The 115343-nt window shown below is 61.6% G+C and carries 98 protein-coding genes, 2 pseudogenes and 1 riboswitch (1 of these 101 running past the window's edge); of the genes and pseudogenes, 60 read left to right on the forward strand and 40 right to left on the reverse strand.

Annotation, left to right across the window (positions count from 1 at the left end):
- Positions 1–78: 78 nt before the first annotated feature.
- Complete coding sequence (locus BC363_RS34250; protein ID WP_139110075.1) at positions 79–297, reverse strand: hypothetical protein; 219 nt, start codon at positions 295–297, stop codon at positions 79–81.
- A 111-nt stretch (positions 298–408) separates the two neighbouring features.
- On the opposite strand from BC363_RS34250, the gene BC363_RS08910 reads away from it, so the two are divergent.
- The 5 genes from BC363_RS08910 (at position 409) to BC363_RS08930 (ending at position 5724) form a co-directional block, all read left to right on the forward strand.
- On the forward strand, positions 409–1752 hold the full coding sequence (locus tag BC363_RS08910; RefSeq protein WP_065782149.1) for an extracellular solute-binding protein: 1344 nt from the start codon (positions 409–411) through the stop codon (positions 1750–1752).
- Positions 1753–1828: 76 nt separating this feature from the next.
- Complete coding sequence (locus BC363_RS08915) at positions 1829–2719, forward strand: sugar ABC transporter permease (protein WP_065782126.1); 891 nt, start codon at positions 1829–1831, stop codon at positions 2717–2719.
- A 7-nt stretch (positions 2720–2726) separates the two neighbouring features.
- Complete coding sequence (locus tag BC363_RS08920; protein WP_065782124.1) at positions 2727–3614, forward strand: ABC transporter permease subunit; 888 nt, start codon at positions 2727–2729, stop codon at positions 3612–3614.
- A gap of 42 nt (positions 3615–3656) precedes the next feature.
- Complete coding sequence (locus BC363_RS08925; RefSeq protein ID WP_065782122.1) at positions 3657–4784, forward strand: sn-glycerol-3-phosphate import ATP-binding protein UgpC; 1128 nt, start codon at positions 3657–3659, stop codon at positions 4782–4784.
- A gap of 25 nt (positions 4785–4809) precedes the next feature.
- A complete protein-coding gene (locus tag BC363_RS08930; RefSeq protein WP_065782120.1) occupies positions 4810–5724 on the forward strand; it encodes a sugar phosphate isomerase/epimerase in 915 nt (304 codons plus the stop codon).
- A gap of 100 nt (positions 5725–5824) precedes the next feature.
- On the opposite strand, the gene BC363_RS08935 is transcribed toward BC363_RS08930, so the two are convergent.
- Together BC363_RS08935 and BC363_RS08940 are read right to left on the reverse strand one after the other, a co-directional pair.
- Positions 5825–6193 carry a hypothetical protein gene (locus BC363_RS08935; protein ID WP_065782118.1) on the reverse strand — a complete coding sequence of 123 codons (369 nt, stop codon included), beginning with the start codon at positions 6191–6193 and terminating at the stop codon, positions 5825–5827.
- Between the two features lie 274 nt (positions 6194–6467).
- The gene (locus BC363_RS08940) at positions 6468–6818 is read right to left on the reverse strand and encodes a hypothetical protein (RefSeq protein ID WP_065782117.1); all 351 of its coding nucleotides are present in this window, start codon (positions 6816–6818) and stop codon (positions 6468–6470) included.
- Between the two features lie 410 nt (positions 6819–7228).
- Here BC363_RS08940 and BC363_RS08945 point away from each other — a divergent pair, with 410 nt between their 5' ends.
- The gene (locus BC363_RS08945) at positions 7229–9415 is read left to right on the forward strand and encodes a PBP1A family penicillin-binding protein (protein WP_244519829.1); all 2187 of its coding nucleotides are present in this window, start codon (positions 7229–7231) and stop codon (positions 9413–9415) included.
- 460 nt (positions 9416–9875) lie between these two features.
- On the opposite strand, the gene BC363_RS08950 is transcribed toward BC363_RS08945, so the two are convergent.
- Positions 9876–10148, reverse strand: a complete 273-nt coding sequence (locus BC363_RS08950) for a DUF2188 domain-containing protein (protein WP_065782115.1) — start codon at positions 10146–10148, stop codon at positions 9876–9878.
- A 166-nt stretch (positions 10149–10314) separates the two neighbouring features.
- Here BC363_RS08950 and BC363_RS36210 point away from each other — a divergent pair, with 166 nt between their 5' ends.
- From BC363_RS36210 to ugpC (BC363_RS08985), 8 genes are all read left to right on the forward strand, one after another.
- A complete protein-coding gene (locus BC363_RS36210; protein WP_280137928.1) occupies positions 10315–10620 on the forward strand; it encodes a L,D-transpeptidase family protein in 306 nt (101 codons plus the stop codon).
- Between the two features lie 215 nt (positions 10621–10835).
- Complete coding sequence (locus BC363_RS08955; protein ID WP_065782113.1) at positions 10836–11621, forward strand: DUF899 domain-containing protein; 786 nt, start codon at positions 10836–10838, stop codon at positions 11619–11621.
- A 775-nt stretch (positions 11622–12396) separates the two neighbouring features.
- On the forward strand, positions 12397–13452 hold the full coding sequence (locus BC363_RS08960; protein WP_065782111.1) for a LacI family DNA-binding transcriptional regulator: 1056 nt from the start codon (positions 12397–12399) through the stop codon (positions 13450–13452).
- Between the two features lie 125 nt (positions 13453–13577).
- Positions 13578–14846, forward strand: coding sequence for a sugar ABC transporter substrate-binding protein (locus BC363_RS08965; protein WP_065782109.1), 1269 nt, complete (start codon positions 13578–13580; stop codon positions 14844–14846).
- A 105-nt stretch (positions 14847–14951) separates the two neighbouring features.
- On the forward strand, positions 14952–15848 hold the full coding sequence (locus BC363_RS08970) for a sugar ABC transporter permease (protein ID WP_065782108.1): 897 nt from the start codon (positions 14952–14954) through the stop codon (positions 15846–15848).
- Positions 15845–16660 (forward strand): carbohydrate ABC transporter permease, encoded by an 816-nt coding sequence (locus tag BC363_RS08975; protein WP_065782106.1) that lies wholly within the window; start codon positions 15845–15847, stop codon positions 16658–16660. The genes BC363_RS08970 and BC363_RS08975 overlap by 4 nt, the downstream gene beginning before the upstream one ends.
- 11 nt (positions 16661–16671) lie before the next feature.
- A complete protein-coding gene (locus BC363_RS08980; RefSeq protein ID WP_065782104.1) occupies positions 16672–18918 on the forward strand; it encodes a glycoside hydrolase family 2 TIM barrel-domain containing protein in 2247 nt (748 codons plus the stop codon).
- A 9-nt stretch (positions 18919–18927) separates the two neighbouring features.
- On the forward strand, positions 18928–20016 hold the full coding sequence (gene ugpC / locus BC363_RS08985; protein ID WP_065782103.1) for a sn-glycerol-3-phosphate ABC transporter ATP-binding protein UgpC: 1089 nt from the start codon (positions 18928–18930) through the stop codon (positions 20014–20016).
- A 128-nt stretch (positions 20017–20144) separates the two neighbouring features.
- Here ugpC (BC363_RS08985) and ugpC (BC363_RS08990) read toward each other — a convergent pair whose 3' ends face one another.
- The 12 genes from ugpC (BC363_RS08990) to BC363_RS09045 form a co-directional block, all read right to left on the reverse strand.
- Entirely contained in the window at positions 20145–21191 is a 1047-nt protein-coding gene (gene ugpC / locus BC363_RS08990) for a sn-glycerol-3-phosphate ABC transporter ATP-binding protein UgpC (protein WP_065782102.1), read from the reverse strand.
- Between the two features lie 22 nt (positions 21192–21213).
- Entirely contained in the window at positions 21214–22935 is a 1722-nt protein-coding gene (locus BC363_RS08995) for a beta-fructofuranosidase (protein ID WP_065782101.1), read from the reverse strand.
- 3 nt (positions 22936–22938) lie between these two features.
- Positions 22939–23832 (reverse strand): carbohydrate ABC transporter permease, encoded by an 894-nt coding sequence (locus BC363_RS09000; protein ID WP_065782099.1) that lies wholly within the window; start codon positions 23830–23832, stop codon positions 22939–22941.
- Positions 23825–24760: a sugar ABC transporter permease gene (locus BC363_RS09005; RefSeq protein ID WP_065782096.1), complete on the reverse strand. Its 936-nt coding sequence runs from the start codon at positions 24758–24760 to the stop codon at positions 23825–23827. The genes BC363_RS09000 and BC363_RS09005 overlap by 8 nt, the downstream gene beginning before the upstream one ends.
- Positions 24761–24856: 96 nt before the next feature.
- Positions 24857–26149, reverse strand: coding sequence for a sugar ABC transporter substrate-binding protein (locus BC363_RS09010; RefSeq protein WP_065782146.1), 1293 nt, complete (start codon positions 26147–26149; stop codon positions 24857–24859).
- Between the two features lie 42 nt (positions 26150–26191).
- On the reverse strand, positions 26192–27196 hold the full coding sequence (locus BC363_RS09015) for a LacI family DNA-binding transcriptional regulator (RefSeq protein ID WP_065782095.1): 1005 nt from the start codon (positions 27194–27196) through the stop codon (positions 26192–26194).
- A 228-nt stretch (positions 27197–27424) separates the two neighbouring features.
- Positions 27425–28795: an alpha-glucosidase/alpha-galactosidase gene (locus tag BC363_RS09020; protein ID WP_065782093.1), complete on the reverse strand. Its 1371-nt coding sequence runs from the start codon at positions 28793–28795 to the stop codon at positions 27425–27427.
- A gap of 17 nt (positions 28796–28812) precedes the next feature.
- Entirely contained in the window at positions 28813–30483 is a 1671-nt protein-coding gene (locus BC363_RS09025; RefSeq protein ID WP_065782091.1) for an ABC transporter ATP-binding protein, read from the reverse strand.
- Positions 30484–30493: 10 nt separating this feature from the next.
- Positions 30494–31615 carry an ABC transporter permease gene (locus BC363_RS09030; protein ID WP_065782089.1) on the reverse strand — a complete coding sequence of 374 codons (1122 nt, stop codon included), beginning with the start codon at positions 31613–31615 and terminating at the stop codon, positions 30494–30496.
- On the reverse strand, positions 31612–32625 hold the full coding sequence (locus BC363_RS09035) for an ABC transporter permease (RefSeq protein WP_065782087.1): 1014 nt from the start codon (positions 32623–32625) through the stop codon (positions 31612–31614). The genes BC363_RS09030 and BC363_RS09035 overlap by 4 nt, the downstream gene beginning before the upstream one ends.
- 77 nt (positions 32626–32702) lie before the next feature.
- Positions 32703–34790 (reverse strand): ABC transporter substrate-binding protein, encoded by a 2088-nt coding sequence (locus BC363_RS09040; RefSeq protein ID WP_065782085.1) that lies wholly within the window; start codon positions 34788–34790, stop codon positions 32703–32705.
- Between the two features lie 143 nt (positions 34791–34933).
- Positions 34934–36406: an alpha-glucosidase/alpha-galactosidase gene (locus tag BC363_RS09045; protein ID WP_065782083.1), complete on the reverse strand. Its 1473-nt coding sequence runs from the start codon at positions 36404–36406 to the stop codon at positions 34934–34936.
- A 191-nt stretch (positions 36407–36597) separates the two neighbouring features.
- On the opposite strand from BC363_RS09045, the gene BC363_RS09050 reads away from it, so the two are divergent.
- The 4 genes from BC363_RS09050 (at position 36598) to repC (ending at position 42614) form a co-directional block, all read left to right on the forward strand.
- Positions 36598–37527 carry an AraC family transcriptional regulator gene (locus BC363_RS09050; protein ID WP_065782081.1) on the forward strand — a complete coding sequence of 310 codons (930 nt, stop codon included), beginning with the start codon at positions 36598–36600 and terminating at the stop codon, positions 37525–37527.
- Positions 37528–38871: 1344 nt separating this feature from the next.
- Positions 38872–40080, forward strand: a complete 1209-nt coding sequence (gene repA, locus BC363_RS09055) for a plasmid partitioning protein RepA (protein WP_065782079.1) — start codon at positions 38872–38874, stop codon at positions 40078–40080.
- 94 nt (positions 40081–40174) lie between these two features.
- On the forward strand, positions 40175–41191 hold the full coding sequence (gene repB, locus BC363_RS09060; protein ID WP_065782077.1) for a plasmid partitioning protein RepB: 1017 nt from the start codon (positions 40175–40177) through the stop codon (positions 41189–41191).
- 205 nt (positions 41192–41396) lie between these two features.
- Positions 41397–42614 (forward strand): plasmid replication protein RepC, encoded by a 1218-nt coding sequence (repC, locus tag BC363_RS09065; protein ID WP_065793293.1) that lies wholly within the window; start codon positions 41397–41399, stop codon positions 42612–42614.
- Positions 42615–42911: 297 nt separating this feature from the next.
- On the opposite strand, the gene BC363_RS09070 is transcribed toward repC, so the two are convergent.
- On the reverse strand, positions 42912–43094 hold the full coding sequence (locus BC363_RS09070; protein WP_065782072.1) for a hypothetical protein: 183 nt from the start codon (positions 43092–43094) through the stop codon (positions 42912–42914).
- A gap of 2548 nt (positions 43095–45642) precedes the next feature.
- On the opposite strand from BC363_RS09070, the gene BC363_RS09075 reads away from it, so the two are divergent.
- Positions 45643–46080, forward strand: a complete 438-nt coding sequence (locus BC363_RS09075; protein WP_065782070.1) for a hypothetical protein — start codon at positions 45643–45645, stop codon at positions 46078–46080.
- A gap of 227 nt (positions 46081–46307) precedes the next feature.
- Here the strand turns inward: BC363_RS09075 and BC363_RS09080 are convergent, their stop codons facing one another.
- On the reverse strand, positions 46308–46514 hold the full coding sequence (locus BC363_RS09080; RefSeq protein ID WP_065782068.1) for a cold-shock protein: 207 nt from the start codon (positions 46512–46514) through the stop codon (positions 46308–46310).
- A gap of 2206 nt (positions 46515–48720) precedes the next feature.
- Between BC363_RS09080 and BC363_RS09095 the strand changes: the two genes are divergently transcribed.
- A complete protein-coding gene (locus tag BC363_RS09095) occupies positions 48721–49251 on the forward strand; it encodes a dihydrofolate reductase family protein (protein WP_065782062.1) in 531 nt (176 codons plus the stop codon).
- Positions 49252–49523: 272 nt separating this feature from the next.
- Here the strand turns inward: BC363_RS09095 and BC363_RS09100 are convergent, their stop codons facing one another.
- On the reverse strand, positions 49524–50198 hold the full coding sequence (locus BC363_RS09100; protein WP_065782060.1) for an acyl-homoserine-lactone synthase: 675 nt from the start codon (positions 50196–50198) through the stop codon (positions 49524–49526).
- Between the two features lie 340 nt (positions 50199–50538).
- Between BC363_RS09100 and repA (BC363_RS09105) the strand changes: the two genes are divergently transcribed.
- On the forward strand, positions 50539–51762 hold the full coding sequence (repA, locus tag BC363_RS09105; RefSeq protein ID WP_065782058.1) for a plasmid partitioning protein RepA: 1224 nt from the start codon (positions 50539–50541) through the stop codon (positions 51760–51762).
- 56 nt (positions 51763–51818) lie between these two features.
- Complete coding sequence (repB, locus tag BC363_RS09110; protein ID WP_065782056.1) at positions 51819–52799, forward strand: plasmid partitioning protein RepB; 981 nt, start codon at positions 51819–51821, stop codon at positions 52797–52799.
- A gap of 291 nt (positions 52800–53090) precedes the next feature.
- Here the strand turns inward: repB (BC363_RS09110) and BC363_RS09115 are convergent, their stop codons facing one another.
- On the reverse strand, positions 53091–54026 hold the full coding sequence (locus tag BC363_RS09115; RefSeq protein ID WP_065782052.1) for a LysR family transcriptional regulator: 936 nt from the start codon (positions 54024–54026) through the stop codon (positions 53091–53093).
- Positions 54027–54117: 91 nt separating this feature from the next.
- Here BC363_RS09115 and speB point away from each other — a divergent pair, with 91 nt between their 5' ends.
- The 5 genes from speB (at position 54118) to betA (ending at position 60154) form a co-directional block, all read left to right on the forward strand.
- Positions 54118–55095 carry an agmatinase gene (gene speB, locus BC363_RS09120; RefSeq protein ID WP_065782050.1) on the forward strand — a complete coding sequence of 326 codons (978 nt, stop codon included), beginning with the start codon at positions 54118–54120 and terminating at the stop codon, positions 55093–55095.
- Positions 55096–55184: 89 nt separating this feature from the next.
- Complete coding sequence (locus BC363_RS09125) at positions 55185–56693, forward strand: aldehyde dehydrogenase family protein (protein WP_065782048.1); 1509 nt, start codon at positions 55185–55187, stop codon at positions 56691–56693.
- 121 nt (positions 56694–56814) lie between these two features.
- A complete protein-coding gene (locus BC363_RS35380) occupies positions 56815–56985 on the forward strand; it encodes a hypothetical protein (RefSeq protein ID WP_141690260.1) in 171 nt (56 codons plus the stop codon).
- 1 nt (position 56986) lies between these two features.
- Positions 56987–58450 (forward strand): cytosine permease, encoded by a 1464-nt coding sequence (locus tag BC363_RS09130; RefSeq protein WP_083223440.1) that lies wholly within the window; start codon positions 56987–56989, stop codon positions 58448–58450.
- Between the two features lie 18 nt (positions 58451–58468).
- Entirely contained in the window at positions 58469–60154 is a 1686-nt protein-coding gene (gene betA, locus BC363_RS09135; protein ID WP_065782046.1) for a choline dehydrogenase, read from the forward strand.
- A 159-nt stretch (positions 60155–60313) separates the two neighbouring features.
- Here betA and BC363_RS09140 read toward each other — a convergent pair whose 3' ends face one another.
- Entirely contained in the window at positions 60314–61783 is a 1470-nt protein-coding gene (locus tag BC363_RS09140; protein ID WP_065782044.1) for a PLP-dependent aminotransferase family protein, read from the reverse strand.
- A 223-nt stretch (positions 61784–62006) separates the two neighbouring features.
- Between BC363_RS09140 and BC363_RS09145 the strand changes: the two genes are divergently transcribed.
- The 8 genes from BC363_RS09145 (at position 62007) to BC363_RS09180 (ending at position 70111) form a co-directional block, all read left to right on the forward strand.
- Positions 62007–63125, forward strand: a complete 1119-nt coding sequence (locus BC363_RS09145) for an ABC transporter substrate-binding protein (protein WP_065782042.1) — start codon at positions 62007–62009, stop codon at positions 63123–63125.
- A gap of 69 nt (positions 63126–63194) precedes the next feature.
- Positions 63195–64079, forward strand: a complete 885-nt coding sequence (locus BC363_RS09150; RefSeq protein WP_065782035.1) for an ABC transporter permease subunit — start codon at positions 63195–63197, stop codon at positions 64077–64079.
- Positions 64076–64864: an ABC transporter permease gene (locus BC363_RS09155; RefSeq protein ID WP_065782033.1), complete on the forward strand. Its 789-nt coding sequence runs from the start codon at positions 64076–64078 to the stop codon at positions 64862–64864. The genes BC363_RS09150 and BC363_RS09155 overlap by 4 nt, the downstream gene beginning before the upstream one ends.
- A gap of 2 nt (positions 64865–64866) precedes the next feature.
- Positions 64867–65925 carry an ABC transporter ATP-binding protein gene (locus tag BC363_RS09160; protein ID WP_065782032.1) on the forward strand — a complete coding sequence of 353 codons (1059 nt, stop codon included), beginning with the start codon at positions 64867–64869 and terminating at the stop codon, positions 65923–65925.
- Positions 65926–65980: 55 nt separating this feature from the next.
- Complete coding sequence (locus BC363_RS09165) at positions 65981–67003, forward strand: TIM barrel protein (protein ID WP_083223439.1); 1023 nt, start codon at positions 65981–65983, stop codon at positions 67001–67003.
- Entirely contained in the window at positions 67000–67788 is a 789-nt protein-coding gene (locus tag BC363_RS09170; protein ID WP_065782030.1) for an inositol monophosphatase family protein, read from the forward strand. The genes BC363_RS09165 and BC363_RS09170 overlap by 4 nt, the downstream gene beginning before the upstream one ends.
- Before the next feature lie 186 nt (positions 67789–67974).
- Positions 67975–68898 (forward strand): Atu1372/SO_1960 family protein, encoded by a 924-nt coding sequence (locus BC363_RS33360; protein WP_244519830.1) that lies wholly within the window; start codon positions 67975–67977, stop codon positions 68896–68898.
- Between the two features lie 4 nt (positions 68899–68902).
- Entirely contained in the window at positions 68903–70111 is a 1209-nt protein-coding gene (locus BC363_RS09180; RefSeq protein WP_065782029.1) for an FAD-dependent oxidoreductase, read from the forward strand.
- A gap of 499 nt (positions 70112–70610) precedes the next feature.
- Here BC363_RS09180 and BC363_RS09190 read toward each other — a convergent pair whose 3' ends face one another.
- Positions 70611–70868 (reverse strand): hypothetical protein, encoded by a 258-nt coding sequence (locus BC363_RS09190; protein WP_065782027.1) that lies wholly within the window; start codon positions 70866–70868, stop codon positions 70611–70613.
- 403 nt (positions 70869–71271) lie between these two features.
- On the opposite strand from BC363_RS09190, the gene BC363_RS35870 reads away from it, so the two are divergent.
- The 7 genes and pseudogenes from BC363_RS35870 to BC363_RS36315 all read left to right on the forward strand — a co-directional run bounded on the left by BC363_RS35870 (position 71272) and on the right by BC363_RS36315 (position 76530).
- Positions 71272–71565 (forward strand): DUF1515 family protein, encoded by a 294-nt coding sequence (locus BC363_RS35870; protein ID WP_280137927.1) that lies wholly within the window; start codon positions 71272–71274, stop codon positions 71563–71565.
- 453 nt (positions 71566–72018) lie between these two features.
- Positions 72019–72105: pseudogene (locus BC363_RS33370) on the forward strand (transposase); the annotation flags it as partial.
- A 303-nt stretch (positions 72106–72408) separates the two neighbouring features.
- Positions 72409–73551 carry a TRAP transporter substrate-binding protein gene (locus BC363_RS09200; RefSeq protein WP_065782025.1) on the forward strand — a complete coding sequence of 381 codons (1143 nt, stop codon included), beginning with the start codon at positions 72409–72411 and terminating at the stop codon, positions 73549–73551.
- 58 nt (positions 73552–73609) lie between these two features.
- Complete coding sequence (locus BC363_RS09205; RefSeq protein ID WP_065782023.1) at positions 73610–74278, forward strand: TRAP transporter small permease subunit; 669 nt, start codon at positions 73610–73612, stop codon at positions 74276–74278.
- Positions 74275–76017, forward strand: coding sequence for a TRAP transporter large permease subunit (locus BC363_RS09210; RefSeq protein ID WP_065782021.1), 1743 nt, complete (start codon positions 74275–74277; stop codon positions 76015–76017). The genes BC363_RS09205 and BC363_RS09210 overlap by 4 nt, the downstream gene beginning before the upstream one ends.
- A gap of 1 nt (position 76018) precedes the next feature.
- Positions 76019–76330 (forward strand): annotated as a pseudogene (locus BC363_RS33375) (DDE-type integrase/transposase/recombinase); the annotation flags it as partial.
- The gene (locus BC363_RS36315) at positions 76216–76530 is read left to right on the forward strand and encodes a HupE/UreJ family protein (RefSeq protein ID WP_141690263.1); all 315 of its coding nucleotides are present in this window, start codon (positions 76216–76218) and stop codon (positions 76528–76530) included. The pseudogene BC363_RS33375 and the gene BC363_RS36315, both read left to right, overlap by 115 nt.
- On the opposite strand, the gene BC363_RS09220 is transcribed toward BC363_RS36315, so the two are convergent.
- From BC363_RS09220 to thiO, 5 genes are all read right to left on the reverse strand, one after another.
- On the reverse strand, positions 76527–76901 hold the full coding sequence (locus BC363_RS09220) for a VOC family protein (protein ID WP_065782017.1): 375 nt from the start codon (positions 76899–76901) through the stop codon (positions 76527–76529). The two genes, BC363_RS36315 and BC363_RS09220, sit on opposite strands and share 4 nt — an antisense overlap.
- Positions 76902–77432: 531 nt before the next feature.
- On the reverse strand, positions 77433–78098 hold the full coding sequence (locus BC363_RS09225) for a thiamine phosphate synthase (RefSeq protein ID WP_065782014.1): 666 nt from the start codon (positions 78096–78098) through the stop codon (positions 77433–77435).
- On the reverse strand, positions 78095–78868 hold the full coding sequence (locus BC363_RS09230; protein WP_065782012.1) for a thiazole synthase: 774 nt from the start codon (positions 78866–78868) through the stop codon (positions 78095–78097). The genes BC363_RS09225 and BC363_RS09230 overlap by 4 nt, the downstream gene beginning before the upstream one ends.
- Positions 78869–78870: 2 nt before the next feature.
- Positions 78871–79068, reverse strand: coding sequence for a sulfur carrier protein ThiS (thiS, locus tag BC363_RS09235; protein ID WP_053248454.1), 198 nt, complete (start codon positions 79066–79068; stop codon positions 78871–78873).
- Entirely contained in the window at positions 79058–80053 is a 996-nt protein-coding gene (gene thiO / locus BC363_RS09240) for a glycine oxidase ThiO (RefSeq protein WP_065782140.1), read from the reverse strand. Before thiO ends, thiS begins: the two co-directional genes overlap by 11 nt.
- A 225-nt stretch (positions 80054–80278) precedes the next feature.
- Positions 80279–80410: riboswitch (TPP riboswitch) on the reverse strand.
- 48 nt (positions 80411–80458) lie between these two features.
- On the opposite strand from thiO, the gene BC363_RS35075 reads away from it, so the two are divergent.
- The 7 genes from BC363_RS35075 (at position 80459) to BC363_RS09275 (ending at position 86786) form a co-directional block, all read left to right on the forward strand.
- A complete protein-coding gene (locus BC363_RS35075) occupies positions 80459–80890 on the forward strand; it encodes a hypothetical protein (RefSeq protein WP_161952446.1) in 432 nt (143 codons plus the stop codon).
- Positions 80874–81542, forward strand: coding sequence for a GntR family transcriptional regulator (locus tag BC363_RS09250; protein ID WP_065782008.1), 669 nt, complete (start codon positions 80874–80876; stop codon positions 81540–81542). The genes BC363_RS35075 and BC363_RS09250 overlap by 17 nt, the downstream gene beginning before the upstream one ends.
- Before the next feature lie 211 nt (positions 81543–81753).
- Positions 81754–82758, forward strand: a complete 1005-nt coding sequence (gene bioB / locus BC363_RS09255) for a biotin synthase BioB (RefSeq protein WP_065782007.1) — start codon at positions 81754–81756, stop codon at positions 82756–82758.
- Positions 82755–83900, forward strand: coding sequence for an 8-amino-7-oxononanoate synthase (locus BC363_RS09260; protein WP_065782006.1), 1146 nt, complete (start codon positions 82755–82757; stop codon positions 83898–83900). The genes bioB and BC363_RS09260 overlap by 4 nt, the downstream gene beginning before the upstream one ends.
- Positions 83897–84535, forward strand: a complete 639-nt coding sequence (bioD, locus tag BC363_RS09265) for a dethiobiotin synthase (RefSeq protein ID WP_065782005.1) — start codon at positions 83897–83899, stop codon at positions 84533–84535. The genes BC363_RS09260 and bioD overlap by 4 nt, the downstream gene beginning before the upstream one ends.
- Positions 84532–85800 carry an adenosylmethionine--8-amino-7-oxononanoate transaminase gene (locus BC363_RS09270; RefSeq protein ID WP_065782004.1) on the forward strand — a complete coding sequence of 423 codons (1269 nt, stop codon included), beginning with the start codon at positions 84532–84534 and terminating at the stop codon, positions 85798–85800. The genes bioD and BC363_RS09270 overlap by 4 nt, the downstream gene beginning before the upstream one ends.
- Positions 85797–86786: a beta-ketoacyl-ACP synthase III gene (locus BC363_RS09275; RefSeq protein ID WP_065782003.1), complete on the forward strand. Its 990-nt coding sequence runs from the start codon at positions 85797–85799 to the stop codon at positions 86784–86786. The genes BC363_RS09270 and BC363_RS09275 overlap by 4 nt, the downstream gene beginning before the upstream one ends.
- Before the next feature lie 299 nt (positions 86787–87085).
- Here the strand turns inward: BC363_RS09275 and BC363_RS09280 are convergent, their stop codons facing one another.
- From BC363_RS09280 to BC363_RS09295, 4 genes are all read right to left on the reverse strand, one after another.
- On the reverse strand, positions 87086–88804 hold the full coding sequence (locus BC363_RS09280; protein WP_065782002.1) for an ABC transporter ATP-binding protein: 1719 nt from the start codon (positions 88802–88804) through the stop codon (positions 87086–87088).
- 1 nt (position 88805) lies between these two features.
- A complete protein-coding gene (locus BC363_RS09285) occupies positions 88806–89702 on the reverse strand; it encodes an ABC transporter permease (RefSeq protein WP_065782001.1) in 897 nt (298 codons plus the stop codon).
- Positions 89702–90667, reverse strand: a complete 966-nt coding sequence (locus tag BC363_RS09290) for an ABC transporter permease (RefSeq protein WP_065781999.1) — start codon at positions 90665–90667, stop codon at positions 89702–89704. The genes BC363_RS09285 and BC363_RS09290 overlap by 1 nt, the downstream gene beginning before the upstream one ends.
- Before the next feature lie 166 nt (positions 90668–90833).
- On the reverse strand, positions 90834–92408 hold the full coding sequence (locus tag BC363_RS09295; protein ID WP_065781997.1) for an ABC transporter substrate-binding protein: 1575 nt from the start codon (positions 92406–92408) through the stop codon (positions 90834–90836).
- A 164-nt stretch (positions 92409–92572) separates the two neighbouring features.
- Here BC363_RS09295 and BC363_RS09300 point away from each other — a divergent pair, with 164 nt between their 5' ends.
- The 4 genes from BC363_RS09300 to BC363_RS09315 all read left to right on the forward strand — a co-directional run bounded on the left by BC363_RS09300 (position 92573) and on the right by BC363_RS09315 (position 97488).
- Entirely contained in the window at positions 92573–93940 is a 1368-nt protein-coding gene (locus BC363_RS09300; protein ID WP_065781995.1) for an amidohydrolase family protein, read from the forward strand.
- 40 nt (positions 93941–93980) lie between these two features.
- On the forward strand, positions 93981–95174 hold the full coding sequence (locus tag BC363_RS09305; RefSeq protein ID WP_065781993.1) for an amidohydrolase: 1194 nt from the start codon (positions 93981–93983) through the stop codon (positions 95172–95174).
- A complete protein-coding gene (locus BC363_RS09310) occupies positions 95164–96636 on the forward strand; it encodes an amidohydrolase family protein (protein WP_065781991.1) in 1473 nt (490 codons plus the stop codon). Before BC363_RS09305 ends, BC363_RS09310 begins: the two co-directional genes overlap by 11 nt.
- Positions 96637–96777: 141 nt before the next feature.
- Entirely contained in the window at positions 96778–97488 is a 711-nt protein-coding gene (locus tag BC363_RS09315) for a GntR family transcriptional regulator (RefSeq protein ID WP_065781989.1), read from the forward strand.
- Between the two features lie 116 nt (positions 97489–97604).
- Here the strand turns inward: BC363_RS09315 and BC363_RS09320 are convergent, their stop codons facing one another.
- The 3 genes from BC363_RS09320 to BC363_RS09330 are packed head-to-tail and all read right to left on the reverse strand — an operon-like array spanning position 97605 to position 100983.
- The gene (locus tag BC363_RS09320; RefSeq protein WP_065781987.1) at positions 97605–98453 is read right to left on the reverse strand and encodes a transporter substrate-binding domain-containing protein; all 849 of its coding nucleotides are present in this window, start codon (positions 98451–98453) and stop codon (positions 97605–97607) included.
- Positions 98454–98496: 43 nt separating this feature from the next.
- A complete protein-coding gene (locus tag BC363_RS09325; RefSeq protein WP_065781985.1) occupies positions 98497–99696 on the reverse strand; it encodes an amidohydrolase family protein in 1200 nt (399 codons plus the stop codon).
- Positions 99697–99723: 27 nt separating this feature from the next.
- Complete coding sequence (locus BC363_RS09330; protein ID WP_065782138.1) at positions 99724–100983, reverse strand: FAD-dependent oxidoreductase; 1260 nt, start codon at positions 100981–100983, stop codon at positions 99724–99726.
- 181 nt (positions 100984–101164) lie between these two features.
- Here BC363_RS09330 and BC363_RS09335 point away from each other — a divergent pair, with 181 nt between their 5' ends.
- Entirely contained in the window at positions 101165–102049 is an 885-nt protein-coding gene (locus BC363_RS09335) for a MurR/RpiR family transcriptional regulator (protein ID WP_065781983.1), read from the forward strand.
- 25 nt (positions 102050–102074) lie between these two features.
- On the opposite strand, the gene BC363_RS09340 is transcribed toward BC363_RS09335, so the two are convergent.
- The 5 genes from BC363_RS09340 to BC363_RS09360 all read right to left on the reverse strand — a co-directional run bounded on the left by BC363_RS09340 (position 102075) and on the right by BC363_RS09360 (position 107251).
- Positions 102075–102854 (reverse strand): ATP-binding cassette domain-containing protein, encoded by a 780-nt coding sequence (locus BC363_RS09340; RefSeq protein WP_065781980.1) that lies wholly within the window; start codon positions 102852–102854, stop codon positions 102075–102077.
- The gene (locus tag BC363_RS09345) at positions 102847–103572 is read right to left on the reverse strand and encodes an ABC transporter permease (protein ID WP_065781978.1); all 726 of its coding nucleotides are present in this window, start codon (positions 103570–103572) and stop codon (positions 102847–102849) included. Before BC363_RS09345 ends, BC363_RS09340 begins: the two co-directional genes overlap by 8 nt.
- Positions 103572–104291 carry an ABC transporter permease subunit gene (locus BC363_RS09350; RefSeq protein WP_065781973.1) on the reverse strand — a complete coding sequence of 240 codons (720 nt, stop codon included), beginning with the start codon at positions 104289–104291 and terminating at the stop codon, positions 103572–103574. Before BC363_RS09350 ends, BC363_RS09345 begins: the two co-directional genes overlap by 1 nt.
- 841 nt (positions 104292–105132) lie before the next feature.
- Positions 105133–106491 (reverse strand): cyanate transporter, encoded by a 1359-nt coding sequence (locus BC363_RS09355; protein WP_244519824.1) that lies wholly within the window; start codon positions 106489–106491, stop codon positions 105133–105135.
- Between the two features lie 55 nt (positions 106492–106546).
- Entirely contained in the window at positions 106547–107251 is a 705-nt protein-coding gene (locus tag BC363_RS09360; RefSeq protein ID WP_065781968.1) for a GntR family transcriptional regulator, read from the reverse strand.
- A gap of 239 nt (positions 107252–107490) precedes the next feature.
- Here BC363_RS09360 and BC363_RS09365 point away from each other — a divergent pair, with 239 nt between their 5' ends.
- From BC363_RS09365 to BC363_RS09390, 6 genes are all read left to right on the forward strand, one after another.
- On the forward strand, positions 107491–107727 hold the full coding sequence (locus tag BC363_RS09365) for a hypothetical protein (protein WP_065781966.1): 237 nt from the start codon (positions 107491–107493) through the stop codon (positions 107725–107727).
- Between the two features lie 23 nt (positions 107728–107750).
- A complete protein-coding gene (locus BC363_RS09370) occupies positions 107751–108383 on the forward strand; it encodes a flavin reductase family protein (protein ID WP_065781964.1) in 633 nt (210 codons plus the stop codon).
- Positions 108384–108499: 116 nt separating this feature from the next.
- On the forward strand, positions 108500–109894 hold the full coding sequence (locus BC363_RS09375) for an amidohydrolase family protein (RefSeq protein WP_065781962.1): 1395 nt from the start codon (positions 108500–108502) through the stop codon (positions 109892–109894).
- Between the two features lie 464 nt (positions 109895–110358).
- The gene (locus BC363_RS09380) at positions 110359–111444 is read left to right on the forward strand and encodes a substrate-binding domain-containing protein (RefSeq protein ID WP_065781960.1); all 1086 of its coding nucleotides are present in this window, start codon (positions 110359–110361) and stop codon (positions 111442–111444) included.
- A gap of 85 nt (positions 111445–111529) precedes the next feature.
- A complete protein-coding gene (locus BC363_RS09385) occupies positions 111530–113788 on the forward strand; it encodes a sugar ABC transporter permease (RefSeq protein ID WP_065781958.1) in 2259 nt (752 codons plus the stop codon).
- Positions 113778–114557, forward strand: a complete 780-nt coding sequence (locus tag BC363_RS09390; RefSeq protein ID WP_065781956.1) for an ATP-binding cassette domain-containing protein — start codon at positions 113778–113780, stop codon at positions 114555–114557. The genes BC363_RS09385 and BC363_RS09390 overlap by 11 nt, the downstream gene beginning before the upstream one ends.
- 249 nt (positions 114558–114806) lie before the next feature.
- On the opposite strand, the gene BC363_RS09395 is transcribed toward BC363_RS09390, so the two are convergent.
- Positions 114807–115343 carry the 3' portion of a protein-L-isoaspartate(D-aspartate) O-methyltransferase gene (locus BC363_RS09395; RefSeq protein WP_065781954.1) on the reverse strand. The gene runs 135 nt beyond the window's last position, so 537 of the gene's 672 nt are visible here — the last part of the coding sequence; its start codon lies off the right edge, out of view; it ends in the stop codon at positions 114807–114809.

Consider the following 115343-nt stretch of genomic DNA (forward strand, 5'->3'; position numbering starts at 1 on the left):
CCTCCCTTGCAACCCGGACCAGCCGGGCGGATCGGGGGCTGACCGTCAGCGCCAGCAGAGGTGTCGAGTGTCGCATTTCTAACTGGCTGGCGGCGCCGCATCTCTAATCAGCTGTGACAGCATGTCCCAGGGGGCGGATTCCATTTTCAAATGCAACAGAGACAAATTGGCCCAGGTTTCAGGAGGATGGATGTGGCCCGCTCTTTTGTGCAGCTGAGTATGGATGAACGCCGCGTCATTGGGCGGATGCATGAGAAGAAGATCAGCCAGGCGGAGATCGCGCGGATCAAGTTTCATCGTTTCATCATGGAGATTGGCACGGATTGTCACAGTCGGATGCTAGCAGAGGCCCGGCTTCATTCGTGTCACCGATTGGTTGGCCCATCCTATCTGCAAGGAGCATTGGCAATGAGAATCTCCGTTACTCAGTCCTTTATCGCAGGCCTTCTGGCGGCCACCACGCTCGGTGCCTCGCCGGCTGCGGCCGAAAAGACGAAATTCGAATTCTGGTACGGCCTTTCTGGCGATCTTGGAGAACGGGTCCAGGATGCCTGCAAGAAATTCAACGACAGCCAGGCCGAGTTCGAAATCGTCTGCACCTCCCAAAATGGCTACGACACGACCCTGCAAAACACGATTGCCGCCTACCGTGCCAAGAAACAGCCGGCGATCACGCAGATCTATGATGCCGGCACTCTGGACATGATGCTGTCCGGCGCATTCGTGCCCGCCAAGACGCTGATGGCCGACAATGGCTACACGATCGACTGGAACAACTATTTCGGCGGCATCGCCAACTACTATGCAACCGCCGGCGGCGAATTGAACTCCTTCCCCTTCAATTCCTCGACCGCAATGTTTTATTACAATGCCGACGCCTTCCAGAAGGCTGGCGTGGACTTCAAACCGGATACCTGGGAACAGGTCGACGAAGCGGCCCGCAAGCTGAAGGCTGCCGGGTTCGAGTGCCCGCTCGCCTTCAACTTCGATACCTGGGCGCTCATGGAGCAGTTCTCGGCCATCCACAACCAGCCGATCGCCACCAAGGCGAATGGTTATGAGGGGCTGGATGCCGAACTCGTCGTCAACAAGACCAAGTTCGTCGATCACGTGAAGTTCTTCAAGAAAATGGCCGATGAAAAGCTCTTCGTCGTCAAGACCAAGCAGCTCGGCATGGATATCGTACCTGCCTTCACATCCCAGACCTGCCAGATGATACAGACCTCGATCGCCGACCATGGCACCATCGGCAAGTCTCTTCCCGAGGGTGTGAAGTGGGATGTTGCCATGCTGCCCGTATGGAAGGGCACGGAGCGTCAGAATTCGCTGGTCGGTGGCGCCTCCCTTTGGGTGCTGGCTGGCCGTCCGGAAGCGGAGTACAAGGGTGCAGCCGCGTTCCTCAACTACATCGCGACACCGGAAATGGCCGAATGGTGGTCGACGGTAACGGGCTACATTCCGGTGACAAAAACCGGTTTCGACGCCATGAAGTCCAACGGGTTCTACGACAAGGCGCCCTATAAGGGGCGTGAGTTCGCCATTCAGAGCCTTTCCTTCACCCCAACGTCGGAAAACACCCGCGGCATTCGCCTGGGCGGGTTCACGCAGATCCGCAAGGAATTCGCGACGGCCCTCGAGGCAATCTTCATGCAGAACGCGGACGTACAGGTTGAACTCGACAAGACGGTCGAGCGCGGCAACGCCGTTCTGCGTCGCTTCGAGAAGACCTACGCCGGACAGACGCTGAACTAAAACCCGATCCGTCCGGAGCCTGCCGCAGTAGTGGCGGGCTCCCATTTTCTGTTCTTACGCATCGGAATTTGTACACATGGACAAGCGTGCGGCCTTTCGGAGCTGGTGGTTGCCCAGCCTATTCGCCCTGCCGCAGATCATCCTGATCCTGCTCTTTTTCTATTGGCCGGCAGTCGCCGTGCTGCGGTGGGCATTCACGCTCGAGCCGCCCTTCGGGGGAGCCGCGGAATTCGTCGGCCTTGCCAACTTCCAGGAAGTGTTTGCCGACCCGCTCTACTGGAATTCCGTGGGAGTGAGCCTGGCATTTGCCCTGTGCGGAACCCTTGCCACCATTTTCATCGGCCTTGTCCTTGCTCTTGCGGTCGACCGGCAGCTACCGGGTTCCGCGCCATTCCGGTTCCTCTATATCCTGCCTTACGCGATTGCCGGGCCCGCCGCTGGCATGGCCTTTCGTTTCATCCTGTCGCCCGAGCGCGGGTTGATGGCATCGGTCAACGCCGCTTTTCCGGACTTCTGGAACCCGGCCAAGTACGGCAGTCACGCCCTTATCCTTGTGATTGTCGTCTTCGCGTGGAAATGGGCGGGGTACACCTTCATCTTCCTTCTCGCGGGCCTGCAATCTGTTCCGCGATCGCTCATCGAGGCGGCCGCGATGGACGGCTGCGGCCCGATACGCCGCGCGGTCGACATCCAGATACCGATGCTGGCGCCAACACTCTTCTTCCTGCTTGTGATCATGATGACGGAAGGTTTCGTTGGCGCGGACACTTATGGCATCGTCGCACGCGCGACCGATGGCGGCCCGAACCACGGCACGGATGTGATGGTCTACCGCATCGTCGAGGAGGCGTTCCGCGGATTGAATTACTCCGGCGCGTCGGCCCAGAGCCTCGTGCTCATCGGCCTCATCATGATCTTCACGTTCATCCAGTTCCGCTTCATCGAGCGCCAGGTCCATTACAAGTGAGGCTTACATGATTCAGCGGACTCCTTTCGCAAACGCCCTCACCTATGGCGTGATGGTCTTCGGCTTCCTCCTGCTCATAGGTCCCTTCGCAGTCATCGTGTCGGGTGCCAGCCAGACATTTCAGCAGGTCAACGCCATACCCTTCAGCTTCCTGCCCCAGGACCGCCTGCTTGAAAACATGAGCGCCGCCTGGACGCGGGCGAGCCTCGGTACGGCGATGCTGAACAGCTTCGTCATGGCCAGTCTGGTGACCGTCGGCAAAGTCGCGCTGTCAGCGCTGACGGCCTTTGCCATCGTATTCTTCCGAACTCCGCTCAAGGGCTTCTTTTTCTGGATGGTGTTCATCACCCTGATGTTGCCGCTCGAGGTGCGTGTCGTGCCCACCTACGCGGTTGCCGCCGATCTCTTCCAGCCTGTTCGGCTCCTCATCTCCGCCGTGACCGGCTTCGAGGTTTCCGTCGACTGGAACCTTCTCAACTCCTACGCCGGCCTCACGCTGCCGCTGATCGCCACGGCGACCGGAACGTTCCTCTATCGCCAATTCTACCTGACCCTGCCCGATGAACTGGCGGAAGCGGCGCGGATGGACGGATCAGGCCCGATCCGCTTTTTCATCGATATGCTCTTGCCGCTCTCACGCACCAACATGCTGGCGCTGACCACGATCATGTTCGTCTACGGCTGGAACCAGTATCTCTGGCCTCTCCTGATGGTGACGGACCCTCAATACAAGACCACGATGATGTCGCTGGTCGCACTTCTGCCGTCCGACAACGGCACTCCGGACTGGAACGTGACGCTTGCCGGTTCCCTGATCATCATGCTGCCGCCATTGATCGTCGTTGCCGTCCTGCAGCGGTGGTTCGTTCGCGGCCTCGTGGCTACGGAAAAATGAACCCGCTTCCCCAAATCAGCATAAACAAAAAGGTCCACGCTCATGGCTGACATCGCAATTCGCGCCGTGCGTAAATCCTATGGCAAGACCCCCACCTTGCATGGCATCGACCTTGCTTTTGCGTCGGGAGAGTTCGTCGTGATCCTCGGTCCGTCCGGCTGCGGAAAATCCACGCTCTTGAGGATGATCGCGGGGCTGGAGGAAATCACCGCGGGTGAGATCGCCATCAACGGCCGGGTCGTGAACAGGCTCGAGCCGCGCGAGCGCGGTTGCGCCATGGTGTTCCAGAATTACGCGCTCTATCCGCACATGACTGTCGCGGGCAACATCGGATATGCCCTGAAGGTGGCTGGTGTGCCAAAGGCAGAGCGCCTCCGCCGGATCGAGGAGACAGCCAAGATCGTCGGGCTCGCGGACTATCTCGATCGCAAGCCCGCGGCCCTCTCCGGTGGCCAGCGGCAAAGGGTCGCCATGGCGCGCGCGATCATCCGCGAACCGAACGTATTCCTTTTCGACGAACCGCTGTCGAACCTGGATGCCAAGCTGCGCGTCACCATGCGCGCCGAGATCCGCAAGCTCCATCAGCGCCTGTCGGCGACGTCCGTTTTTGTCACCCACGATCAGGTGGAAGCGATGACGCTGGCCGACAAGCTGGTCGTCATGAACAAGGGCGTCGTCGAACAGGTGGGCCAGCCGCTCGACATCTACCATCGTCCGGCAAGCATCTTCGTCGCCTCCTTCATCGGTTCACCGGCGATGAACCTGTTTGACGCTCACATCAGTGTTAACGACGGTTGCCTGGCGTTCGGCGGTACGAAGATGCCGATCGAAAAGGCTCTTGCCGCGCGTCTCGGTGAAAGACACGTGACCGTGGGCATTCGTCCGGAACAGTGTGTCGTTGCGTCTGAAGCAAGAGGCATCGCGATGAAGGTGGACTTCGTCGAGGAGCTCGGATCTGGCCGTGTCATCCATTCGGAATTGGGTGGCCAGCCGTTTGCAGCCTGTATCGATGAAGAAACGCACGTAAGGCCCGGCGATCGGATCGCGTTGGAACTGCCACTGGCGCACTTGCATGTCTTCGACCGGGAGACCGGTCGACGTATCGAGCTTGAATTCGAGCCACGCAGTGGCCGCGGTGCGACCAAGCGGCAGATGCTCGAAGCAGTCTGATCACAACATCGAAGGAAAGATGGCAATGAACGAAATCATATCCGCCGTGGGCTTTTGCAATCGGACCGGCAAGGGAGACCTGTCGAGCCTTGACGTTTCCTTGCGTGAAATCGCCGATACGGGCGCCGATGCCTGCGAGATCGGGATCTATGGCGAGGAAATCATAAGCGGAGGTCGGCTTATCGAGGACCGGCTGCAGCGCGTCGCCGACATAACCCGGCACTACCCGTTCAAGAAGCTCTCCCTGCACGGCCAGATCGTCTCCAATTTCATGGATCGTGAACATCTCGGGCTGCAGAAGAAGGTCGTGCGGGCGATGCTCGAGCTTTGCAATCGCCTCGAGGCAGGTATCCTCGTGCACCATTCCGGTGCGGCTCGGCTCGCCGACGGAGAGAACGCCGCCGATCTCGACCGGATGGAACGCGATGCGCTGGCGGAGATGGCGGACATCGCAGGACAATACGGCGTGCGCATCGCCCTTGAGAACATCTTCACGACCGAAAGCGGTCAGTATCGGCAAACACCCAGCCAGGTTGCAGAAACCGTGCGCTCGATCGGTTCGGACAATGTCGTGGCGCTCATCGACTTCTCGCACGCCTATATCGAGGCCACTTACCGGGGGCTGGATTTCCGCGAACAATTGCGCGCGATGGCCCCGGTGACTGGTCATCTGCATGTGCACGACAGTTTCGGACTGCCCTATTCGATGAAGCATTTTTATCACCCGGCCGAGGCGACCGCGTTGGGAATCGGCGATCTGCACCTGCCTATCGGCTGGGGCGACATTCCATGGGAAGACATTTTCTCCGAGCTTACCTTCCTTCCGGATACGACGCTGATCATGGAGATCAACGCCGAGCGCTTTGCCGACCAACAACCAGCTTGCCTGGAGCGTGCAAGAGCCCTGGCCGCCCGGCTTGGCCTTCGCGCCGCAGCCTGACGGCCTGGTGCAGCAGGCGTTAGCGTAGCAATTATCAAAGAGACCGCGCACTGCTCCGCAGGCGCGGTCTCTCATTCTTGCGGTCGTCCTGGTTCCCGGACTATTTTTGTGATCGCTCCAAAAGGATGCGCATTTCGTCGAACCTCCTTTTTCGCGCCGCGTCCTCCTCCTGGGGCGAATAGCAAGTGTTCGATTGGCAGAACCGAACCAGTGTAAAAGGCGGCTTCGCGTCACGGAATTCACACGCAAACGTGTCCGACATTTCCGATTTTGCCACTCCGGCGCGCGTCGAATAGGTCAGCCGAACACCGGGCGGTTTCAGTTCCGGAAAGGACTGAACGATTCCAAGCTGCAAAACGTCAGTCAGAAGGAAGTTTTTTGCGACCGTCGCACATACCGCCTCCAGATCCCCGGATTGGGCGAAAGCTGGAAATGCGACCAGGTTCAACAAGAGCGCGTAGCGTTTCATGCCGTTCCTCCAAGGCGTTATCTGCTGAATAACTAGAGGACGGACAGCAATATCAATCGGCTAACGAGATGAAATCTCGATTTGGCGGCATCGCGCGCGGGTAACTTGACGATAGGTGTGGGTGGCGATCGACACATCCGACCCCTTCGCCTCGACAACTTTTCGGCGATTTGAGGTGCCCATGCCCGGCGGAAATTCGACTGTCAGAGGGAGCAGGCTGGACGTGCGGCGCCAGAGACCGCCGCAACTCTCAAGGTTTGTCCACGAAGCGCGCTTATCCGATGCGAGGACAGCCTGGCCGATTGGCAAATGCCACCGTAACGAACCGCCCGCGCCGTTCGCCGTCGATGATGATCTGCCTGCGCGTAACGGCCTGGATTTCCGGGTCACGAACTCCGAGTCTCAATGCACGACGAAGGGCTTGGCGCTCGCTACAGCCAAGCCGCTCGTACTCGTCGTCGTAATATCGACGGTCTCGATCTCTATCGCGGAGCTCCAGGCCTGGGCGTCCGTCGGGCCCGATGTAGAGGTCCAGGGACTGCGCCGATGACGTGGATAAAGCGGCTGAGAGGGCGCCGACCGCGACCAGGCTTGCCGCCAGAAAGTTGTGAATGGACTTTTGCATGTTCGCCTCCTCAGTGGAGTTCAGTTGAACCTATTGAAAACTGAACGAGGAAGGCGGACTAAGGTTCCGCCGTATCGACGGCGGTTGCCGCGTGCCTTTTTCGTTCGCCAATCACAATGGCGCGGAAGGGGCGACAACCCGTTGCCGTTTACCGCGTTCCGTCGCGATCGCTACCGGTTGCCGTCACCGCCTTTCTTCTGCCCTTTCCCGCACTAATTTCTTAGACGGAACAATAGCGCCGGCAGGAAATGACCCACTCTGCAGACAGCCCAAATCAGACCGACGGTAAAAGTGCCGACTCTTCGACAATGGGGGCCGAACCAGAAAACCTTCAGGCAGTGGACGAACCGCTTGTAAGCCCCAACGAAAGCGGGGAAGTGATCGCATCGTCACGGCAAGGCGATCCGCAAATGCCCGAGCCGCACCCACCAGTCTTCACAGAAAGCAAGCGTGCGCTTCGCCATCTTGCATCCGCTTTTCGCCGCGATCTCGGCATGGTCGGGCAGCATTGCTTGGCGGGTTCATCCGCGCTGGTAAAAATGCTCAAACCGGCCGCCAGCGCTTCGCGCGCTTGGATCCCGCACGATTTTATGCTGAAGACGGCATCAACCACAGGCTCGCTTCGCAAATTCATATCCGGTGCAATTAGCGTCATTTCCAGGCCCGCATGGCTTCCTCCCTTGCGACCCGCACCACGGTCATGGAAAGCCGGGATTTTGACGGTGGTGTTGACCTTTGCGATCTTCGTGACCGGAATGCTGATCTGGGCGCTGAAGGATGTCCCGTGGGAAGAAATCGCCGAGGGCTCCCTAAAACCTGTTGTGGTCCTTGAAGCGGCGGACGGCGAGCCAATCGTAAGACAGGGCCCTTTCCAGGGGCCCTATGCCCGATACGAGGAGTTTCCCGGACATTTGGTCGATGCCGTTCTTTCGATAGAGGATCGGCGGTTCATGGTCCATTACGGCGTCGATTTGAAAGGGATCATGCGGGCGGTGCTGAGAAACTTCCAGGCTGGCTCGGTCGTTCAAGGTGGCAGCACCATTACCCAGCAACTGATCAAAGTGCAGTATCTTGAAAGCGATCGCACGCTGAAGCGCAAGCTGCAGGAACTGGTCATCGCATTCTGGCTCGAGTGGAAGCTCGGCAAACGCGAAATCCTCACGCGATACTTGAACTCCGTTTACCTTGGATCCGGCGCGACAGGAATGCCCGCGGCGGCCCGTATCTACTTCAACAAGGACATCGCCGCACTCAACGTTCAGGAGGCCGCGATGCTGGCCGGACTGCTGAAGGCGCCGAGCCAATTGAATCCGATCGACAATTTTGAGGCCGCACGTGAAAGGACGACAACGGTCCTCGACGCGATGGTGGCAAACGGCAAGCTCGAAGCGAAGGCTGCGTCCGCAGCCAAGGCGGAGTTTGCCGAGTTGCGCCCGACCACCCCGACGTCGCGCTCGGGCAGTTGGTTTGCAGACTGGATCTTGTCCCAGGCCGGCGAAATTGCGGGAGCCTCTCCAGGTTCGACAACAGTGCGCACGACGCTGGTACCACGCCTTCAGCAGCTTGCCGAAGATGTGGTCGCTCGCAATCTTGATAAGGATGGCAAAGCGCTGGGTGCGTCGCAGGCAGCGCTGGTGGCGATGACACCCGATGGAGCAGTCGTCGCCATGGTGGGTGGACGCGACTATAAGACCAGCCAGTTTAATCGCGCCGTCGCCGCCAAGAGACAGCCGGGCTCAACATTCAAGCTATTCGTCTTTTATGCAGCATTGAAGAGCGGACTTACCCTGCGTGATCGGGTCTTCGACGGCCCGATTGAAGTCGACGGTTGGTCGCCGCAAAACTCGACAGGCCGCTATCGCGGTTGGGTGACAATTGCGGAAGCCTTTGCCCGATCTCTCAATGGCGCAACCGTAGCGCTTGCGCAGGAAGTGGGCATCGAGAACGTCGTCGCCGCCGCAAGGGAGCTTGGTATCGACAGCCCACTGAATCCGGTGCCGGCATTGGCGCTCGGATCATCCGAAGTCAGTCTGCTTGACCTGACGGGTGCCTATGCTTCGATCCGCCTTGGCAGATCCCCCGTCGAACCCTGGGGCGTGATCGACTTTCAGGCGTCGACCCAAGCCAAGGCGTTCCGCGTCGGTCCGCTGGTACCCGCTTCGGCCGATCTCTCCTCTTACCAGCAGGATCTGGTGAGCCTCCTGCAGCTCGTGGTCGAGCGTGGTACCGGGCGAGACGCTTCTCCGGGCGCATTTGCAGCCGGAAAGACCGGCACCAGCCAGAACAATCGTGACGCCTGGTTCGTGGGTTTTACGGAAGATCTTGTTGCCGGCGTCTGGGTCGGTAACGATGACGACACGCCCATGAAGGGCGTCACCGGGGGCGCGCTTCCCGCTCGCATTTGGCGGGATTTCATGCAAGCGGCGATGGCGCAACCTGCGCCCCAGATCGATCCAGATACGGGGCTCATGACAAGCCAAGGAACGCCCGCGGCGTCCTGCAATATCAGGGCTTGCGCCGGGAGCTATCGATCGTTTCGAGCTTCCGATTGTACCTACCAGCCATATTGGGGAGAGCGGCGGCTGTGTGAGAGGTAGGTTTGGCCCGCCCAGATAATTCACATTTCCAAGCCGTTTAATTTTGTCGTCCTTGGCCGTCCGCCTCGCAAGTCGAGGGAACAACTGCTCTCGCTATCAAGCTTATGTCAGGCAGCATCAGTCTGCAACTTTACAGCGCCGTGCGTCAAATATGACGCGCTAAGGACGCTGTAACACCCTAAACTTGCTGCATAATTTTCTCCTTAAATCGATTCCGATTTAAGGAATTATGCAGTAATCGTCTGGGGACCGGAAGACGGTTGCATGCCTGCAGAGTCTGGCCAAGATTATTCGTGCGACCTGCCGGATGCACAGCAGTATCTGATCGCCGGTGCCGGTCATTAGCTGCTGGAATCGCACTTTGACGGCGCACAGGCGCGAATTTCTTAGCCGGCTATCCGCATCGGGCCGATGCCGCTCAAACTGCCGGCAATATTCTGGCTGCAGCTGCGTCCACGATCTATGGGGTTTCGTGCCCTTTCGGTTCGTTGCTGCGATCGACCACTTCGGTATCGGGTCGGTCTTCGCCATCGGCGTGTTCCTGACGCCAATTCCCGCTTCCGTCCTGATACTCGATTTCCTCGTCTTTCCCCGCGCTTTGGTGTTCCTGGGCGGCAATGCGGGCCGCCTCAAGAGCCTCGTCATGAGAGGGAAAAGCTTCCGAGAAGACACCGCCCGACTTGTATGCCCAGCCGCCGTCGTGAGGGACAACCTCGTATTTCGTTTTCGCCATTTCCACCTCCGATGCACAAATCCCATTTTGACGACGCCAAGCTGATTTCTGCGACACCTCCGGTTCACGCCGAAACTGATGCTCTTTGTTCCAACAGCCGCAGTGAGCGCCTTCGAGCCGGGTATTTCATATTTCAGATAGGGCGCCGAGATCGCAATGGTACCATATGCAGAACCTTCACGTGCACACCTTCACCACGGCCGTCCGCCGGCGTGCTGACCAATGCATTGACAAGTCTTCCAATCGTGGTCTTCCCGCCCCGGTGGCTGATTGGAGCAATGCGCGCGGGCATCCGTTCTGCGCCCATAAACAGAGACAAATTTGTTGCAGCACTTATAATATTCACGGAACACCCGAGCCTGCGCTCATTGACAAAGTCGGTTCGCACGGCTGCGTCCGCCTTGCAAACTGGGATGTGGAGGAATTGGCCGCAACGGTCAAACCGCGGGTTAGCGTCGAATTCGTGGATTAGTTGCTCACTGCTTGAGCTAAAAACGCGTGCATCGCCTGCTCACGTAGCCGTGGCAAAGAAAACATCGGCAGGCTGCCGCCCGGCGTGGGCAGAGCAGAAATGGTCATCGTGTCAGCGGAAATGCCGCCACACTTGTTACTCCCGTCGTTTGATTTCCGGTGCAAGACTATCTCCTATTCAGCAATGAGCGAACTCGCACCAACGAGGAGGTTGCCATGACGACAACAACGGACAAAAGCGAACACGGAGCCATGCAGAGACCATCGGTCGTCTCGGCGCAGGCGTGGGAAGAAGCCCGCCAGCAACTGCTGGTCAAGGAAAAGGCTCAGACCCGTGCCCGTGACGCCCTGGCGGCAGAGCGTCGGCGAATGCCGTGGATGGAAGTGGACGCCGGTTATGTCTTCGAGGGGCCTTCAGGCAAGGCCAGCCTACTCGAACTCTTCGCTGGTCGGCACCAGTTGATCGTCTATCGGGCCTTCTTCGAGCCGGGGGTATTCGGTTGGCCAGACCACGCCTGCAGAGGGTGCTCCATGGTAGCCGACCAGGTTGCTCACCTTGCCCATCTGAACGCCCGTGACACCACGCTGGTTTTCGTTTCGCGTGCTCCGCAGGCGGACATTGCGCGGCTGAAGGCTCGGATGGGCTGGCAGATGCCCTGGTACACCATTACCGACGGTTTCGACGCCGACTTCGGTGTCGCCGAGTGGCATGGCACCAACGTGTTCTACCGCGACGGCGGGCGCGTGTATCGCACCTACTTCATCAACAACCGCGGCGACGAGCAGATGGGGAGCACGTGGAACTACCTCGACATCACACCGCTCGGCCGCCAGGAAGTCTGGGAAGACTCGCCCAAGGGCTACCCGCAGACGCCGACATACAAATGGTGGAACTGGAACGACAGCTACGTCGCAGACGCCGCACCCGACCAGAAGTGGGTCGAAGTGTCGGAGGCCGGCGAAGCGGCATTCCGGGACAAACAAGCCAACGCGAAGCCCTGAATACGCCTACGGAGGAAGCGTCTCTTTCCTCTCGGGTCATCTAGCTCCAGCGTACGGTCTGAGGACAGATCGAGCAGACGGCGCCCCACATAATTGGCAGCGCGGTGGGCCGCCCTCTTCGTTTCGCTAGTTGCCTGGAGCAATTGCAGGGGTTCCGGCTGGGGCCACCTCTGGTCCCGGCCCAAATGCGAGAATGCTGAGCGCGAGAGCGACCAGTACGCAGATGAGTATGAGGAAGGCGAGGCCGGCTTTGTCCATCATCATCAGGCCCTTAGTATCGGATAATCGATGCAAGAGAAATTTACCTGACCCGTCCGGGCTGAGGACTGGTGGCTGGACGTCCCGCGCCAGCGCGACGCCGAATCCGATGATGCTCCAACACCGCCTAGGCTTGGCCCTGCACTGTTCTATTGCAGTGTTGCGATGCTATCTATGGCCAGCGCCTGGTGCGTTCATTTCCCTTCTTTTCTTGAAAAGAGGTGGCGCCGGCCGCTTGCCTTCCGCCGTGCGCGAAGTCGAAAAGAGGGGGCGCCTCTGAGGCGATGACCCTGAGGCTCGACGAACCGAATTTGACATGTCGCTGAGAAGTCTGCGACACCGGGTGTTTCCTTGGGGGCAACTTACCGCTTGGCTATAACTGCGCATTTTTAGGCCCTGCGGTCATACGTTCGCTGGTCTTATGACGCCTGAAGGCCTGGTAAAACTTTACTAAAAGCGATTTCGGAATTCGTGCGGATGTGACATAGTCGCCCGATGACAACAATGGAATGACGGCATGGTCACTATCAAGGAAATCGCCAAAAGCGTTGGCGTGTCGTCGGCCACGGTGTCGCGGGTGCTCAATTACGACCCCGCCTTGTCCATCTCGCCCGCGAAGCGCCAGGCGATCATCGAGACCGCCGAGGCTCTGAACTATGAGACCCCGCGCAATCGCAACAAGGCGAACGGACAGGTTGCCCCCAGCCTTTTGACGAAGCTCGTCATCGTGCACTTTCTCGAGCCTTCGGACGAGATTGCCGACCCCTACTATGTCGGCGTCCGGCTTGGCATCGAAAGCCGCTGCCGTGACTTGAGGGCGGAGATCGTCAAGGTCTTCCATTCCGATGCGCTACCCGAGGCGTCCCTGCTCGAAGGCGCATCGGGTGTCATCGTCATAGGCAAGCACTCGGACAACGAGATTGAGTGGCTGAACCAGCATGCCCGGCACATCGTTTTTGCCGATTTCGACCCCAGGAGCGACCGGATCGACAGTGTATTTTCCGATGTGGGGCTCGCCACTTGCAAGATCCTCGATGCTTTGAAATCCAGCGGATACAAGCGCATCGGCTTTATCGGAAGCCACGAAAACCTCAATGGTGCCGTGCAGCATTTCGCCGAGCGCCGCTGTGCGGCGTATATCGACTGGCAGAAGAAGAACGGTACCTTCGCGCCCGAGCTTTTGGCGCTCGCGGATTGCTCGTCGGGTCAGAGCCTTCGGCTGGATACCGGTTATCGTCTCGCGCGCGAATTGCTTTCGCTCACTGACCGTCCGGATGTGATCGTGACGTCCAACGACAATATGGCGATCGGCACCTATCGGGCGGTCCAGGAGGTCGGCCTGTCGATCCCGGGCGACATTGGCGTCATCTCCTTCAACGACATCCCCGTCGCACAGTTCCTGACGCCGTCGCTGACCACGGTGCGCATTCATGGCGAACATATCGGCGAGACGGCCGTCGACCTGTTGCTCGAGCGTCTTTCCGGTCGCAGCTACGGCAAGCAGGTGCGCATCGCCACGGAACTCGTCTGGCGCGACAGCTGCCGCAAACCCTTGGAATCCCAGTCGTTGTGACGCTGCTCCAGGTGCGAAGTAAATATTTACTAAATCGCCCTTGCGTGTTGCCTGAATTTCGGTAACTCTTGCGCGGACGGCAGGAGAGGAGACCCTGCCCTCAGCAAGTTTCTAGGGAGGAAACAATGTATCGCAAAACGAACCTGTCGCGGGTGGCGGCTGGCGCGCTCGCCGCAGCGAGCCTGCTTGCGTCCACCGCCGCCTTTGCCGGTGAAGTCACGATCTGGTGCTGGGACCCCAACTTCAATGTCGCAATCATGAAGGAAGCCGCGTCGCGCTACAGCGCGAAGCATCCTGAGACGACCTTCAACATCGTCGACTTCGCCAAGGCCGATGTCGAGCAGAAGCTGCAGACGGCGCTGTCCTCCGGCACCACCGATGCCTTGCCGGATATCGTGCTGATCGAGGACTACGGTGCGCAGAAGTACCTTCAGTCCTTCCCCGGCGCTTTCGCCGAGCTTTCCAGCAAGATCGATTTCTCCGGGTTCGCGCCCTACAAGGTTCAACTGATGACGATGGACGGAGCCGTCTACGGCATGCCGTTCGATTCGGGCGTCACAGGTCTCTACTACCGCAAGGATTACCTGGAACAAGCCGGGTTCAAACCCGAAGACATGCAGAATATCACCTGGGACCGTTTCATCGAGATCGGCAAGCAGGTCGAAGCCAAGACCGGCAAGAAGATGCTCGGCCTCGACGTCAATGATGCGGGCTTCGTGCGTATCCTGATGCAGTCCGCCGGTGGCTGGTACTTCGACAAGGATGGCAATCTCTCGATCGAGAACAACGCGGCCTTGAAGGCGGCACTCGAGACCGAGCAGAAGATCCTGCAGGCCAATATCCATAAGCCGGCTGCCGGCTGGACGGAATGGGTGGCGACCTTCACCTCCGGCGACGTCGCCACCGTGACGACGGGTGTGTGGATCACCGGTACGGTCAAGGCTCAGGCCGATCAATCCGGCAAATGGGGTGTTGCGCCCATTCCCAAGCTTGATGTCGAGGGCGCTTCGCATGCCTCCAACCTTGGCGGTTCCAGCTGGTATGTTACCGCAGGCTCCGCCGAGAAGGACGAGGCCATCGATTTTCTCAACGAAGTCTACGCCAAGGACATCGATTTCTACCAGAGGATCCTGACGGAACGCGGTGCCGTCGGCTCGCTCCTGGCTGCCCGCAACGGGCCGGCCTATTCCGAAGCCGACGCCTTCTTTGGCGGCGAGAAGGTCTGGCAGAATTTCTCCGACTGGCTGGCGAAGGTTCCGGCGGTCAACTACGGCGTCTTCACCAACGAGGTAGACACGGCGGTCACCGCGCATCTGCCCTCGCTCGGCCAGGGTGCCCCCATCGATGACGTATTGAAAGCGGTCGACAGCCAGGCCCAGGGCCAGATCCAGTAACGGCCCAAAGGCAGGCGGCAACCGCCTGCCTCTTTCGCTGGAGGGTATGCGGCCATCACGTCGCGTGCCTTCCGCAATGTCGTCCCTTTTCGTTGAGAGCATCCCATGGCTGCCGGCAAAACAGGCGGATTGAAGCGCTATTACGATCTGAACGGCTGGTTGTTCGTCGCCCCGTCGTTGCTTCTCATCGCAATCTTCCTCGTCTATCCGATCTTGCGCTCGCTCTACCTGTCGTTCTTCTCGGGCAAGGGCATGATGATGAAGTTTGCCGGCTTCGGAAACGTCGCGCGGCTATGGAATGACCCGGTCTTCCTCCAGGCGCTAACGAATACCGTCACTTTCTTCGTCGTGCAGGTGCCGATCATGATCACGCTGGCGCTTATGCTCGCAGCGGTCCTGAACGACGACAAACTGAAGTTCATCGGCTTTTTCCGCACCGCCATTTTCCTGCCCTGCGTCGCTTCGCTGGTTGCCTATTCCGTGCTCTTCAAAAGCATGTTCTCCGTCGACGGCGTGGTGAACTCCGCACTTCTGGCGGTCGGTCTGATCGCCACGCCGATCGGCTGGCTGACGGAACCCTTCTGGGCCAAGGTGCTCGTCATCCTCGCCATCACCTGGCGCTGGACCGGCTACAACATGATCTTCTACCTTGCGGCGCTGCAGAACATCGACAAGTCGATCTACGAGGCGGCGAGGATCGACGGCGTACCCGCCTGGGCTCGCTTCGTCTACATCACCGTGCCGATGCTGAAGCCGGTGATCCTGTTTACGACGATCATCTCGACCATCGGGACGATCCAGCTGTTCGACGAGGTCTACAACCTGACCGAGGGCCGCGGCGGCCCGGCGAACGCGACGCTGACGCTCTCGCTCTACATCTACAATCTGACCTTCCGCTTCATGCCGAGCTTCGGCTACGCAGCGACCATTTCCTACGTCATCGTGATCATGGTGGCGCTTCTCTCCTTCCTCCAGTTCTATGCGGCGAGGGATCGCTCATGAACGCCTCGCGCCTTTTCACAGCCGCGCTGCAATACGTCTTCCTGGCGACCGCAGCCTTCCTGTCGATTTTCCCGTTCATCTGGATGGTGATCAGTTCGACGAACACGTCGATCGACATCATCAGCGGCCGAACGGGCATCGGCGAGGCTTTCGCCACCAATGTCGCCAACTTCTTCGCACAGGTCGATGTGCCGCTGGTTTTCTGGAACTCCACGAAGCTCGCGGTGCTTGCGACGCTGCTGACGATCGTCGTGTCGTCGCTGGCCGGCTACGGCTTTGAGATGTTCAGGTCCAAGGCGCGCGATCGCATCTACGCGCTGGTGCTTTTGACACTCATGGTGCCGTTTGCGGCGCTGATGATCCCGCTTTTCATGATGATGGCGAAGAGCGGCCTCATCAACACGCATATCGCAATCATGCTGCCGACGATCGCGTCCGCCTTCATCATCTTCTATTTCCGCCAGTCGACGAAGGCCTTTCAGACGGAGCTTCGCGATGCGGCCAAGGTCGACGGCCTCAAGGAGTGGCAGATCTTCCTCTACATCTACGTTCCGGTGATGCGCTCTACCTACGCGGCCGCATTCGTCATCGTCTTCATGACGAACTGGAACAACTACCTCTGGCCGCTCATCGTCCTCCAGTCGAACGAGACCAAGACGATCACCTTGGTCGTCTCCTCGCTCGCGTCCGCCTATTACCCCGACTACGGCGTGGTCATGATCGGCACGATCCTCGCCACCCTCCCCACCCTTTTCGTCTTCTTCGTCATGCAGCGCCAGTTCGTCCAGGGCATGCTCGGCTCAGTGAAATAGGAAAGTCGTCAATGCGTATTACTGAAAACTTCAATGGCAACTGGGTCTTCCGCGACGGCTTCCAGGCGGCGCATGTCCATGCGCTTCAGCCGGGCGAAACCGTGCGCCTACCGCACAGCGCGGTCGAACTGCCCTACAACTACTTCGACGAGACCGATTACCAGAAGCCGTTTACCTATCAGAAGCGGTTCGACTGGCGCCCGGAATTCGAGGGCCGCGAAGTCTCGCTCGTCTTTGATGCCGCCATGGCCGACAGCGTCGTCTATCTGAACGGTAAGGAGATCATCGCGCACAAGGACGGCTATACGCCCTTCGAGGCGCGATTGACGCCGCATCTTACGCGCGGCGAAAACCTGATCACGGTGAAGATCGACGGTTCGGAAAACCCCGAGATCCCGCCCTTTGGCGGCCAGATCGATTATCTCTGCTATGCCGGCATCTACCGCGACGTCTGGCTGAAAGTGGCAAGCCCGGTCTCGATTGCCAACGTCAAGATCGAGACGCCGGACGCGCTCGCTGAGAAGAAGTCCGTCGTCGCCCGCGTCTTCCTCGCCAATCCGCAAGGGCAAGCCTTCTCCGGCACACTCGCTGCCAAGATCCGCCGCAAGGGTGGCGGCGACGTTGCGGCTTCCTCGATCAAGGTCGATGGCAACGAAGTGGCGCTCACCTTCCCCGATCTCACCGATATCGAACTCTGGGATATCGACAATCCGGTGCTCTACGCCCTGTCGCTCAAACTTGAGACCGAACACGGTGAAGACGTGCTGACGCAGCGCTTCGGCTTCCGCACGGCACTTTTCACGCCGGAGGGTTTCCAGCTCAATGGCAGGCCGCTGAAACTGCGCGGGTTGAACCGCCACCAGGCCTTTCCCCACACGGGCTATGCCATGGGTCGGCGCGCGCAGGAAAAAGACGCCGACATCCTGAAATATGAACTCGCCTGCAATGTCGTTCGCACATCGCACTATCCGCAGTCGAAGTGGTTCATCGAGCGCTGCGACGAGATCGGCCTGCTCGTCTTCGAGGAAATCCCCGGTTGGCAGCATATCGGCGGCGAAGCCTGGCAGAAGGAATCGATCGAGAATGTGCGCCGCATGATCGAGCGGGACTGGAACCATCCCTCGATCATCATCTGGGGCGTTCGCATCAACGAAAGCCAGGACAATCACGCCTTCTACACCGAAACGAACCGTCTTGCCCGCGAGCTTGATCCCACCCGTCAGACCGGCGGCGTGCGCTTCATCACCAATTCGGAACTACTGGAAGACGTTTATACGATGAACGACTTCATACTCGGCAACGAGGAGTTGCCGGGCAACAACCGTGGACGCGTGGTGCTGCGCGATCGGGTGGAAACGACGGGCATCAGCCGGCCGATCCCGTATATGATCACCGAATATAACGGTCACATGTATCCCACGAAACGCTTCGACCAGGAGCAGCGTCAGGCCGAGCATGTGACCCGCCATCTCTTGATCCTCAACGCCGTTGCCGGCGACCAGGACATTTCCGGCTCCACCGGCTGGTGCATGTTCGACTACAACACCCACAAGGACTTCGGCGCCGGCGACCGCATCTGCTATCACGGTGTGCTCGACATGTACCGGATCCCGAAACTGGCCGCCTATGCCTATGCCTCGCAAGGAGACCCCAGGGACAATGTCGTGCTTCAGCCGGTGACCTTCTGGGCACGCGGCGAGCGCAACATCGGCGGCGTGCTGCCGCTGATCGTGCTGACGAACTGCGACTATGTCGAAGTGAAGTTCGGCGAATGGCCGGCAAAACGGATCTATCCGGACAGAGAGAATTACCCGCACCTACCGCATCCGCCCGTCGTCCTCGACCTGCGCAGCGTGACGCCGGAAGAATTCGGCACCTGGGGCCGGGTGTGGCGCGAAGGTACCATTACCGGCTACGTCGACGGCGAGCCCGTCAAGACGCTGACCCTGCCGGCTGACCCGGTGCCGGCGACGCTGGAAGTCATCGCCGACGACTTGGAGCTTCGCGCTTCGGAGAAGGATGCCGTGCGGGTGGTCGTGCGCGCGCTTGATCAATGCGGCAACCTGTTGCCCTATTTCGAGGAGCCCGTCATTCTTTCGCTCGCCGGTCCGGGCCGGATCATCGGTCCCTCCGAACACACACTGAAGGGCGGAGCGACCGGCTTCTGGATCGAGGCCGGTGAGGCCACGGGCAAACTCGAACTGACCGTGAAGAGCCGGCGCTTCGACACCCAGTCCCTCACCTTCACCGTCAGCTGAGTAACCGCCATGGCCGAAGTCCGTCTCACCGACATTCGCAAGCGCTTCGGCGCGCTCGAAATCATCAAGGGTGTCGATCTGTCGATCGAGGCCGGAGAGTTCGTCGTCTTCGTTGGCCCATCGGGCTGCGGAAAGTCGACGCTGCTGCGCATGATCGCCGGGCTGGAGGACATCTCTTCCGGCGAGCTCACCATCGGCGGCGCGGTAATGAACGATGTCGATCCCTCCAAGCGCGGCATCGCCATGGTGTTTCAGTCCTACGCGCTCTATCCGCACATGACGGTGCGCGAGAACATGGGCTTCGCGCTTAAATTCGCCGGCATGGCGAGGGAGGAAATCGATAGCCGGGTCAACGACGCGGCGCGCATCCTTGAGCTTGAACCGCTCCTCGATCGCAAGCCGAAGGCGCTCTCTGGCGGTCAGCGGCAACGCGTCGCGATCGGCCGCGCCATCGTGCGCAACCCTCTCGTCTTCCTGTTCGACGAGCCATTGTCGAACCTGGACGCCGAACTGCGCGTGCATATGCGCGTCGAAATCGCCAAGCTGCACAAGGAACTGAAATCGACCGTCATCTACGTTACGCATGATCAGGTGGAGGCAATGACACTCGCCGACAAGATCGTCGTCCTGCGGTCGGGTGTTGTCGAACAGGTCGGCGCGCCACTCGAGCTTTACGACGACCCGGCAAACACCTTTGTTGCCGGTTTTATCGGCTCACCGCGGATGAACTTTCTTAAAGGCCGCGTCGCCACCGTCGCGGACGGCCATGTGACCGTGGCACTGACGAGCCAGCCCGAAGTTGCGCTGACCCTTCCCATTGCATCGACGTCGGTCACCACGGGTGACGCAGTCACCCTCGGAATTCGGCCCGAACATTTTCTTGCCCAGGAAAAAGGTGATGCGGAACTCGCCGTCGAGGTCGATGTTGCAGAGCACCTCGGCAATACGAGCTATGTCTATGCTCATGTCTCCGACAGCGAGCGGATCATCATCGAACACGCTGATGTCCGCAAAATCGCAAGTCGCGAGACCTTGGCCATCGGCATCGCTGCATCGCGGTCATTCCTGTTCGATGATGATGGTAATCGTATCAGGTAACGGAATTGGGCGCGCTTCGCGCGAGCCGCCAATCTCCGGTCTAGCCAATGAGAAGCGACGCCTGCGCGCAATGTGGCGCGTTGCGCGCAGGCTGTCGTCAAAATCCGCAATGGACGAAATCCATTGTTTCAGTTCAATCGCGCCCCTTGCGCCGAGAAGAGGTGGATCTTCGCCAGATCAGGGGCGATCGCCACCGGCTGCCCGGGGCGAACATCGACACGGTCGCGGATGACCAATGTCGTATCTAAAGCGCCAAGCTTGACCACCAGGTGCGTCTCGGCGCCGGTGGGCTCCACCACGCCGACGGTCACTGGAATGCCGCTCTCGGCGATGGCCAGATGCTCGGGGCGGATGCCATAGGTGCGCGCAGCACCGCCGGAGTAGCCGGGCGGCAGCGGAAGCGCCTTGCCGTCATCGGTGACGAACCGCCCATCCACGATCGAGCCGTTGAAAAGGTTCATGGCGGGCGAGCCGATGAACGTGGCGACAAAGGTGTTTACGGGCCGGTCATAGAGGTCCAGCGGCCGGCCAATCTGCTCGACCACGCCGCCACGCATGACGACGATCCGGTCTGCCATTGTCATCGCTTCGATCTGATCATGCGTGACGTAGACCGTCGTTGTCTTCAGCCTTTGGTGCAGATCCTTGATTTCGGCACGCATGGTCACCCGTAGCTTGGCATCGAGGTTCGACAGCGGTTCGTCGAACAGAAACACCTGGGGATGACGGACAATCGCACGGCCCATCGCCACGCGTTGGCGCTGACCGCCGGAAAGCTGCCTGGGCAGGCGGTCGAGCAACGGTCCGAGTGCCAGGATATCGGCCGCCTCCTTTACGCGGTTTTGGATCGCGGCCTTGTCCTGGCCCTTCAGCTTCAGCGCGAATCCCATGTTCTCGGCCACGGTCATATGCGGATAGAGCGCGTAACTTTGAAAAACCATGGCGATATCGCGCTCCTTGGGCGCGATATCGTTGACGACGCGGCCGCCGATGCGGATCTCGCCGCCGCTGATGTCTTCGAGACCGGCAAGCATGCGCAACAATGTCGACTTGCCGCATCCCGAGGGGCCGACAAGTGTGACGAACTCGCCATCGTCGATGTCGATGGAGACATCGTGAATGACAGGAACGGCGCCATATTGCTTTCTAACCTGTTCGATGGTGACAGATGCCATGGTTATTCCTCCCCTTGCGCAATCAGAGTTCGAGTTGCCAGATCGTGGCGGCGGCAATGTTGCCCGCCGGCGCTGACAGGCGTGCCGAGCGCACGCCGGTGAAGCCTGGCAACCGTTTCGTCCCCGTCCAGCGGCCGTTGTCTGCGAAGACCTCAATGGAGCCGACATCGAGGAAGATACGCAGCGTCGACGGCTTCGCACCGACGGCGATGTAGCGCGGCGTCTCCTTGCCGTTCGGCGGGTCGTAGTGGATGACCAGGCCCTCCGGGCCGAGCTGCACGCCGAGGCCGACGGCCGGATGATCAAGCTCGAGATGAAACGCCGCACCCGGCGCCGCGAGTTCGATGATGATCTCGACCGCCCCGTTACCGAGGCTGACAGGCTCCTGCCCCTTGAGTTTGCTGTCATCGATCAGGTCCCGGCGCAGCGTCGCGACTGTTTCGACCGGGGGCGTCAGCAGTGCGCCCTGCTGCAGCAGCAGCTGGCGAGGCAGCGTCATTGCCGTTGGAAAGTCGATCTTTTTTGAGACCTCGGTCCAGTTTGCAAGCCAGGCGATGCCGACCGGCCCGGATCGATCCACGAATGCCTGGAAAGCATAGGCGTCGGTTGCGAAATCCAGCTCCTGCTCGAACTCCTTGACGAACGTGCGGCCATCGAAGCGGCCGACAGTTGCAGCCGTGATGTTCCGGCGCCCCGATTTCGGGTCGCGGCTTGTCAGCAACCCGAAGATGAGAGCCCAGCGCGTTTCCGGATCCTCGGCCGGCCCGTCAAGCGGCACGATGCAAGGGCACTCTGCCGCCGTCATCCCGAACCGGTCCTCCCGGTGCAGAATGCCGATGAAGGTCCAGTCTGAGGCGCCGTCCGGATCGCCGCTTTCATAGAGCAAAACGACGCCGCCGGCCCGGTCGCGGCTGCCGATCAGCATCTGCCAACGACCGTCCGGGCCCTTGAAGACATAGGGATCGCGGAAGTCGAGCGTCAAGTCGAGACCAGCCGGTCGCTCAGGAAGAATGATCTCTTCGGCGCCAGCCGTGATCTGGTCCCGCGACACGGCCGTCAATTGGATCTGCTCCTCGGGCTCCCGATCCTTGACCTGCTCGGTGAAGAAGACCCGGATACCGGGTTCGCTCGGCGATAGCGGAATTGCCGAGCCCGAAAATGCCCCGCCGCGACCATCGGCGCGCACCGAAAGGTCCGCCGAGGGAAACAGGAAGATCGGCAGGTGTCGCCAATGAACGTAGTCGTCAGATACCGTATGGCCCCAATGCATGGTGTTCCAGCGCAGGCTGTGCGGATAGTGCTGGTAGAAGAGATGGACATGATCGCCGAAGCGGCCAAACCCGTTGGGATCGTTCATCCACCCGAAGGGCGGGCGGAAATGGTAACCGCCGGTGACTGTCGGTGCCGCATTTTCCCGACTGCTGTGCAGGATCTGGACGCCTTTGCTGAGGACATCCTGCTGCTGAAAGGCATAGGCAACGGAGACTGCCGTTGTGGTCGGGTCATAGGCGAGGACGGTTCGACCGCCCTCCTCCAGCTGCAGGCTGCGCTGCTCGAACTCGTCAGCGTTGGAAACCACCAGGCGGCTGATTTCGCGGTTGGCCACGGATGCCGAGATCTCGGCCGGTGCTCCTGTCCGTGTCGCCTTCAGCCAGATGTGGATCGTGGTCGCATCCGCAAGGACGGCGCTGATCGTCTCGATTTCTCCGGCTTGAGCGGGAGCTGTATTTGCATGCGTTGTCATTGATCAACCTTTCACGGCCGAGCCAACGAAGGAACTGACGAACCAGCGCTGGAAGGCAAGATAGAGGGCGAGGATCGGCAGCATCATCAAGACCGATGCAGCCATGGCGCGATCCCAATAGATGCTGTCCTGACCGAAGAACGTGGCGATTGCGACGGCGATCGGCCGTGCGTAATCGGTCTGGGTGACGAGGATCGGCCAGAGATACTGGTTCCAGCTCTCGATCCCCATCAGGATCGAAACGGTGGCAAGTGCCGGGAGGCTGAGCGGCAGGAAAATCGACCGGTAGATGCGGAAGATCGATGCGCCGTCGATCTGCGCCGCTTCGAAGAGCTCCTTCGGAAGCTGCGCGAAGAACTGGTAGAAGAGGAAGATATAGAGCGGGCTGGCGATCCAGGGCACGATCTGTACCGCGAATGTATCAGCCATGCCGGCGCGCGACACCATGATGACGAGCGGCATGATGATGCTTTCCTGTGGGATCACGTAGAGAGCAATAACCAGCGACAGGATCAGCGCGCGCCCACGCACGGAGCCCCAGGCAAGAACGAAGCCTGCCATGGAATTGACGATCAGGCCCGAACCGACCGTCAGCGCGAGGATGATCAGCGAGTTCAGCAGATAGCGCCCGAAGGCGAGCTCGCCGGAGAAATTGCCGACCTCCGCGAAATTGGCGAGTGTCGGATCGGACACCCAGAACGCCCTGAAGCTCCCCATGTCGGCCAGGATCTGAAAACGATCGTCCTTCAGGCTGGCGATCAGCAGCATGAACAAGGGCGACACGATGACGAGCGCGATCACAAGGATGCAGGCCGTCTGGACGATGCGCAGCGAACCGACAGCCGAGCGGGTGCGCGTCATCTGCGCCTGCGGTGTGGAGATTGCGATATCAGACATCGAAACGCCTCAGAAGTTGACGCTGAAGCAGCGCGATAACGAGAACGATGAGAAAGAGAATGACCGATACGGCCGAGGCATAACCGAGCTTCTGCTCTTCGAAGCCGGACCGGACCATGTAATGGACCACCGTCTCCGTGCTGCTCTTCGGGCCGCCCTGGGTCAGGATGGCAACCTGCGTATAGAGCTTGAACGCCTGGATTGTCGTAATGACCAGCACGAAGACATGGGTCGGCCGCAAGCCCGGCATTGTCACATGCCAGAAGCGCTGCAGCGCGTTCGCGCCATCGATCCTTGCTGCGTCGTAGAGTTCGTCCGGTATGGATTGGAGACCGGCGAGATAGACGATCATCTGGAAGCCATAGGCCTGCCAGGCCGATAGCAGCACGATCGAGAACATCGCCCAGTTGGGGTCACCGAGCCAGTCGATTGGTTCAATTGTTCCGCCCGACAGAAAGCCGATCACCTGGTTGAAGGGTCCGGTTGGGTACTGAAACAGCGTTCCCCAGATGACGCAGACGACGACCATCGACGTGATCGCAGGCAGGAAGAACAGCCCGCGAAAGAGATTTCGGAACGGCATCTTCTGGTGCAGCAGCAGCGCGGTGGCAAATGCCAGGCCGCATTGCACCGGCAGGATCCAGAAGGTGAAGCGCGAGACGTTCCAGAGCGATGTCCAGAACAGATCATCTCTAAAGATACGCAGGAAGTTGCCGAAGCCGACAAAGCGGATAGGGGTTGGCCGCGGCACCAGCGGCTGGTTGGTCATCGCCGTCCAGAACGACAGTAGGAACGGGACGATCAGGAAAATCGTCAGCAGCGCCACCGCCGGCGCAAGCATGCCGATCTCCTGAAACAGCCGGCTCTTGTCCCGCCGCCAGGCGGGACGCGCTGCAACCGCCGGCTCGGCTGATTGTTGCAATGTCATACTCTCCTCCTCGTCACATCAATATGCGGGGCCGGTGACGGGCCCGATGGCGGCAGATCCTTTGCGGCCCCGTCATCGTGGCCCGTCTCCGGTTGTTTATTGCTGCTCGTCGAAGGGCGGGTAGCCGTCGTTTTCCTCGATGTCCTCATCGATCTTGGCTGCGGCCGCGGACAACGCTGCCTTGGCGTCGCCGCCATTGAAGATCTCATCCACCGCCTGCATGAAGGCAGACGTGATGACGGGATAGGCAGGGTGCGGGGGGCGCGCGACCGCGGTCTTGGACGCCTGTTCGAACGCGACGGCGAGCGGACCGCCGGTGTCGTACAAGGGCGATGCCGCCGCGAAGCTCTTAAGACCCGGATAGCCGGAATCGGCCGTCGCATAATCGCGATAAAGCTTGTCCTTCAGCATGAAGCTGACGAACTTGCCGGCGATATCCGGATGCTCGGAGGCCGTTGTGATGCCCCAGATCCAGGTACCGTTGGGGCTTGCGCCCTTCGGTCCGAACTTCGGCAGCGGCATGACGACGATGTCGTCCTTCATCGAAGCGGCTGCTTCCGCATAGAACCAATGGCCGCCGAGCGCGAGCGCGGCCGGATGGCCTTCGGCGAAGAACTGGTTGGTGCCCGAGGATTGTGGCACGACCCAGCCGTTTTTGACCCAGGTCTGCATCATCGTCAGGGCTTTGACGCACGCGTCGCTGTCGAGGGTGCCGGTCGATTTCCAGGTCGTGCGATCGATCAGGTCGCAGCCTGCCGACTGCAGGATCGGGCCGTAGGCGTAGGTGATCCATTCGGTCTTGATGCCGTAGCCGCGAAACGTGTCGATCGGCCACTTGACGCCATCGACCTTGGCGAGTTTTTCGAGATAACCTTCAAATTCTTCTTGCGTCCAGGCATCATCCACCGCCTTCGGGATGCGGGCGCCGATCGCTTCCAGATACTTCCTGTTGCCGTAGAGCACGACCGAGGAATCGGTCAGGCCGATCGCATAGAGATCCTTGTCGATCGGATAGGTGCCCTGGGCGATGTTCGATGCGGTCATGTCATCGAGCACATCCTGATCGACCAGAGGCTTGATCGGCTGCAGATAACCGGACCAGACATAGTTGGCGAGGAAAGGTGCATCGAGCTCCATGACGTCAGGCAGTTGCTTGGACATGACCGCGGCGCTGAATTTTTCATTGTAGGCATCGTGCGGCGCGTAGATCAGCTCGACATCCACATCCGGATTGGCCGCCTCGAAACGTTTGGCGACCTCGCCATAGGTCGAAACCCAGCCCGGATCGCCTTGGTGCATGACATGCAGGACGGTTTTCGCCTCGGCGCTCACGCCCGTAGCCGCAAGGGCCACCGACGCCATCAACATTGAAAGTAAACGTTTACCCATCATTGTCACTCCTCCTCCACAGGGTTTGGTCTTTCAGTATGATCAGACGGATGAGCGCTCCACCAACTGGAACGCGAGTTTGCGCACCTCGCCGGGGGCGGCATTTTCTGCAAGCAGAATGTCTGCCGCCAGGCGGCCCATGGCACGGTGCGGCAGGGCCATGGTCGTCAACGGTGGATCGAGCCTGGAAGCAATGTCCACCTGATTGTCGAAGCTTGCGACGGCAACGTCATCCGGAATCTGCGCGCCGACCCGTCGCAGCGCTGCGTAGACTTCCATCGCGACACGGTCGTTACCGCAAAGGATAGCATCCGGACGCTCCGGGCCATCCATCAGCGCGGTTACATGTGAAAGGACAAGGCTATGGGCCCGGTCGCTGTAGATCGCCCGCCGGACCGCCGGCAGCACGCGGGCACGACCTGCGTCAAGCCCTGCTTCCTCAAGCGCACGCCGGAACCCGGCTTCACGCAACTCTCCCGCCAAAAGCCCCGGCAGGTTGATGAAGGCAATATTCCGGCGGCCAGCCTCGATCAGATAGCTGGTGATCTCGTGGGCCGCGCCGATCTCGTCCGGCACCAGCGACGTCACCTTGTCATTGGCCTCGCGGCAATTGATCATCACGCCGACCGTCTCTGCGAACTCCGCCGGCAGCGATACCGTCTTGTGATACATCGCCGCGTAGGCAATTGCGCGTGGGCGGAAGCGGCGCACTTCCTCAAGCACGGAGGCCACATCGCGACCGCCGCCGAGCGTCATGGCAAAGACCGCCATGTCGGCGGCGCGGGCGGCACCATCCAGTCCACGGATGATCTCGGTGGCAAACGGCGAGGTGATCAGGTCGTCGGCGACGACGCCAATCAGCGGCATCCACCCCTGCCGCATGCCACGCGCGGCGAGGTTGGTGACGTAACCCAGCTCCTCGGCGATCTCCTTGATGCGCAGTCGCGTTTGTTCCGACATCCGCGCCGAACCGCCGTGCAACGCACCCGAAACGGTCTTGATGGATACGCCGGCGCGTTCCGCAATGTCGCTCAACGAAGTTGTCACGGGCAGCCTTTGGGTTAACGGTTACCCATCTCTACCCAATCAGTATCCTCGAGTCAATCCTCGGCGTTGAACGACCTGCGGCAAGGCTCGTGAAAAGACAATCATCCCCCCCTGTCCCGGCAAGACATGTCCGCACATTTCTTTTCGGCACGGCAGGTAAACGAACAAAGGAAAACCCCGAAACTGGGAGGTTCCGGGGTTTCCTCGCCGCGCGACCGGGAGAAAAAGCTACGCGGCGTGAACTTTCTTGGCACTTCGCGCCCATTCCGGGATCCAGTTGCCGTGCGCGGCGAGCAGGTCGTCGGTAAGGGACCAGATCTGGTCGAGATCGAGCTCAGCGGCGGTGTGGGGATCCATCATCGCTGCATGATAGAGGTGCTCGCGGTTCTCGGTCATCATGGCGGCGACCGTCAGTTCCTGCACGTTGATATTGGTGCGGATCAGTGCGGTGAGCTGCGGCGGGAGATCGCCGATAAAGGTTGGCTGTATGCCGTTCTCGTCGACGAGGCACGGCACTTCCGCCGCGCAATTGTCGGGCAGAGAGGTGATGCAGCCATTGTTGCGCAGGTTGCCATAGATGACCGAGGGCTCGCCCGTCCAGACGGAATTCATGATCGAGGAGGCATATTCCTTCGATGGCTTGACCTCGATCTTGTCGGCAGATCGATAGGCGGCCGCCTGCCCCTTCCACCGCTCGACCTGCTCGATGCAGCGCTTGGGATATTCGTCGAGCGGGATGCCGAATTTCTCGATCAGATCGTCGCGGCCTTCCTTGATGAAGTAGGGCGTATATTCGGCGAAGTGTTCCGAGCTTTCGGTGACGAAATACCCGAGCCGGGTCATCATCTCATACCGCACCTTGTTCGGGCAGCGCGGGTTCCAGCCGGGCTTGGGCGCGCGACCCTCGCGGTAGGCGCGCAGAAGATCGGGGTAGAGGTTGCGGTAGGATCCATCCGGCTGGCGGTGCTCGAACTTGAGGAAGAACGCCATGTGATTGATGCCGGCCGAGCGGTAGCGGATCTCCTCGTAAGGGATGTTCAGATCCTCGGCGAGCTCCATCGCCGTGCCCTGAACCGAGTGGCAGAGACCGACCTGCTTGATATGAGGGTACTTCTCGGCGATTGCCCAGGTGTTGATCGCCATCGGGTTGACGTATTGAAGCAGGATCGCCTCGGGGCAGACCTCGGTCATATCGGCGCAGATGCTCCACAGATGCGGCACCGTGCGCAGGCCGCGCATGATGCCGCCAACGCCAAGCGTGTCGGCGATCGTCTGACGCAGGCCGTACTTCTTCGGCACCTCGAAATCCGTGACCGTGCACGGCTCGTAGCCGCCGATCTGGAACGCGACGACAACGAAATCGGCGCCGTCGAGAGCCTTGCGCTGGTTGGCGTGCAGCTCGATGGTCGCTTTGACGCCGAGCGTCGAGATCAGCTTACGGACGACGACCTCGCTTTCCTCAAGTCGCTGCGGATTGATGTCCATCAGCGCGATGCGTGCGCCCGACAGGGCCGGACGCTGCAGCACGTCGCCGATGATGTTCTTCATGAACACGGTCGATCCGGCGCCGATGAAGGTGATCTTGGGTTGTCTCGTCATGAAATGCCTCTTTTTTGCTAGGCAGCCACTTCGAACGCGGCTCTGACGAGCCGTTCCGTGTAGGCGGTCTTGGGATGGGAAAGAACGTCTTCGACCGGCCCCTCTTCAACGATCTTGCCGTGCTGCATCACCACCACCCGGTGGCAAAGTGCGCGCACGACCTTCAGATCGTGGGAGATGAAGAGATAGCTCAGTCCCTTCTCGTCCTGCAGCTTGCGCAGCAGTTCGATGATCTGTGCCTGAACCGAGAGATCGAGCGCCGAGGTCGGTTCGTCGAGCAAGATGAACTCGGGCTCCAACGCGATCGCCCGGGCGATCGCGATACGCTGGCGCTGGCCGCCTGAAAACTCGTGCGGGAACCGCGACAGGATATTGTTCGGCAGGCCGGCACTGTTCAACGCGTCGCGGACCCGCTCCAGCCGCTCGCTGCGGGTGGCGCCGAGCCTGTTGACGATCAGCCCTTCCTCGATGATCTGGCCGACCGACATGCGCGGATTGAGCGAGGAGAACGGATCCTGAAAGACGATCTGCATGCGCGAGCGCAACGGCCGCATTTCGTCGCGGCTCTTGTTCTGGATCGGCTCGCCGTCGAACAGGATCTCGCCGCCTTCGGCTCTCAGCAGCTTGACCAGAGCCTGACCGAACGTCGTCTTGCCCGAGCCGGATTCGCCAACGAGGCCCAATGTCTCGTGCCGGTGGAGCTTCAGGCTCAGGCTGTCGACCGCGACCAGCTCCTTGAGCTGCGGCTTGAAGAAACCGCCCGCCCGCAACATGAAGGAAACACGGACCGAGCGGCCTTCCAGAATGGCAGCCGAATCCGGCGGCATCGGGTTGGCGATGCCCTTCGGCTCGGAATTGAGCAGATGGCGGGTGTAGGGGTGCTGCGGGTTTTCAAACAGCGCCGCGGTGGTGTTGTGCTCTTTAACCTCGCCGTTCTGCATGACGTAGACGTAGTCGGAGAACTGCCTGACGACGGTCAGGTCATGCGTGATCAGGATCACCGCCATGCCGAGCGTCTTCTGCAGATCGCGGATGAGGTTGAGGATCTGCGCCTGGACGGTGACGTCGAGTGCCGTCGTCGGCTCGTCGGCAATCAAGACATCGGGATTGTTGGCGAGCGCCATGGCGATCATGATGCGCTGCCGCTGGCCACCCGACAGCTGGTGCGGGTACTGGTTGAGGCGCGCTTCCGGATCGGGGATCTGGACCTGGCGCAAAAGCTCCAGCGTCCGCTCAATTGCCTGCTTGCGGCTCAGTTTCTGATGCACCCGGATTGCCTCGATGATCTGGGCGCCGATGGTGTAGACCGGATTGAGCGAGCTCATCGGCTCCTGGAAGATCATCGAGATGCGGTTTCCACGCAGCGCCCGGCGCTGACGATCGGAAAGCTTCAGGACATTCCTGCCGTCATAATCGATGCTCGAACGCTCCGACACGCTTGCGCGCTTGGTGAGCAAGCCCATGACGGTGCGGGCCGTGACCGATTTTCCCGAACCGGATTCGCCGACCACCGCGATCGTTTCGCCGCGATAGAGCTGGAAGGAGACATCCTTCACGGCATCGACCAGGCCGCCCTCGACCTTGAACTTTACCGCGACATGACGTGCGTCGATGATCGGGGAGCCGATGGCGGCGGCGTGATCGTGCCGCTGTTCGGGGGCAAGCAAGTTCAAATCCATAAGTGCCATTTGCGCCTCCTCAATAGGGGTCGACGGCGTCGCGCAGGCCATCGCCCAGCGCGTTGAACGCAAAGACGGTGATCAGCACGAAGGCGACGGGCGACAGGATCCAGGGATAGGACCCGATGACGGAATAGGTGGCGGTGTCCTGGAGCATCAGCCCCCAGGACATCAGCGGCGGCTTGACCGCGAAACCGAGGAAGCCGAGGAACGATTCCAGGAGGACCACGTTCGGGATCGCCAGTGTGACGGCAACGATCACGTGGCTCATGACGTTGGGAAAGATGTGCTGGAAGATGATGCGGCGATCGGTGGCGCCGATCGCCATGGCCGCCCGCACATAATCTATTCTGGCGAGCGCCAGCGTCTTGCCCCGCACCTCGCGCGACATCTGCGCCCAGCCGAGTGCCGACATGACGAAGATGACGAAGGCAAGGAAGACGTTGGTCGGTGCCGTCACGGGGATCAGCGACGTCAGCGCCAGGTAGAGCGGCAATTGCGGGAAGGCCAGCACCAGCTCGACGAAGCGCTGCATCCAGACATCGAAGCGTCCGCCGAAGTAACCCGACACCATGCCGATCGTGGTGCCGACGACGGTGACGATGAAAACCACCGTCAATGCGATCATCAGGGAGACGCGCGAGCCGTGGAAGATGCGCGACAGCACATCGCGGCCGAACTTGTCGGTGCCGAGGAAGTTCACCGGCGTGCCATCGACGGCGCCGAAGAAATGCCGGTCGGTTGGCACGAGGCCGAAGAGCCGGTAGCTGAAGCCCTTGACGAAGAAGCCGAGGTCCTTCGGATTGGCATAATCCGGCCCGACGATCGGCTGGAAGGTGATCGGATCGAGCTCGGTGCCCTCGCCGACTTGATAAGTGCGCGGCCAGACGAGCTTGCCGTCCTGGTCGGTGATGCTGATCATCTGCGGCGGCGCGAAGGCAACGCCGGTGAGCTTCGGATCGACGGGGGAGAAAAACTCCGCAAAGATGGTCATGACCAACAGGAGGCAGACGAGAATGAGGCCGGCCATGCCGGTCCAGGAGCGCTTGAGGCGGCGCCAGACGAGCGCCAGATAGGTTTCGTTGCCGTGATGAGGCGCCGGAGCGGGAGCGGCGATGATGTCTTGAACGTCGGCCTTCATGCGTGTGCACCTCCGCCAAGACGCACCCGCGGGTCGAGCATTGCCAGGAGCAGGTCTGCTATGATGTTGCCGATAATGAGCGTTGCCGACAACACCAGCATGAAGGTGGCGGTGACATAGACGTCGCCGACCCACATGGAGCCCACGATCGCCGGCCCGACGGTCGGCAGGGCGAAGATGATCGCCGTCTCGATTTCGCCAGTCAGCATGTAGGGCAGAACGACACCCTGATACATGACCAGCGGGTGCAGCGCATTCGGCACGGCATGGCGCATGATGACGGCACCCTCCGAAAGCCCTTTGGCACGGGCGGTCTCGACATATTGGGCGTTGAGCGTATCGAGCAGATTACCCCGCATCACGCGCATGTTGTAGGCGAGGCCGCCGAAGGTGGCGATGGCGATCACCGGCCAGACATGCGTCAGGAGGTCGACGAACTTGTCCCAGGACCAGGGCGCGCCGCCGTAGCGGGCGGAATGGAAACTGTTGATCTCGGTCACGTTGAAATGGAAGACCAGGACATAGACGATGATCAGTGCCATCAGGAAACGTGGCACCGTCATGCCCAGAAAGGAAATGCCCGACAGCAGGCTGTCGATCCAGGAATATTGCCGCGTGGCAGCCAGGATGCCGAAGGTGATGCCGATGATCGATGCGAGGATGTGGCACACGAGCGCCAGAGCCAGCGTGCGCGGCAGCCGTTCGCCGACCACATCCGCCACCGGCTTGTTGTAGAACAGGCTATGGCCGAAGTCGCCGCGCGTCAGGATGCCCGTGATCCAATTGACGTACTGCACCGGCATCGGTTTATCGAGGCCGTTGGCGATCTTGTAGGCCTGGGCCTGGGCGTCGGCTTCCTCAAAGGAGGCGCCGCCCTGGTTGATCAGTTGCGAACGGATATAGTCGCTGTAGTCGCCCGGCGGCGCCTGAATGATCGCAAACGTGACGACGCTCAGCACGAAGAGTACGGGTATGGCGGATGCGATGCGCACAAGCAGAAATCGGAACATGGCTGTTAGCTTCTCTTGTGTGTTTAAGGGATCGTTCCGGCCACGATCGGCTGCGGCCGGAACGAACTCTGTGAGGGTCAGTTGATGGGGCCGCCTTCACCCGGCTTGCCCGGCAACTGCTCGTGGAACAATTCATAGTCCCCCTGCTTGTCGGCAGCGACGAAGACCCTTTCCCGGATGATCGTGTCCTCCGCCCAGTTGAACATGAAGATCGGGGCGCCGCTCGGAATGTTGGAGAAGCGCTTGTTGATGACCAGAGCGCCCGGATACTCCGTCAGGCCGACCGTATCGACATTGCTCGTCGACACCTTCTGATACTGCTTCATCAGGTCTGCCCGCTCGTCATTGTCATTGCTGGCGATGAACTTGTTGACGATATCGACGAGTTCTTTTTCGAACGGCATCAGATCAAGCGCGCCGCTCTCCGGCACGCGGTGATGCCAGCTGGTGCGCGGGCCGGTGGCCGCAAGCTGGGGCGTGTTCTGCACGACGGAGGACAATTCGGCTCCGTTGCGATGAACCATCCAGTCGAACCGGCCGGCATAGTTGGTTGCGTCTCGCTGCTTGCCGTCCAGCGAGTTCAGGACGATGCGAAGCCCGAGCTTTTCCATTTGCCCGACCACGCCTTCGGCGAGGTTCTTGTCGGTATTGTAGTCGGAGGTCACGAGTAGCACGATCTCGACATCCTTGCCGCCCAGCTTGTCGGCGGGGTAGTTGACGAAGCCGTTGCCGTCCGTGTCCTTCAAGCCGGCCTTTTCGAGCAGTGCCTTGGCGCCTTCGAGATCAAAGGGATAGTAGACCGTCGACTGGCGATCGTAAAAGCTGGTGCCGGACGACAGCCCGCCGGGATAGATCGCGGTGAAAGGCCCTTTGACGAGTGACTCCCCAAGCTTCTTGCGGTCGATCGCCATTGTCACGGCCTTGCGGAAATCCGCGTTGCGATTGAGTTCGCGCACGGCCTTGGCGCGTTCATCCGGATCACCCCAACCGTTACCGGAAAAGTTCATGTGAAGATTGTAGCCGATCAGGCGAGCGCCGAAGGCAAGGCGTGCGGGTGCCGTCTCCGATGCCGCGCGCTTCAACGATTCGACGAAGTTTTCCGGCTGCTCGAGGTTGGAGAAGTCGCCTGACCCGGCGATCGCCTGCACATCCCGGTCGGCCCAGGTCGACAGCTTGTAGTGCATCTCGTTGATGTAGGGCAGCTGGTTGCCCGCCTCGTCGACCTTCCAGTAGTAGGGATTACGACGCAGCACGATGATGTCGTCGGAGCGATACTCGACCGGCACCCACGCGCCCATGACCGGCGTGTTCATGTATTCCGGCGGAAAGCCGTTCTTGTATTGGTCGTAGGTCATATCCTTGTTGTATTTCGGGTGCTTGGTCTTGAGGATATGCGCCGGCCCCGGGCAGAAGGTGCCATAGGCCATGGAATAGAGATGCTGGCGCGGGAACGCCTCCTTGAAGGTCCATTCGACGGTGTTGGCGTCGATGGCCCTCAGCGTCGTGCCCTCCCCGAAGGTTTCCGGCGTCGCTCCATTGAGCGGGGAGACGTTCGGATCGACGACGTTGTCCTCCCAGTAGAACATCACGTCTTCCGACGAAAACGGAACGCCGTCCGACCATTTGGCGCCCTCGATCAGATGCATGGTCAGCTTGTGCCCGTCCGGCGACCACTCCCAGCTTTTCGCTAGGTTCGGCAAGGGTTCCATATCCTTCGCCTCGACCTGAAAAAGCGGCGCGGTGCGGGTCAGGCATTCGAACATTTCGATATCGATGCCGCCCCAGCCTTGCGTCTGCCCGGCCGAATAGTTCCAGCCTTCCGGACGCCCGCCGACGACGTGGCGCATCGTGTCGCCATAGACGCCAATACCGTCAGCCATGTTCCCCGTCTTGAAGACCAGTGGTTCCTTTGGCAGGCGCTCGGCCACCGGCGGCAGCTTGCCGGTTTTCACGAATTTCTCCGTGACCCATTCTGGCTCGCGATATTCCGGCAGCGCCTTGTATTCAAGGATGGAATCGCGTGGCACATAGGTGATCTTGCCCTGTGCAGGGAATGGCGGTTGTTCGGGCACAACAGTTGGCTCCGAGGCCCAGGCCTGCAGGGCAAAGCCCGATACGCCGAGCATCAAGGCCGCTCGCAGTCTAAGATAGCGCATTGCGTTCATCGTTTCTCTCTCCCTCATGCTTCACGCCGGTCCGAAGCGGCACGGCTTGCTCCTCAAGCATTTCCTTCATCCGAAGACGCGCATGGGATCCGCGGGGGGGGGCTCTCCCATGGTGCCGCATCCCCTGCCCTCGCCTCGGCCGGTCAGCCGGCCGCGCGTAATTTCGTCGCGTCCTTCTCGGCGCGCAATTCCTCGATCGATCGGATTTCGCGGCGCGCAACACCCTTCCACTCGCGGGTCTTGACCGTTGCCTTGCTCAGACGCTCTCTGGCTGCGGGCACGGCGTCAGCGTATTGTGGAAGCCACTGCGCCTGGGCGACGACCATCTCGTCGACCATCTGCCAAACCTCTTCGGGCGTGCAGACGGCCCCGACCAGGGGATCGTGCAGGACTGCAAGCTTCAGAAGGTCGATATCGCCGGAGATAGCCGCATGGACCGACATACGCTGGACGTTGATCGATGAAATGCAGGTGGCCGCACAAGCCTCGGGAAGCGTGATGCCCGCGACCATGTTGATGCCGAAGCGGTCGACGAAACCTGGCGATTCAATGATCGCATCCGATGGCAGGTTGGTGATCACGCCGTTGTTCTTCACATTGAAGTGGCCGCGGTAGACGCGCCCGGTCTCGAGCGCCTCGAGGATATGGCTGGCGTGCTCGTTGGAGCGGCGGGTCGGGTCGATCGGCTTGGCGGCGGCTTCGAGGAACTGTGGGAACTCGGTCTCAAACCAGTTGCGGGTTTCGGTCGAGTGACGCAGATAACCGCCGGTCTCACCATGGATCCAATCCGACATGTCGATCCAGCGGGCCACTTCTTCGGGCCGTTTGCGGTACCAGGGCAGGTACTCCGACAGGTGGCCGTTGCTCTCGGTCGAATAGACGCCGAACCGCTTGAGCACATCGATGCGCAGCTTTTCTTGGGCGGAGAAGACCGGGTGCGCCTCGAAGGCTGCAACCAGTTCGTCCTTGCCGATCTTGCGACCGCGAAGCCTGACGTCGACGAACCAGGTCTGGTGATTGATGCCCGAGCAGATGAAGTCGAGATCGCCCTCCTTGGCGCCAAGGATCTCGGCGATCTGCTCGCCGCCGTGTTGGACGCCATGGCAAAGGCCGATCGTGTCGACCTTGCCGTACTCGATCGCCGCCCAGGTGTTCATCGCCATCGGGTTGGCATAGTTAAGGAATTTCGCGCCCGGTTCGGCCAGTTCGCGGATATCCCTGCAGAAATCCAGGATCACCGGAATGTTGCGCTGCCCATAGAGAATGCCGCCGGCGCAGATCGTATCGCCGACGCACTGGTCAACGCCGTATTTCAGCGGGATCTGGATATCGTCGGCATAGGCGCTGAGCCCGCCGACCCGCACGCAGCTGATGATGTAGCGCGCGCCTGCGATTGCCTCGCGGCGGTCAGTCGTTGCCGTCACCTTAGTCGGCAAGTTGTTCGCCTCGATAACTTTGTCGAGGATCGATTTGATCATGTCGAGATTGTGCGCGCTCAAGTCAGTGAGCGCGAATTCGACGTCGTGGAACTCCGGAACGCAAAGAATATCGGTAAAGAGCTTCTTGGTGAAACCGACGCTGCCGGCGCCAATGATGGCAATCTTGAAGTTGCTCATGCTGTCCTTGTCGCTGTTCGTTCGGCCGCGTGAAGGGGAGTGGGTAAAATTGGTGCGCCGAGAAGGTTGCACTGAAGTGCATTTTCCCTCACAGATTTCTTCTCCCTGATCGTTCAGAACCGGCCATCTTGCGTTGCTGAAAGGTATTATGCGTATAATGCCTGGCGTCACCAGAGAGGTATTGTGCTTTCATGGGTAATTCTGTGCTGAAACGCTTGATCGAGAATGGCCCCGCCATGAAGACTGTCTCGCTACCGCGCGGACGCCAAAGCCTGCACACGATGCCGACCAGTACGGGCTATGAGATCCGCACGGATGCAAGTTACGATTGGGATGGACGCAAGCGTGGCCAGACGCCGTTTACCGTGCTGCAGCATACGATCTCGGGTGCTGGGAACCTGCGCTACGAATCGCGCAACCACCGTGTGCGCGAGGGCGAGACGCTGCTCCTTCTCGTGCCGCACAACCATCGCTATTGGCTCGAACAGAACGGTCGATGGGAGTTCTTCTGGATCTCCATGAACGGCGAAGAGGCGCTGCGCATCCACAAGGCCATTCTTTCGACAACCGGTCCCATCCTGAACTTGAAGCCCGAGACCATCGAGCACCTGGCAGACTGCAGCCTGCGGCTCATTTCAGGCGGCGGCGAAGCGCCGGGCAGCGCGTCGGCCATCGCCTATGAAGCGGCGATGGCGCTCTATGACGACGTCTTCGGCGCACATCCCATATTCAGCCAGGAATACCGGACAATGCAGCATGTCATCCAGCACATCATGGCAAACCTCGAGCATCCGCTTCCCGTCGAGAAGCTGGCCGAAGTCTCGGGGCTCAGCCGAGCCCATTTTTCGCGCGTCTTTGCCGCCAGCGAAGGCATGCCGCCCGCGGAGTTCGTGCTGCGCAAGAGATTACAGCGAGCAACGAAGCTCCTGACAAAGGCGGCGCATCTCTCGGTCAAGGAGGTGTCGATCATGTCCGGCTTCGAAGACCCGAACTATTTCGCCAAAGTGTTCCGACGCTATTTTGGCGCAAGTCCCACGGAGTTCCGCACGACGGGCATGTATTCGAGTGTCGCTGCCAAGAACCAGGAAGCGGCAAACCTCGCTCGTGCGGAAAATGAATAGCTGCGGTTGCGGCCAGCGCCCGCGAAATTCCCGAACGGGCAATCCTCCATGGATCCCCTCGCCGCGCCGGTTCAGTGATCCAGTGCATTGCGTAGCCGCGTGCAACTAACCTGCTGGTCAGCGAAGGGAGTGCTTCGCCACAGTCGTTCGCTCCTCTTGGAACGGAGAAGCAACGCAGCATACGCATAGCTGCATTGCACAATAAATGTTTTCCAAGTGATCAAAAAACGATCATAACGCTCACAGCTGATGCACATGGCGGCTTCTCCTCCCAGTGCCGCCGCAGCAGCTGTTCCCCTCTGGAGGTTTTATGACCTTCACACTTCATGGGCCGCGGTCTCCGTAGGCCCATTTTTTTTGCCATGATTTTTGGGCGATCCCCTCAATCGACGCCGCCGCGCAGCCTGGAAATCCCAATTGTTCGCACCGCTCCATTCGAAAGCCGCCTGTCTGGCGCGCAGGGCACGAATAGCTGCGTCGTAAAGGGTTTGTCTGTTCGGGAAATGATGAAGCTCAGCTTCAAGTAGCCAACGGCGTCAGGGATCTGCTGAAGCGACGTAACGTCGATCTCGCCTGTCCCGTGCGGTTGCCTCGTGTGCCTACGGGCCCATGTCGCTCTGCTATCCGAGATATGGCCGGGCCCGTCTGTTCCGCTTGCACCGGCGTGGCGATCGGGCTCGCGAGCCTGAGCCAGTCTGCAATCGGCACGCGTGCGTTCGATCGTTTAAGGTCGACCGGTCTCGGCGACTGGCTCCTCAGCCAGAACGGGTTCTGCTTGCAGATCAGGTTCGAGTCTTAAATCCAACTTCCCCCAGATCGATGTCTTTTGTGTATCGGCCTTCGCCTTGCGGGACGGCTTGATCTCAACGATGAACGGCTTTGTCTGCTGACGCATAGATCCTCCAGGCGACGAATCGCATTGGAACGATATCGTCTGGTTCGGCAGACGCAACTGCCACATCAGGTGGGTGCGCCGACGACCAACCCAACCGTTCTCATTCGAATCAATCGATCGAGTCGCAAAAGTGAGGGCCGTTCGATGGCGATTCTGCCGTTTTCGCCTTGTTGCCGACGTCGATCAGCGCAAGAAACGGTTGACAAAAGAACGAGAAGGACTCGCAAAAGTGAGGGGCCTCTGAACAGAGTGTTGACGCCGATGTGGCGTCAACATGCTGATAAATATACGGAAAATGATGACGCGAAGCCGGGGTTGGGCCGCTGACACTACAACTGCTAAGTTGTTGTTAACCCTAAAGCGGCTTGTCGGTTCGAATAGAATCGTGTCTCTACTTCCAGACGGAAACAATGCGTCAGACGCGAAGAAACCGTTTTGAAGAGCCCACGATGTTAAAGCCCGCGAATCCCCAGTTTGAAAACGAGACGACGTCCGAGCGTATCACACGTCAGGCGACCGCGCTTTCGGACCGTCTGCGGGCCGTCGGCGAGATCGCGTTTCCGCCGAAGGCGATGAAGTCGCTCAGGTCGTTCACGTCAGGCGAAGTCGCGCAGATCGTCGGCGTCTCGGACGGCTACCTCAGGCAATTGTCTCTGGACGGTCTGGGGCCGATACCGGAACTGGGCACTGCCGGCCGCCGCTCCTACACACTGCGCCAGATCAACGAGCTTCGCGCCTATCTTGCCGAAGCGCGCCCGAAGGAAGCGCTGAAGTTCTGGCCGCGCCGCCGCGAAGGCGACAAGCTGCAGATCATCAGCGTCGCCAACTTCAAGGGCGGCTCGGCCAAGACGACCTCGTCGCTTTATCTCGCACAGGGTCTGGCGCTGCAGGGTTACCGCGTTCTGGCGATCGACCTCGATCCCCAGGCATCCCTGTCTGCCATGTTCGGCTATCAGCCGGAATTCGACATTGCCGAAAATACCACCCTTTACGGCGCGATCCGCTACGACGACGAGCGGGTCGGCATGCGTTCGGTGATCCGTTCGACCTACTTCGAGGGAATCGACCTGGTCCCGGGCAATCTCGAGCTCATGGAGTTTGAGCACGAAACGCCGCGCGCCATGGGCAAGCGCTCCGGACCAGAGGATCTGTTCTTCCGCCGCGTCGCAGCCGCGATCAATGAAGTCGAGGCGGACTACGACGTCGTCGTCATCGACTGCCCGCCGCAACTCGGCTTCCTGACCATGGGCGCTCTCAATGCCGCAACCGGTATGCTGGTGACGATCCACCCGCAGATGGTTGATGTCGCCTCGATGAGCCAGTTCCTATTGATGACGGCCGATCTTATCGCTGTCATCGAGGACGCCGGCGCGCACCTGAACTACGATTTCATGAAGTTCGTCGTGACCAGACACGACCCGCGCGACGTGCCCGAACAGGAGATCGTCGGACTGTTGCGCGACCTCTTCGGAAGCGATGTCCTCAACGCGACGGCCTGGAAGTCGACCGCCATCGCAAATGCGGGCCTCACCAAGCAGTCGCTGTTCGAATTGTCGAAAGGTGCCGTCGGGCGGTCCGTTTATGATCGCGCCATGGAATCCGTCAACGCAGTCAACACCGAGGTGATCGACCTGATTTCGCAGGTATGGCAGCGATGAGTGATTGCGCCTTTCCCGTGCCAGTATTCTTTCCCCTTGGGCGAGCGATGTTGTCTACAGACAACGCCTCGCCTCCATCGAGGAGGTCCTTCCATTGAGCAAGCGCACCCAGTCCATTCGCTCGATGTTTGCCGGGCAGAGCGAGCATGCCATTGACAATGACATCAAGCGGCCGTCGCTGCCACGCGTGAGTTCCGGCGCAGTGCGCTCACTCAAGGATACCTTCTCCGACGTCGAGAAGGAGTATGAAGTGCTTCGCGCGAAGCTTGCTTCGGGCCAGCTCGCCGTAGAGATCGACCCTTCCCTGATCGATCCCTCGCCTCTTGCCGATCGCTTCAGCGAGCAGGACGCAGTCAGTTTCGAGGCGTTGAAGACTTCGATCCGGGAAAGAGGCCAGGAAATTCCCGTCCTCGTTCGGGAGCACCCTTCGGTCACCGGCCGCTACCAGAGCGCCTACGGGCATCGCCGCATTCGCGCCGCTCGTGCACTCAATATCCCTGTCAAGGCCTATGTGCGCACGCTGACCGATGAAGATCTGGTCGTCGCGCAAGGGGTGGAGAACTCTGCCCGCGAAGATCTGAGCTTCATCGAACGCGCGGTATTTGCCGGTCGTTTGGAGGATGCAGGGTTTGCTCGGGCGCTGATCCAGTCGGCACTTTCCGTCGACCGGGCTGAAGTTTCCAAGCTTGTCGCCGTTGCGCGCGCGCTGCCAGGTGAACTTGTGGACGCCATCGGGCGTGCACCGAAGATTGGTCGCGGCCGTTGGCAGTCGCTGGTCGATGCGATCGGCAACGAGGCGGCATTGAAGCGTGCGCTGGCTGTTGCAACGAAACCCGGCTTTGCGACACGGGAAACGGACGACCGCTTTATGGTGGCGTTTGCGGCGGCAACCAAATCCGAGGAGAGGCCGGCCGCTCAGCTTGCGCCCGAGGTCGTTACCAGCGGATCAGGCGCGGAGATTGGAAAGGTGGCTACGACCGACAAGCAATGGCGCCTGTCGATCCGGCGCGATCGCAATGACGGATTTGCAGATTATCTGACGGCGAAGCTGCCCGAGCTGTTTGAAGCTTACGAGGCGGTGCTTGCGGAAAAGCAGAGCAGCGCCGAATAGGGCGCCGTACTGAAGACTGAAAATTTAGAGGAGCAGCACCGGCAAAAGAAAAAAGGCCCCCGAAACACCGTCTCTGAAGGCCCTTTCTCGTCATTTGGCGATTTCGAGATTCGCACTTCCGGGATTCACAGTCAAGACTCTCTCAAGAGATTTGGCGCCGTTTCGGTGACCGCTATTCCTTTGCCTGAAAGAAGGTAAGGCTGAAATGGACAGGTTATCCGTAACGACGCCATTCGGGCGGCGGCCGATGTCGCTCGCCCTGGTGAAGGGGCAGATCAGATCGTCCGGCGTAAAAGCCGGAAAGACCGTCGACAAGTGGAAGGTCCTTCGCGACGTATGCGAGGCAAGGACGCTTCTTGGTGTCCAGGACCGTGCTCTGGCCGTGCTGAATGCACTGCTGTCGTTCTATCCGCAGGGCGAACTGGCCGAAGGCAAGGACCTCATCGTGTTTCCGTCGAACGCGCAGCTGACCCATCGCGCCAATGGCATCGGTGGCAGCACGCTTCGCCGCAGCCTCGCTGCATTGGTCGAGGCGGGCCTGGTTTCGCGCAAGGACAGCCCGAACGGCAAGAGATACGCGCGCAAGGATGGTGAAGGCGGCATCGAAGAGGCCTATGGCTTCGACCTCGCGCCGCTGTTGGCCCGCTCGGAAGAACTGGCAGGAATGGCGCAGGAAGTTGCGGCCGAACGCCGGCGGTTTCTGATCGCCAAGGAGCGTGTGTCCCTGTGCCGTCGAGACATCCGCAAGCTGATTACTGCCGCGATCGAAGAGGGGGCCGCCGGCGATTGGGCTCATGTCGAAGACATGTTTGTCGCCCTCGTCGCACGAATTCCACGCTCGCCGAGCCTGAAGGACTTGGCGGCCATCGCCGATGAGATGACGCTTCTGCACGAAGAAGTCGTCAACATGCTGGATGATAACGAATTTTCCGAGAATATGACCGGCAATGCTGGTCCATTTGAGCGGCACATACAGAATTCAAAACCCAAATCCTTCCATGAACTTGAACCTAGCTCTGAAAAAGAGCAGGGCGAAAAGCCGAAGGCAGAAACTGGAGCAAAGCCGAAGGGCTTACAGCCATTCCCGTTGGAGATGGTCTTGCGGGCCTGCCCCGAGATCAAACCGTTCGGGCCAAACGGCGAGGTTTCGAGTTGGCGTGACCTCATGATGGCTGCCGTGACGGTCCGCTCGATGCTTGCCGTCAGCCCGTCAGCCTATGAGGAGGCGTGCGAGGTGATGGGGCCGGCAACGGCAGCATCTGTGGTGGCCTGCATCTACGAGCGATCAGGTCACATCAATTCGGCCGGCGGCTATCTCAGAGATCTGACGAACCGAGCGCGGCGCGGTGAGTTCTCGATTGGGCCCATGCTGATGGCACTGCTTCGCGGGGCGCCGGCATCCAATCTGGCTTCCGCATCGTGAGCCGCCCTGGAGATGGGCATACGTGGTTTCGGCTCGAAGCTTCCCTTCGAGAGCGGCGCTGTAACACTTTGAGTTGCTGCATAATTTTGTCCTTAAATCGATTCCGATTTAAGGAATCATGCAGGAGCGAGTGTCTGAAACAGCGAATGCCGGCGCCCCCATAGGGGTTTGCCGCGCCAGGGGGCCGGCCATTTCTCCGGAATGGGTTGGCAGGCCGGTCGCGGTTTCGACGATCGGTTGTCGTCGCCACAGCCCCTGACCTCCCCTCCTCCAATTTCGTCGCGGTAGGGAATGCCGTTAGCGCGATTGCTCCGACACCATCGGAAGATAGACGATCGGAGCTGAGGGCTTCTTGCCACCAAGTTCGCTTTCGACAAGCAGATAGGCCAAAAGCGCGAAGACCAAGATGAGTAAAATGCCAACGGGCAGGCCGGCGGAGGCGTGACGTTCTGGCTTCAGGTAGTTTCTTTCATCCAACATAGCGACCTCCATTTGCACGACCGGAACGGGGAAAGGGTGCAGCTGGTTCCCGGGAAACGGGCAGAGCCGAGGGACAGGTTCTTGGAATTTGTGGCTGGTGGCATTCTAGCACCAGGACCGGCCGATCACCTGAGACCGGAGGTAGCATGAGGCCTGGATGTGAGGATTGTTCGCGCCCTGTTCTTAGCTATTTCGGGCGTCATCCAAAGAGGCGAAGCGGAAATGTGTTTACACAGGCAATTCCGCGTCCTGGCCGTTCAAATGCAGATCCGAAAATCCGCGCGTCGCGTTGCGCTATGCGGAACCGGGTCTTCCGGCTGGAGGTGCCGTGACCCGTCATTCCAAATGGCTGACGAACTCGCGAGCGTCTGTAACTTGCGCGGCGCGCATTTATGAACAATGCCGACGGTTCCCAGCAACTGGCACTGCTCGTCCGTGGCACATTCTTTTGCCAGGCAATTGGCTGGTTGGCTTTAGTCAACCGGCGATCACCGGATCGGTCGCCGCACGGTCCGATGATCCTCGTCACACCAGCGGTGTCGAGCCGGAAGATCTCTTGCCGATGGACGCCGTCATGGTTTCACCATGTCTGCGGATACGACGACCGGGCTGAAAGTGCTTGGCGGTCTCGTTGGCGCTCGCACTATTTGGCCGGTTGATCCCGTGGGTCAGGCTTCCACCGCGACATCGCTGCGAGGCCCGAGGCAAGCCGACGCTTGTCGGCGCTGTTGCAATTATGGGCATCCGAAGCGGCCCTGGTTAGAACTGCGGGAACAGAAGAGCCCGACGATGACAGCAGGGCAATAGGAAAAGTGTCGCTAGAGTTCCGCCGAGATAGACAGGTGTCCTTTCGCCCGCGGATTTGTGGCGATGCATGTAAAAAAATTCCGGTGATGGCGAGGCTAGAGATGCGCCGGCCAGCGCCCGCATCGCAATGAGTTGCAAAGTGTGTCCAGACTTGCCGTGTGAGGTCCATGCCATAGGACCGATCGACCAAGGGTCATCCGCTAATGATCATGATTTCATTGGCAGGCAACCTTGTCGCGGATCCGCAAATGGCCCTCAAGCGTATCTTTCACCTACATCGGTCGCCTCAGTCCCGGCCAGTGGCTATCCTGCGCAGCCGCGATTACGTGCGGGCATGGGAAATGACGGTCTTGATTTCGGCATCGTCGTCCGATCGATCGGGCGCCAGCGCGTCCGCGGCGGCCTCGTTTCCCTTGGTATTAGGTCACCCCATTCGTTCGCGCGACGGGCCAGGTGCTTTGCAGACGGGTCGGCCATGTGTGTCGCAATTCCTTGAAAGTCGCCGCCAACCGGATTGTCGCGGCGCGAAATCTGCTGGCAACCGCTCGGATTTCACCGAGCCATGGGAAAGCGGGATTGGTCATGTTCCTGCGATTTCGGCGCCCAGATATCACGCAAGGACGCTCGGGAGGAGCCGCTGTTGTTGTTGGTTGCACAACGTTAACTATATGTTCCTGTGACCAATAAACCGCGTAACGGAAGAAAAGGTTGAATTTACTTCTGCCACACAAACACCGGCGCAGCACGGTTGATATTGTCGCGTTTGGCTATGGCCGGTGATTTCGGGTAAAATGCCGTTGAAATAATGTTCATCGGTAGCAACTTTCGCTTGCTCCATCGCGCAAAATTGCCAGCTTGCGAAGCGCAGGTGCGTCCGTATTGGACGAGCCAAAGTGCGGTTCTCCATGTGCGAAACGGACGGCAGAGTTCGTCGAGCGCTGCCGGCAGGTACCGGCGGGCGAAGGTGCTATTTCACCCATGGGCCTAGCCCGGTGCTGCGACGCGATCGGATGCTCTGGAACATGGTTGAGGCTTGGACAGGAGTGCTCGCGCAGTGGGTCGGTGCGTTTGGTCACTTGGGAAACGCCGACCTTTTGAACGCCGGCACTCTGATGGTCTGTCAACCCGATGGGCTAATGCAGGATGTGCGATGCATCCCGAGAACGGGAAGCCTCCGCAAAGGGTGAGCACATTCGAGAGAATATATGTCATTTCCAGCGTCCTCCAATGTGGGTTGGCGGCGATTGAAGGGTTTCACGGGATTGCTGTTCGGGCACGTCGCAATTGAGAATTGCAGACATCGCCGTTAGCTACCGGAAGCGGCGCACGCGTTCTATTGAGCGCGACCAGCTGCCCTCTGGTGACATTGACGCGCTGAGTAATGCCCGGGTGGCGGAACAGGCGCTACTGCATAATTCCTTAAATCGGAATCGATTTAAGGGCAAAATTATGCAGCAACTCAAAGTGTTACAGCGACCGTTGCGCGTCTAAATAGACGCGCGGCGCTGTAACATCATGGCATCCCGTATGGCGCAGTTTCTCCCCTCGCCTTCCCGAGTCCAGATCAGGAAGCTCTGGGGCGACTTTCAAAGGGCCTGATCCGACAGTGTCGGATTACCGCCGCAACATGCGACGACTTGCGATCGCCCGTCTCACCAGCATCGTGATTGGACAGCGCCACCGACTAGGAACAGGCTGGTGTTGGGCTGGCTCTCGCAACGTCGTTTGATTGGAGGCGACAATGAAGCATCACACTTTGGAGCAGTTGCAGAACATTGCGCAGATAGAGCCATTCTTCGGTGCGCACGAGATGACGCGCCGCCAGCGACTGGAACGTTGGGCCGAGTTGTTGGAGGATATTCGGCATAGGCACCTCGATACGCTTCATGAAACCGAATTCCAGTTCAGTGACGAGCGAGATGCGCTGCGTAGCGACTACTCTCCGATAACGGTCGCCTTCCGCGATCCGGTTCTCCATGCTGCCGGCATGGACAACGACACCTATGGCGAGGCGAAACGCTTCTTCGAGATCTGTGACGAAGAGCTGCATGACATCGTCTGCTACTGCCGCTTCGGCACAACGGTCAGCGCGGCCGCCGCGGCGCGCCAGGTCCGCGCTTTACTTTCGGAGCGGCCGAAGAGCTTCTGGTCGGCGGTGGCTGCATTTTTCATCGCCTAGGCTGGCGCTGCGGCCGCGATTTATAACCGGTTGGGGTGCTGCTCGAAGGGCGCGACCCCTTTCCGTGTAGGGCGTATTGACCCAGTTTCGCGGCAATGTTGTGCGCTTAAATACATCGTTGGGAACGATCAGCGTAGCCTTGGATGTTGTGTCCTGATCCGGGGGTCGCGGATGCTGGTCTTCCAATAGGCCGCGCGGCCCATTGGAAGGTGTGTTCCCGGATTGGGTCAGGCGCGCAGGTTGTCAGCCGACATCTTGCCCGATTTGCGGTCTTGGACCAGGTCGTAGCTGATCTTCTGGCCGTCGTTCAGACCGCGCATGCCTGCTCGCTCGACGGCGGAAGCATGGACGAAGACGTCCGTACCGCCATCGTCGGGCTGGATGAAGCCGTAGCCCTTCGTCGAGTTAAACCACTTCACGGTACCAGTCGCCATAACTTTCCCCTTTGTAAGCCTTGGAACCAGGGGTTCGCACGGCGTGTGTTGCGCCATCAAAACTAGCCCATCGGGCAGAGAAGGGAAGAGGGTGCTCCAAATTATGTCGTTTGAGCCGGTTTCTTTTTGCGTTGGCATTAACGGCACGTGAGATGGCCAGGAAACCTCCGGATCACGTTGGCATCAAGGACCGATTTGTTGTCTGCAGACAACAGATGATTGGAGGCCACCACCCCCATTTTCGAAGCATGAATGCAGTTGCGTGTACGCTATTGTTCGGAAGGTAGTCCGACCTTGGATGTTGTCTGCAGACAACAAAAGCAAGACCGAGCGGTCGCCGGGCCTAATGGGACGCAAGGTTCGCAGCCTTGCCCTGCCCTCTTGGTGTGCATGGTCGCCGGGTGGGAGACCATTGGGCGGGGTCTGTCCCGCGGATTTGGCGAGCGTGTCGGGACGGCCGGCGCGATAACGCTTGTTGGCTGACGCCGTCACCCGACGCTGCTGCTGGAATACGTGCGTTGGCGTGCACGAAGCGGCACTCCGGTCCAGCGGGTCCGATCGCCGTTGGTGGTCGGTCTTGCGCTGATTGGCGGACGCGTAACCCTTGGGTTTTCGAAGGCTTGGATCGCGGCCGGTGTTGTCAGCTGACGACATCGCACGATTCCGATGTTTCCAACGGCAGGCTGAAGACGGGAACTGGTGGTCGGGATTCAGGTATCGCCGTGCGTAGTGCGCATGCCGATGACTGGCATATGCGACGGTCGCAGAGGCGCTCCAGGTGACCGCCCACCATCGATGTTGTCTGCAGACAACAAACCGACCTTCCATCCCTGCAGGCATGCCTTGAGGTGGGCGGGCGATGGCCGTCTCGCGAGCGTTGTTTTGGGTGGCCGTGGACCCCGAGATTCCCGTCTTCTTTGTTTTCAGAGGAAAGGAGGTCTCTAATGCAAGATGGCAAGCTAAAAGCGTCATAGATCGACGCGTCGCAGCATGCAATCAGAAGTATGAGGTTGGCTACTTCGCGAAGGAGCATGATATCAAGGAAGGCGATACCCGAGGCATCATCAAACAGCGTGGTATCGCCCCGCGCACGCAAATGCGCTTCGGTTCGTTGGCGTGCCCCCGACGTCATCGGAGCGTCTTGCAGGGGCCGGTGGTGAGAAGGGCTCTGATGCATGGGGAAAGTCATCTCACGTCGACGCAGTGGTCATTACTCGTCTAGGATCTGGTCGTCGGTGCTTCATTCGACCGCGAGAGCCCCCTGAACCCCCGTCATCAGCCGACTGATGCCGTTCCCTTTGAATTCGCCTATGCTCTGATGTAGGCTTGTTTCGGCGAAACACCTTGATCGGCTCCTCTGGTCAACCGACCGCGACGAGACGAAATCTCAGGCGTCTTGACGAAAGGTTCTGGGCCCGCGCCTGCCAATGGGGCACCGCGCCGCGTCTGTCGTGGCAGTGCAAAACCTGCCCGTGACTGACAAAAATCGAGAAATTGCAAGAGGTTGCGCACCTGGCAGTGGATTTATCCAATCAAGGACAGTTGGGCGCGGTCATCCGGGTGGTGGAAGTGAATATGCCGATTGCTTCCGTATCGGAATATTACCTCGTGAATTCATATCGTTAATAAAGTGTACAACTGCTCAGTCTGCCTTGCAAATCCGTCACCTTTAAACACCCCACGCTTTACCAAGGGTCATCAGAAGCTCACACTGAAATCTGTCTCTTTTTGAACGGTGAAGCTCTGGGGGTCCGGATCGCTGCATTATCCTGCGGGAGATCGGTCGGGCACGGAGCTTGCGGGCTGGCCGCCCGAGAGGCCGGCTACGCTGAAAATCATTGGGCTACCTTCAAGCAGCGGTCCGAGAAGGGCGCGCGCGCCAGCAAGGGGGCAAAGGCCACTCCGGTCATCTGGTTCAAAAAGCTCGAGTGCAAGGGCGACGGCGCCGATGACGAGGATAGCCGCCACGCTCGCTGCGTCCGCCTGAGCTGGGTGTTCAACTCCGCCAGGTCGATGGCTGCCAGCCCGCGAAGGGCGCTCGCCCAAGGACAACCAAATCTCCCCGATTCGAGCTGGCCGATGCGCTGATTGCCGCCAGCCGCGCAAAGATCCGCTACGAGGGCGCGCGGGTGGCCAGATTGTAGCCCGCTTCATTTGCGCGTATCTTCGGCTCGGCCCCGGGAAAGCGGCGAGGAGCAGATTCCGTATGGCGAAGCTCGTCTTTGGCTTGAACCAGTCGCTGGACGGCTACGTCGACCACACGGCGTTTGCGCCCGATCCTACGCTTTTTCGTCATTTCATCGACGACGTGCGCGGCCTAGCCGGCAGTGTGTATGGTCGCCGCATGTACGAGACGATGCGGTATTGGGACGAAGATCACCCCGAGTGGGACGAGGCACAACGTGACTATGCGGTGGCGTGGCGTAGCCAACCCAAGTGGGTTGTGTCGCGCTCGATGAAGTCGGTCGGCCCGAACGCCACTCTTGTCGAGGATGAGGTCGAGGCGGCGATACGCGGGCTGAAAGCTCAACTCGATGGGGTGATTGAAGTCTCCGGACCAGAGTTAGCGAGAAGCCTGACTGATCTAGGCCTTGTCGACGAGTATCAATTGTACATGCATCCCGTTGTGCTCGGCGGCGGCAAGCCGTTCTTCGCCGGCCCGCGGCCGCCACTGCGCCTCGTGGCGAGCGATCGTATCGGCGAGAACGTAATCAGGTTGACATACGTGCCAGCATAGTCTGGGCGATTAGCCGACGGACGGCTGAAGTCGCCGCTTTTGGGATGTGACGCCAGTCTTTGATGTCCGCAATGAGGTCGGAAGCTGCCGCAGCGCTGGTCAAAAGATATGGCTTCGGCGTCAAGATTGTCGCTCCAACAACATGGAGCACAAGCTTGCCTCCGGTGCGGCAAACTCGCACCGACGATCGTTGAGGGGAATAGCCCGGAAGGGTTTGGGATCGCACTTCATGAGCAGCCGAGCGATTTCGCCCTGCCCGATGCTGGCCCGCATCAATTGGGCGCTTTGCGACGATGGCCCATATCGGCAACGGGGCGTCGGGCGTTACGTCTGCCACGGATGCGTAGGTATGGGGGCCACCCTGCCCTGCCGAGAATTCGTTCGACGACGACGTCTGTTGCCGCGACGATCTCGGTGTAGCCATTGACCAGGCACACTCCATGATGCCGGCAAATATGAACCGGGTGATTTCGTGGAGTGCCCCCTTCCCCCCGCTCGCACACCGCCGTGTCCACGCAGAAGCGCGAGCTTTCGACCATCTGGTGCTTGCGAGTAAGAACATTGTCGCCCAAGTTTTCGGAAAACACGGTCGTGACCATCATCGGCCGGCTTGCCGGCAGCAGGCGCACGCAGGCGACGACCCTGCCGGTGCCGCTCAAGGCGATGATGTAGGTGGGGCGCAGATCGTCGAAGGTATCGCGCTCGCGGCCATTGCGTATTGTCACGTCCCAGCCGAGGCGTTCGGAAAACACGCGGGCCCGCAGTCTGAACATATGACCGAGATAGGCGTCCGACCTGTCACTGGCGCTGCCTGGCAAAGCCGTAATGCTGATCACCCCTGCTTCCTCCTCGTTGCGGCGTTGAGGGGTGCGGCAGATCCATCGGCGGTTCAGGTCGCAGAAATGCAGGCGAGATTTCGTGACAAAGCGCTCGAAGCCGAGGCTCAAGGGAAGAGCCGAATCGGCCTTGCCAAGCCGAGTTCGAAGGTGAGTCGCCCCGATGCCGGTCTTTCGCGCAGGGATTGCCGCTCGTTGCTGCCGGTAGAAGAACGCTCGCCCCCGCAAGTCTGCGAGCGGCCTCTGGTAGGGCTGACGCGCTCTAAGGCAAAGGATTCAAAGGACAATTTGCTATTTTGCGTGAGGATATCCGGCACCCTGTGCGAGCAACGTTAATTCTCTGTTAACCCTCTGTTAACCCTATATTCCTTGCCAGCAGGGCAATTTGACCCCTAATAACGCTTGGGCCGTCTATCCGACCGAAAAACCGTTATTCGAGAGTTACCCTGAAATGAACGCTAATTCGCCCTCCGCGGCGCCTGCGCAGCCAATGCAATTCGAGGATCTGATCCTGGAACAGGGCGACCTGATCTCGAAGAAGCTTCATCTCTTGAGCATGCAGCAGTTCCCCCCGAACGCCAAGAAGCTGCTACGCCAGTTCTCGCTAAATGAAGTCGCGCAGTTTTTGGGTGTGTCGCAGAGCACCCTGAAAAAGCTTCACCTTGAAGGCAAGGGGCCCCTTCCCCAGACGTCGACGTCGGGAAGGCGTTCCTATAGCGCCGAGCAGATGGTGGAACTCCGCCAATATCTCGACCAGCATGGTCGCTCGGAGGCACGCAACTACGTGCCGCAACGGCGGGTCGGCGAAAAACTTCAAATCATTGCAGTCGTCAACTTCAAGGGCGGTTCGGGCAAGACGACGACGGCTGCCCACCTGGCGCAGTACATGGCCCTGACCGGCCACCGGGTGCTGGCCGTCGACCTCGACCCGCAGGCCTCTCTCTCCTCGCTTCACGGCTTCCAGCCTGAGCTCGACATGACGCCGTCGCTTTACGAGGCGATCCGGTACGACGAACAGCGTCGGCCGATTTCCGAGATCATCTTGCCGACGAATTTCCCGGGGCTCGACATCATCCCCGCGAACCTCGAACTGCAGGAATTCGAGTACGACACGCCGCTTGCGATGTCGAACAGGAGTTCGAATGAGGGCAAGACCTTCTTCACGCGCATCTCTCGCGCGCTTGCCGAAGTGGATGACCGATACGACGTCGTCGTGATCGACTGCCCTCCCCAGCTAGGGTATCTGACGATCACGGCGCTGACCGCAGCCACGAGCGTTCTCATTACAATTCATCCGCAGATGCTCGATGTTATGTCGATGGGGCAATTCCTCCTGATGCTCGGCGGCATCTTGAAGCCGATCCGCGATGCGGGTGCCGAGGTGAACCTGGAATGGTATCGCTATCTGATCACCCGGTATGAGCCGACAGACGGACCGCAGGCGCAGATGGTCGGCTTCATGCAGACCCTGTTCCACCAGTTCGTGCTGAAGAACCAGATGCTGAAGTCAACAGCGGTGTCGGACGCCGGGATCACGAAGCAGACGCTTTATGAAGTCGACAAGAGCCAGATGACGCGCTCGACCTATGAGCGCGCCATGGACGCCTTGAACGCTGTCAATGCCGAAATCACCGACCTGGTGCACGCGTCCTGGGGACGCAAGGTCGCCGGCTGACGATCGCCGCGGTATGGGATGACCGCAAATGCGGTACTGACGAATGGAGTAACGAGATGGCGAGAAAGAACCTACTGGCAGGCCTGGTCGACGCAGCCGATATCCCGCAGGGAGACATCGCGCCCGCCTATCCGATGCGCGGTGCATCGAAGAGCATGGTTCGTTCGCTCGATGAACTCTCCCGACAGGCCGACAAGTTTCTCGAGGGTGAGGCGGTCGTTGAACTCGATCCGGGATCGATCGAGCGATCCTTCGTGGCCGACCGTCTGGAGGATGACCGAGACGAATTCGAGGCTCTCAAGCACGCGATCGCTGAACGAGGCCAGGATACGCCGATCCTGGTGCGCCCTCACCCGTCGGTTTCTGGTCGCTATCAGGTGGTGTTCGGACATCGCCGTGCTCGGGCCGCTCGCGAACTCGGCCGCAAGGTCAAGGCCGTCGTCAAGGCGCTGGATGATCGCACGCACGTCATCGCCCAGGGGCAGGAGAATTCCGCGCGTGCCAATCTCTCCTTCATCGAGCGGGCGAGCTTTGCCCATAGCCTGGAGGCGCTTGGATATGACCGCTCGGTGATCTCTGCATCGCTTGCTGCCGACAAGACCGCGATCTCGAAGATGATGACCGTGACCGAACGGATTTCGACTGCGGTCATCGAGAAGATAGGCCCTGCCCCGTCAACCGGACGCGATCGTTGGCTTGAACTCTCGCTCCTTGCCGGCAAGGCCGACAACGCCGAACAGATCGGTGAAGTCCTCGGCCAGGCTTGGTTTGGCTCGCTCGGCAGCGACGAGCGTTTCAATGCGCTCTTCAACGCGCTTGCGACGTCGAAGAAGCCCGTCAGAAAGGCGGTGCTTCAGGTCAAGGATCGCTGGCAGGCCGAAGATAAAGCTGTGCAAGCTCAGTATTCGAACTCCGGCAAGGCCTTCGCGCTTTCAATGAAATCGAAGAATGCCGGACAGTTCGGAAAATACCTCGCAGACAACCTCGATCGGCTTTACGCCGAGTTCCTGTCAGCGAAGGATCGAAAAGAAGACTGAACGCGCAGTTGCGAGCGCAGACCGGCAACGCGCGAGGAAGGCGTCATGATTTTGTGAGGCCGTTTGGTGTGGTGTTGCCGGCCGGCAATTGCGGAAAATTACGATGAAAAATCAATATATTGCTCGCATTTTGGAATCAAGCCGAATCGCGTCATAGGTGAATTCGGGCCAGCCGTGCTGCGTCCAGTTCCATGTCATGAGTTATAGAATTCTTTTCTATAACTGTAAGCGGTGCATTGACGCCGTCTGGCGATAGCGGGGGATTGACAACGTATTCGGCGGGTATTGGAGTTATTTCGGGGTTAGCCGCCTGCTGTCGGCAATCGTCCGAGCGAGCATTTCTGCGGCCCGCGAGGGCTTGTTGCGCGGATAGGCAATGTGAAATGTGTCCTCGAAGGTCATTCTTTCCGGGGCAAGCAGCCGCAGTCGGCCGAGGCGGACCCATTCGTCGGCGTAGTGATCGGGCAGGAAACCGATATAGGCGCCGGAGAGCAGGAGCAACAGCGTTCCTTCCATATGGGGGGTGGCTGCCGCCCAATTGAAGTTCACGCCGCAGATCGTCTCGTTCAGCATGTAGGTGCGACCGGCGAAGGATTGCGTTTCGAGAAGCGCGTCCGTGAGTTCCGCATCGGGGCGGGGGAAGAGCGGGTGTCCCTCGGCGCAGTAGAGTTTCTGCACCTCGGCAAAGACCGGTTGACTGCGGAAATGCGGCATGACGCTGCCGACCGACGGCATGAGCACGATCTGGTAGGATCCGTTCAGAAGCCCCTGGTGCAGCACCTGCGGCGCGGCGACATCGATTTCCAGATGCACGCGCGGCGCCTCGGCGTGAAAGGTGGCGAGCGCGCCCGGGAGGTTCAGGTCGCGATTGGTGATCATCGCATCGACGGTGCCGAAGGTAAGGCTGCCCATGAGCTCGCCTTGAGCCTCGCCGACGCGGCTTTGGAACTTCTCCAACGAACCGAGGAGTTCCAGCGTGGCCTCATAGACGAGCCGTCCCTCATCCGTCAGCAGGAAGCCGCTACGGCCGCGGCTGCACAGGCGCAGACCCAGGCGATCCTCCAGATGGCGCATATGGGTGGAGATCGTCGCCTGCGTCATGCCGAGCGCGGCCTGGGCGGCGGAGAAGCCGCCACACTGAACGACGGAGGCGAAAACGCGCAGCAGTCGAAGCTCGGCATCGCCGAGCGACAGATTGAGGACGCGGTGGCGGATCTTGTTGATCATGCATTGATTAAGTCACAACTAAACATCCAATCATAGATATTTTTATGTGTATCTGCCTTCTGCACACTCCCTCCATCTGTGGAGGACAGACATGGCCAGCAATTCTTATGAGTCCGGACGTTTGAACCTGCCGTTCGTCGGCATCTGCACCTTCGGCAAATATCCCTATCAGCCGGACTGGGACGCGATCGACGCGGACGTTGCCATTCTCGGAGCGCCGTTCGACTGCGGCACGCAATGGCGGGCGGGAACGCGCTTCGGGCCGCGCGCCATTCGCGAAGCCTCGACGCTGTTTTCCTTCGGCCACGGCGGCGCCTACGATCATGAGGACGACGTCACCTATCTGCCCAGCGGAGAGGTTTCGATCGTCGATATCGGCGATGCCGACATCGTTCATACCGACACGATGAAGAGCCATGCCAATATCGAATTCGGCGTGCGCAAGATCCTTGCCGCCGGTGCGCTGCCGGTGGTGCTGGGTGGCGATCATTCCGTCAACATCCCCTGCGTCAACGCCTTTGCCGAGGACTGTGCCCGTAACGGACCGATCCACATCGTCCAGATCGACGCGCATCTCGATTTCGTCGACGAGCGTCACGGCGTGCGCTACGGCCATGGCAACCCGATGCGCCGCGCAGCGGAAAAGCCCTATGTCAGCGGCCTGTCGCAGCTCGGCATCCGCAACGTCTCCTCCACGGCGAAGGAGGGCTATGAGGATGCCCGCAAGATGGGCTCCGACATTCTGTCGGTACGGCAGATCCGGGCACTCGGCACGGATGCGGTCGTCGAGCGCGTGCCGGCCGGAGCGCGCTACTACGTCACCATCGACATCGACGGTTTCGACCCGTCGATCGCGCCGGGCACCGGCACGCCGTCGCACGGCGGCTTCATCTACTACGAGGTGCTGGAGATCCTGGCGGCGCTGACCAAGCGCGGCACGGTCGTCGGCATCGACCTGGTCGAGGTGGCGCCCGACTACGACCACACCGGCGGCACCTCCATTCTGGCGGCACAGGTGCTGATGAACCTGATCGGTCGCGTCATGCATGACAGAGCAACGCAGCCCTGATCGAAAAACCAGGGGAGGGCGATGCGGCACTGCCGACATCGCAAAAAACCGGTGCGCGCGGAGCGGCCGGCTGATGAGGAGGAAGAGACATGGACGATAGCGTCCGCAACTACCTGGAACAGTATGGCGTCAGCGATGCGACGCGCCGGTTCCTGGCCAAACCGCAGACGATGTTCATCGGTGGAGCCTGGGTCGACAGTAGCGACAGCGCGACTTTCGACGTCTTCGAGCCTTCCACTGGGGGCCAGATAACCCGAGTTCCCTCGGGCACGACGGACGATCTCGACCGCGCCGTCGCGGCCGCGCGCCGGCAGTTCGACGGTGGGGAGTGGCGCCGCCTCAAGCCACTCGAGCGAGAGCGCCTCCTGCACCGCCTCGCCGATCTTATCGAAATGCACGCTGCAGAATTGGCGGAAATCGAAGCCATCGACATGGGCAAGTCGGTGACGTTTGCCCGCGAGGTAGACGTTCAGGGGACGATCGATACCTTCCGCTATTTCGCCGGCTGGGCTTCCAAGCTGCACGGGCGCACCGTCGAGCCGTCCATTCCCGGCAACTACCTGGCCTATACGCGCAAGGAGCCTCTTGGTGTCGTTGCGGCCATCGTTCCCTGGAACTTTCCGCTCCAGACCATGGCCTGGAAGCTCGCGGCCGCGCTTGCGGTCGGCTGCACGACGGTCGTCAAGCCGGCTGAACTGACGTCGCTTTCGACCCTCCGCTTCGCGGAGTTGGTACAGGAGGCCGGAATCCCGGACGGCGTGGTCAATGTCGTGACCGGCCGGGGTAGTGTGGTCGGTGCGGCCATGTCGTCCCACCCGGGGATCGACAAGGTCACGTTTACCGGTTCTACGCCGGTCGGGCAGGAGGTCGGCCGGACCGCCGTGGGGAAGCTCAAGCACGTCACGCTGGAACTGGGAGGGAAATCACCCGTCCTGGTGCTCGAGGATGCCGACCTGACGAGCGCCGCCCGCGCCGTGGCCAACGGCGTGTTCTTCAACTCCGGGCAGGTCTGCGATGCCGGTACGCGTGTCTATGTCCAGCGATCGGTTCACGATGCCTTCCTCGACGAACTGGTCGCCGTCACCCGCACGCTGAAGGTCGCGCCGGGCCTCGACCGCGACTGCTACATCGGACCCCTGGTGTCGGCGCAGCAGAAGAAGGTCGTTTCTGCGTATATCGAGGCTGGCCGCCGCGAAGGCGCCGAATTGATCCACGGGGGCGGCAGCCCCGACCGGCCGGGCCATTTCATCGAGCCCGCCATCTTCGCCCACTGCAAACCCGAAATGAGCATCGTGCGCGAGGAAATCTTCGGGCCTGTGCTGGCCACCGCCGCCTTCGACAATCTGGACGACGCGGTCGGCCTGGCGAACGACTCCGCTTTCGGCCTCGCCGCCGCCATCTATTCGAACGACCTGTCGCGTGTGCATGGGCTTATTCCGCGCCTGCACGCCGGCTCGATCTACGTCAACGCCCACAGCACCATCGATCCCTCCATGCCGTTCGGCGGCTTCAAGGCGTCGGGCTTCGGCAAGGACCTGGGGCCGGAGCAGCTGGACTACCTGATGGAGACGAAGGCTGTCTGGATCACGCTGCCATGAGGCCCTGACCCATCGCCCGGCCGCCGCCCATGGGTGGCCGGTTCCAAAGATCGGCGGCTGATGGAGCCGCAATTTCTCGCGGAAAGACGCCAGAAGGCGCGGCGCGACAAGGGGAACGACCATGGAAGACAACGATATCGCCTGGCAAAACGAGCTGGCGCGCCGCGCCCGCATCTATGAGGATATCGAGGCGGGGCACCGCTTCGAGGGCACGATGACCGCGCTCGACTATACCGGCATGACTGTACTGACAGTCGTGCTCGTCGCCGCCTTCTGGATCTGGGGGGCCTGAGATGACCGATCATGTCGCCCGTGGCGGTCTTTCGGCCGCAGAAATCGAACGCGAGGACGCCGCCCGCAACAGCGCTGCCGCCGAGCGCGGTGATGCGCCGCTGCTCCCCTCCGAGCGGCTCTGGGGCTTCTGGGAATTCACCTATGCCAATTCGGCGCTCGCCATCGCCACCTGGGCCTTCCTCATCGGCGGCGCGGTCGGCCTGTTCGTCGGGCCGAAGGAAGGTATCGCCGCGATCATTATCGGCAACATCGTCGGCGTGGTGCTGACGGCGCTCGCCACCACGACCATGTCCGGCCGCTACGGCGTCGAGCAGTTCATCGCGCTGCGCAGCCAGTTCGGCTACAACGGCAGCCGCGTCGTCTATGTGCTGGCCGTGGTGCTGCTCACCATGGGCTGGCTTGCGGTACTCGCCATGATGTTCGGCCGCTCGATCGACGGCCTGATGGCGCTCAGCGCCGGGGAGGCCGCCAACCCGACCGGCGGCAAGATGATCATCGCCGCCGTCGGCGCCATCCTCGTCACCTGGTTCATCGTCGCCAAGGGGCCGACCTCGATCAAGTTCTTCAACATGGTCGTCTCGCCCGCGCTGGTGATCCTGATGGTGGTGATGCTCTATCTCATCCTCAGTCACCATTCCCTAGGCGAACTTCTGGCGATGCCGGCGCTCTCGCCGCCCTTCGAGGACAAGACGCTGAACTTCATCGTCGCCGTCGAGGTGAACCTTGCCGCCGGCTTCTCCTGGTGGCCCTATATCGGCAACCTGGCGCGGCTCACCAAGAACGAGCGCACCGCGTTCTGGCCGAACGTCCTCGGCATCTTCGGCGCCGCCGCGCTCGGCGAGATCGTCGGTCTCCTGGCGGCCGTCGCGTTGGGCGAGAGCGATCCGACCATCTGGATGACCAGGATCGCCGGTCCCGTCATCGGCATCATCGCGCTGCTCTTCGTCGCCTTCGCCAACATGACCTCGATGGCGAACATCCTCTACACTTCCATCGTCGGCCTGAGGCAGGTCGGGACGGCCTCGGTGCGCGCCATTTCCTGGGGCACGGTCCTCTTCCTGTTCTGCCTCATCCCGCTCGGCCTCGTGATCTTCTATCCGCAGATGTATGACGGCTTTTTCATCTTCCTCGTCTGGACCTCGGCGCTCAATTCCGCGCTCGCCGGCATCGGCATCGTCGATTACTTCTTCCTGCGCGGCCGGAAGCTCGACATGCGCAGCCTGCACGGGCCGCAGGAAAACGGCCCCTACCGCTTCTGGGCGGGGTTCAACCCCATCGGGCTCTTCGCGCTCGCCGTCGGCTGCATCGTCTATGTCGTCGTCTTCAATCCGCAGACGCTCGCGAGCCTGCCGGCCTTCAAGTACCTCACCGCCTCGCTTCCCGCCTGCCTTGCGGCCGGCGCCGTCCACTATGTCCTGACCCGGCTCTTCGCCCGCGGGCGCGGCTGGGGCCTCTATCCGTAACCTTCCGGAACCACCGCCATGACCGATACCTACGACTACATCATCATCGGCGCCGGATCGGCCGGCTGCGTTCTCGCCAACCGGCTTTCGGAAGACCCGGCCACCAAGGTTCTGGTCCTCGAATACGGCGGCAGCGACAAGTCGATCTTCATCCAGATGCCGACGGCGCTGTCCATTCCGATGAACGGCACGAAGTACAACTGGAAATACATGACGCTGCCGGAACCCGGCCTCGACGGCCGCCGGGTCCATTGCCCGCGCGGAAAAGTCATCGGTGGCTCCTCCTCGATCAACGGGCTCGTCTACATGCGCGGCCACGCCCGAGATTTCGACGAGTGGGAGGAATTGGGGGCGCGCGGCTGGCGATACGCCAATTGCCTGCCCTATTTCCAGCGCGCCGAAAGCTGGCAGGAGGGGGGCGACGCCTATCGCGGCGGTGCCGGCCCGCTTGCCACCAATGCCGGCAACAGGATGCAGAACCCGCTCTACCGCGCCTTCGTCGATGCCGGCCGCGAGGCGGGCTACATCGCCACCGACGACCCGAACGGCCATATGCAGGAAGGTTTCGGACCCATGCATATGACCGTGAAGGACGGCGTGCGCTGGTCGACGGCGAATGCCTACCTCAAGCCGGCGATGAACCGGCCGAACCTCACCGTGATCACCCATGCCATGACGCGGCGCGTGCTGCTGCACGGAAAACGCGCTGTCGGCGTCGAATATGAACTGGGCGGCGAACGCATCGTGGCGAAGGCGAGCCGCGAGGTGCTGATTTCCTCCGGCCCGATCGGCTCGCCGCACCTTCTGCAACGCTCCGGCATCGGCCCGGCGGCGGTGCTGCGTCAGGCGGGCGTTCCCGTTCTGCACGACCTGCCCGGTGTCGGTGAGAACCTGCAGGATCATTCCGAGGTCTATATCCAATATGCCTGCAAGGAGCCGATCACGCTCAACGGCAAGATGGGACTGTTGAGCCGCGCCCTGATCGGCGCCGAATGGCTGCTATTCAAGAAGGGGCTTTCGGTCTCCAACCACTTTGAAAGCGGCGGCTTCATCCGTTCCGACGCCTCGCTTCAATGGCCGGATATCCAGTTCCATTTCCTGCCGGCAGCCATGCGTTACGACGGCAAGAAGCCGCTCGACGGCCATGGCTTCATGGTGCTGACCGGGCCGAACAAACCCAAGAGCCGCGGCCATGTCAGGCTTCGGTCGCCGGAAGCCCATGAGCAGCCCGATATCCTGTTCAACTACCTCGACCGCGAGGAGGATCGCGAAGGCTTCCGCCGCTGCCTGCGGCTGACCCGCGAAATCGTCGCCCAGCCGGCCTTCGACCGCTTCCGCGGCGAGGAGATCGCGCCGGGCGAAAATGTCCGCAGTGACGACGAGATCGACGCTTGGGTGCGCGAAACCATGGAAAGCACCTACCATCCCTGCGGCTCCTGCCGCATGGGCGAGGATGCCATGGCGGTGGTCGACAGCGATCTCAAGGTGCGCGGTCTCGACGGGCTGCGGGTGATCGACAGTTCCGTCTTCCCCGCCGAGCCGAACGCCAACCTCAATGCGCCGACCATCATGCTGGCAGAGCGCGCCTCCGACATCGTGCGCGGCAAGCCCTTGCTTGCCGCCTCGAATGCCGAGGTCGGCGTCGCGCCCGGCGTCGGCGTCACCCAGCGCAGCGGCACGCCGATGCGTGCGGTGCGGCACTAGGAGGAGGGGCATGTTGCGGGGCATAGGATATGTCCTCGCGCGCCGGGATCGCGATGATCCGGAGGAGCCCCACGACTGGGCTCTCTTCATCGAAACGCTTTTCCGCCGGCTGAGGTCGCGCTTCGGCGAAAGGCCTCGCCCGGAAACGCCGGAGCGGCCTCACGGCTGCGAAAGCGCTTCGGCAAGGCGGCCGAGATAGGGCTTCATCCGCTCGGCGGGCACACCGGCATAGCCGAGGATGAGCGCGCCCGGCCGGCGGGTCGCGATCGTATAGTCGGACAGTGGATAACATTGCAGCCCGGCGTCGAGCACGGCGCGATGCACTGCCCGGTCGCCGCGGCTGCCTTCCAGCCAGGCGAGCGCGTTGAGCCCGCTTTCGGAGCAATCGACGCGCGCAAGCCCGGCAAGCGCCGTCCGGCCTGCCTCCTGGAAAGCCTCGCGGCGTTCGGCATAGAGGCCGCGCATGCGCCGCAGATGGCTGGCGAAATGGCCGCCACCGATGAATTCGGCAAGGGCGAGCTGGGTTTCCACCGGCACGCTGCGATGGATCAGGCCCGAAAGATTGCGGAAGGCGCCGACGAGCTGCGGCGGCAGCACGAGATAGCCGACGCGGATGCCCGGATAGAGCGCCTTGCTGAAGCTGCCCGCATAGATGATCCGGTCATGGCTGTCGACGGAGCGCATGCAGGGCAGCGGCGCGCCGTCGTAGCGGAATTCGCTGTCGTAATCGTCCTCGATGATCCAGGCATCGTTCGCCCGCGCCCATTCGAGGAGGGCGAGCCGGCGTGGCAGCGAGAGCGTCACCCCGAGCGGATGGTGGCGCGAGGGCATGACGAAGGCAAGCCGCGCGTCGGGATGGCGCGCCATGGCGCCCGCGACATCCATGCCGTCGGAATCGACATCCACGGGGCAAAGATGCAGCCCGAGCGTGCGGAACAGGTTGCTTGTCGTGACGGGGCCAGGGTCCTCGAACCAGATGCCGTCGCCGGGATCGGCGAGCGCCAGGGCGGCGAGCGTGAAGGCGGCATGCCCGCCGGGCGTGATGACGATCTGTTCCGGATCGCAGGAGTCACGCCGGTGCAGGGCGAGATATTCGGCGATCCTCTGGCGCAGCACCAGTTCGCCCGCGACATCGCCGTAGCCCATGGTGGCCCTGCCGCTGCGCGTCACCGCATTCCAGCATTTGCGCCAGACGGCGAAGGGAAAGCGGTCGAGCGCCGGTTGGTTGGGCAGGAAGGGTTTTTGTTCCATCTGACCGATTTCGGCCGATACGCCGCGCGATAGGGCGCCGATCCGCGACAGGCGCGGCGACGCATCGCTCTCGCCCAGCGTGAAGTGCGGTTTCGGCAACTGGCGGGGCAGGGCTTGGGAAACGAAGGTGCCCGCGCCCTGCCGCGCCTCCAGGTAACCTTCCGCCTTCAGGTTCTCCAGGACCCGCACCAGCGTCTGGCGCGACAGGCCCAGCTCTTCCGCAAGGATGCGGCTTGCCGGTAGGCGCGCGCCGGCGCGCAGGTGCCCGCGCAGGATCGCCATGCGCAACTGGTCCTGCACCTGGCGGAATTTCGGCAGGGCCACCGCCGCGTCGAGGCGAAGGAAGGGCAGGATCGGGCCTTCGAGCTGCTTGGCCAAGGTGTGCCTCCGAAAATTGGTACAGTCGAACACACAATAATGGACGTTTGATTGTTGTCCAATTGTTACATCCTCTCCTTACACGAAGACGCACCGATGCAGCCCCAAAGGACGCAGACAGGTGCAAGGGGAACCGGGCCGGGCGGCAAGGCCGACGACCGGATGCAAGGACCAGAACAGCCATCGCCCACGCGCCGTCGAGAACGGCCAACAGGAGGTATCCATGAACCGCTTCGTATCCCGCGCGGCCAGCCGCGCGTTCGTCTCGACGCTTGCCCTCGTCGTCGCCCTGCCGGGCCTCGCGAGCGCGGAGTCGCCGCAGGATCTCGTGGATGCCGCCACGAAGGAAGGCATGCTGACGGTCATCGCGCTGCCGCATGACTGGTGCAACTACGGCGAGGTCATCGCCGGCTTCAAGGCCGAGTATCCGGGCATCGAGGTCAACGAGCTGAACCCGGACGCGGGCACGGCCGACGAGCTGGAGGCGATCCGGGCCAACAAAGGCAATACGGGTTCGCAGGCCCCCGACGTCGTAGATCTCGGCCTCGCCTTCGCCCCGGCTGCAGCCAAGGAAGGCCTGCTCCAGCCCTACAAGGTGGCGACCTGGAACGAAATCCCTGACAACATCAAGGACGCGGCAGGCTATTGGTACGGCGACTATTACGGCGTCATGGCGTTCGGTGTGAACAAGGACCTGCTGGAGACCGCGCCGGCCGATTGGTCGGATCTCTCCAAGTCCGAATATTCCGGCGCCGTTGCGCTCACCGGCGATCCGCGCTCCTCGGCGCAGGCGATCCTGGCGCTGATGTCGGCCGGCATTTCGCGCGGTGCGACGCCCGGCGCGGACTCCGGCGCCAAGGGGCTGGAACTCTTCGCGGAGCTGAACAAGGCCGGCAATTTCGTGCCCGTGCTCGGCAAGGCCGGCACCATCGCGCAGGGCCAGACGCCGATCGTCGCCGCCTGGGACTACAACCTGCTTGCCTGGCGCGATGCGCTGAACGGCAATCCGCCGATGGAGGTCGTCGTGCCGGCAAGCGGCGTGGTGGCCGGCGTCTATGTGCAGGCGATCTCGGCCTATGCGCCGCATCCGAATGCCGCAAAGCTCTGGATGGAATATCTCTATTCCGACGAGGGCCAGACCGGCTGGCTGAAGGGCTACTGCCATCCCGCACGCTTCAACGCGATGCTGAAGGCCGGGAAATTCCCGCAGGAGCTGCTCGACAGGCTGCCGCCGACTGAGGCCTATGAGAAGGCGATCTTCCCGACCGTCGAGGCGCTGGACGCCAACAAGACTGCCATCGTCGAAGGCTGGGACAAGGTGGTCGGCGCCAACGTCAAGTAAGCCGCGCATCCGGTGCGGAGGCTCCCCTTGGCGGAGCCTCCGGCCGCAGCGCCTTCAGGGAACAATCCGATGACGACAAGCGCCGCATCCCTGCCGTCCGCCTTGCGGCCGCGGCAGGTTCTCAGCTGGTTCGGGGTCGCCCCTTTCTTCCTCTTCGCCCTTCTGTTCCTCATCCTGCCAACGCTCAACATCGTCGTTGGCGCCTTCCGCAATGCGGCGGGTGAGGCGACGCTGGAAAACCTCGGCAAGCTTCTTTCGCCCTCCATCCGGTCGGCCTTCTGGATCTCCATCGAACTCAGCCTGCTGACGGCGGTGCTCGGCTGTCTCTTCGGCTTCCTCATCGCCGCCGCCATCACGCTCGGCGGCCTGCCGCGCCCGCTGCGCAACGCCATCCTCACCTTTTCCGGCGTCGCCTCCAATTTCGCCGGCGTGCCGCTCGCCTTCGCCTTCATCGCCACGCTCGGCCGCCTCGGCTTCGTGACGATGCTTTTGCGCCACTGGTTCGGCATCAATCTCTACGGTTCCGGCTTCAACATCGTCTCGTTTCTCGGCCTGGCGCTCACCTATCTCTATTTCCAGATCCCGCTGATGGTGCTGATCATCACACCGGCGCTCGATGGCCTCAGGCGCGAATGGCGCGAGGCGGCCGAAAGCCTCGGCGCGAGCGGCCTGCAATATTGGCGCATGGTGGCGCTGCCGGTGCTGTGGCCATCGCTGCTCGGCACGCTGGCGCTCTTGTTCGCCAATGCCTTCGGCGCTGTCGCTACGGCCATCGCGCTCACCGGCTCCTCGCTCTCCATCGCCCCCATCGTGCTTTTCGCGCAAATCCGCGGCGACGTGCTCAACGATCCGCATCTCGGTTACGCCATCGCCTTTGCGATGATCGTGCTCACCGCCATCGCCAACGGCATCTACATCCTCCTGCGCATGCGCGCAGAACGGTGGGTCAAATGACAGGAAAACGCCTCTGGTCCTGGCTCGCCGTTGTGCTCGGCGGGCTCTATTTCCTGCTGCCGCTCGCCGGCATGGTCGATTTCTCGCTGCGCATGCAGCGCGACGGCTACAGTTTCGAGGCCTACCGCATCGTGCTGACCGACGCGCAGTTCCAGCAGACCTTCGGCTATTCGGTTGGGCTGGCGCTGCTCACCATCGTGCTCGGCATCCTGATCGTCGTGCCGACGGCCTATTTCGTGCGGCTGCGCTTTCCCGGCCTGCGCCCTATCGTGGAATTCATCACACTGCTGCCGCTGGTCATCCCGCCGATCGTCATCGTCTTTGGCTATATCCGCATCTACAACACCTCCTCGGTGCTGCCGCTGACCGGAAGCTGGTGGGGCACGAACATCCTGCTCCTGTTCGGCTATGCAACGCTTTCGCTGCCCTACATGTACCGTTCGGTGGATACGGGCCTGCGCACCATCGACATCGCCAGCCTCACCGAGGCGGCACAGTCGCTCGGGGCCGGCTGGGCGCGCATCCTCGCCGTTGTCATCCTGCCGAACGTCTTCGTCTCGGTGCTCTCCGGCGCGTTCCTGACCTTCGCGATCGTCATCGGCGAATATGTCTTCGCCGCGCTGCTGAACGTCAATTCCTTCGGTCCCTACATGGTCTGGATGGGCGGCAACCGGGCCTACGAGCCCTCGGCGCTCGCCGTCGTCGCTTTCGCCATCACCTGGGCCTGCATGGGGCTGATCCAGCTTTTCACCCGCTTTTCCAAATTCTCCACCGTGAGGCGCTGACCATGGCCTTTCTCGACATCCATCATCTGGAAAAGTCCTTCGGCGCGATGCGCGTCGTCAAGGATTTCAATCTCGGCATCGAAAAGGGCGAGTTCGTCTCCTTCCTCGGTCCCTCGGGCTGCGGCAAGACGACGGTGCTGCGCATGGTGGCGGGCTTCGAGACGCCGACGTCAGGCGCGATCCGCATCGACGGACAGGACGTTACCGCCGCACCCGCAAACCGGCGCAAGATCGGCATGGTGTTCCAAGCCTATGCGCTCTTTCCCAACCTGACGGTCGAGCAGAATATCGGCTTCGGCCTGCGGGTGGCGGGCGAGGGCAAGGCCGAGACCGGCAAACGCGTCGCCGAGATGCTGGAGCTGATCGGCCTGCCGCAACTCGGTAGTCGTTATCCCTTCCAGCTTTCCGGCGGCCAGCAGCAGCGCGTGGCGCTGGCCCGTGCGCTTGCGGTGCGCCCGCAGGTGCTGCTGCTCGACGAGCCGCTCTCGGCGCTCGACGCAAAAATCCGGATCAGCCTGCGCGAGGAGATCCGCCGCATCCAGCGCGATCTCGGCATCACCACCATCTTCGTGACGCACGATCAGGAGGAGGCGCTGTCGATGTCGGATCGCGTGGTGGTCATGCATCAGGGGGTGGCCGATCAGGTCGGCACGCCGTTCGAGATCTACAACCGGCCGGCAACGCGCTTCGTGGCACAGTTCGTTGGCACGCTGAACCTTCTTGACGCTGACCTCATGGATGCCGCCGCCGGCCACATCCGGCTCGGCGACGTGCCGGTGGCGCTGAACCGGACGCTGCCCGGCCGGGTGGGCGACCGCATCAGCCTGGCGCTGCGGCCGGAAACGGTGGCGTTGGGACGCAGGGAGCACGGCAATGTCGTGCTCGCCGGCCATATCGCCGAGGTGCACTTCTTAGGCTCGGTGATCCGCATCCGCGTGACGGTCGCCGGCCAGCTCGTTTCGCTCGATACCTTCAACCAGCCCAACAGGCCGCCGCCCGCGGTCGGCACGCCGGTCGAGGTCAGCGTGTCGGACCGTGACCTACTGGTTCTGGCCGCCTGACGAAAAACCTTCAACCACCTCGATCGCTTGCGGAGGAGCCGGCATCGTGACGGATATGCCATGGAATGCCATGCCCCAAATGGACTGGCGGGCAAAAATAACAGCCCTTCCCGCGACAAGCCGCGCCCGGCTTGCCACGCGGGCGCGGAGCGCGCCACTGTTTGCCCATGCCTATGCCTTTCATCTCAACATGCGTTTCGGCGGCATGACGCCGTTGCATCTCGCCGAATTCGCCGAGGCGCAGCAACTCTCCGGCGTCAAGATCCATGTGGAGGACGGCGAACAGGCCAGCCTCGCCCGGATGTCCGACGACGCCCTGCGCGCCTTCGGTGAGGCGGCGGGACAACTGGGGCTGGAGCTGCACGTCGAGACCAGCACGACGGAAGCCACCGGGGTTTCGGACGCCGTGCGCATCGCGCTTGCCACCGGCGCAACCTCGCTTCGCTGCTATCCGCGCTACGAGGGACATGTTTCCCAGATCATCGACCGAACCATCGCGGACCTGCGCCGCCTTGAGGCCCTCGATCCCGAGGGTCGGCTGCGCTACACGCTGGAACAGCACGAGGATCTGAAATCGGAAGAACTGATTCACATCCTGCAAACCGTCGCCAATCCGCGCCTCGGCCTGCTGTTCGATTTCGGCAACATGATCAACGCCTACGAATTGCCGCTGCCGGCGCTGGCGGCGCAGGCGCCGCATATTACCGAGGTGCACGTAAAGGATTGCCTCGTCCAGCCGGATCGCGGCGGCTGGGCCCATCTTGCCTGCCTGTCCGGCGAAGGGCATCTGCCGATGGCGGCGATGTTCGTGGAATTGCTGCTCTTGGGCGAAGACCGGCCGCAGGTTCTGGCCTTCGGGCTGGAAGAGGAAGAAGGGTATTTCGCGCCCGCCCTGCGGTTGCCTTCGGATGGGCCGGACCCGTTCATTCCCGCCCGCCCGGCGAGCTTCACCGATATCGGGCCCGGCAACCTGACAGCGCGGCTGCGGCAGGAGGCCGCCGCCGCCCAAAGGCAGGTCGAGACCGTCAGAACCATGTTGCGCGAGATTGCGACCGAAGCCGAAAGGAACCAAGCATGACGCCTGCACAAACCTGCCCGCCGGCCTTTCTCGCGCTCGCCCACGCCATGGCGGATGCCGCTGCCGATGTGATCCGTCCGTATTTCCGCCAGCGCCTTGCCATCGACGCCAAGGCCGACGCCAGTCCGGTCACGATCGCCGACCGCGATGCGGAAGCAGCGATGCGGCAAATGATCGAGGCCCACTTCCCCGATCACGGCATCAGGGGCGAGGAGTTCGGCGTCTGCCGGACGGATGCCGACTGGATCTGGGTGCTCGATCCCATTGACGGCACGAAATCGTTCGTCTCCGGCTCATTTGCCTTCGGCACGCAGATCGCGCTCCTCCACCACGGCGAACCGGTGCTCGGCCTGATCAATCAGCCGATCACGGGCGAACGCTGGCTCGGCACAGGCGCCGTCGCGACCCTCAACGACGTGCCGATCCGCACCAGCGGCAAGACCGTGCTCGGCGAAGCGATCCTCTACACATCGGCGCTCGAACAGTTCGACCCTACTCGCCATGACCGGTTCTCCCCTCTGGCTGCAAAGGTCTGCTTCACCCGGTTCTCGCACGACTGCTACGCCGCCGGCCTCCTCGCGCTGGGCGGCATCGATCTCCTCGTCGAAAGCAACGTTTTCGACTACGACATCCTCCCGCAGATGCCCATCATACAGGCGGCGGGAGGCATCGTGACCGATTGGAACGGACGACCGCTCGCGAATGTTCCGCGATACGACACCGTGCTGATGGCGGCGAACGAAAAACTTCATCGGGCCGCACTGGAGGCTCTTCGTCGAGCGTGATACTCGAAGGGCGCGTGACGAGCGGAGAACTTCACCTCTGTCGCGATCAATTATTTAGGTGCACTTAAAGACCCATGCCGATTTTGATGCCTAATCATAGGATGCAACTGGATCTATCCTCTCAACAGTCGAAAAAGTTGAGAAGGGATGGATGCCTTGAGCCCACGGAATCGGTCCGCTACGTCATTGTTAGTTGCAACGGCGATGTTTGCCGCTACAGGCGCCGTAGCCGATCAAAAGGGGAAACCAGAGCCTCTGGTTATCCAGGACCAGGGCAGTTTCGCGGTCGGCGGAACGGTGATGAACACCCCCGGCACCTACGATAACAACAAGCCGAGCGCCGAGGGGCAGAGTTTCCATGGCGATCATCTCTACGCCTTCTATCAGGTGCCGCAGAACCCCAAGGCGCTGCCGATCGTCATGCACCGTCATGCCCTGACGGGCACCGGTCGCTTTCGCGTCGTCGCCCGCGCCCCGGATGGGGTCATCGAGGCATTCGAGGGGGATACGCCCGGTTTCTGCCTCGGCATTCAATGGCACCCGGAATATCGCCTGAGCGATTTCGACCGGGCGATCTTCCGCATCTTCGTGGAACGGAGCGCCGACGGCGCATCGCGAAGGGATCAACCGGACGGGCCTTGTTCGGTGCGCGCCCGCCTTGCGGCGCTGGGACTTGCCTTGCCGGATGCTTCCGCGCCGCCCGGTGCCTTCGTCGGTGCAATTAGGACCGGCAATACCGTGACGGTCTCCGGGCAGGTGCCCTTGAAAGACAAGACTGCGCTCATGACGGGTCATCTGGGGGGCAGGGTGTCTCTCGAGGAAGGCCGCGAATGCGCCCGGTGGGCTCTACTCAACGCGCTCGCGCAACTGGAGCGCATCGCCGGCGGGCTGGATCGGGTAGCGGGCTTCGTTCGACTTGCGGGCTACGTGGCCGCAACCGCGGACTTCACACAGCACGGTGCGGTGGTCGATGGCGCGTCGGAATTGCTGCGTGAGATCTTTCCCCGGTGCTGGCCGCATGCGCGTATCGCCGTCGGCGTCGGTTCGCTACCGCGGGGCGTGCCGGTGGAGATCGAGTTGACGGCGCTCATCGGCGATGCGGAGGGCTGAGGCAATGCATATCGGCATTATCGGGGCAGGGGTCGTCGGCGTCGCGTCGGCCTATTTTCTGGCGCGGGCCGGACATCGCGTCACGCTGATCGATGCGGAACCAGAGCCGGGAAAGGGCGCGAGCGCCGGCAATGCGGCGCAACTCTCCTGGGCCTACGGCGATGCCATGGCCTCGCCCGCCTTGCTGAAACATCTGCCGGGCATCCTGACCAACCGCGATCCCGCGTTTCGCGTCCGCCTGCGGCTCGATCCGGACTTCCTGCTATGGGGCCTGCGGTTTCTCGCCAACACGCCGTCATGGCGATGGTGGAGCAATACGAAGGATATTCTGAAACTCGCCGATGAATCCCGAAGGGAAATGGCGTTGCTTCTGGCGGAGGTGGATATCGCCTTCGACTACCGCGTTGCCGGCAAGCTGCATCTCTATCCGGACACGGCGAGCCTTTCTGCGGCGCGGCCGATCGTCGAACGCAAAAAGCGGCTCGGTCTCGACCAGCGCATGCTGTCGCGATCGGAAGCCGAGGCAGTGGAGCCGGCCCTGAAAGCCTATCAAGGCGAGATCGCGGGTGCCGTCTATACGCCCGATGATGCGCTCGGTGATGCGGCGGCGTTCTGCCGTCAACTGACGGCCGCCATGGTCAAAAAGTATGGCGTTTCGCCATGCTTCGGCAGAAGGGTTGCTGGATTCGAGCAGCGCGGGGGGCGGCTCTTGGCCGTCCGGTTTGCAGATTGTGATCCGCTGCCGGTCGACGCCGCCGTCGTCACGGCCGGACCGTTGATCCGCACCCTTGCCGCCGCCCTCCCGGAAGCGCGGGGGATTCAGCCTGTCGCCGGCTATTCCCTGACCGTGCCGTGGCGGGAGGGAGCTCCCCGCGTCAGCCTGACGGATGTGAAGCGCAAACTCGCCTTTGCGGCGATCGGCGAACGGTTCCGCGTCGCGGGCCTCGCCGACATCGAGAAGGCCGGCTCCGGCTTCACCTCCGACCGTTTCGCCATCCTGCGGGGGGCGGCCAATGCCGTACTACCCGGCTGCTTCGGGCAGGCGGAGTGGGAGTGGCGCTGGTCGGGCGAGCGCCCGATGACACCATCCTCCCGGCCCCTCATCGTCAAGTCACAGAAAATCCACGGCGTCTACATCAACGCGGGACACGGCATGCTCGGGTGGACGCTCGCGCTCGGATCCGCAGGGCGGATTGCAAGCTTGGTGGCTTGACCGTTCCCGAAGCCTGCGCTGTCGGCCAGGTGGCGCGCTCGGTCGCCGGCAAGGCGGCTCGCACGATCAAGATCGGCACCGTCTATCCGGCAACGACCGGCGTATTGCCGGCGTTTCCTTCCCGCATCGGCCGGAAGTTTTCCGATGTCGCCCTGCATGTGACGAGCGGCTCAACCAGCGACATCATCCGCGCGATCTCTACAGCGCCCTGGTCACCACCTGGGTCGCGACCGCGACCAGTAGACTCGCCAAAGCCACGGCGGTCCCAAATCTCGCCGCCGTCATCCGGCGCCAGCGGGCGCCATTCCAATCATAGCCCATCTGCTGCTCCGTCACGGGAAAAACCGCAATCCGGAGAGTTGGATTGCGGTTCCGAGTTGCCGGCGGGGTCAGGGAGGCGACGGCAACCAACGAGAGCATGCCGTTCACTCGTTAAGTGAAGGTTGCAAACTGGCCGCACCTTTTCGCTACTGAGAATCTACTGGGAATAAAGTGGATGTCAGCGAACCATTCGCGGGCTCACACTAGCCAGCATCTTGATAATGTCGTCCTCCAGTTTCTGGCAGAGATCTTCATACTCTTGCATGGTCTTGGGGACTGGCATCAGTTGCTCGCGTAACTCGTCGCGCTTCATAGCGGCACGGCCGTAGGCCTTCAGCAAGTCGTTGATCGCAAGGAAGTGGGCATCGGAAATCTGTTTCCGGTGTCGTGGCAGCCGCATCATCATTCGGCTTCGCCCCACCTTTTCGAAATCCATCACCCGCTCCCCAATCTGTCGGCTGGGAAGATTGTCCTCCACCAAAATGAAAGTAGCAACATGAACATGAACCGACGCATCAACGCGGCGGGCCTGGCGTTCGTCAGGCGGTGGGAAGGCCCCGAGGACGAAGGCCTATCGGGACGTCGCTGGCATCTGGGCCATTGGCTACTGCATAATTCCTTAAATCGGAATCGAGTGAAGGACAAAATTATGCAGCAACTCAAAGTGTTACAGCGACCTTTGCGCGTCTAAATAGACGCGCGGCGCTGTAGCGGCGTCCTGACGGACACGGAAGGCGCGAGGCATGGGGCAGGGCGGCATGGCGTCCACAGAGACAGAGGCGGCTGTCCATCGCCAGCTTGGCGAACAGGCGGCGAGGATGCGGGCACTGCAAGACTGAATGCGCCGAAGCGGAGGGCGCGCTGACCGAGCGAAAGACAAGGCGGCCGAAAGTCGCGTTGCAGTGCATCGCCATATGGATGAGCTTGTCGGTCGCGTCGGTCATTTCGAAACGTCCACGGCCACAATTGTTGCTGACGTGGCGGAGATGAAGCCGGTCGCCGATGACGTGAAACGATGGAAACGGATGGGTATCGGCGCGCTCGGGGTCGCAGGCATTCCCGCCATGGCGCTCGAGGTGAGTTTTGCCGAAGCGATCCGGCGGATCGTGTTCGTCATCATAGGGAAGGTCTGAAAAGAAACGGCCTCCAGCGTATGGAAAGAGGTCAGTTGCAACGGTAGGCGGGTCCCAGAGCGGTGCGGTATGGGGCCTGGGGGGCTTCGCTCTGGGACCACTCGCGCTTACGGCGGCGGGGCGGGCCGTTGTTCCGTAGGCGCTTTGCCAGCCCGAGTATGCATGGGGCGTGAGATTCGACAACGCACCTACGACCTTTGCCGGTCCATGTCGGACCAAGGTCCTACTACCGGCTGGGTTTTCCGCAGAAGTTCCATTTTCAGGTGAGCGTGGGATCAATCGTGCTCATGGAGGGCTCCTTCGAGCGTCGTCAGGACGCGCAACGAAAAGGATGACCTCCTTGGCGGAGGCCATCCTTGCACACGATCCCGACGGATCATCATCTGGATCGCTTTTGCGCGTGCACTAATATAACCGTTAAAGCGCAGTATTGTTCCCGCAGTCAATGGGCGCGGCTATTGCATGGGCATCCGGTCAGAACGGCGACTTTGCGAGGAAGTCCACCTCAACCTTGCCTATCGCTGGTTCTGCCATCTCGGCCAAACATCGTCCCGGATCGCCCTTGAGAGCGCCGGAGCCTTCGGCGACACGCCCAATTCGCAAGGGGTCTAACCAGCTTTCACCAGGTTGCCGCTGGGTCGTTCTAACGAGGCCGGACGGCCGCTTCTGGAACTGGTCGTGCCGGAATGAGTGCGTCCACACGGTGTTGGAGTTGGAGCTCATCGAGGAGTATAATTTGGAGCTACAACACTAGATTACGAGCGGAATACGAGCAGAAAATCGCATTGTCCTTTTCTCCTCCCGCTCGCAAGGCGGGGAGGCCCATGCTTTCGGGAGGAAGAGATGAAACGCAAATCGCAGATCAGGGGAAGCACGTCGCGCCGCAAATTCTTAAGCGGTGCCGCCTTGGCCGGTGCAGCGATGATCGCGTCACCAAGCGTCATCAAAGCCCAGGGGCCTGTCAACATGCGTTGGCAGAGCACATGGCCCTCCAAGGACATATTTCACGAATTCGCGCTCGATTTCGCCAAGAAGGTCAACGACATGACCGGCGGCGACCTGAAAATCGAGGTGCTGCCGGCGGGCGCAGTCGTGCCCGCCTTCGGCCTGCTCGACGCGGTGTCGCAGGGGACGCTCGACGGGGGGCACGGCGTGGTCGTTTACCACTATGGAAAACAGACGGCGCTAGCGCTGTGGGGCTCTGGTCCCGGCTTCGCGATGGACGCGAACATGCTGCTCGCCTGGCACAAATACGGCGGCGGCAAGGAGCTGCTGGCGAAGCTCTATGACTCTATCGGCGCCAGTGTCGTGTCGTTCCTTTACGGGCCGATGCCGACACAGCCGCTTGGCTGGTTCAAGAAACCCATAGCCAAGGCCGAGGATCTCCAGGGATTGAAATTCCGCACCGTCGGCATCTCGATCGATGTCTTCACCGCGCTCGGTGCCGCGGTTACCGCGCTGCCGGGTGGCGAAATCGTCTCGGCGTTGGACCGTGGCCTGGTTGACGCGGCTGAGTTCAACAACGCGTCGTCCGACCGGGTCCTCGGTTTCCCTGATGTCTCCAAGATTTGCATGCTGCAAAGCTATCACCAGAATGCCGAGCAGTTCGAGATCCTGTTCAACAAGGCGAAGTTTGATGGGCTGCCGGAGCAGATGAGGGCAATCATCACCAATGCGGCCGAGGCGGCTTCGCAGGACATGCACTGGAAAGCGATGGACCGCTATTCAAAAGACTATGTGGAAATGCAGACCACCGACAAGGTCAGGTTCTACAGGACGCCGGAAGCGATCCTCAAGACGCAACTGGAGGCCTACGACGAGGTCGTGAAGAAGAAGGCGGCGGAAAACCCGCTGTTCAAGGAAGTCATCCAGTCCCAAATAGCCTTTGCGGGGCGGGTAACGCGATGGGAACAGGACACCGTCGTCAACCGCCGAATGGCCTTCGAGCACTACTTCGGAAAGGACGGGGCGGCGAAGGATTTCTGACGCCATCACCGGGCAACGGTGATGCTTCTGACCAAGCTAAGGCTATCTGGAGGCACCCGTGGACGTTCAGCAGTTTCTCATCAGGGTCGATGCGATCAGCGTCTGGGTTGGCAAGGCCGCGGCGTGGTTGATCATCGGGCTGATGACGCTCGTCTGCATCGAAGTGTTCAAGCGCTACATCATGAACATGCCGACGGCGTGGATATATGACGCCAGCAACATGTTCTACGGCACCCTGTTCATGCTCGCCGGGGCCTATGCGCTGGCGCAAAATGCCCATGTGCGCGGCGACTTTCTCTACAGCTCGCTCCGCCCTCGCATACAGGCGACGCTCGATCTGGCCCTCTATATCCTCTTCTTCCTGCCCGGTGTCGCTGCCCTGATCTATGCCGGTTACGACTATGCGGCGCTATCCTGGCGGATCGGCGAGCATTCGACCGTGACGGCGGAGGGACCGCCGATCTACTATTTCAAGACGGTCATTCCGATAGCAGGTGCCCTCGTGATGCTTCAGGGGCTCGCCGAGATCACGCGCTGCATCGTCTGTCTCAGGACTGGAGAATGGCCGAGCCGGCTCAAGGATGTCGAGGAGATCGACGTCGTCGCCGAGCAGCTTGCGCACAGCGAGCACATAGACGCGGAGACGCGCGAAGCTGCGATCGAGCGCGCCCAGGATATTGACAGGGCGGCGCGGCAACGAGGCCTGAGGGGAGACATCGAGACGTGAGCGATCCGTTCCTCGGACTGACGATGCTGATCCTCATCGTGATCGTCATCATGATGGGGTTCCCGACAGCGTTCACGTTGATGGGGCTGGGCATGCTCTTCGGCTTTTACGCTTTCTACAATCCGGCCGAGCACTGGATCGACAATCGGGTCTTCGACCTGATGGTTCAGCGCACCTATGGGGCGATGACCAACGACGTGCTGATCTCCATCCCGCTTTTCGTTCTGATGGGCTACGTGATGGAGCGCGGTGCGCTGGTCGACAAGATGTTCTACAGCATCCAGCTTTCCTTCCGGCGGCTGCCGGCGTCGCTTGCCGTTGCGACGCTGATCGTCTGCACCTTCTGGGGTATTGCCAGCGGCCTCGTTGGTGCCGTGGTGGTGCTGATGGGCGTCATCGCGATGAACCCGATGCTGCGCGCCGGCTACGACGTGAAACTCGCGTCGGGCGTCATCACCGCCGGCGGCACGCTGGGCATTCTGATCCCGCCATCGGTGATGATCATCGTCTACGCGGCGGTCGCGGGGCAGTCGGTCGTCAAGCTCTATGCCGCCGCGATGTTCCCCGGCTTTTTCCTCGCGCTCCTCTATCTCGCCTACATTCTCGGCTGGGCGATGATCAATCCGAAAATCGCGCCCGCCTTGCCCGAGGAACAGACAAGAGTTCCGGTGCCCGACTGGATGAGGAGCTTCGAGGCGCTCTATTCGCGCAACATGCCAGCCGGGCTGCTTGTCGCGCTGTTCTCGCCGTCGCGGGCGATGGCGCTCGAGACGGGCGAGGGGCGGCTGACCTATTGGAAGCTGGTCAAGAATGCCTGCGCTGCGCTGGTGCCTTTCTCGCTGACGGCGGTCACCCTGGCTCTCGCGTGGTGGTATGTCGTCATCCACCCGCAGGCATCGGCGGAGATGGAAACGCCGGAAGGACTGGAGCAGCTCGGCGCCTCAGCGGCCGATGCTGGACCAGCGGCGGTAAACGGGCCTGCGACCGGTTTCTACGTCTCGTTCGCCGTCATTGCCGTGATTGCTGCGGCGGTGCTCGCCCGCTACTACCGCAACATGAGCGCCGATCGGCTTCAGGTCGTGAAGCTTCTGATCTCTTCCGTGATGCCGCTCGGCATTCTTACCGTCGTCGTACTCGCCGTCATCCTGTTCGGGATCACGACGGCAACCGAATCCGCCGCGGTCGGTGCGGCCGGCGCTTTCCTGCTGGCCTTCCAGGCGCGAACACTCAACTGGAAGCGCACCAAGGAAGCGGTGTTCCTGACCGCGAAGACGACGGCAATGGTGTGCTGGCTCTTCGTCGGCTCGGCGCTCTTCTCCGGCGTTTTCGCGCTTCTCGGCGGCCAGGCGTTGATCGAGCAGTGGGTGCTGGCGCTTAATCTTACGCCCCTGCAGTTCATGATCCTGTCGCAGGCGATCATCTTCATTCTCGGTTGGCCGCTGGAATGGACCGAGATCATCATCATCTTCGTGCCGATCTTCCTGCCAATGCTAAGGCACTTCGATATCGATCCGATACTCTGGGGCGTGCTCGTCTTCGTCAATCTGCAGGCGGCGTTCCTTTCGCCGCCGGTGGCAATGTCGGCCTATTATCTCAAAGGCGTCTCGCCACCGAACGTGACGCTCAACCAGATATTCGCCGGCATGATGCCCTACATGCTGATCGTCATCCTCTGCATGCTCATCATGTATCTGTGGCCCGGCATCACGCTCTGGCTGCCGGACTACCTTTACGGCTAGCAGGTTGCTGAAGAAACAGGGCCTGCCGCCCAAGCGGATCATCACCGACAAACTCCGCTCCTACAGTGCGGCCAAACGTCACCTCATGCCAACGGTCGAGCACCGGTCCCACAAGGGCTTGAACAATCGAGCAGAGAATTCCCACCTGCGACGGCGAAAACGAGAGCACCAGATGCAGGGTTTCCGATCGGCCGGCGGATGGCAACGTTTCAGAACGATATTCTCCGCCATCCGAAATCTCGTCGTTACACCGCATCGCGTCCGCTGTGCTCTCGCCACTCACATTCGTCGCATTCGCGCAATGGCGCATTGGTCTGGTCTGGTGCTTTGGCGGATCTCGAGCTTCCAGAAAGTGACATCCCGTTCGCCTTGCTTTTCTTCAAGGTCGGTATGGAAATCGGACAGCTGATGTTCATCGCGGCGGTGATCGCGGCTGTCGCAGTTGTGAGGTTGGTGAGATATCTCCCTTTTCGGGTCCCCGGGCACCGCTCGCCCCCTCGATGGAACGGTTAGGCCCCGGATTCGTGGCAAACCACTTCGATGTTGTGCCCGTCCGGACCAATGACGAAAGCTGCATAGTAGTTTGCGTGGTAGTGCGGGCGCAGACCAGGAGCGCCATTGTCTTTAGCACCCGCCTCCAGAGCCGCGCGATAGAAAGCTTCGACTTGCTGGCGATTCTCGGCCGTGAACGCCAAGTGAAGATGCGCTGGCTTCTCCTCGGTCTGGTAAAGGCACAATGAAGCCTTACCCTTTGGGCTAAGCTCGACACCGTACGTCGGCGGCCCCTCCGCGACAACGGCTACGCCGAGCGGTTCGAGTGCCTTGAGGAAGAACGCTTTGCTCGCTGCATAGTCGCTGACTCCGAATTTGACGTGGTCAAACATGATTTCTCCTGAAGTGTGTGGGCCTGCCTGACGGAGAGGCAACCGGAGCATGCCGCCTGCTGCGCATCTTGCAATGTCTGCTTGCGCCGCACAGCGGTCCTTGGCGGCTGCTTTGCGTCTCAGACTTTAATGCATGTCTCAGCCATTAATGGCAAGGAACAGAGGGCGGGGAGTGGTAGGTCGCTTCGGGTGCGCGCCCTCTAGCAAGTGGAGCGGCTTGCCGGGGGTGGTCGGTGCCGGTTGCCTCCTTCAGGCTGCTGCTCAAGATGAACCTCTTGGCAGGCGACCCTTTTTAACCGGTCAAGCCGCACCCGAACGGGCGCTGGCAGCTTCGCTGCCGTCGCCTGGTGCGCTCGTTGCTAATGGCGGCCATACCTCGGCCTCCTTCGCCAATCCCGGTTGGAAACCCTGGGCAAAACGACCTGCGCCGAACTATGGAAGCACCGCGTTAGCCCCGCAGATCGCTTCCGACGTTGGGGAGCTGCCTGTCGACCACATCCTGAGCAGGGCCCCAGGACCTTCCTGGGCACCCTACTTCGGACAAGGAGAAGGCCGGCCTGGCTTTCCTAAGACCCTGTCGGTCGAGGGCGCCATGCGCCATCTTGAGGTTGCTGCGATCCATTGTCTTGTTCGGCCCTCGGGATCCTGGCTACGTGTGATATCGGTCACGACCGCGGCGCAATCCGCGCCATGGGTGAGGACGCCATCAATGCGTTCAATGTTCAGTCCACCGATCGCAACCAGCGGGGTCGATCCGATTTTCTCTTTCCATGTGGCGAGGCGGGCAAGGCCCTGCGGCCTCCACTTCATCTCTTTGAGAACGGTCGGATAGACCGGCCCCAGCGCGACATAGTCGGGTCTGACTGTGAGCGCCATGTCGAGTTCGGCCTCGTCATGCGTGCTGATGCCGAGCTTCAGTCCGGCCCCACGGATCGCGGCCACATCGGCTTGCGCCAGATCTTCCTGACCGAGATGAACGAAATCGCAGCCCTCGTCGATTGCTAGGCGCCAATGGTCGTTGACGACAAGTTGGCAACCGTGCCTGTCGCATATGGTCCTGGCGATGCGGATGTCGCTACGAACCTCGCTATCAGGTCTCTCCTTGATGCGAAGTTGGACCAGCCTGACCCCGATTGGAACGAGGCGTTCGATCCACCCAGCGCTGTCGACAATGAGGTAGAAGGGGTCGAGCCTCATGAGAAGACCGCCTTTCCGATCACCGGGGTGGAGGGGACCGCCATGTCGCGCGGTTCGAGCATGCCGGCTTCAAAAGCCTGGCGACCGGCCTCGATCGCCTTGGCAAAACCCGATGCCATCAGGGCCGGATTTCCCGCACCAGCCACCGCGGTATTCAGGAGCACGGCATCGAAACCGAGCTCCATCACCGTCGTCGCATGCGAAGGGCGGCCGATGCCGGCATCGACAATCAGCGGCACATCAGGGAAATGCGCGCGCATCGACCGCAAGGCGGGCAGATTTTGCGGTCCCATGGCACTGCCGATCGGCGCACACCAGGGCATCAACACGCGGCAGCCAGCTTCCAGCAGGCGCTCGGCGACGACAAGATCGTCGGTCGTATAGGGAAAGACCTCGAAGCCCTCGTTCGAAAGGATCCGTGCGGCTTCGACCAGCGCGAACACGTCCGGCTGCAGCGTGTCGTGATTGCCGATCACTTCGAGCTTGATCCAGTTCGTCCTGAACACCTCGCGCGCCATCTTGGCGGTGAGGACCGCCTCCTTGGTGGTGTGGCAGCCGGCCGTGTTCGGCAGTATTTTCGTCCCGAGCTCGCGGATCAGGTCGAAAAACGCACCGCCCGCTTTGCCGCCGGCCGTTTCGCGTCTCAAGGAGACGGTGATGATTTGTGTCTGTGAAGCCCGCACGGCGTCCGAAAGCACGGCTGGCGATGGATAGCCTGCTGTGCCCAGGAGCAGTCGGGAGGTGATTTCCGTGTCGTAGACTTGCAGCATGTTCAGCCACCTTTCATCGGTGAGAGGATTTCGATGCGGTCATGGTCGCGCAGACGCCAGCCATCGCGGTCGGCCGCGTGAACGAGTTCGCCGTTGACCGCAGTCGCCAGCCAGCTTCCTTCATAGTCGAGTGCCGCCATCAGTTCGGCGAGCGTCGAGCAGGCGATCTCGTGCTCGTCGCCATTGACGTTAAGATTCATCATGGAACTCCGATTGGTGGTTCGGGTTGAGCAGACATTCGGCAACGTCGTGCGCAAGGGCTGGCGAGAGCAGGAACCCATGTCGATACAGACCGTTCACGCAAAAGGTCGAGCCGCTTCGGGTGATCCTCGGCAGGTTGTCGGGATAGGCAGGGCGAACACCAGTCCCGGTCTCGGTGATCTCCGCCTCGCCGAAGGCTGGGTGCAGGGCGTAGGCGGCGTTCAAGAGTTCCATCAGCGAGCGTGCAGCAATAGGGCCGCACGTTTCGCTCTCGATCATTGTTGCCCCGACCATGAAGAGACCCTGGCGGCGTGGAACGACGTAGAGGGGGTGTCGTGGATGCAGGAAGCGCACTGGGCGCGACAGTTGAATGTCGCCGGTGCGCAGATAGAGCATCTCGCCGCGCACGCCCCGCAGGGCGGCATCATCCGGGAGCCTGGCACGGCCGGTGCAATCGATACGCCAATCGAAACGGTGGCTGACGGTGGCATCGGTCGTCTGGCCGAAGTGAAAACGCACGCCCATGGCCATCAATGTGTCACGGAGTGACGACAGCGCTTCTCTCGGATCGAGATGGGCTTCCCTGGGGAAGTAGAGCGCACGCGCGAAACGACCGGCGAGATCCGGTTCCAGCTCGGCTATCTCTTCTGCATCCAGCCATCTGTGCCCGGTGGTTCGCGTCGCGAAGCGATCGAGTTCGCGGGTGTCACGCGCGGCGGCGACGACGAGTGTGCCCTCTTGCGCGACTTTGCCGGGCAGCGCCGCCTTCCACCACTCGATGGCTGTCGCACCGACGCGTTCGACCCTCTCGTCGGCACTCTCGCGCTCACACCAGGGCGCCAGCATGCCGCCGGCAAACCAGGATGCCCCGGCGCCAATGTGTTGGGCCTGTTCGACAACGTCGACATCAATGCCGCGTCGTGCCAGCTCGTAGGCAGTGACAAGACCGACGACACCCGCTCCCTTGATCAGCACCGGCCTCATTTGGCAGCCGTTCGAGCCGTTGCCTGGCCGGCGCTGCAGCACCATTCACCCGTGCGCCGGCGCGCTAACGTCCGTGAGTGTAGCTGCCTATGCCCGAAGTTTGGCTCGTCTACGGCATCTGAAAAAACCATTGGCTGGCTCCAACGTTGACATTTGGAGACCCAGATCCTGGAGCTGGAAAGATAGAGACCCGTCCACGCGATCGCAAAAAAGGAGCTGTCGCGACTGCCGTCGTTCCCACCGTCCCTACGCCAGCATGAACTGGATCAGGTTCAACGGGTCATTGCGCTGCGGTCGAAAGAGCCGATCCGCCCAGCAATATCTCAGCCCCTTGTCGGGACTCCCCTGGTGAATGAACGAGTTGAACGACGATAGCCGCACTCTGTCAAGTGTTGGAGCAGAATGATGGTTGAAAACGCCGCCGCAAGGAACAACGCTCAGGCCGTGGATGCACCCACAGCCTGGCGCTCAGAGACGTTGGAGCATGGCGCACAGCTAAGTCATTCTTCGAACGACCCAGAGCGACCGGCCCGCATGAGCGATTCCGGAGACGAGTCGCAGGCGTGGATCATCCTTGAGCCGCTCAGCCTCAGCCGCATCAAGATTAAGGACCATCTGATCGGTTTCGTTTGCGTTCGGCGTAATCCACCAGCGCCGATCCTCGCAGCAAAGCCCGGCTTCCGGTTGCTCCTGGAGGTACTCAATCGCATATTCGGCGTTCACTTTTCGCGGTCCGGCGTCCTCGGGCATTTGTTTTTCCTCCATCTCACATTCCTTGAGCTGGCTCGACAACAAGGCTGCCGCAAATTATCTATAAAAAATGACCGCAATCAATGACGATACAGTTGCCAGCCGCATCAGCCGCATCCTTGCTGACCGGATCGTGACGGGCCAATTGGAACCAGGCACGAAACTCCGGCAGGACCATATCGCCGAGGAATTTGGGGCGAGCCACGTGCCCGTGCGCGAGGCCTTCCGCAGGCTGGAGGCGCAGGGTCTCGCCATTAGCGAACCGCGTCGTGGCGTGCGCGTCGCTTCATTCGATCTCAAGGAGCTTCGCGAGGTCGCACAAATGCGCGCCGCGCTCGAAGTTCTGGCGCTGCGTCATGCGGCCCCGCACCTGACGCCGGCGATCCTCGATCTGGCTGAAGAGGCGACGGTCGCCGCGGACAATTCCCGCGATGTGCGCTCCTGGGAGGAGGCGAACCGGCGCTTTCACCGGCTGCTACTGACGCCGTGCGGTATGCCACGTCTGCTTGCCGCGATCGACGATTTGCATGCTGTCAGCGCCCGCTTCCTGTTTTCGACCTGGCGGTCGGAATGGGAGGTGCGGACGGACCATGACCACCGAGCAATTCTCGCCTTCCTTCGGCAGGGCAAGATCGAAAATGCGGCCGCAGTCCTGGAGCGCCATGTCCAGTGGATCGGGCAGAAACCGGTCAAAAACGCCTCCGGTTCCACGCGGAATGCCTTTGCTATCGTCGGCTGACGGACGGCGCTCGGAACGCTGTTTTTTAAAGCGTTTTGGGGTTCCGGTTGGACAGCCGCGACAGTCAGTCAGCCCCTTCCAATACCTTCTATGGTTGAAGTCATCTGCTGCCTCGCCCTTCAGTTGGTTGCGTCTCCGCTGCCGAGGAAGAATTATAGATAATATCAGATTCTATCTATAATACGGATGCAACAACGAGGGCGATCAACTTATGCTGGATGCAGGTGTGCAGAACGAGGGAGTTCCGGCCAACTCCCCGACCGCCGATGAGAGCTCGAATCTCGATAAAGCGAGAAAAATCTATAATCTCCCTTTCAACGACCTCCTCTTTCGCGCGCAAACCGTCCACCGCGCGCATTTCGATCCGAATGCCGTGCAGATGAGCCGGCTGCTGTCGATCAAGACCGGCGGATGCGCGGAGGATTGCGGTTATTGCAGCCAGTCGGCGCACTATCCGACCGGGCTCAAGGCCTCGAAATTGATGGAAGTCGAAAGGGTGATCGCGGAGGCCCGTAAAGCCAAGGCGGGCGGCGCCACCCGCTATTGCATGGGGGCAGCCTGGCGCAGCCCGAAAGATCGCGACATGGAGGCGATCGTCGCCATGGTGGGCGGCGTCAAGGCGCTCGGTATGGAGACCTGCATGACGCTCGGCATGCTGTCGCCGGCGCAGACGGCGTCGCTCGCAGATGCTGGCCTCGACTACTACAATCACAATGTCGATACGTCCGAACGTTTCTACAGCGAGATCATCACCACCCGAACCTTTGCCGACCGTCTCGAAACGCTCGCCAACGTGCGCGAGGCCGGCATCAAAGTCTGCGCCGGGGGTATCCTGGGGATGGGCGAAACCGTCGACGACCGTGTCTCCATGCTTGTGACGCTCGCCAATCTTCCCATGGCCCCTGAAAGCGTGCCGATCAACATGCTGATTCCGATCCCTGGATCGAAGCTCGCCGATGCGCCGCCGGTCGATCCGATCGATTTCGTCCGCACGATCGCGCTCGCCCGCATCCTGATGCCGCAGTCCCATGTCCGTCTTTCGGCCGGTCGCACCGACATGACCGACGAGATGCAAGCGCTCTGTTTCTTCGCCGGGGCTAATTCGATCTTCGTCGGGGAGACGCTTTTGACCGCCGACAACCCCGGTGAGGATCACGATGCGGCGCTTTTCCGCCGCCTTGGATTGAAACCGATGGAGCTGGAGCCGGCCCAATGATCCCGGAGGCCCTCGGCCGCTACAAGAGGACGCTGGCGGGGCTCGACCGCAAGGGGCGTCGTCGGTGGCTCGTGGCCCAGGCCGGCGTCGATTTCACCTCGAACGACTATCTCGGGCTTGCCAATTCGCCGCGCCTGAAGGCTGCCGTCGCTGCCGCGATTGACTGCGGTGTGCCAGTCGGCGCCGGCGGATCGCGGCTGCTGCGCGGCAACCATGCGGAGCACGAGGCGCTGGAGGCCGAAGCGGCCGACTTCTTCGGCACGGAGCGGGTGCTCTATTTCGGCAGCGGCTATGCCGCCAATGCCGCGCTGTTCTCCACCCTGCCACAGCGCGACGACATCATCATTCACGACGCACTGATCCATGCGAGCGCCCATGAGGGCATCGCGGCGAGCAAGGCGCAGGCGCTGGCCGTCAGGCACAACGACGTCGACGCCTTCGCGAATGCACTCCGGCAATGGCGCAGTGCCGGCGGAACGGGGCATCCGTGGATTGCGGTCGAAAGTCTCTATTCGATGGACGGTGACCGGGCGCCTCTGGCGGAACTCGCCGAACTCGCAGATCGCCATGACGGCTTTCTCGTGATCGATGAGGCGCACGCGACTGGTGTTTTCGGTCGCGGCGGCCGCGGCTTTTCGGCAGAGCTGGAGGGCCGGGAGAACGTCGTTGTCGTGCACACCTGCGGCAAGGCGCTCGGGTCTTCCGGCGCCCTGCTTGGCGCGAACCGGGTGCTTTGCGACTATCTCGTCAACCGCGCGCGCGGCTTCATCTACTCGACAGCTCCGTCGCCGTTGATGGCCGTCGCCGTTCGCGAGGCACTGAGAATGCTGGCGGACGAACCGCAGCGCCGGGTGGATTTCGAAGAGCTGCGCGCCTTTGCCAATGAGGCGCTTGCCGCAAAGCTCGGCGTTGCGGGCAGCGGATCGCAGATCTTGCCGGTGATGATCGGCGACAATGGCCGTGCGGTCAGGATCGCGGCACGCATGCGCGCGGAAGGTTTCGATATCCGGGCGATCCGTCCACCGACCGTTCCCGAAGGTACCGCGCGCCTAAGGCTCGCGATCACGCTCAACGTCGACAGGCCGACGATTTCGTCGATGCTTGAGCGGCTCAAGATCGCGATCGCGGAGGAGCGGCCATGATGCCCCGCTTCGTGGTTACCGGCACGGATACGGGTGTCGGCAAGACTGTGTTTGCCGCAGCACTCACCGATGCACTTGCGGGCTGCTACTGGAAGCCGGTGCAGTCCGGTCTTGACGGTGAAACGGACAGCGAAACGGTGCGGCGGCTCGGCCGAATACCGCCCGCTCGCATCCTGCCGGAGGGCTACAGGCTAACGACGCCCGCCTCGCCGCATCTATCTGCCAGGATCGACGGCGTCTCCATCATTCCAGAAAGGCTTTCGCCGCCTCCGACAGGCCTGCCGCTCGTCATCGAAGGGGCGGGCGGCCTGCTGGTGCCGCTGACGGAACGGACGGTGTTTGCCGATCTCTTCGCGCTCTGGCAGTTGCCCGTCATCCTGTGCGCCCGCACCGGGCTTGGGACCATCAATCACACGCTGCTGTCGCTTGAAGCGCTTCGTCACCGCGCGATCCCGATCCTTGGTGTCGCCTTCATCGGCGACGCACAGGCCGACACCGAGAACATCATCGCCAAGCTCGGGCGTGTCCGATCGCTGGGCCGGCTACCGCGGCTCGATCCGCTGACGCCGGACGGTCTGAGGCAAGCGTTTCGCGATCGTTTCGATATGGATTGTTTCCGTGAGGCGCTGGCATGAAACGCTCCCCGGTCTGGCATCCCTTCACCCAGCACGCGCTGGAGCCGGCGATGAAGCGCATCGCAAGGACGGAAGGTGCCTATCTCATCGGCGAGGACGGTTCGCGGATCGTCGACGCGATCTCGTCCTGGTGGGTCATCACCCACGGGCACCGGCACCCGGCGATCATGGAGGCGATCCGCGACGCCTCGGAAACCTATGATCAGGTCATCTTCGCCGAATATACCCACGAGCCGGCGGAGGAGCTTGCGAAGGGCCTGATCGCGATCGCGCCGTCCGGACTTGAACATGTATTCTACTCCGACAGCGGCTCGACCGCAGTGGAGGTCGCGCTGAAAATGGCGCTTGGCTTCTTCCACAATGCCGGAGCGCCACGCGGCCGCATCTGCGTGATGGAACACGGTTACCACGGTGACACGATCGGCACGATGTCGGCCGGAGAGCGCGGCGTCTTCAACGCCGCTTATCAGCCGCTTCTGTTTGCCGTCGACCGGCTGCCGTTTCCGCAAGCCGGTCGCGAACAGGAGACGCTCGACGCGTTCGAGGCGTGCTGCGTCTCCGGTCAGGTGGCGGCATTGCTGATCGAGCCGCTGGTTCTCGGCGCCGGCGGAATGAAAATGTACCACGCCAGCGTTCTTGCTGAACTGAAGCGGATCGCCGAACGTCATGGCAGCCTGCTGATCGCTGACGAAGTGATGACCGGATGGGGGCGGGCGGGTAGTCTTTTTGCCTGTGAGCAGGCGGGAATAGTGCCCGATATTCTATGCACGTCGAAAGGATTGACCGGTGGTGCACTGCCGCTAGCGGCGACCCTTTGCACGGCCGAAATCTTCGACGCCCATCTTTCTGAGGACCGCCGCAAGACGTTCTTCCATTCGAGCTCCTATACGGCCAACCCGATCGCGTGTGCGGCTGCGGTCGCCAACCTTGCGATCTGGAAGACGGAGCCGGTGCGCGAGCGTATTGGCGCGCTCACGGAGAAACAGCAGGAACGATTGGCACGCTTTGCCGCCGATCCGCGGTTCCGTGATGTCCGCCAGGCAGGCACCATCGCCGCGCTCGATCTCGATGTTCCTGTGAGCGGCTACCTGTCGGAGGCCGGTCCAAGGCTGAGGGCCTTCTTCCGCGAACGCAAGCTTTTGATCCGCCCGCTCGGCAATGTCATTTATCTGATGCCGCCCTATTGCGTGACGGATGCCGATCTCGATCGGGCATACGACGCGATCGATGAGGCGGCATCGGTCTTTACGGCGGGGCACCTATGACCGTCGTCCGCTCCTCCCGCCTTGCCGGCTTCGGCCATGCCGTGCCGACGCGGCGCGTCGAAAATGCCGAGATTGAAATGAAACTCGGTCTGGAGCCGGGTTGGATCGAGCGCCGGACGGGCATTCGGGCGCGACACTGGGTCGAGGCGGGGGATACCCTCACAGATCTTGCAGCGCAAGCGGGCGAGGCTGCCCTCGAGGATGCGGCCGTGGCTCGGGGCGACATAGCCCTGACCTTGCTCGCGACCTCGACGCCGGATCACTTGCTGCCGCCTTCGGCACCGCTGCTTGCGCATCGGCTCGGGCTCCCCAATTCCGGCGCGCTCGACCTTGCCGGTGCCTGTTCGGGCTTCCTTTACGCACTGGCGCTCGCCGACGGCTTTGTTCGTGCGCAGGGAAAACCGGTGCTCGTCGTCGCGGCCAATATCCTCAGCCGCCGGATCAACCCGGCGGAAAGGGCGAGTGCCGTGCTCTTTGCCGATGCGGCCGGCGCGATCGTGCTCGCGCCCTCTGATGACCCCGAAAAAGGCCTGCTCGGGGTCGATCTCGCCTCCGACGGTAGCCGCTACGATCTGATCTCGATCGCCGCCGGCGGCAGCAACCGGCCCTTCGCGCCGGGCATGGCGACGGAAGATTTCCTGATGACGATGCGCGATGGGCGCGAGATGTTTACGCAGGCAGTAGCGATGATGACATCTTGCGGCAGCCGGGCGCTCGCCCAAGCCGGGCTTGGGGCCATGGATGTCGGCCGCTTTGTGCCGCATCAGGCGAACGCGCGTATTTTCGACGCCGTCTGCGGCAATCTGGGCATCGACCCGCAGAGAACCGTGCGAACGATTGAGGACTATGGGAATTCTTCCGCCGCGACCATCGCGCTTTCCCTGTCGATTGCGCATCAGGAAAAACCGCTCGTTTCGGGAGAAAGGCTGCTGTTGACCGCCGCCGGAGCAGGGCTGACGGGGGGAGCGGTCGTTCTGGGCCTTTGAGGCGGGGCATGCATGCCGCGCGGGATTGGAATAGCAGCAACCGATAGGAAAGTTTGCTGGCGCCGCAACTCAGTTTGCCGCGTGCTCAGTGCACGCGCCGTCCAGTCCGGTTGGATGGCATTCCTCTCAGGGAAGATCTTTCAAGCAGACGAACGTTGCCCGTCGGCCCCACGCCAACGACCCGGCGTGCTCATTGGCAACCGACCCGTCGGCGATGATGCGCCGTTCGGGGTCGATTGCGATGACGGTGCCGTCCTTGGCGGCCTTGGACGTGCGGTCTCCGTTCGATCAGCAGGCGATCATTCCGAGGCGCTCTGCCGCGAAAGGATACGGTCGAGCGAGGGCGCAAGCCGCAGCAGCTCCTTCGTGTATTCGTGCTTCGGCGCAGTGAACAGCGCCTCGGTATCGGCAAGCTCGACGATCTCGCCTGCCTTCATCACCGCGATGCGGTCGCACATCTGGCGGATCACCGCGAGGTCGTGGCTGATGAACAGCATGGAGAGGCCAGCAAGGTCGCGCAGGTCTTTCAAGAGGTTGAGGAGCTGCGCCTGCACCGACACGTCGAGCGCCGATGTCGGCTCGTCGCAGATGAGCAGCGACGGCCGCGGCCCGAGCGCACGGGCGATGGCGATGCGCTGGCGCTGGCCGCCGGAAAAGGCGTGCGAGAAACGCGCGCCGGCATCGGCTGGCAGACCGACGGCTTCCAGCAGCGTCCTGGCGTCCTGCCGGGCCTCATCCGCATTGGAAGCGAGCTTGTAGAACAGGATGGGTTCGGCGATGGCGGCATTGATGCGCAGGCGCGGGTTCAGCGCCGAATAGGGGTCCTGAAACACCATCTGCAAGGATTTGCGGACGGATTTTTCGCGCTTTGCGCCGAGCACCGTGCTGAGAAAGTCGATCGTACCCGAACTCTGGGTGACGAGGCCGGCAATGGTGTTGGCGACAGTTGTCTTGCCGCAGCCGGATTCGCCGACGAGACCAAGAATCTCGCCGCGCCGGACATCGAAGGAGACGCCCTTGACCGCCTTGAAGACGGAGGCTTTGCGGCCGGGGATGAGGGAGTGGCCGCCATATTCCACCGCCAGATCGCGCACGGAGAGCACGATGTCGTCGCGGCTGCCGGTTTCGCTCTTCGTGCTCTTCCGGCGCACGGCGGCGCGGGCGTCAAGCGTCACCTGCGTTTCCTCGCTCGGCACCGGCAGGCGCTCAAGCCGGGTTTCGATCGGCGGCACCGCGGCGATCAGCGTGCGGGCGTAGGCGGCCCTCGGGGTCGTCAGCACCTCGCGCGTGGAGCCGCTTTCGACGACCGCGCCGTTCTGCATGATGGTGACGCGATCGGCGATCTCGGCGACGACGCCCATATTGTGGGTGACGAGCAGCACGCCGACGCCGCGCTCGTCCGCCAGATCGCGGATGAGTTTGAGGATTTGCGCCTGCACGGAAACGTCGAGCGCTGTCGTCGGCTCGTCGGCAACGATGAGCTTCGGGCCGCAGGCAAGCGCGGTGGCGATGACCACGCGCTGGCGCTGGCCGCCGGAAAGCTGGTGCGGATAGCTGCCAAGGCGGCGTTCCGGTTCCGGGAGGCCGACGGCCTTCAGCAGGTCCAACGCCCGCGCCTTCGTCTCCTTCGAGGAAAGCTTCAGATGTGCAAGCATGCCTTCGCAGAGCTGGCTTTCCACCGTGAACAGCGGGTTGAGGCTCGTCATCGGGTCCTGGAAAATCGCGCCGACATCGCGGCCGGGCACGATGCCTTCGGTGCGGCCGGTGCGCAGGTCGATCGGCTTGCCGGCAATGGCGATGGAACCGGAGACGATCTTGCCGGGGGCCTGCAACAGGCCCATCAGCGCATTGCCGACCGTCGTCTTGCCGGCGCCGGATTCGCCGACGAGGGCGTGGATCTCGCCGGGGCGGATCACGAGGTCGATGTTCTTGACGGCCGTGAGCGTGTGGCCGTTGGCGAGCGGATATTCGACGCGGAGGTTGCGGATGTCGAGGACGGGGGGTGCGGTGTCGGTCATCTCAACGGGCCATCAGTTTCGGGTTGAAGCGGTCGCGCAGATAGTCGCCGATCACGTTGACGGCGAGAACGAGGATGACCAGCACTGCCGCCGGCATCACGGCGATCCACCAGAGGCCGGAGAACAGGAACTGGTTGCCGATGCGGATCAGCGTGCCAAGCGAAGGATAGGTCGGCGGCATGCCGGCGCCGAGAAAGGAGAGTGTTGCCTCCGTCAGGATCGCACCGGCAAGGTTGATGGTGGCGATGACCATCACCGAACTCATGACGTTCGGCAGGATGTGGCGGCCCATGATCCGGCCGGACGGCAGGCCGATCACCTTGGCGGCGCGCACATAGTCGCGCGCGACCTCCACCATGGTCGAGGCGCGCACCGTGCGGGCATACTGCACCCATTCGTTGACGGCGATGGAAAAGATCAGCACGAGCGGCGCCCAGGTGAGCATCGTATCGGCACTGAGCTGCGCCCGTGCGATGCCGCTGATGAGTAGCGCAACGAGGATCGTCGGGAAACTGACGAGCACATCGGCGATGCGCATCACGATGCCGTCGGCGATGCCGCCGAAGAAGCCGGCGATCAGGCCCAGCATCACCCCCAGCGTGGCGGCGAAGAGCACCGCGCCGAGGCCGATGACGACGGAGATCCTGAGGCCGAACAGGATGACCGAGACGAGGTCGCGACCCTGGTTGTCGGTGCCGAGCAGGAAGCGCGGGTCGCCGCCCTCCATGAAGGCCGGGGGGATTTCCATGTCGATCAGCGAATAGGAAGAGACGTCGCGCGGGTCCATCGGCGCGATCAGCGGGGCAAAGAGGACGAGGATCAGCATGATGAAGAGCACCAGGCCGGCGATCATCACGGAAACCGGCGGAAGCCGGTGCATCAGGGATTGCGTAGCCATTATCGTGTCCTCAGGCGCGGATCGATGAAGGTGTAGAGAATGTCGACGATCATATTGATCATGACGAAGAGGAAGCCGACGAAGAGCAGGTAGGCGGCAAGCACCGGCACGTCGGGATACCCGACGGCATTGGTGAAGAGCAGGCCCATGCCCGGCCACTGGAACACCGTTTCGGTGACGATGGCAAAGGCGATGAGCTGGCCGATCTGGAGGCCCGTAACGGTGACGACCGGCATCAGCGCGTTGCGCAGTGCGAGCCGCCGGTAGATATAGGCGCGCGGAAGGCCGCGGGCGAAGGCGAAGCGGATATAGTCCGACGACAGCACGTCGATCATCTCCGAGCGCACCAGCCGCATGATGAGCGTAAGCTGGAAGAGCGCCAGCGTGATCGACGGCAGGATCAACGATTTCAGGCCCGAAAGACTGAGGAAACCCGTCTGCCAGAGGCCGAGATCGACGAGATCGCCGCGCCCGGAGGACGGCAGCCAGCGCAGGTTTACAGCAAAGATGAGGATCAGAAGCAGGCCCGTGACGAAGGTGGGCATGGAAATGCCGACGAGCGTCGTGGCCTGCGTGAGCCGGGAGAGGAAGGAATTCGGCTTCAGCGCGCAGAGCACGCCGAGCGGAATGCCAACGGCAAGCGCCAGCACGGTCGCGACGACCACCAGTTCCAGCGTGGCGGGAAGACGGCTGAGCAGCAGGCTCGTCACGGGTTGCTGGTAGCGAAAACTTGTACCGAGATCGCCGGTCAGCACCTGGCCGACGAAATTGACGAACTGCACCAGGACTGGCCTGTCGAGGCCGAGCGCCGCGCGCAGCGTGTCTTTTTCCGCCTGCGTTGCACCCTCGCGCACCATGGCGGCGACGGGATCGCCGACGAAACGGAACATGACGAAGGCAATGGCCGCCACGGCAAGCATTACGAGGACGGCCTGGAGCAACCTGACCGAGAGAAGTCTGATCATCGGATAGTCCTTGCGCGGGAGCGATCGAGCCCGAATGGGGCGGAAAACCGGCCGCTTCGCTCCGCCTCCTCCGCGCCGTCATCGGCCAGCGGAGGGATAGGGCCGGTTTTGCGATGCGATCCCGGCCGGCTTTCGCCGGCCGGGATCGTTCCTCGGGAGAAAGCCGTTACTTCCGGATCTGCGCGAACCAGGGGCGAACGTATTCGTCGGGGAACTGCGGCATGTCGACCTTGTCGCTCATCGCCCAGGCAACCGGCTGCTGGTGGAGCGGCAGGTAGAGCACCTGGTCATGGGTGATGCGGAAGGCCTGCTTCAGCAGGTCGACGCGCTTGGCCTCGTCGAGTTCCACGGCAGCGGCACGGGCCAGCTTGTCGATCTCGGGATTGGAAAGCCCGTCGGCATTGCTACCGCCGAAAACGCCGTCATTGGTCGCCAGCAGCGCCTGTAGTGGGCTGAAGCCGTCCATCGGTGGCAGGGAGGCCCAGCCGAGAAGATAGCTGTCGAACTCGCCCTTGTCGGTACGCGGGAAATAGGTCGTCTTGCTCTCGACACTGAGCTCCGCCTGGACGCCGACCTTGGCCCACATGGAGGCAACCGCAAGGCATATCTGTTCGTCGGCGATGTAGCGGTCGTTCGGGCAGCCGAGCCCCGTCTTGAAGCCATCTGGATAGCCGGCTTCGGCCAGCAGTGCCTTGGCCTTGTCGACGTCATAGGGCAGCGGCACGTCGATGGATTTGTCGTAGCCGGTCACCGCCGGCGCGACGAGCATGGCGGCCGTGCGTGACTTGCCGCGCATCAGCCGCTTCTGGATCGTGTCGGCGTCGATGGCGTGCCACAGGGCCTGACGCACACGCACGTCGAGCAGCGGGTTGGGCTTGCCGGGGGCCGCATGAAGCTCCGGCCGGTAGCTGAAGACGAGGAAGATGGTGCGCAGCGACGGGTTCTCGACGACCTTCAGCCCCTCGGTGGCGGCGATGCGATCGGCATCCTGCAGCGGTACGGGCGCGATCATGTCGACTTCACCGGAAAGCAGCGACGCGACGCGAGTAGCGTCCGAGGCAATTGGGCGAAACTCGACTTCGTCCAGATTGTGCTGCGGCTTGTCCCACCAGCCCTTGTTGACCTCGAAGACCGAGCGGGAATCCGGCTCGTAGCTCTTCAGTTTGAAGGCACCGGTGCCGTTGGCATGGTTGCTGGCGTAAGTGACAACGCCGGTCGAAGCATTGCCCGGCTTCAGCGCGTCGTGCTCCTCCATCCAGGGCTTGCTCATCATGTAGATGGCGGCGAGGTCGTTGAGGAGCAGCGGATAGGGGCCGCGCAGTATGAGGTCGACGGTATACTCGTCCACCTTCTCGACACCGGTTACGGTGGAGAGGTTTTCGCGGTTGCGCGCGCCGGGGTCGATCTGGCGCTGGATGGTGGCGACCACGTCGTCGGCATTGAACGGCTGGCCCTCATGGAACTTGACGCCCTGGCGCAGCTTGAAGCGCCAGCGGTTCGGCTCGATCACTTCCCAGGATGTGGCGAGCGCCGGCTCGAGCACGAGGTCCTTGTTACGGCGCACCAGCGGGTCGAACACCATGTGATGGACGCTCTGGGTGAAGCTGTCCACTTGCGCGTTGGGGTCGTACGAAATGACGTCGCCGGCCGAGGACCAGCGCAGCGTGTTCGCAAGCGACGGCGTTGCCAGCGGCACCATGACGGCAAGCCCCGCCAAAAGGGTTTTCATGTAGGTCTTCATAGGGTTCTCCCACGTTTGGTATGCATATTGTTGTATTTTTTGCATACCGTTTGTTCCCGAAATTACTGTACATGTGTGGTACACAAGATCAAGATAGCTGGATCACTTTTTGCGTCGTATGCGTAAAAAAGAGCCGCTTGGGTATACCGGAGGGGGAGATTTCGATGGCCAAGAACCTGCTGATTGAAAACGGTGTGATTGTCACCATGGGCGAGAACCGGCGCATTCACGACAAAGGGCATGTGCTGGTCGAAGACGGCCGGATCGTTGCTGTCGGCGACGGTGCGCTTGCGGCAGGCCCGGACGTGGAGCACATCGATGCTTCGGGCATGGTCGTCATGCCCGGCCTCATTGATACGCATGCTCACGCCGGACACACGCTGACGAAGGGGCTGGGCGACGATTCCGAAGAGTGGATGACCGTGACTGGCCGCATCTATGCAGAGGCGACCGATCCCGAATTCTGGGCGGCGGAAGCGGCCTTGTCCGCCTGCGAACGCATAAAATGCGGCACGACCACCGCTGCTCTCCTGTTTGGCGGCGGACCGGACATCATGCGGACAGAAGTGCCGGAAGCTGCCGAGGCGCATCTGGCTGCCATTGCCGACATGGGTGTGCGGGAGGTGCTTGCCGTCGGCCCCAACCGGCCTACTGCCATTCATATATACCGCAATTACATCCAAAGATCGTATACCGAAATCGCAGTTTCGCCGGAATCGCAACTCGCCGTCTGCGCCGAACTGATCGACACTTGGGCGGGACGGCACGATCGCTTGCAGCTTGCCATTTCCCTTCCAGTGTTCGACGCGCGCGAACTGAAGAACGAAAGCGTATTCGATCTGTCATGCAAGACGCGCGATCTGGCGCGGGAGAAAGGGGTGGCCTTGGTTCAGGACGGGCATCGCGACGGCTCCCTCGCCGCCAATGACGCGCGGCTCGGCCTCTTCGACCAAAGCTCGCTTCTCGCCCATTGCATCGATCTGACCGATGAAGATGTGGCGGTACTGAAGCGCACCGGCGCAAAGGTCGCCCACAATCCGAGCGCCTTGATGTCGGTTTCAGGCCGTTGCCCCGCGACCGAGTTGATGGAAGGCGGCGTGACCGTATCGCTCGGAACGGATGCCGCCGCGCCCGACCGATCCTTCGACATGTTCCGCAACATGTTTCAGGCGCACCGCTATCATGCGCGGCATTTCCGCGACGACAGCGTCTTGCCGCCGATGCAGCTTCTGGAAATGGCGACCATCGAGGGCGCACGCGCATTGTCGATGGAAAACGAAATCGGCTCGCTGGAGGCGGGCAAGCGCGCCGACATCATTCTCGTCAACATGCGCCAGCCGCACCTCTGGCCGCCGTTGCATCCGCTGCAGAGGCTGGCGCGCTTCGCCAATGGCGCGGACGTGGACACAACCATCGTCGGCGGCCGTGTCCTCATGCGCTCGCGCACGATTGTCGGCCACGACGAGGGCGCGATTCTGGATCGCGCCGAGCGCGCCTTCCGCATGATGATGAAGCGGGCGCAGCTCGCATAATGCCGCACCGACGATGACAGGAAGCAGCGAGAGATAGAAAATGGCCGCAGACATTCTCATTCGTCACGTCAGGCCGTTCGGCGGTGAGCCGACCGACCTTTACATCCGCGATGGTCGTTTTGCGCGACGGCAGATCGACGCGGCGCTGGAGATCGACGGCAAAGGTCGGATCGCCCTGCCGGGTCTTGTCGAGGCGCACACGCATCTGGACAAGACGCTGGTCGGCATGGGCTGGTTCGAGAACCGCGTCGGGCCGACGCGCAACGACCGGATTCTGGCTGACCGGCAAGCCAAGCGGGAACTCGGCATCGACGCACGCAGGCAATCGTTCCGCCAGATCATGCAGACGCTGGCCTTCGGCGTCCTGCATATCCGCAGCCACGTCGACGTGGATACCGAAATCGGCATTGCCAATATCGAGGGTGTCGTTGAAACCCGCAACGCCCTGCGAGATCTGGTCGACGTGCAGATCGTCGCCTTTCCGCAAAGCGGCATGTTGATGCGCGATGGCACGCTGGCGCTGATGGAGGAGGCGCTGAAGGCGGGCGCAGATATCGTCGGCGGTATCGACCCCGCCAGCATCGAGCGCGATCCGGTGCGCCATCTCGATGCGATCTTCGCACTGGGGGAACGCTATGGCAAACCAATCGACATTCACCTGCATGAAGCGGGAGAGCTGGGCGCCTTCTGCCTCGAACTGATCCTGGAGCGGACCCGCGCCTTGTCTTTGCAAGGGCGCGTCATGGTCAGCCATGCCTATTGCCTGGGAATGCTGGAGCCAGGGCGCCAGCGGTCGTTGATCGAGGCGCTCGCGGCCGAAAGGATCGCGGTGATGACGGTTGGCAGTCCTTCTGCCCCGGCTTTACCGCTGCGGCTGATGCGCCAGTCCGGAGTCATTGTCGCCTCCGGTTCCGATGGAATTCAGGGAACATGGGAGCCATGGGGCAATGGCGATATGCTCGAACGGGCGAAATATCTGGCGCAGCGTAATGGCATGGCCAACGATGCTGATCTGGAAGAGACCGCGCGCGTCTGCACCTTTGGTGGCGCGGAAGGCATCGGGCTTGCGGGTTACGGCCTTTCCGAAGGCTCTTACGGCGATCTCGTGCTGGTTCCTGCGCGCACACTTGCGGAAGCTGTCGCGCTGACCCCGCAGAAGCGGACCGTCGTTCGTCGCGGACGCATCCTCGTCCGCGACGGCGTACCAGCCGGAGACCTGCCACATGTCGACTAGCGCTAGCCCAGAGCAGGGCCTAGGACCGACGCTGCTAACCGCGCGTTGGGTCGTCGGTCATCGCGACGGCCGTCATGTCCTCTACGAAAACGGCGAGGTCGTCTTCGAGAACGATCGCATTCTGTTTGTCGGCCATCGCTATGACGGCCCGGTCACGCGCCGGGTCGACTACGGTATGGCGCTCATCGGCCCGGGCTTCGTCGATCTCGACGCGTTGTCCGATCTCGACACGGGCGTCCTCGGCCTCGACCACCAGCCGGGCTGGAAGAAGGGGCGGGTATGGCCGCGTGACTACGTCGAAGCCGGCCCGGTCGAAATGCTGAGCCGCGAGGAGTTGGCGTTTCAGAAGCGATATGCGTTCGCGCAACTGATCCGCAACGGCATCACCACAGCGCTTCCGATTGCCTCGCTGTTTTATCGCGCCTGGCAGGAAACGCCGGACGAATTCGCATCGGCGGCCGAAAGCGCCGCCGATCTTGGGCTCCGCGTTTATCTCGGGCCGGCCTTCCGCGCCGGTCATTCGGTCGTGGAGGCAAATGGCACGCTCGTCCTCGAGATCGACGAGCAGCGCGGCGCGCGAGGGTTGGAAGAGGCGGTCGCCTTTTGCGCGACCCATGAACGTTCCTATGGCGGCCTGGTGCGAACGATGCTCTGCCCGGATCGCATCGAGTTCTGGACCGCTGATTTGCTGAAAAGGACCGCCGACGCGGCGCGGGATCTGGACGTTCCGGTGCGGTTGCACTGCTGCCAGTCGGAATTCGAGGTTGAGACAATCCGACGCCGCTTCGGCACGTCATCCGCGCGCTGGCTTGACGATATCGGCTTTCTCTTCGAAAGAGCCTTGTTGCCGCATGGAACTCATGCCGATCGTCAGGATCTTGAGATTATCGCCGGTTCCGGCGCGACGGTGGTGCATTGTCCGTTGGTGATGGCCAGACACGGGGCGGCGCTCAATCATTTCTCCGGGCTTCGCCGGCAGGGTCTGCGCATCGGCATGGGCACAGACACCTGGCCGCCGGATATGATCCTCAACATGCAGATAGGGCTGATGCTCGGCCGCGTGATGGCGGCCGACATGGAAGCGCTGAAATCGGCCGATCTCTATGATGCGGCGACGCTCGGTGGCGCTGATGCGCTTGGCCGTGCCGATCTCGGGCGCCTGCAGCCTGGCGCGACTGCGGATATCGTCGTAATCGACCTTTCGCACGATCGCCTTGGACAGGTGATCGATCCCATCGCCTGTCTGATGACCTCGGCGAGCGGCCGGGATGTCCACTCGGTGATCATCGCCGGGCGAACCGTCATGGCCGACCGCATGATTCCCGGTTTCGACTTCGAGGCGGCCCATCGGCGTGCGCAGGCCCAGCTCGAGCGGCTTATCGGACGCTACCCGGAGAGAACCTGGCGGCATCCTGTGGTAGAGGACATCTTCCCGCCGAGCTATGAGGCGTTCAAGCCGTGAAGACGCCGCGAGCGTTGTCCGCGGAGATCGAGACAAAGCGGCCCGACTTTACCGGCTTGCCGATGCGGTGATAGTTGTTTGCGGTTCGTGGCTCGGCAGCCGCTTTTTTTACGGTATGCTTGGATTTGGTTCAGGACGATCATGGCACCCGAAGACAAAAATCAGAAATCCGCGATATCCAAGTCCGATGCTGTCTATCGCACCTTGAAGCGCGCCATCCTCGACCAGGCGCTGGCCGCGGGAACGAAGCTCCCGGAAGATTCGATCGGAGAACGGCTTGGCGTCAGCCGCACCATCGTCCGGCAGGCTCTGGCCCGACTGAATGGCGAAGGCTTGATCGAACTGCGCCCGCGCAAGGGCGCCTGTGTCGCACAGCCCAGCTTGGAAGACGGGCGCAATATTTTCGCCGTGCGACGGGCATTGGAATCACTGGTGGTCGACAGCTTGATCGGCAAACTGACGCCACAGCAGATCCGGCAGTTGAAGGCGCATGTCGAAGCGGAAGACAACGCGAGAGTCAACAATAAGGCAACTTCGATCCAGCTTGCGGGAGAGTTTCATGTCCTTCTCGCAACGCTGACCGAAAACGACGTGCTGTCGCGCTATGTGACGGAGCTTGTTTCGCGTTCATCCCTTATCCTGTCGCTTTATGGCCGGCCGCATTCACCGGATTGTGCCGTGTCGGAGCACCGTGAACTGATCGCCGCTCTCGCCGAAAACGACCGGGAAAAAGCCTGCGCCCTGATGGAGCATCACATCGACGCCATCACAACGCGCGCATTGCTGACGAAGGATTCGGAGAAGGATTTTCCGGATCTTCTTGCCGCTTACGCCAAGGAGGAGGGGCTGTGACGCTTCGCCTGATGTTCGGCTGCAGGAGGCGCCAGCTGATCGCCGAACCGGCGCCCGTCCCGGGCCGCGCGGCGAGCGGGGCCCGGGACGGGTAGGGCATGCTGGGCGTGTCCCGCTTACTCCTTCGGCGAGATGTCTCGCTTGAACCACTTTGCCGCGAGACGCGACAGCGTCCCGTCGGCGATCGCCGCGTTGATCGCGTCGTCGAACAGCTTCTTCAGTTCGGTGTCCGACTGGCGCAGGCCGACGGCCTGGCCGCCGCCGAGCGGGCCACCGGTGAATTCGGTGCCAGCGAAGGTCACCTGATCCGTGCCGATCTTTTCGAGCGTGCGGTCAAGCGCGACCGGCGAGGCCAACACACCGTCGAGGCGGCCGGCTTCGAGGTCGAGGTCGTGCTGTTCGGTCGTCTTGTATTCGCGGAACTCGATGCCGGGGAACAACTCAGCCATGATCTGCGCGGTCGTCGTCGAACCTTGGCCGCCAATTACCGTGCTTTCCATGAAGGGCAGCATCGCGGCGGCCGCGGCCCTGGCCGCCTCCTTCTCCGTTCCCATGTCGATTTTCTTGCCGACGGGCATATTTGCGAGCGGCGAATCCTTGCGCACCAGGAAGGCGGCCGAACCCGTGCCGTAGTTGCGCGAGAAGGTGATGACCTTCTGGCGTTCCTCCGTGATCAGCATGCCGGCGACGATGGCATCGAACTTGCCGGCATTCAGCGCCGGGATCAGGCCGTCCCAGTCCTGCACGACGATATCGCATTTCACCTTCATGCGCGGGCAGATATCCTCCAGCATGTCGATCTCGAAGCCGGCGAGCTTGCCGCCGGCCTCCGTGAAGTTCCACGGGGCATAGGCGCCCTCCGTCGCGACAGTGATCGTGCGCGTCGGTTCGTCAGCGAGCGCCACAGAGGCCCCCAGCAGGATGCCGAGGGTGGCGACGACCGTTTTACCCATTTTATTCAACATATTGGCTACTCCTCCTTGCCATGTTTGAAACGTGTTGGCCTGTTCAGGCGGCGAAAAGCGCCCCGTCCTTCGCAACCGCAATGCCTTTCCGGTAGACCGCCCGGCGCACGGGGCGGGATGCCACGGCGTCCGCGGGCGTCTCGGCCCGCACGAGCACGAAGGTGGCGTCGCAGCCGGGCTCAAGCCCGTAGCCTTCGAGTGCCATGGTGCGCGCGCCACCGTAGGTGCACATCCTGAGGGCGAGTTCGATGTGGACGTCGTTGATGAAGTCGTTGCGCTGCGAGACGATGGCCGCACGGTCGAGCATGTCGGCATTGCCGAAGGGCTGCCAGGTGTCGCGCACGCCGTCGCTGCCCGAGCAGATGTTGATGCCCATTTCCATGAGGTTGAGTACGGGCGGGCGGGCGCTTGCAGCCCCGCCCTTGGCCATCAGGTGCACGCCGGCCTCTGCCATCATGCCACCCAGCCTTGCCAGCGGCTTGTCGGCCAGCATGCCGAGGCAGAAGCCATGGCTGACCGTGACCCGGTCCGCCATTGCCAGCGCTTTCGTGCGTTCCACGATGAGTTCGATGGCGAAGACGCCGAGCGCATCCGGCTCGTGCAGGTGGATGTCCACCGGCTTGCCGTGGCGTTCGGCCATGGCGAAGATCGTATCAAGGTGCCCCTTGGGGTCGCGGTCAACGCCCGAGGGGTCGAGGCCGCCCACCACGTCCGCGCCTTCCCGCATCGCCCGGTCCATCAACGCCTCCGTGCCGGGGCGGATCAGCATGCCGCTCTGCGGAAAGGCGACGATCTCGATGTCGACGATGTCGCGGTAGCGCTCGCGCGAAGCCACCACGCCTTCGAGGCCGGCCAGGCCGTATTGCGTGTCGATGTCGACATGGGTACGGATGTGGCTCGTGCCATTGGCGACGGACAGCTCGATCTGTGTGGCCGACTGGCGCGCAGGATCGATGCCGAGCACGCGTTTCATCGTGCGTTCGTTCTCGATGAGGTCGGTCAGCTCTGTGCCGACATCGTTGCGATACCAGGGCATGCCGAGCAGCGTCTTGTCGAGGTGGGTGTGCGCGTCGACGAGGCCCGGCAGCACGAGCAGACCTTCGCCGTCGACGATCGGTGTTCCCTCGGGATGAGGCCGGGAGCCATGCGCGACGATCTCGGCGATCCGCCCATCGCGGATCACCATGTCCTTCGCCGCCTCTCCGTTAGGCCGCACGTTGATCAGAACAAACTCTTCCCGCATTGCTATGTCCTCCAGGGGATCGAAAATTCAGCCGAAACGGCTCATGGTGTAGGGCGCCGGGTCGGCGAAGGGCGTCTCTCCGGTCATCATCTCCGCCAGAAGGCGTCCGGTGGCCGGGCCGAGTGTCAGCCCGTGGTGGTTGTGTCCGAAGGCGAACCAGAGGCCTTTGTGGCGTGGCGCCGGACCGATGACGGGGCGCATGTCCGGCAGGCAGGGCCGCGCTCCCATCCACGGCGTCGGCTCGACGCGCCGGCCGAGCGGGAAGATCGCCCGGGCATGCGGCTCGGTCTGATTGACCTGCGCGGGGCAGGGCGCATCGTCCCGATCGGCGAATTCGATGCCGGTGGTGAGCCGGATGCCTTTTGCCATCGGCGCCAGCAGATAACCGCGCTCGACATCGACGATGGGGTGGTGGAGTACGGCGTCGCCAGCCGGCTCGATATGCACGTGGTAGCCGCGTTTGACGGCGAGCGGGATACGGTATCCGAGCCGGCGATAGACGACGTCCGACCAAGGGCCGAGCGCCACCACGGCCTCACGGGCATGCAGGACTGAGCTGGCCGTTCTGAGGCTCCAACCGCCTTCCCTCTGGGAAAGGGTGGTCGCATCGGCCTGAAGGACTTCGCCGCCCTTGCGCACGAAAAGCCCGGCATAGTCCTTCACCAGCTTGCCGGGATCGGCGACGGTGGCTGGATCGAGCCAATGGATGGCGCCGATGAAGGTGCCGGTCAGATGCGGCTCGCGCAGTTGCAGCTCCTTCGGCCCGAGAAAATCGTAACGCAGGCCGAACTCGTTCAGTGCCCCGGCCGCCCGCTTGGCGGCTGCAAAGGCCTTCTCGCTGCGATAGGCCTCCATCCAGCCGGTCCGGCGCGCCCGGTGCAGGATGCCGGCCTCGGCCATCAGGTCCGTGTGTTCGGCCACCGAGCGCTCAATGAGCGGCAGCATGTCGAGGGCCGCCCGGCGGAGGCGGCGGCCGGAGGATTGGAGCCAGAAACGGGTGATCCAGGGAAAGATCCTCGGCAGGAAAGACCAGCGGAACCGCACATCCGCAGACCGGTTCGTCGCATATTTCAGGAGGGTTGAGATTTCACGCGGAAATCCGTAGGGGATCACGCTGGCCCGCTCGATCAGCCCGGCATTGCCATAGCTCGTCTCCTCGCCAGGCGCCCGGCGATCGACGAGCACCACGGATTTCCCGCGTCTTTGCAGATGCAGCGCTACCGATACGCCGATGATACCGGCACCGAGGACCAGCACGTCGGCATCTGGGCAATCTCTTTTTGACATGAAGGACAATCCGGTGGTCTGGCGCGGGACGATAGTTTTCTGACTTCATTTCGTGGCGATGTTAATGGTATAACATCGCCAATCCCGCCCCCATCCAAGGAGACCGCGCTGTGGTGGAATGTCGTGCGCGCGCTGCTGATCGGTTGGGAAGCGGATAAGGAAGGGCGATAGGCGGGGCGACATGCGAAATGGGACTTGGGTGGACAACAGTTCGGTGCGGCAGCGGCTTGCGGTTGCGCTGAACGAAGCATCGGCCTCCGGCAAGGCGCTGGCGAATTTCATGCTGGCGAATATCGGTGACCTGCCCTTCGAGACTTCGCGCAGCGTTGCCGACAAGGTGGGCGTCAGCGAGCTGACCGTGGGCCGCTTCTGCCGGTCGATCGGCTACGAGGGGTTCAAGGACCTTAAGGAACGGTTGAAGGACGACATCAGCGACAGTCCCTGGCTGCTCGGCGACCGGCTGAAGGACCTGCAACAGAAGAGCGCCAGCGACGCCGCGCTCGCCCGCAGCCTGGAACTTGCCGTTGCCTCTGTCGTGCGCGTCTACGAATATGCCCACACGGAGGCCTGGAAACAGGCGGCGAAACGTATTGCGGAAGCCGACCGCGTCTTCGTCGCCGGCTTCCAGACCGAACGAGGGCTGGCGGATGCCTTCGCCCACATGCTTCGCTACCTGCGCGACCGCGTGCAGGTGGTCGATATCGCCGGCGGCAATTTCGCCGAGGTGCTCCTGACGGATCCGGCCGGCTGCACGCTGGTCCTGGTCGATGCCCGGCGCTATTCGCACCAGTCGCGCCTGCTCGCGAGCAAAGCTGCCGAGCGCGGCATCCCGATCACCATCATCACGGATCTTTATTGCGACTGGGCCTCCAGCTACGGCAGCGAGGTCTTCGCCGTGCCGACGGACCTCAACCTCTTCTGGGACGCGACATCCGGGGTGTGGGCGCTGATGCAGCTCCTGCTCAACAGCGTGTTTGCCAATATCGGCCCCGAGGTCGAACAGCGGATGGGCAACGTCGCGGGCCTCTACGAGAGCTTCGTCGGCTATACCCGCGGCCCGAAATAGCGGCATCCTTGCCCGTGTTTGCGGATTAGCCATGGGACGAGATGAACTTGCGGAAGCGCTCGGAGCGCGGCGCGGTGAAGACGTCGGACGGATCGCCGTCCTCCTCGATCTGGCCCTTGTGCAAAAAGATGACGCGGTTCGAGACGTCGCGGGCAAAGCCCATTTCGTGGGTCACGACGAGCATGGTGCGACCCTCGTCGGCCAACGCGCGCATGACGCGCAGCACCTCGCCGACGAGTTCGGGATCGAGCGCCGAGGTCGGCTCGTCGAACAGCATGACCTTCGGCCGCATGGCGAGCGCCCGGGCGATCGCCGCGCGCTGCTGCTGCCCGCCGGAAAGATGCGTCGGGTAATAGTCGCGCTTGTCGGCGATGCCGACCTTGGCAAGCAGCTCCAGCGCCTCTTCGCGGCATTCCGCCTTTGGCCGCTTCTGCACATGGACCGGCGCTTCCATGACGTTTTCGAGGATCGTCATGTGGGACCAAAGATTGAAGCTCTGGAACACCATGGCGACCTTGGTGCAGAGCCGGCTCAACTGCTTGGGATCGGCCGGCTGCCGGCCGTAGCGACCACTCTTCAGCCGGATTGCCTCACCCTCGATACGGATCTCGCCCTCGGTCGGCACTTCCAGCATGTTGACGCAGCGGAGCATGGTGGATTTGCCGGAACCGGAGGAGCCGAGCACGGAGATGACCTCGCCCCCCTGCGCATCGAAGGAAATGCCCTTCAATACTTCCAGCGCGCCAAAACTCTTGCGCAGGTTGCGGACGGAAACGACTGGCGTGGTGGATGCGATCTCAAGCATGTTGCAACGCAGCTCCGGAAGACGCGGTTTGAACGGGGCGCAGATGGGGCGACATCCACCATTCGATGAACGCCACGAGGCGGGTGATGGCGAAGTTCAGCGCGAGATAGATGATCCCTGCGACGACGAAGACCTCTACGGCCCGGTACGATTGCGAGATCAGCTTGGCAGCAAGCCCCGTCACTTCCAGCATGGTGATGACGGAGGCAAGCGAGGTCGCCTTGACCATCAGGATGATCTCGCTGCCATAGGCGGGCAGCGCTTGGCGCATGGCGATGGGAAGGATGATGCGGCGATAGAGCAGGAAGCCCCACATGCCGCTGGCGCGCGCCGCCTCAACCTGTTGGTGCGGGACGGCCTGCAGGCCGCCGCGCAGGATTTCGCTGGCATAGGCGGCCGTATTGAGGCTGAGCGCGAAGATCGCGCACCAGTAGGGCTCGCGGAAGAATGCCCACAGCCCCCAGGATTGCAGGACGGGGCGGAACTGGCCGAGGCCGTAATAAATGACGAACATCTGCACGAGCAGCGGCGTGCCGCGAAAGACAAAGACATAGAACTGCGAGGCCCAGCCGAGCGGGGGCAGCGCGGACATGCGCATCGCCGTCAAGAGCACTGCCAGCATCGCACCGAGCGCCGTGGAAACGAGCGCCAGGTTGAGCGTGAGCGGAACGCCGGAAAGGAGATGCAGGAAGGTTTCCCAGAGAAAGGTGAAGTCCATCACGTCCTCCTGACGCCGCGCAGCGACCGGGCTTCCGCCCGGCGAAAGAGGTGTGAGGAAGCGGCGGTGATCACCAGGTAGAGGAGCGCCGCCGTGATATAGAAATCGAAGGGCCGGTGGGTGGAGCCGGCGGCGATCTGCGACTGGCGTAGCAGTTCGACGAGGCCGGTGACGGAAATCAGTGCCGATTCCTTGAGCACGAGCTGCCAGGTGTTGCCGAGGCCCGGAATGGCGTAGCGCAGCACCTGCGGTGCGATGATGCGGCGAAAGCGCAGCCATGTCCCCATGCCCACCGAACGGGCCGCCTCCAGCTCGCCGCGGCTGATCGTGTTGAAGGCCCCGCGAAAAACTTCCGCCTGGTAGGCGCCGGACACGACGCCGATGGAGAGCACGCCGGTGATGAAGGCCGGCATGCCGATGAAGCCTTCCGCGCCGAAGAGCCGGCCCGCCGCGCCGAGCGCGGCGCTGCCGCCGAAGTAGAACAGGTATATGACCAGAAGATCGGGAATGCCGCGCAGGACGGTCGTATAGCCGTCGCCGAAGGCGCGCATCGCGCCGTTGCGTGAGAGCTTTGCGCTGGTGACGCCGGCACCGATGACAGAGCCGGCAGCAAAGCCACCTATCGCGACCGCGAGCGTCATGCCGGTCGCCGTCAGGAGGGCCGCACCCCAACCCTCTGGTCCGAAGCCGACGAGTTCACCGAAGGACGGGTCCCGCATCAACCCTGTCCCCTGATTGCAGACAGGCTGCCACCGCCGGGGACGGATCGCCACCATATTTCTGCCATTGCTGCTCCTCCTCGGTCCGCGCCAAAAGCGGGTCTCGATTTCATGCAATGTCAGCTTTATAACGTATACAATATTTCTGTCAATTAGCTGACAATTGTTGCCGAAAATTAGCGACAAGCGGAAAGGCGCCGCGAGAGCGGAGAACCGGTGCTGGACGGAGAGATGTGCGGGAGTCCACTCATTCCGGAGTGGTCGCGGGCGTTGAACAGCGCCGTCGATGCGCGCTGCGGCGTCGATCACATCGGCATGGAGGGCCGTGTCTGCCGCCCTCTAGGTAGTCGGCGAAGCGGAGGATCTGGCCCATGATGATCGGCGCGACGTGCGGGGTTCCAGGGGACGCGGGCGACGGTATTCGAAGCCGGCTCATCAACGGCGCGGAGACTTTTCGCCTGGCATGGAGGTCATGCGCCGCCCCCAATTCGTCGTGCCACGCATCATTTCTCGCCCAAAATGCATGCGTGTGGTGCATTCCATCATGTGATGTATTTGCATGCAATGCATCATGGCGGGTGCTGTCACGCGCAAGAAGCCGGGGCCAACCTTTCGCCATCGGCGATTACAGCGCCGCGCGTCAAGTATGACGCGCTAAGGACGCTGTAACACCCTAAACTTGCTGGATAATTTTCTCCTTAAATCGATTCCGATTTAAGGAATTATGCAGTAGGTTCCGGCCCGCGGCTACCGATCCGTGGGATCGGCCGCGTGCCGCCGCCGCAGGATGTCATCGCCGCTGCGACCTTGGTCCTGGTGTTCTTCTCGGAACAGTTTGACGTCAAGCCAGATTGAATTCGCCGTCCGGAGACGACATGGCGCGCGTGTAGCCTTTTGGTGACAGCTGCGTCGTCAGCACCATGACGATTGCGACGCTCACCAGATGCCATCCCCACCCGGCCGCGTAGGCTCCTGTCACATCGTGCAACACCGCAACGAGCCATGGCGGTATTGCCGCGATCAGAAAGCCACCGCCCTGCATCAGCGCCGACAAGGTGCCCGCTTGCTCGGGAGCGGGTAGATGATCGAGAGCCACAACCATCGACAGCGCGAAGCAGCCACCCAATCCTGCGCCAAGGAGCGCGGCCCAAACCGTCGGGACTGCATCCGGGGCGAACGCCAGGCCGACAAACCCCGCTGCCTGCATCACCAGCGTTGCCCAGAGCCATGGTCGCCGATCTTCGCCCTTGCTGGCAAGCATTGGCAGCACGAGCGCAGCCAAGGCCTGGCATACCGCCAGCACGGCCAGCAAACCGCCGCTTTCAGGCCCGCTCCAACCTCGTTCCTGGTAAGAGGGCGCCAGCCACGCAACGATCGAGGAATAGCCGCCGTTGACGAGACCGAAGCACGTCATCAGCAACCATGTCCGCGGTCGCTTCAGGAAGATCCCTGCTGGGGGCCTGCGAGATTGCGAGCGAATGTCGGCGGGCAAGAAGCGAAGCGCCAACACGGCGGCGATCAAGGCGGGCGCAGCCAACCAGGCAAGCCCGACATGCCAGTTTCCCGCTTTGGCGGCGATGATCGGAGATAGCTGCGCCCCGAGAGCGCCGCCGCCCATCAACATCGAGGAGTAGAGGCCCATCATAGCGCCAACATGTTTGGGAAACTGCCGCTTGATGGTGCCCGGAAGAACGGCCTGCACAATCGCAACGCCGAAGCCGATTATTGCCGCCGTAGCGATCATCGCCCAACCGGTCGAGGCAAACAGACGGAGGAGACAGCCGCCGCACAGGAGAGCAAGCGCCCCGATCACCGATCTGCGCGCGCCAAATGCGCCTTGCAGGGACGGCCCGATGAAGCCGACAAGTCCCATCAAGAGCATCGGCACGAGCGTCAATAGAGCCATGCCCTGCAAGCTGAGGCCGGTCTCCGCGCGCACTGACGTCGCCAACGTTCCCACACTCGTGATGAATGGTCGCAGGTTTAGGCCAACGAATGCCACGCCAGCGATAAGCGGAAAACACGCTGATGACGACCGGTTTCGTAGCATATGCTTATACCTTAAACTCGTTCTTGTCTTTTCGGTCGCAGTTGAGGATCCGTCCGCGATCCTCGCCGAACCGGCACTTGCTCGATCGTTATGGGTTATTCGGGAAAGTGCTTCGCGCGATCCGCATGAAGTGCAGCCGTCAATCGGCAAAGGACAGCTCGCCTATTCTGCGGTCGGCGATGGTGCCGACCTTAGCGTCGGTATCCTATGCAAGGCCTTCGGCAGCGGCATAGCTGGCAAGCAGGTCCTTGATGTTCATGCTGTCTTCCTTGGGAAGCAGCGCCCGCGTCGTTATCGAATCGAGGTGATGTGCCATGAGGGCGGCTGCCTCCTCGGTTTTCCCGGCGATCAGCTTGTCGAGTAGGTCTCGATGTTCCGATACGGCGCATTCCGAAGAATGCGGTCTGCCGTAGAGGGCAAGGATCAGCGAGCTCCGGGCGACCAGCTCATCCACATAGCGAATAAGGCTGGTGTTGTTTGTCATCTGCGCGAGCATCGTATGGAACTCGCCAGCCAGCCGGATTGATGTCGCATGAGCCGTTCTAGCGGTCTCCTCGGCTGCAATATGAGCAGAAAGCGCCTCAATCTGTTCTGGCGTCAGTTTGCCGGAAAGCGTTTCCACGACGAGGCGTTCCAGCGCCATGCGCGTCAGAAAGAGATTCCTGCCTTCTTCGAGGGTTGGCCGGGCGACGGTCGCGCCCCTGTTCGGGCGCAGGTCGACCAATCCCTCCTCGCTCAAGCGAACCAGCGCCTGGTGGACAAGGGTTCTGCTAACGCCCAGCCGCTCGCCGATCGAGTCTTCCGGTAATTTTGACCCGGGCGACAGCGCCTGGTCGAGAATTGCTCGCTTCAGGGCGCGATGAACGGCCTGAGCGCGGCCACCGCCCGCATCGCTCGCTTTCTTTGCCATTTCGACCTCTCCAATGTTCCACGATTTTCACTTCGAATTGCATACAAAGCGGCTGTATGTCCAGCCATTTGGTGCGTCCCAGCAATCTTGCAATCAGCAATTTGGGATTCGTCGACCCGGCCCGGCCGTCAGGAAGGTTTGCATCTGGTGAAGGAAAGCCCTTTACGAAACGATAAATGCATGCGAAATTGCCATAAAATTGCATACAATAATCGAACCATAAAAAAGAGATCAATTGCATGCGTGCCTTCATCTACAGCATCGGCGGCTCCTTCCCTCCGGGCTGGGGCGAGGACAGTGTCATGGCGATCCGCCGCAGCCACGACGTCATCCTGGAAGAGGGCATGTGCTTCCATGTCACCCCGTGCCTCTACGAGGATGGGGTCGGCTGTGTCGGGGCGAGCATGCCATCGGTGCTGACGTCGAGGGGGTTCGAATCCTTGAGCGGAGACGAAGTCGTGTTTGGCATCAAGTGAGTGGACGCAGGGGGATGAAACGCATGCACGACAGTATCACGGACAACAGAACGGCTTTCGACTTCACGCGACTTACCGCGCGCGAACGCTACAAGCTGATGATCGGCACGATCATCCCGCGACCGATCGCGCTCGTCACGACGGTCGACGAGCACGGACGTTTCAATGCCGCGCCGTTCAGCTTCTTCAACTGCCTCTCCGCCGATCCGCCGATCCTGGCGATCGGCGTCGAGAACCAGCCTGACATGTCCTTCAAGGACACTGGCCACAATATCCGCATGACGGAGGTCTTCACGGTCAACATTGTTTCCCGCGCGATTGCCGAGGCCATGCATGTCTGCGGCGCGAAATACCCGAGGGGAACGGATGAGCTCAAGGAGGCGGGCCTGACGGCCATGCCCGGCGAAAGGATCGCATCGCCCTGGATCAAGGAAGCGCCCGCGGCGTTCGAGTGCCGCAGGCACATCACTCTGGAACTCGGCAAGTCACGCCAGATCATCATGGGCGAGATTGTCTTCGCGCATTATCACGATGGAGCCGTGGATGATGGGTTGCATGTCGATCCGAACGTCATAGATTCGGTCGCACGGCTCGGTGGTGACACCTGCTCCACCATCCGGGACCGATTTGAGATGCTTACGCCAAAACTGGCGTGAGGCGATTTGTGGCAGAACAGGGGTTGTTCTGACCGCGACATCGGTTTTGTCGAGGCGGAGCAGGAGGCGCTGATCAATGTCGAAGCGCAACTCCAATCCACGATGAGGTAACGATCTTGGAACAGACACTACCGCAAAGCCGCAGGACATTTCTCAGCCATGCGGGAAAACTGACCACCGCCTGCACAGTGGCCGGGTTGTCCGGCGGACTGGTTCACGAGGCAGCAGCTAACACGGGGGACAGCATCGTCGAGACAACCACAAACGTTCTGGCGGATCGCCACTACCTACTGACCGACGTGCGGCTGGAGGAGGGGTTTGAGTATGACGGAGAAACCGTCATCGCCACCCGCACCGCGCTGTATTCGCTGGAGATCAAGGATGGCACGATTGCCGCCCTGCATCCGGAGAATTCGACACTGCCTGGCGGCGTGCCACGTTATCAGGCGCATGGGCAACTGCTGTTGCCAGCGATGCGCGATATGCACATCCACCTGGACAAGACGTTCTATGGCGGCCCCTGGCAAGCTCCGCGACCGCGCCAGGGAAAAACCATCATGGATATGATCGCGCTGGAGGAAAAGTTGCTTCCCCAATTGCTGCCGACCTCACAGCAGCGCGCCGAGGGCCTGATTGCTCTGCTGCAATCCAAGGGAAGCACCGTTGCACGCAGCCATTGCAACATCGATCCAGTCAGCGGCCTGAAAAGCCTCGAGCATCTGCAACGCGCGTTGGAAAATCATCGGGACGAATTCGTCTGCGAAATCGTCGCTTTCCCGCAGCATGGTTTGCTGCACTCCAAGGTTGAAGGCCTGATGCGTGAAGCGATGCAGATGGGCGTACAGTATGTGGGCGGGTTGGACCCGACGAACGTTGACGGTGCCATGGAAAAGTCGCTTGACGCCATGTTCCAGATTGCCCTTGACACCGGCAAAGGCGTGGACATCCATCTGCATGAAACCAGTCCGGCCGGGGTCGCGGCGGTGAATTACATCATCGATACCGTGGAGAAGAATCCTGCCCTGCTAGGCAAGGTAACGATCAGTCACGCCTTCGCCCTGACCACACTCACTCCGGAGGTACTGGAGGAGACGGCCTCGCGCCTGGCGGAACGCCAGATAACGATCGCTTCGACGGTGCCGATCGGCAGTCTGATGATGCCCTTGCCGCAGTTGAGCAAGAAGGGTGTGTTTGTAATGACCGGAACCGACAGCGTCATCGATCATTGGTCGCCCTTTGGCAGCGGAGATATGCTGGAAAAGGCCTACCTCTACGCGCAGCTTTATCGAGGCTCGGATGAATTCCATCTGTCGCGGGCCATGTCCATCGCCACCGGCGGCATTCTACCTCTGGACAATGAGGGCAAACGGTCTTGGCCCAACGTCGGGGACGATGCCGCATTCACGCTTGTCGGAGCAAGCTGCTCGGCAGAGGCGGTGGCCCGTGTGCCAGCACGTAGCGCCACCTTCCACAAGGGACGTCTGGTGTCCGGCAGCATCGGCAAAGCCTGATGATGGCACACCGTTGCTTGACGATGTTGGTTTGCGCCAACGTTCTTGCACCGACTGAATGCGCATGACAACACCGACGGCGGCGGCATTGCCGGCCGCCGTCGTCGTAAGTACCTACGCCTCAAAGCAGTCCAAGCGGTCGAATGCGCGCCGAGTCCGCGTCTTTGCACCTTCGCATCCCAGGTTCATCTTCGGTGGATAACAACTTAACGACGCCGGCAAACAAATTCGCGAGCACCACGCGTTAACCATTTACTTACGATGGAATTACGCGGAAAATTGCTCCGTGGGAGGAAGGCATTCGGCCCTCTCGACTACTGCATAATTCCTTAAATCGGAATCGATTTAAGGAGAAAATTATGCAGCAGATTTCAAGCGTTACAGCGTCCTTTGCGCGTCATGTTTGACGCGCGGCGCTGTAGCGCGCCCGAACGGCTTCTGCCCCTTTCAAGGGAGGACCAGTCATGAGGCGTATTTTGTTGCACGCGGCAGCATCGGTCGCGGCGCTCTCGCTTGGCGTCTCGTATGCATCCGCGCAATCAGGCAGTGTAGAGAAGGCGGTCGGCGGCTACAGTTTCGAGGACGCCGCAAAAGAGGCGCCCGGTACCAAGGACTTCCATTCGGCCGACGGCCACCTCACCTTTGGTATCGTGACGCACACGGCCGGGAACGGCTTTTTCGATCCCGTCTATGTTGGCGCCACGGTAGCCGGCAACATGATCGGCGCCAAGATCCTGCTGCTTGGCTCGGAGTCGCCGGTGGACGATCCGGCACGCGAGATCGAAATCCTTAATCAGATCGTTCAGGATCCGACGATCGACGGCATCATCATGACGACGCCGCAGGTCGGCGCCTACAACGACATCGTAAAGGCCGCCGAGGCAAAGGGCATTCCGGTCGCCACGACGAACTCCTTTGACGGGACGCTGCTCAGCCGCAGCAGCATCAGCCATACCGGCCAGGACGCATCCGCGGCCGCGATCGGCGGCGAAGCACTTGCCAAATGCGTGCTCGACAGCGGCAAGACCAGCGGCTCGATCCTGCTGCCGTCCTCGACCGCGATGGGCAATATCGAAGTGAACAATCGGGTGACCTCGGCCTTTAATGCCATCGTCAAGACACTGAAAGATGCCGGAAAGCTTGAGAACTTCAAGGTGGACGCCGGGCCGGAGAATGTCGGCATCGACACGAACCCGAACGATCCCGTGAACGCGCTCGTGTCGCTCTTCGAGTCGCGTGGTGACGTCGTCGGGGCCTTCACCGCAAACAATGTCTTCACGCCGCCCCTCGTCAAGGCAGTCGCGCAAATGGGATGGACCGGCAAGTTCTGCGCCTTTGGCTTCGACTTGGGGCCGGCGCAGCAAGAGGGCATCGCCGCGGGGAACCTTACGGGCTCGCTGGGACAACAGCCGTTCCTGCAAGGTTTTTGGCCGGTCATGCAGCTCTACCTGCAGATCGACCGCGGCATCTCGGCCGCCAATCTCGACACGCGGGCCCAACTGGTGACGAAGGCGACCGTCGCCAACGTCGGCAAGCGCTTCGAGAACTGATTTCGCTCGAGCCGCCTGACATGCGGGCGGGAGGGCTGAACGTTCCTGCCGCCCGCACAAGTGCAAAGATCGACCGGACAAACCCATGGCGCCTGTGGAGACGACATCGCTCGGCCGCGCGCCTCCGCAGCTCGCCGGCGGCTGGGAGGCCGGTCTCCTACTGTTCCTTGTCATGCTCTATGTCGGCGGCGTGTTCGCCAATCCGACCTTCTTCGCCTCGACGGACGCGCTTCACGCCCTGCTTCGCGACACCTCCCGCGTGGGGATCATCGCGGTGGGGATGACCTTCGTCATCGTCAACAAGGACCTCGATCTGTCGGTAGGTTCCACCTACGGTCTCGTCGCGGTGGTGTTCGCCCGGCTTTTTTCCCCGAGCTTTCTCGATCTCGACATCACGGCCTCGGTCATTCTTTGCCTGCTGCTGGGGACGGCGATCGGGTTGCTCAACGGCGTGCTCGTGACCATCCTGAAGGCGCCGGCATTCATCGCGACGCTGACGATCCTCTTCATCGGCCGCGGTTTCGTGCTGGCGCTGACGCACGGCCAGGCGATCTATTATTCCGGCAAGGCGGATGAATTTCCGCGCGTCTTCCACCTGGGCGAAACCAATGTCCTCGGCTTCAACAACCAGATCCTCGTCTTCGCCTGCGTTGTCGCGCTCGGAGCCTTTGTGCTTGCCAAGACCCGCTGGGGTTACGAGACCCTCGCCACCGGTGGCAACGAACAGGCGGCAGTCTATGCCGGTATTCCCGCGCGCTGGGTGCGCATCCGCGCCTACCTGATCTCGTCGCTCTGCGCGACCCTTGCGGCTCTCCTGTCGGCGGCACAGGATAAGGGCGTAACCCCCCTTTATGGCGTCAGCTGGGAACTCACCGTCATCGCGTCCGTGGTCATCGGCGGCGCGTCGATCCTCGGCGGTCGCGGTCGCGTGTTAGGCTCTTGCCTCGGGGCCGCGGTCGTCGTGCTGGTCGACAAGGTCTTGCGCGAAGGATGGCCGATCACGCGCATCGTCGTCATCGACGGCGAGAATATTGCGGTCAATGCCAGGTTCACCCTGCCCGCGGGCGCGGTGCTGGTTTTCCTCGGCCTCCTTCTCGTCACTGCCGTGCTGATAGAGCCCTACCTCATCCGCCGCCAGGTCGCGGGCCGTTTCTGGGCGTGGCTGCGCGGCCGCCCGCCGCCACCCGCCTATGAGATGGGCGGCGTGGCCCTCGAGGGCGTCCAGACCAAGGGAGCGATGGCGGGCGATCTGGCGCTGACGGCGACCGGGTTCGGCAAGTTTCTCTCCCGCCGCGACGCGCTTGCCGTCATCCTGACCGTCCTGTTGTGGCTGACGGGGCTCGCCCTCAGGCCCGACTACTGGTGGAACCTCTCCAACACGTTCGCGATCCTGCTCAACTACACGGAACTTGCCCTCATCGCGGTCGGGCTCACCTATGTCATCGCTGCCGGCGATATCGATCTCTCCGTCGGGGCGGTGCTTGCGCTTTCCGGCAGCACCGCGGCCTATTTCCTGAAGGTGCTGGGCGCCGACCCGATGACCGCCGTGGCGATGGGCCTGCTGGTCGGAATGGCAGCCGGCCTCGTCAACGCCACCGTCACGGTCGGCTTCAAGCTGCCGGCCTTCATCGCTACGCTGGGCATGTTCTACATCGCCCGCGGTCTTGCCGCCTGGTTCGTCGCCGGCCAACAACTGACGGGCTGGCCCGAAAGCTACAACCTGCTCGGCCGCAAGGCGAACGACGTCCTCCTGCATTTCGGCTTTTCGCTGCCGCCTGGCTTTCTTCGGACCGTCGCAGAAGTCGTCAGCGTGCAGACGATCTGGATGTTCTTTGTCGCCCTGGTGGCTGGCCTCGTGCTCGCCTACTCGCCGTTCGGACTGAAGGTCCTGTCCACCGGCGGCAACCTCCGCGCTGCGGCTTACGCGGGAATCAACACGAACCGCGTGCGCTTCGTCGCGCTCCTGTTGTCGGCGCTCTGCGCCTCCATGGCCGGGATCATCAACGTCGCCTACTTCCGCAGTTTCAACCCCGTCGCCGGCCAGTTCCGCGAACTGGACGCCATCGCCTCGGTCATCATCGGCGGCGGATCGATCTTCGGCGGTTACGGCACCATTATCGGCTCGCTTGCCGGCGCCGCGGCGATCACGCTCGTGCGGGCGCTGCTGCAATTGAACGTCCAGGGGTTCACCATGCCGCAGCACTGGATCAATGTCTTCATCGGCGTCATCCTTATCGTGGCCGTGCTCGTCGATATTTGGGTGCGCCAGGCCAACATCTTCGGACGCATGCGGTCCTATCTGGCGCGACGCGGACAAGCATCGGAGACCACTCATGCCGGCTGATACCCAAGGCACACCGATCGTGGAAATGCGGGGCATCGAAAAGGCATTCGGTGCCGTCCAGGCGCTACGCTCGGTCGACCTGGTACTCTATCCCGGCGAGATCCTCGGTCTCGTCGGCGACAATTCCGCCGGCAAATCGACGCTGATGAAAATCCTGACCGGCGCCTACCAGCGCGATGCTGGCGAGATTTTCGTCGCCGGACAGCCGGTGCATTTCAGGAGCCCGCATGAGAGCCGCGACGTCGGTATCGAGATGATCTACCAGGATTTCGCGCTGTGCGGGAACATGGACGTCGGGCAGAACATCTTTCTGGGCCGCTGGCCGCTCACAGGCCCGTTCGTCAATCGGCGGAAGATGTATGCGGAAGCCGACAAAGTGCTGAAACGGCTCAAGGTCGACGTCAACTCCGTCTATCAGAAGGTCGAAAGCCTGTCGGGCGGCCGCCAGCAATCCGTGGCGATTGCCCGCGCCATCTCGTTCGAGCCGCAGGTCGTAATCCTCGATGAGCCGACCGCCAATCTTTCAGTGATGGCGACCGAACGCCTGCTTGAAACGATGCTGGAATTGAAGAGACAGGGTGTAGCCCAGATTATCATCTCTCATCGGCTGGTCGATATCTTTGCCGTCGGCGATCGCGTGATGGTGCTGAAGCGCGGCGAGTATGTCGGCGACCGCTATATCAAGCACACTGACGAACACGAGATTCTGGAGATCATTGTTTCCGGCACCCGCGAACGGGCACTCACGGCCGAGCAGGCAGCGCGTTGACCGGGCCGTCGGGGGGCATCCCTCAGCGGGTCTAGGGTTCGAATCCGTTTATATGGTGGGACCCCGCCAAATAGATGCGTCGCCAATTGTGAGGTCGACGGTTCAAATCCTTTCAAGGCGAGGGATGAACAAGCACTTCGGTCCGAGGCAGTCTATTTTGCCAATCAGCCGAGCGTCTGCATGGGCGTGGCAAACGGTCCTCCGGAATAGTCTGTGATGGGTCTATTGCGCCAGATGTCCACACGCTGATCAGACCGTCTCGAGCCGGCTGAACCGAACCGGGATGAGTTGCCGCACCTCGAGCTGTCCCGCCGAATCCTTATCGATGACAGTCAGCAACTGTTGTTCAGAGCCCACAGGAAGAACCAGACGGCCCATTGGCTTGAGCTGCTCAAGCAAAGCCGGCGGCGCCTCCTCGGCCGCCGCCGTGACCAGGATCTTGTCGAATGGGGCGCGCTCAGGCCAACCGCGAGCCCCGTCGCCGATACGAATTCCGACATTTGAAATGCCGAGGCCCCGCAGCAGAGCCTCGGCATGGTTTGCAAATTCCTCGATGATTTCGACGCTCCAAACTCGCCCGGCGAGTTCCGCGAGGATTGCGGTTTGGTAGCCCAAGCCGGTGCCGATCTCGAGCACTGCCTCATGCGGTTGGGGAGCAAGGAGATCAGTCATGAGAGCGACCATGAAGGGCTGCGACACGGTTTTATCGAAGCCGATCGGCAGCGGCGTGTCCTGGTAGGCAAAGGGCGCAGCCGGTGCGGGCACGAAGAGATGCCGGGGCACCCG

The sequence above is a fragment of the Ensifer sp. LC384 genome, from assembly GCF_001695865.1.
In the GTDB taxonomy this organism is placed as follows: Bacteria; Pseudomonadota; Alphaproteobacteria; order Rhizobiales; family Rhizobiaceae; genus Ensifer.

What these genes read in the sequence shown, in the direction of transcription:
- BC363_RS08995 (WP_065782101.1), bottom strand. Translation starts at nt 22,935, where the DNA reads ATGACAACGCATGCAAATACAGCTCCCGCTCAAGCCGGAGAAATCGAG.
- BC363_RS09350 (WP_065781973.1), bottom strand. Translation starts at nt 104,291, where the DNA reads ATGCGGGACCCGTCCTTCGGTGAACTCGTCGGCTTCGGACCAGAGGGT.
- BC363_RS09025 (WP_065782091.1), bottom strand. Translation starts at nt 30,483, where the DNA reads ATGGCACTTATGGATTTGAACTTGCTTGCCCCCGAACAGCGGCACGAT.
- BC363_RS09165 (WP_083223439.1), top strand. Translation starts at nt 65,981, where the DNA reads ATGCCATGGAATGCCATGCCCCAAATGGACTGGCGGGCAAAAATAACA.
- BC363_RS09270 (WP_065782004.1), top strand. Translation starts at nt 84,532, where the DNA reads ATGAAACGCTCCCCGGTCTGGCATCCCTTCACCCAGCACGCGCTGGAG.
- BC363_RS09180 (WP_065782029.1), top strand. Translation starts at nt 68,903, where the DNA reads ATGCATATCGGCATTATCGGGGCAGGGGTCGTCGGCGTCGCGTCGGCC.
- thiS (WP_053248454.1), bottom strand. Translation starts at nt 79,068, where the DNA reads ATGAATCTTAACGTCAATGGCGACGAGCACGAGATCGCCTGCTCGACG.
- BC363_RS09080 (WP_065782068.1), bottom strand. Translation starts at nt 46,514, where the DNA reads ATGGCGACTGGTACCGTGAAGTGGTTTAACTCGACGAAGGGCTACGGC.
- BC363_RS09290 (WP_065781999.1), bottom strand. Translation starts at nt 90,667, where the DNA reads ATGATCAGACTTCTCTCGGTCAGGTTGCTCCAGGCCGTCCTCGTAATG.
- repA (WP_065782079.1), top strand. Translation starts at nt 38,872, where the DNA reads ATGTTAAAGCCCGCGAATCCCCAGTTTGAAAACGAGACGACGTCCGAG.
- BC363_RS09200 (WP_065782025.1), top strand. Translation starts at nt 72,409, where the DNA reads ATGAAACGCAAATCGCAGATCAGGGGAAGCACGTCGCGCCGCAAATTC.
- BC363_RS09275 (WP_065782003.1), top strand. Translation starts at nt 85,797, where the DNA reads ATGACCGTCGTCCGCTCCTCCCGCCTTGCCGGCTTCGGCCATGCCGTG.
- BC363_RS09230 (WP_065782012.1), bottom strand. Translation starts at nt 78,868, where the DNA reads ATGCTGCAAGTCTACGACACGGAAATCACCTCCCGACTGCTCCTGGGC.
- BC363_RS09010 (WP_065782146.1), bottom strand. Translation starts at nt 26,149, where the DNA reads ATGGGTAAACGTTTACTTTCAATGTTGATGGCGTCGGTGGCCCTTGCG.
- BC363_RS09095 (WP_065782062.1), top strand. Translation starts at nt 48,721, where the DNA reads ATGGCGAAGCTCGTCTTTGGCTTGAACCAGTCGCTGGACGGCTACGTC.
- BC363_RS09075 (WP_065782070.1), top strand. Translation starts at nt 45,643, where the DNA reads ATGAAGCATCACACTTTGGAGCAGTTGCAGAACATTGCGCAGATAGAG.
- BC363_RS09320 (WP_065781987.1), bottom strand. Translation starts at nt 98,453, where the DNA reads ATGTTGAATAAAATGGGTAAAACGGTCGTCGCCACCCTCGGCATCCTG.
- BC363_RS09020 (WP_065782093.1), bottom strand. Translation starts at nt 28,795, where the DNA reads ATGACGAGACAACCCAAGATCACCTTCATCGGCGCCGGATCGACCGTG.
- bioB (WP_065782007.1), top strand. Translation starts at nt 81,754, where the DNA reads ATGCTGGATGCAGGTGTGCAGAACGAGGGAGTTCCGGCCAACTCCCCG.
- BC363_RS09130 (WP_083223440.1), top strand. Translation starts at nt 56,987, where the DNA reads ATGACCGATCATGTCGCCCGTGGCGGTCTTTCGGCCGCAGAAATCGAA.
- BC363_RS09380 (WP_065781960.1), top strand. Translation starts at nt 110,359, where the DNA reads ATGAGGCGTATTTTGTTGCACGCGGCAGCATCGGTCGCGGCGCTCTCG.
- BC363_RS08950 (WP_065782115.1), bottom strand. Translation starts at nt 10,148, where the DNA reads ATGGCGAAAACGAAATACGAGGTTGTCCCTCACGACGGCGGCTGGGCA.
- BC363_RS09000 (WP_065782099.1), bottom strand. Translation starts at nt 23,832, where the DNA reads ATGTCTGATATCGCAATCTCCACACCGCAGGCGCAGATGACGCGCACC.
- BC363_RS08925 (WP_065782122.1), top strand. Translation starts at nt 3,657, where the DNA reads ATGGCTGACATCGCAATTCGCGCCGTGCGTAAATCCTATGGCAAGACC.
- BC363_RS09310 (WP_065781991.1), top strand. Translation starts at nt 95,164, where the DNA reads ATGTCGACTAGCGCTAGCCCAGAGCAGGGCCTAGGACCGACGCTGCTA.
- BC363_RS09390 (WP_065781956.1), top strand. Translation starts at nt 113,778, where the DNA reads ATGCCGGCTGATACCCAAGGCACACCGATCGTGGAAATGCGGGGCATC.
- BC363_RS09045 (WP_065782083.1), bottom strand. Translation starts at nt 36,406, where the DNA reads ATGAGCAACTTCAAGATTGCCATCATTGGCGCCGGCAGCGTCGGTTTC.
- repC (WP_065793293.1), top strand. Translation starts at nt 41,397, where the DNA reads ATGGACAGGTTATCCGTAACGACGCCATTCGGGCGGCGGCCGATGTCG.
- ugpC (WP_065782103.1), top strand. Translation starts at nt 18,928, where the DNA reads ATGGCCGAAGTCCGTCTCACCGACATTCGCAAGCGCTTCGGCGCGCTC.
- BC363_RS09385 (WP_065781958.1), top strand. Translation starts at nt 111,530, where the DNA reads ATGGCGCCTGTGGAGACGACATCGCTCGGCCGCGCGCCTCCGCAGCTC.
- BC363_RS09155 (WP_065782033.1), top strand. Translation starts at nt 64,076, where the DNA reads ATGACAGGAAAACGCCTCTGGTCCTGGCTCGCCGTTGTGCTCGGCGGG.
- BC363_RS09145 (WP_065782042.1), top strand. Translation starts at nt 62,007, where the DNA reads ATGAACCGCTTCGTATCCCGCGCGGCCAGCCGCGCGTTCGTCTCGACG.
- BC363_RS09125 (WP_065782048.1), top strand. Translation starts at nt 55,185, where the DNA reads ATGGACGATAGCGTCCGCAACTACCTGGAACAGTATGGCGTCAGCGAT.
- BC363_RS09170 (WP_065782030.1), top strand. Translation starts at nt 67,000, where the DNA reads ATGACGCCTGCACAAACCTGCCCGCCGGCCTTTCTCGCGCTCGCCCAC.
- BC363_RS09280 (WP_065782002.1), bottom strand. Translation starts at nt 88,804, where the DNA reads ATGACCGACACCGCACCCCCCGTCCTCGACATCCGCAACCTCCGCGTC.
- betA (WP_065782046.1), top strand. Translation starts at nt 58,469, where the DNA reads ATGACCGATACCTACGACTACATCATCATCGGCGCCGGATCGGCCGGC.
- BC363_RS09305 (WP_065781993.1), top strand. Translation starts at nt 93,981, where the DNA reads ATGGCCGCAGACATTCTCATTCGTCACGTCAGGCCGTTCGGCGGTGAG.
- BC363_RS09340 (WP_065781980.1), bottom strand. Translation starts at nt 102,854, where the DNA reads ATGCTTGAGATCGCATCCACCACGCCAGTCGTTTCCGTCCGCAACCTG.
- BC363_RS08965 (WP_065782109.1), top strand. Translation starts at nt 13,578, where the DNA reads ATGTATCGCAAAACGAACCTGTCGCGGGTGGCGGCTGGCGCGCTCGCC.
- BC363_RS09160 (WP_065782032.1), top strand. Translation starts at nt 64,867, where the DNA reads ATGGCCTTTCTCGACATCCATCATCTGGAAAAGTCCTTCGGCGCGATG.
- BC363_RS36210 (WP_280137928.1), top strand. Translation starts at nt 10,315, where the DNA reads ATGCAGAACCTTCACGTGCACACCTTCACCACGGCCGTCCGCCGGCGT.
- BC363_RS09335 (WP_065781983.1), top strand. Translation starts at nt 101,165, where the DNA reads ATGCGAAATGGGACTTGGGTGGACAACAGTTCGGTGCGGCAGCGGCTT.
- BC363_RS08975 (WP_065782106.1), top strand. Translation starts at nt 15,845, where the DNA reads ATGAACGCCTCGCGCCTTTTCACAGCCGCGCTGCAATACGTCTTCCTG.
- BC363_RS09005 (WP_065782096.1), bottom strand. Translation starts at nt 24,760, where the DNA reads ATGACATTGCAACAATCAGCCGAGCCGGCGGTTGCAGCGCGTCCCGCC.
- BC363_RS09345 (WP_065781978.1), bottom strand. Translation starts at nt 103,572, where the DNA reads ATGGACTTCACCTTTCTCTGGGAAACCTTCCTGCATCTCCTTTCCGGC.
- BC363_RS09295 (WP_065781997.1), bottom strand. Translation starts at nt 92,408, where the DNA reads ATGAAGACCTACATGAAAACCCTTTTGGCGGGGCTTGCCGTCATGGTG.
- BC363_RS35380 (WP_141690260.1), top strand. Translation starts at nt 56,815, where the DNA reads ATGGAAGACAACGATATCGCCTGGCAAAACGAGCTGGCGCGCCGCGCC.
- BC363_RS09260 (WP_065782006.1), top strand. Translation starts at nt 82,755, where the DNA reads ATGATCCCGGAGGCCCTCGGCCGCTACAAGAGGACGCTGGCGGGGCTC.
- BC363_RS09315 (WP_065781989.1), top strand. Translation starts at nt 96,778, where the DNA reads ATGGCACCCGAAGACAAAAATCAGAAATCCGCGATATCCAAGTCCGAT.
- BC363_RS36315 (WP_141690263.1), top strand. Translation starts at nt 76,216, where the DNA reads ATGGCAACGTTTCAGAACGATATTCTCCGCCATCCGAAATCTCGTCGT.
- BC363_RS09150 (WP_065782035.1), top strand. Translation starts at nt 63,195, where the DNA reads ATGACGACAAGCGCCGCATCCCTGCCGTCCGCCTTGCGGCCGCGGCAG.
- BC363_RS09330 (WP_065782138.1), bottom strand. Translation starts at nt 100,983, where the DNA reads ATGTCAAAAAGAGATTGCCCAGATGCCGACGTGCTGGTCCTCGGTGCC.
- BC363_RS09285 (WP_065782001.1), bottom strand. Translation starts at nt 89,702, where the DNA reads ATGGCTACGCAATCCCTGATGCACCGGCTTCCGCCGGTTTCCGTGATG.
- BC363_RS09035 (WP_065782087.1), bottom strand. Translation starts at nt 32,625, where the DNA reads ATGTTCCGATTTCTGCTTGTGCGCATCGCATCCGCCATACCCGTACTC.
- BC363_RS09070 (WP_065782072.1), bottom strand. Translation starts at nt 43,094, where the DNA reads ATGTTGGATGAAAGAAACTACCTGAAGCCAGAACGTCACGCCTCCGCC.
- BC363_RS35075 (WP_161952446.1), top strand. Translation starts at nt 80,459, where the DNA reads ATGGTTGAAAACGCCGCCGCAAGGAACAACGCTCAGGCCGTGGATGCA.
- BC363_RS08940 (WP_065782117.1), bottom strand. Translation starts at nt 6,818, where the DNA reads ATGCAAAAGTCCATTCACAACTTTCTGGCGGCAAGCCTGGTCGCGGTC.
- BC363_RS09370 (WP_065781964.1), top strand. Translation starts at nt 107,751, where the DNA reads ATGCACGACAGTATCACGGACAACAGAACGGCTTTCGACTTCACGCGA.
- BC363_RS08945 (WP_244519829.1), top strand. Translation starts at nt 7,229, where the DNA reads ATGCCCGAGCCGCACCCACCAGTCTTCACAGAAAGCAAGCGTGCGCTT.
- BC363_RS08960 (WP_065782111.1), top strand. Translation starts at nt 12,397, where the DNA reads ATGGTCACTATCAAGGAAATCGCCAAAAGCGTTGGCGTGTCGTCGGCC.
- BC363_RS08930 (WP_065782120.1), top strand. Translation starts at nt 4,810, where the DNA reads ATGAACGAAATCATATCCGCCGTGGGCTTTTGCAATCGGACCGGCAAG.
- BC363_RS09040 (WP_065782085.1), bottom strand. Translation starts at nt 34,790, where the DNA reads ATGAACGCAATGCGCTATCTTAGACTGCGAGCGGCCTTGATGCTCGGC.
- BC363_RS09030 (WP_065782089.1), bottom strand. Translation starts at nt 31,615, where the DNA reads ATGAAGGCCGACGTTCAAGACATCATCGCCGCTCCCGCTCCGGCGCCT.
- thiO (WP_065782140.1), bottom strand. Translation starts at nt 80,053, where the DNA reads ATGAGGCCGGTGCTGATCAAGGGAGCGGGTGTCGTCGGTCTTGTCACT.
- BC363_RS34250 (WP_139110075.1), bottom strand. Translation starts at nt 297, where the DNA reads ATGAAACTTGATCCGCGCGATCTCCGCCTGGCTGATCTTCTTCTCATG.
- BC363_RS09325 (WP_065781985.1), bottom strand. Translation starts at nt 99,696, where the DNA reads ATGCGGGAAGAGTTTGTTCTGATCAACGTGCGGCCTAACGGAGAGGCG.
- bioD (WP_065782005.1), top strand. Translation starts at nt 83,897, where the DNA reads ATGATGCCCCGCTTCGTGGTTACCGGCACGGATACGGGTGTCGGCAAG.
- BC363_RS08935 (WP_065782118.1), bottom strand. Translation starts at nt 6,193, where the DNA reads ATGAAACGCTACGCGCTCTTGTTGAACCTGGTCGCATTTCCAGCTTTC.
- BC363_RS08910 (WP_065782149.1), top strand. Translation starts at nt 409, where the DNA reads ATGAGAATCTCCGTTACTCAGTCCTTTATCGCAGGCCTTCTGGCGGCC.
- BC363_RS09050 (WP_065782081.1), top strand. Translation starts at nt 36,598, where the DNA reads ATGGGTAATTCTGTGCTGAAACGCTTGATCGAGAATGGCCCCGCCATG.
- BC363_RS09250 (WP_065782008.1), top strand. Translation starts at nt 80,874, where the DNA reads ATGACCGCAATCAATGACGATACAGTTGCCAGCCGCATCAGCCGCATC.
- BC363_RS35870 (WP_280137927.1), top strand. Translation starts at nt 71,272, where the DNA reads ATGCGCCGAAGCGGAGGGCGCGCTGACCGAGCGAAAGACAAGGCGGCC.
- BC363_RS08955 (WP_065782113.1), top strand. Translation starts at nt 10,836, where the DNA reads ATGACGACAACAACGGACAAAAGCGAACACGGAGCCATGCAGAGACCA.
- BC363_RS09225 (WP_065782014.1), bottom strand. Translation starts at nt 78,098, where the DNA reads ATGAGGCTCGACCCCTTCTACCTCATTGTCGACAGCGCTGGGTGGATC.
- speB (WP_065782050.1), top strand. Translation starts at nt 54,118, where the DNA reads ATGGCCAGCAATTCTTATGAGTCCGGACGTTTGAACCTGCCGTTCGTC.
- BC363_RS08915 (WP_065782126.1), top strand. Translation starts at nt 1,829, where the DNA reads ATGGACAAGCGTGCGGCCTTTCGGAGCTGGTGGTTGCCCAGCCTATTC.
- BC363_RS09300 (WP_065781995.1), top strand. Translation starts at nt 92,573, where the DNA reads ATGGCCAAGAACCTGCTGATTGAAAACGGTGTGATTGTCACCATGGGC.
- BC363_RS09115 (WP_065782052.1), bottom strand. Translation starts at nt 54,026, where the DNA reads ATGATCAACAAGATCCGCCACCGCGTCCTCAATCTGTCGCTCGGCGAT.
- repB (WP_065782056.1), top strand. Translation starts at nt 51,819, where the DNA reads ATGGCGAGAAAGAACCTACTGGCAGGCCTGGTCGACGCAGCCGATATC.
- BC363_RS08920 (WP_065782124.1), top strand. Translation starts at nt 2,727, where the DNA reads ATGATTCAGCGGACTCCTTTCGCAAACGCCCTCACCTATGGCGTGATG.
- BC363_RS09365 (WP_065781966.1), top strand. Translation starts at nt 107,491, where the DNA reads ATGCGTGCCTTCATCTACAGCATCGGCGGCTCCTTCCCTCCGGGCTGG.
- repA (WP_065782058.1), top strand. Translation starts at nt 50,539, where the DNA reads ATGAACGCTAATTCGCCCTCCGCGGCGCCTGCGCAGCCAATGCAATTC.
- ugpC (WP_065782102.1), bottom strand. Translation starts at nt 21,191, where the DNA reads ATGGCATCTGTCACCATCGAACAGGTTAGAAAGCAATATGGCGCCGTT.
- BC363_RS08980 (WP_065782104.1), top strand. Translation starts at nt 16,672, where the DNA reads ATGCGTATTACTGAAAACTTCAATGGCAACTGGGTCTTCCGCGACGGC.
- BC363_RS08970 (WP_065782108.1), top strand. Translation starts at nt 14,952, where the DNA reads ATGGCTGCCGGCAAAACAGGCGGATTGAAGCGCTATTACGATCTGAAC.
- BC363_RS09360 (WP_065781968.1), bottom strand. Translation starts at nt 107,251, where the DNA reads ATGGCAAAGAAAGCGAGCGATGCGGGCGGTGGCCGCGCTCAGGCCGTT.
- BC363_RS09190 (WP_065782027.1), bottom strand. Translation starts at nt 70,868, where the DNA reads ATGGATTTCGAAAAGGTGGGGCGAAGCCGAATGATGATGCGGCTGCCA.
- BC363_RS09220 (WP_065782017.1), bottom strand. Translation starts at nt 76,901, where the DNA reads ATGTTTGACCACGTCAAATTCGGAGTCAGCGACTATGCAGCGAGCAAA.